Genomic DNA, 115,343 nt, shown 5'->3' with positions numbered 1-115,343 from the left:
CAGTTCTCGAAGGGATTCTCGATGAACCATTGCAGCGGCACGATCATGCGCCGCTCATCCCAGATCCTGACCACGACGAAGGTGCCCGTGATCTCTTCCACACGGCCCCATTCCCCCTTCACGATGAGCACGTCATCGATGCGGATCGGTTGCGAGAAGGCAATCTGCAGGCCGGCGAAGAAATTGCCCAGCACCGGCTTGGCCGCGATACCGGCGACGATACCGGCCACCCCGGCCGAGGCCAGCAGGCTGGCACCGAACTGGCGCGCACCGGGCAAGGTCAGCAGCACGAAGGCCAGGCCCAGCAGGGCGATGATGAAGTAGGCACTGCGCGAGAGCACGCGGGTCTGGGTGAGGATGCGGCGTGCCTTGAGGTTGTCGGCCACATCATAGGGATTGAGGTTGACCACCGTGGTGCTGACCGATTTCACGCAGCGCATGAGGAACCAGGTCAGCGCCAGGATGAAGGCCACCGAGGTCAGGTAGGAGATGCGCGTGAGGCCGGGGGTATTGTCCGGCGCACCGGCCAGCACCAGGCGCAGCATGAAGAGGATCACGCAGGTACGGCTGGCATTGAAGGTGACGGTCGTGGCAGTGGTGGTAAAGGGCCGGCCGCGCGCCAGGCGTCGCACCAGGGCGATGCCCATGCGATGCAGGACGATGCCGACGACCACCGCCACCAGGGCCACGCCCAATACGATCAGGCCGGAGCGCAGCGGCCCCTCGTTCATGTTGTACAGAAAATCGAGATCCAGGCTCATCCGTTTCCTTCCATCCAGAGTGTTGTTGAAGCGGTACGCGCGGGGCGCTTTTTCCGGTTCGAACAGGGATGGGGGAATTTGTTTCCGTCAATTTTCTGGCAGGGGCCCGGCTGATGCGACTGATCCGGCGGCTGCCGTGGCCTCCAGCGCCGCCACCAGCAGGCAGGCGGTTTCCACCGCCGCCGCCTGGGCCAGCTCAACCGGCGCCGGCCGCTGGCGCGTGAGGGCGTGCAATGCGGCCCCATCCTGCGCCTGCAGGGCTTGCGCCAGGGCAAGCAGCCAGGCTGGCAGGGACGCTTCGACCGGCTGCGGATGCGCCCACAGATGGCTGGCCGCCGCAGCCAGGCGGCGCGACAGGGCCACCGCCGTGCGGCCGCGCCCGTGATCGCGTTCGGGCCAGCCGCGTTCACGCGCCAGGCGTTGCAACAGCAGACCGGCCTCGACGTTGGCCACGCAGGCCGCGCGGCGATGCGCATGCAGCGACGACAGGCGGGCCTTGTCGGCTGCCGTGTCGTGCACCGCCAGTGCCGCCGTCAGATAGGCCAGATTGAGACCGGCCATGGTGCGCAACTGGCCCTGCGGATCGGCCTCGTGGCGGCGCGGCCAGAACAGGTAACTGGCCAGCACCGCCACCAGCGCGCCGATGACATTGTTCCCCGCGCGCAGCGCGGCATTGGCCAGCTCATGCGCGGGATCGCCACCGACATCGGCCACCAGCACGAATACCGGCGTGAGAAAAGTCGCATACAGCCCATAGCTCACCGGGCGCAGCGCCATCGTCAGTACCGTCAGCGGGAACACCAGCAGCGCCAGCCCCAGCGGCGAATGCACCACCAGGCAGACGGCCACGGCCAGCGCGCCGCCGACCACGCTGCCGACGGCGCGCTCCATGCTGCGCGACCAGCTGTCGGCAATGCTGGGCTGCATGACCAGCATGGTGGCCATGGTGGCCCAGTAGCCGAAGGGCAATTCCAGCAGATGCACGATGAGGTAGGTCGCCCCGGCCGCTGCCGCGCAGCGCCAGGCGTGATGCCATTCCGCCGATCCGGCGCGCACGTGCAGCGCGGCCTTGCGCCCCAGTGCGCGCAGGCGGTGCAGCAGGGCAGACATGCCGTGGCGCGCCTGATGTCCGGCGCGGGCGGCCTGCTTGAGGCGGGCCGGATCGTCCGCGCCCAGGGCCAGCGGGGTATCGAGCTGCTGCAACAGCCGCCCGGTGCCGCTGGGCAGGCGCGCCACCAGCTGGCGCAGGCGCAGCATGATGCGCGCATCTTCATCGGCGGCAATCGCCTCGCCGCGCTGCATCTCGCGCTGCATGGCCTGCAGCTGGCGCGCAATCGCACCCAGCACGCGGGCACTGCGCAAGCGCGCTCGCAGGGGCTGATAATGCGTCAGCTGCAGGTCGGCCAGCACGGTGATGCCATCGAGGAGAGCGTCGGCGCGCGCCAGCCGCACCAGCAGATTTTCGTAGAGGCGACGGGACTCGGTGCGTTCGACCGCCACCGCATCGAGTGTGCGATGGGCGGCGGCCAGATCGAAGCGCGCATGGCGGCGGGTGTGGGCCGCCAGATCGGCGGCATGCACGGCATAGGCGGGATCGGCGGCATCGGTCTCGGCCGCGAGGGCGGCCAGCTCGGCCAGCGTGCCATAGGCGCGTGCCACCGCCTGGCGCGCCGGGGCGAAGGGGTGGATGCGCCACACCGTCAAGCCCAGCAGCAGCGCCCACAGGCAACCGGCGAAATAGATCAGGACATGGCTCTGCGCCAGCGGCCACAGCACCACCGGCGCGTCGGCCATGATGGCCGAGACGCCCGCCGCCAGCATCAGCACCAGACCCGCTGCGGCCCCGTAGATGCGCGAGAAGCCGGCCACGCCGGCGCAGGCCATGATGGTCAGCAAACCCGCTTCCACGCGCCAGCCGGCGGCGCTGGCGGCGATCATGCCGCCCAGCGTCGAGGCCAGCGCGAAGCCGCCCATGGAGGCCAGGCGCGCGCGATTGGAACCGGCGCTGTCGGCCAGGCTGGTCAGGAAGGCCCCGATGGCCGCCCACGAGAACAGGGGATTGCCCAGCCACTCGCCCAGCAGCAGCATGGCTGCCGCCCCACAGGCCGCACGCAGGCCCTCGGAGAGGTTGGCGTGACGCAGCGGGAACTGCAGGCGCCAGCGCTCGACACGGGTGCGGCAGCGGCGGCAGTAGTGCAGCAGCAGGAATCGGTAGAGGGAAAAACGGACGGAAAAACGCGACGACAAGAGCGGCGGCATGATCGTGCTGGCGAGCGGGCAGGTGGAGGAGGGCAGGGCACTCGTGGAGAGTGCCGACACCTGCGCACTCACGGCGTCAAGACGTCATTCCGGTTCCGAATTCACGAGTGAGGAGGGGCGGCAGGTATCGGCAGGGCCAGTATAGGAATCAGGGCGTATTCATGGCATGACTTAAATTCACCGATTCCATTCCAAAATGGAATGCTGACGCTTTTTGCACCGAGGCGCTCCGGTACGCTCTTTTCTCTTTACCTGTGCACGCGGCCACCCGCAAACAATTCCTCGCTCAAGGCCATCCACGCCCGCGCCGCATGCGAGAGATACCCGCCGCCGCGTGTGACATAGGCGACCTGCCATTGCACTTCCGGCTCCACCAGCCGCACCGCCTGCAGCTGGTCGGTGGCGAGGCGGTGGATGAAGGGTTCGGGCAGCAGCGCCGCCCCCATGCCGGCCAGGGCCATGGCCACCAGCCAGTCCCACTGGGCGCTCTGGGCCACGATCTCGGGCCGGATGCCCAATTCCCCGAACATGCCGCGCAGGCTGCGGGTGAGGCCGAACTCGTTGTTGAGCAGCACCAGCGGCATGCCATCGAGCTGGGCGCAGCGCAGGGTGGCGCGGTTCTTCTGGAAGCGGCCGGCCTGGGCCACGGCCCACATGGGATAGCGCGCCACCGGCAGGGTCTGCAGTTCCAGTTCCGGATCAGCGGGCAGGACCGTCATGCCGATTTCCAGTTCGCCATTGGCCACGCGTTCTTCGATCTGCGGGCCGGTGTCTTCCTTCAGGACGATGGCGATCTCGGGATGGCGTTCGCGGAAGGCCTTCAGCACCGGGGTGCAGAGGATGTTGATCATGGGCGGGATGCCGATCTCCAGACGGCCGCAGCGCAGCGCCTTGGTATCGCGCACCTCGGCATCCAGGCGCTGCATCGAGGCCAGGATCTGCTGGCCCTGCTCATACACCACGCGCCCGGTATCGGTGAGCTGCAGGCGGCGGCCATCGCGCACCAGCAGCGGGGCGTCAACCTCGTCTTCCAGCTGGCGCACCATCTTGCTCACGGTGGACTGGGTCACGTGCAAGGCATCGGCGGCGCGGCTGAAGCTGGCCAGGCGGACCGTCTCGGTGAAGTAGCGCAGGGCGCGGATGTCCATGGCAGCGGCTTTCGGCGGTGTTTCAGGGTGGCAGGGAAGTATGCATTTTCCGACTGGAACGGCGGAATTTTAATCATACAGTGCATACCTGCCGGCTCCTATACTTGGGACAAACAAGATGCAAGAAGTCCGTCATGGATGCACTTCTCACTCCCTAAAGAACCCGAGCAGGAGCACACTCTCATGGATAGCCAGCGCATTCGCCAGCCCGCCTTGGCCGGCAAAGTCATGTCCGCCGCCGAGGCGGCCACCTTCTTCCACAACGGCATGACCATCGGCCTGAGCGGCTTTACCCGCGCCGGTGACGCCAAGGCCATGCCACGCGCGCTGGCCGACCGCGCCGCGCAGGAAGAGCTGCATTTCACCGTCATCACCGGGGCCTCTCTGGGCAATGGCAGCGATGGCCTGATGGCCGAGGCCGGCCTGCTGGCGCGACGCTTGCCGTTCCAGGTTGATCCCACACTGCGCAGGAAGATCAATGCGGGCGAGGTCATGTTCATCGACCAGCATCTCTCGGAGACGGCCGAACAATTGCGCAGCGGCACGCCCTCGCGCGTCGACATCGCCGTCATCGAAGCTGCGGCGATTACCGAAGAGGGTATCGTACCGACCATGTCGGTCGGCAATTCGGCCAGCTTCGTGGAGCAGGCGCGGCATATCGTGATCGAACTCAACACCAGCATGCCGCTGGCGCTGGAGGGCCTGCACGACATCTACCTGCCGGCCGCACGACCCGAGCGCAAACCCATCCCGCTGACGGCAGCGGGCGATCGCATCGGCCATCCGACCATTCCCTTCGATCCGGAAAAGGTGGTGGCCATCGTGCTCACCGAGACGCCCGACAGCCCCTCCTCGGTGCTGCCGCCGGACGATGAGACGCGGGCCATTGCGCGTCACGTGATCCATTTCCTCGAATGCGAAGTGGAAGCCGGACGTCTGCCGCATACGCTGGCGCCACTGCAGGCAGGCATCGGCACGATCGCCAATGCGGTGCTGCACGGGCTGGTGGAGTCACCGTTCCGCAATCTGGTGATGTATTCGGAAGTGCTGCAGGACAGCGCCATTGATCTGCTCGACTCGGGCCAGCTGTCTTTTGCCTCGGCCTCCTCGATCACGCTGTCGCAGGCCAAGTATGCGCATTTCCTGGCCAACCTGGATCGCTATCGCGACAAGCTGGTGCTGCGTCCGCAGGAGATCAGCAATCATCCGGAACTGGTGCGCAGACTGGGCATCATCGGACTCAATACCGCGCTCGAATTCGATATCTACGGCAACGTCAATTCCACCCACGTGGGCGGCACCCACATGATGAATGGCATCGGCGGCTCGGGCGACTTTGCGCGCAACGGACAGCTATCGATCTTCGTGTCGAAGTCGGTAGCCAAGGACGGGGCCATTTCCAGCGTGGTGCCCATGGTCTCGCATGTGGACCACAGCGAACATGATGTGGACGTGCTGGTCACCGAATGGGGCCTGGCCGACCTGCGCGGCCTGGCACCGCGCGAGCGCGCGGTGAAGGTGATCGAGCAGTGCTGCCATCCGGATTACCGGCCGCAGCTGCGCGACTACTTCGAACGCGCCTGCCGGGCCGGTGGCCATACGCCGCATCTGCTGGCAGAAGCCTTCACATGGCATCAGCACTACGCCAGCCACAAGACCATGCGGCTGGACTGATTCTTCACATCGCGCCTGGCTCCACGCCGGGCGCACCCCGTCCCACGGCCTGGTGCACCACGGAGGGCATCGCTTCCTTCATGGTGTCGATGAAGTGGCGCAGCCGGGCCGGGTAGAAACGTGCATAGGGGTACATCAGCGACACCGGCAGCGGTGCCGGCTCCCACTCCGGCAGCAATTGGACCAGGCGGCCGGCGGCCACATCCTCGGCCAATACCCATGATGAGCCTACCGCCACGCCCATGCCTTCGATGGCGATATTGCGCAACGCATACAGGCTGTCGGTGATCAGCTGCGGACGGAAAGCCACCTGGCGCTGTTCGCCGCTGGTGGCGTGGGTGAGCGTGATTTCGCGGCGGTAGAAGGCCGGAATGGCGATCCACGGGAAATCCGCCAGCTCTTCAGGCTGGCGCGGCAGGGCCCGGCCCTCCAGCAGCGCGGGGGCCACCACCGTCATGCGCGGCACCTCGGCCAGGTGGATGGCCACCACCGAGGGATCATTGACTTCGCCGACCTGGATGGCGCAATCGATGCCCTGGCTGATGAAATCGGCGGCACGGTCATGCAGCAGCCATTCCACGGTGATGCGCGGATGGCGCTGCATGAACTGCAACAAGGGCGCGATCAGCTGCTTCTGCCCGAAGGCGTGCGGCACCACGACCCGCAGCGTACCTTCCGCGTGCTGGCGGGCACCGCGCAATTCGCTTTCGAACTCATCCCAGCCGGCCAGCAATTCCTTGGCGCGCTCGTAGCAGCGTTCGCCATCCTCGGTCATCTTCATGGCATGGGTGGAACGCTGCAGCAGGCGCACTCCCAGCGAGCGCTCCAGCGCCTGCAGGCGGCGGCTGACGGTGGGCTGCGTGGTCGCGAGCTGGGCCGCGGCTGCCGACAGGCTGCCGGCCTCGACGATGCGCACGAAGGTCTGGATCAGCTCGATGCGGTCCGTCAGGCCGGTGGCGGAGAAACTGGGGGCAGGGGAGAGGGGCTTGGTCATACGGCTAACGTATAACAATTCTGCCGCAGGCGCTACTACCAGATGCGAGCCGGGAAGCGGACAATCCGCTCCAACGCTGGCAGAAAGGGGATTTTTCCGGGCCGGCAGCCAGACTCACTTATTGAGGTTCCATCATGAACAGCATTCCCAAGACGCATACAGCCGCTCCCGCGGCGGCTTCCTCTCCTGCCCACGGCCTGTCGACCGGGCTGATCGGCCTGCTGGCCACCGGGGCCGGCCTGGCCGTGGCTTCGCTCTACTATTCGCAGCCCATGCTGGGCGTGCTGGCCGATGACATCGGTGCCTCCGAGCGGGCCGTGGGCATGGTGCCGATGTCGACCCAGCTCGGGTATGCACTGGGCATCCTGCTGCTGGCACCGCTGGGCGACCGTTATGACCGCCGCCGCATCATCCTCATCAAGGCGGCCATCCTGACGGTGGCGCTGCTGCTGGCCGGTGCGGCGTCCGGCATCGCTACCCTGCTGGCCGCCAGCCTGGCCATCGGCCTGACGGCCACGCTGGCGCAGGACATCGTCCCGGCCGCCGCCACCCTGGCACCGGAGCAGCATCGCGGCCGCATCGTCGGTACCGTCATGACCGGCTTGCTGCTGGGCATCCTGCTGTCGCGGGTGGTCAGCGGTTTCGTGGCCGAGCACTTTGGCTGGCGCGCCATGTTCGTGGGGGCCTCGGCCAGCATCGCGCTGATCGGTCTGGCCGCGTGGCGCGGGCTGCCGCGTTTCCATCCGACCACGCATCTGTCGTATGGCGCACTGCTGGGCTCGCTGGGTACGCTGGTGCGCAAGCATGGCGCGTTGCGCCGTGCGGCGCTGGCCCAGGGCTTGCTGTCGGTCGGTTTCTCGGCTTTCTGGTCGACGCTCGCGGTGATGTTGCATGGCGCACCGTTCCACCTCGGCAGTGCGGCGGCCGGTGCCTTCGGTCTGGCCGGTGCGGCTGGTGCGCTGGCAGCGCCCCTGGCGGGCCGCATCTCGGACAAGAAAGGTCCGGAGCTGGTGACCCGTCTGGGTGTGAGCCTGGCGGCGCTGTCCTTCGCCTCGATGGCGCTGTCGCCGTGGTTCTCGACGCAAGGTCAACTGGTCTTGCTGGCACTGGCCGCCATCGGCTTTGACCTGGGCGTGCAGGCGACGCTGGTGGCGCATCAGACCATCGTCTACAGCATCGAACCCGGTGCCCGCAGCCGTCTGAATGCGGTGCTGTTCGTGGGCATGTTCATCGGTATGGCCGCCGGTGCGGCGCTGGGCAGCCTGGCGCTGGCACAGTGGGGCTGGATCGCGGTGGTGGCGCTGGCAGTGGCGGCGGCCGTGCTGGCCCTGGTGGTACGCATGTGGCCGGGAGCAGCCAAGGCCCGTTGAGTTGGCGCCCTGCGGTGGTCTTGCCAAGGACAACGGTCCCGGCGTTTGCCGGGACCGTTTTTTTTATATTTTTTCCACAGGCCGGACCATTTTTGCCGGATGGGAAGATGTGCTGCCGGCTCCCTCCCCGGGTCCACATCTTTTATAATCCGGGGCAGGAGACAACCCATCGCCAGCATGTTGCCCGCCCATCAATGCGCCCTGCGGCGCTGCCCGGCGGCCATGCAGCGAAACACAAAGCAGGGTGAACGGCATGGCACTGTATTTCAAGAACAAGCGACAGAAGACCTTCCTGGGTGCGCCCGTGGGTTGGCCATTGATGTTCCTGATGGCGGTCGACCTGTGCATTGCCGCGCTGATGTTTCTGTCGGACCATGACTGGAGCGGCCTGATCCTGCTGTATCCGCCATTGGCATTGGCCCTGGCCATGCTGGCCGATGCCCGCAAGGAAAAGCAGGCCGCCGAGGAAGCCAAACGCCAGGCGGCGCGCCGCCAGCGCTCCTGAGCGCAATCCGCTCTCCCTTCGATTCCCCACGCCCCTCACCGATGACCCAAGTTTCTGACCGCGCAGCGCTGCTGCTGGTATCGCGCCTGAATTTTTCCTATCCCGGCCTGGACCTGTTCCAGGACTTCTCGGCCCGCATCACGGCCGGCGTGACGCTGGTGCGCGGCGGCGATGGCCGCGGCAAGACCACGCTGCTCAATCTGCTGGGTGGTTTGATGCCGGCGCGCGATGGCGTGCTGGAGTTGAATGGTGTGCGACTCGATGGCGAGCCCGAGAATTACCGTCGGCAAGTGTTCTTCATCGATCCGCGGACCGAGGCCTATGACCAGATGACGCCGCCGGAAGTCTTTGCGGACCTGGCGCAACGGTATCCGCATTTCGATCATGGCTTGTTGCCGGCCCTCGCCGAAGGTCTGTCACTGACGCCGCACCTGGAGAAAAAGCTCTTCATGCTCTCCACCGGCAGCAAGCGCAAGGTCTACCTGGCGGCCGCCTTCGCGGCCCACGCCACGCTGACCTTGCTGGACGATCCCTACGCCAGCCTGGATCGTGCTTCCATCCAGTTCGTTGCGGCTACGCTCAATGCGCATGCCGCTGATGCCGATCAGGCCTGGGTGGTGGCCATGTATGAGACGCCGGAGGCGGTGCGGTTGGCGGGGACGATCGATCTGGGGGACTGAGAAACACCAGGGCGCTTGTCTTCCTGCCCGGTCCTGCCTGCTATGATCCACGGCATGGACACCTCCTCACCCGCCGCTGCCGCCGACTGGCAGCACCATGAACATCCGATTGATCCGCAGATCCGCGCCGAGATCAACAAGACGCTTGCGCGCATCGAATCCGAGCATCAGGTGCGCGTACTGTTCGCGTGCGAATCAGGCAGCCGGGGCTGGGGATTTGCCTCGCCGGACAGTGACTACGATGTGCGCTTCATCTATGCGCACAGGCCCGACTGGTATCTCACCGTCTTTCCCGGCCGCGACGTGATCGAATTGCCCGTCAATGCGACCTATGACGTCAGCGGCTGGGATCTGCGCAAGACGTTGGCCCTCCTGCACAACGGCAACGCCACGGTAGTGGAATGGCTGTCGTCGCCGGTGGTCTACCGGGCCGACGTCAGCTTCGTCGACAAGATCAATGCGGCGGCCGACCTGGTACATCGTCCGGATCGCGTGTTCCATCACTACCTGCAGATGGCGCGCAAGAATTACCGCGAGTACTTGCAGGGCGAGCGCGTACGCCTGAAAAAATATCTCTACGTACTGCGGCCCTTGATGGCAGCGCTGTGGGTGGAGCAGCAGCGCGGGCCGGTGCCGATGCGTTTCCTCGACCTGGTCGAGGCGATCGTGAGCGATGCGGCATTGCGCGCGGCCATCGATGCGCTGCTGGTCATCAAACGGCGCGCGGGCGAAGCCGAAGAGGGCGCAGCCATCCCCGAGATCAATCGTTTCATCGAACTGGAATTGCAGCAGCTGGAGCACGTGCCCACGCCGCACAAGGATGCGCGGGGCGAATATTCGGTACTGGATCGGTTGCTGCGGGATGTGGTGATGCAAGGGCAGTGAATCAGGCGACGCATTTGCGCATGAAAACACTGTTGGGATCGTCCACGTAAGTACCGAAGGGTCCGCACGGGAGATAGCCGCAGCTTTCATAGAAGCGAATGGCTGCGTGCTGCAGATAGCCCGTCTCCAGCAGGAATTCCCGGTATCCAAGCTGGCAGGCCCGCGCTTCAAGCCAAGCCAGCAGTTGCCGGGCGGTTCCTTTTCCACGCTGTGCGGGCAGCGTGAAGAAGCGCTTCAATTCGGCCCTGCCATCCTCCAGTCGCATGGCACCGCAAGCTACCGCCTGGCCATGCTCATCACGTGCCACGGCGAACAGCACATCATCGGCCGCCAGCGCATCGATATCGATGCCATGATGGCTTTCGGGCGGATACAAGGGCTGCTGATAAGCGTCCAGCGCTTCAATGAGCTGCCTGACCTCTGGCAGGGTGGGCGATTCCAGGGAGATGTTCATGCTAGTGGCTCCGGGTTCTGCGTCTACGCCACATCATCCCAAGCCAAGCCGAAGCGCGCCAGATATTTCTTGAGCCGATCCGCATCATTGGGTTTTGCCTTGGCATCCCGCGAGACCGCGAAGAGCGTGCGTCCCGCTTCCGACAGCGAGCGCGAACGGCGGCACACGGCGACCACGGCGCGCAACTGCACCGCATCGAAGAGATCCAGCGCTTGCGCGTGCTCACCCAGCAAGGCGTCCAGATCAACGTCCTGCTCCCCCGACGCAGGCTGCGCACTGGCGCGCCATTGACGCTGCAGGCGCGCAGTCTCTTCCTCCACCAGCGCATCGTTGATGCGCCCCGCATCGGCCAGCGTGGCCATGCGCACGACGGACGCCGACAGGTCGCGGAAATTGCCCGGCCAGCTGGCCGCCGATGACGCGGCAAAGGCCAGATAACGCATTCGCGCCTCCTTGTTGAAACGCACCACCTGTCCATGCTCGGCGCTGAAGCGTTCGAGCAGGTAGTCGAGGTTGGGTTCGATGTCTTCGCGGCGCTGGGCCAGGCCGGGCAGGGCATAGGTCCACAGGTTGATGCGGGCAAACAGGTCCTCGCGGAAGCGGCCCGCCGCGACCTCGCGCGCCAGGTCGCGATGGGTGCCGGCAATGAGCTGGAAATCGCTCTGCGCCTCGACATCGGCACCGACCGGCAGAAAGCGCTTCTCCTCGATGGCCTTGAGCAGCATGGCCTGTTCATCCAGCCCCAGTTCGCCGATCTCGTCGAGGAACAGCAATCCCTTGTGCGCCGAACGCAGCAAGCCCGGACGATCATGGGCGGCCCCGGTGAAGGAACCGCGCACGTGACCGAACAAGGTGGAGGCAGCACCGTCGCCCTGCAGCGTGGCGCAATTGATGTCGACAAAGCGGCCCTCCAACTGATGCCGCGACTTCTTCAGTTCGTAGATTCGCCGCGCCAGGAAGGACTTGCCGGCCCCGGTCGGCCCCATCAGCAACATCGGCGCGCGCGAGCGGATGGACACGCGCTCGATCTCCTCGATCATGTGGTTGAAGTGCGCATTGCGCGTGGGGATACCGGACTTCAGCAAGGCCAGCGCTTCACGCTGTTCGCTCGAAAAGCGCTGCGCGATCAGGTCGTAACGCGACAGGTCGAGGTCGATGAGGGCATAGCTGCCAGGAGAGCCCGCCGCCTGCCGGCGCGGCGGTGAGGTCTGCAACAGTACGCCGGGCAGGTAACGCGCCTCGGTCATGAGGAACAGGCAGATCTGGACCACGTGGGTGCCGGTGGTGATGTGGATCCAGTATTCCTCGTTGTCGGTATCGAACGGATAGGCGCGCGCAAAGTCGAGCAGGTTGGCGTAGACCTCACCGAAATCCCAGGGGTCCTGGATCGGCAGATCATGCGGCCGCACGACGGTATCAGGCGAGACGCTGGCGATGTCGCGCCCGATCTGGCCGACCAGCCCCAGATGGCGCTCGCCGATGTAGAGCAGTTCCAGACGGTCGATGACCACGTCCGGGTACTGCGTCAGCGCGATGGTCGGACGCCATTTTTCCCAGCGCGGCGCACCACGTCCGTGGTCGAGCTGGGTACCGGCGAAACCGATGACGACTTTTTTCTTTGCCATATTTTTAGATAACTTCTTATCTTGATGGATAAATTATCCTGTTTTTCTCGGGTACAGGCAAATCTCGGGAAATCAGGCCAAAATCAGATTTATTCAATCAATTCAATGAGTTAAAAGGAGTTTCCGCACATCTAGTCCGAGCTGGCACACCCGTTGCAATACAGGGAACAAGACCAAGCGATCAACGAGGAAAAGAAAATGGCGAATGTGCAACTGTTCCAGACCCTGAAGCGCCGCCTGCTGCCGGCAGCCGATGCGATGAATCACGCCGGCGGCGCTGCCTATGCCTTGAGCAAGGAGCACATCCTGGCGCAGTACGCGGCCACCGGCTGTCTGAACCGCACCTTCTACGCCAGTGCCGAAGCGCAACTGGCCACCGTGCTGGACCTGAGCCAGGACATCGCCCCGCGCTTCATCGCCCAGACCGCGCTGTACGCTCGGCGCCGCAGCTACATGAAGGACATGCCGGCGCTGCTGCTGGCCGTACTGGCGGCCCGTGGTGCCGATGAACTGGCACCGGCATTTGCCGGCGTGGTGGATCAGGGCAAGATGCTGCGCAATTTCGTACAGATCCTGCGTTCCGGCGTGACCGGCCGCAAGTCGCTGGGCACTCGTCCCAAGAAGCTGGTGCAGGCCTGGCTGAACCAGGCCACGGAGCAGCAACTGCTGGCCGCCTGTATAGGGCAGTCGCCGTCGCTGGCCGACGTGGTCCGCATGGTGCATCCAAAGCCGGCCGAACCGTGGCGCGCCGCGTTCTTCGCCTGGCTGATCGGCCGTCCGTTTGATGAGGCCGCACTGCCGCCGCTGACGCGTGCCCTGCGGGCCTATCAGCGTGACCGCAGCCAGCCGGTACCGGCGGTGCCATTCCAGTTGCTCACTGCCTTGCAGCCGGGCACGCAAGAATGGGCCGGGATGGCGCGACAGGGTGGCTGGCACATGGTGCGCATGAACCTGAACAGCTTCGCGCGCCACGACGTGTTCGAGCTGCCCGGCATGACCGAGCTGATCGCCGCCAAGCTGTGTGATCCACAGGCCATTGCCGCGGCACGGGTGTTCCCGTATCAGCTGATGGCCGCGTGGCAGGCTGCTGCCGGGACAGTGCCGGAGCTGGTGCGCGACGCCTTGCAGAGCGCCATGGAAATCGCGCTGGCCAATGTGCCGGTGCTGGAAGGCTCGGTCGTGGTCTGCCCGGATGTGTCGGGGTCCATGTCGAGCCCCGTGAGCGGCATGCTTGCCGGCGGTACCAGCGCGGTGCGATGCATCGACGTGGCGGCATTGCTGGCCGCGGCCATCGTGCGCAAGAATCCTGCGGCCTGCGTGCTGCCGTTCGAACAGCGCGTGGTGCCTTGCCCGTTGGTTCCCCATGACAAGGTCATGGCCAACGCCGCGCGGCTGGCGCGTATCGGCGGTGGCGGAACGGACTGCAGTGCGCCGCTGCGCTGGTTGAACGAACGCCAGCAGCGTGCGGATCTGGTGGTGCTGGTGTCGGACAACGAGTCCTGGCTGCGCCATCACGCCAGCGGCGCGACCGAAACGATGCGCCAATGGCAGCAGTTCAAGCGCCGCAATCCGAAGGCGCGCCTGGTCTGCATCGATCTGGCGCCGTACGCCACCAGCCAGGCACCGGAGTCGGACGATATCCTCAACATCGGCGGATTCTCCGACGAGGTCTTCAAACTGCTGGCCAGCTTTGCGGCCGGACAGATGCAGGCGGGACACTGGGTGCAGGAGATCGCCTCCACACCGCTTTGATGGTGCAAGACAGGTTGCCACTGCCGCCCGAATGCCGTTGCGATTACATCTCCGTATCGCGCACATTCTGGTCGGGCGGGAGTGGTCCTGATCATTCCGAATGCTGGCAGGATTACATTGGGTAGCCCGGTTCAACTCCGGGGCGGCGGTTCGCAAGAATCGGCGCAAATCCTGCCGATCTGGTCGGAATGAAGCGGGCGGCTCGGAATTGCCGGGCCGCCGAGGGGCAGGAGCCCCGACTTTTTCAGGTGAGGCGCGAATGCGCAAGCGACTACCTTCACGGAAAACCCGTCGCTGGCACTCTTGTCGCGTCTCGCCTTCCCTCATGTTCAGCAAGAAAGTAACGAAAATGGACAAACTCGACAACATCGCACCAGCGTCCTACGACACCCTGGCCACCGGGCAGGGCAAGCCGGTCAAAATGTGGACCCGCGGTGTGCCGGTGGAAGCTGAGGCAAAAACCCAGCTGGGCAATACGGCCAAGATGCCGTTCATCTACAAGCACATTGCGGTCATGCCGGATGTGCACGTGGGCAAGGGCTCCACCATCGGCAGCGTGATCCCGACCCTGGGCGCGATCATTCCGGCCGCCGTGGGGGTGGATATCGGCTGCGGCATGATGGCGGCCAAGACCACCCTGTGCGCCGCCGACCTGCCGGACAACCTGGGTCCCTTGCGCAGTGCCATCGAACGCGCCGTGCCGCACGGTTCCTCGCCGCGCACGCGCAGCCATCGCGGCCGCGATCAGGGTTCCTGGGAACATCCGCCGGCACCGGTCGATACCGCATGGCAGACGCTGAAGGATGAGTTCGACGTGCTGTGCCAGAAGACGCCCAAGCTGGAGAAGACCAACCACTACAAGCACCTGGGCACGCTGGGGTCGGGCAATCACTTCATCGAGATCTGCCTGGATGAAGAGGGCGCGGTCTGGTTCATGCTGCACTCGGGTTCGCGCGGCGTGGGCAATGCCATCGGCACCCACTTCATCGAACTGGCGCAGCAGGACATGCGCAAGCACATGGTCAACCTGCCGGATCGCGACCTGGCCTATCTGAAGGAGGGCAGCACGCACTACGACGACTATCTGCAAGCCGTGGGCTGGGCACAGAAATTTGCGCACATGAACCGTGAAGTGATGATGCAGAACCTGATCGCCGCTGTACGCAGCGTGATCGCCAAGCCTTTCCAGACGCACGTGGAGGCGGTCAACTGCCACCACAATTACGTGCAGAAGGAACATCACTTCGGCCAGGATGTGCTGGTCACCCGCAAGGGTGCAGTATCGGCCCGTGCCGGCGAACTGGGCATCATTCCCGGCTCGATGGGGGCCAGGAGCTTCATCGTGCGCGGCAAGGGCGAGGCCGAGAGCTTCCACAGCTGCAGCCACGGTGCGGGACGCACCATGAGCCGTACCGAGGCCAGGAAGCGCTTCTCGGTAGAGGATCACATCCGCGCCACCGAAGGTGTGGAGTGCCGCAAGGACGAAGCCGTCATCGACGAAATCCCGATGGCCTACAAGGACATCGATGCCGTCATGGCGGCCCAGCAAGACCTGGTGGAAGTGGTGCATACGCTGCGCCAGATCGTCTGCGTGAAAGGCTGAAATACAGCGCGCCGAGAGCGTATTACGCACTGGGTGCGCTGCCTGTGAGGCCCGCTCGCGCACAGCAACAAAACGCAACATACGAAGAAAGAAAAGAACAAACATGTCCTCTCCTCTGACCCTGGATGGCCGCCATGGTGGCGGCCAGATCCTGCGCAGTGCGCTGAGCCTGGCGATGATCACCGGCCGTCCGTTCGAGCTCGGCGCGATCCGCGCGCAACGCCCCAAACCCGGTCTGATGCGCCAGCACCTGGCCGCCGTGACGGCCGCCGCCACCTTGTGCGACGCCGTCGTGGAAGGTGCCGAGCCCGGCAGCAGCGCACTGCGCTTTGTGCCCGGTGCGCTGCGCAGCGGCGATTTCCGTTTCGCCATCGGCTCGGCCGGCAGTACCACGCTGGTCCTGCAAACCCTGCTGCCCGCCATGCTGGCCGCGCCAGCGGGGCGCTTCCGCATTGAAGTCAGCGGCGGCACGCACAATCCCCTGGCCCCATCGGCCGATTTCCTGCAGCACTGCTTCCTGCCGCTGTTGCGGCGAATGGGGGCCGCGGTCACGCTGGAGTTGCTGCGGCACGGATTCCATCCGGCCGGTGGCGGCCAGGTGCGCCTGCAGGTGGAGGCGGGCCATGGCTTGCAGGGATTGGTCCTGGAGGAGCGCGGCGCGCTGCTGCAGACGCGGGCGCGCGCCCTGGTGGCCAATCTGCCGAGTGCCATCGGCAAGCGGGAGTTGCAGGTCCTGGGCGAAGCCGTGGAGGGCTTGCAGGATCATTGCAAGGTGATCGCCCTGAGCGACTGCGATGGTCCGGGCAATCTGGTCGAATTGCATGTGACGCATGCGCATGTGGACGAGTTGTTCTGCGGCCATGGTGCCAAATCCCGGCCGGCCGAACAGGTTGCTCTGGATGCCCTGGGACCCATGCAGCGCTATCTGCAGAGCAATGCGGCGGTCGCCGAGCATCTGGCCGATCAACTGATGCTGCCACTGGCACTGGCCGGCGCGGGGCGCTTTACCACCACGCAACTGAGCCCGCACATGGCCTCCAACGCCGAGGTGATCGAGGCCTTTCTGCCAGTGCGCTTCGGTTTTTCTCCTGCGCCGCAAGCGCTACGGGTGGAGGTCATGGCCGCGCCGGGCTGAGACCAGCCGCACTCCTGCTGCGTGGCATCGGCCGCGCTTGGATTCCTCCCTCCCGTCACCTATGCTGAAGCGGGCAGGCCGCAACTTGTTGCCACGCATTAGTTGCTTTCCAGTTACGCCGCGCCAGTGGCTCGCCTGCCGACACTCAACGATAACAAGGGGGAATTCCATGCAACTTTCCAATGTGACCATTCGTGCGCGCCTGTGGCTGGGCTTCGGTCTGCTGATGGTGCTGATGCTGGCCATGGCGGCCAGCGGCATCGCCCGCCTGGGGCAGCTCAACGGGCAAATGAAGGATGTGATCCACGACAAGTATCCCAAGACCGTAGTGGCGGGCGATATCGTCGACCAGCTCAACCTGATCGCGCGCTCGGTACGAAACATTCTGCTCTTGAAGCGGGAACCGCAGATCAAGAGCGAATACGACCGCATCACCGGTGCGGACCGTGCCATTCGCGAGGACCTGGCACAACTGGAGAAGCTGCTTACCGACGAAGACAGCCGCACCGCACTGAAGAAGCTGGTAACAGCCCAGAACGCCTACTTCGAAAAACGCGACAAGGTGCTGGCCATGGTGCAGCAGGGCGGCAAGGAAGGTGCGATCGACATGCTGATCGACGAGGTGCGGCCCGTGCAGAGCGCCACCATGAGCGCCGCCGACGCCCTCATCAAGCAGCAGCACGACATGATGAAGAGTGCCGGCGATGAAGTCGAGAGCAATTACGTTCAGGCCCGCACGCTGCTGCTGGTGCTGGCCGCCGCCGGGCTGGCTGCAGCGGCGGCGATCGCCTGGATGATCACGCGCAGCATCACCGCGCCGCTGGATCGCGCGGTGCGCGTGGCCGAGACGGTGGCGGCCGGTGACCTGACCTCGGCCATCGAGGCACAAGGCCGCGATGAAACCAGCATGCTGTTGCGTGCGCTCAAGAAGATGAATGACCGCTTGCTGGACATCGTCAGCCAGGTGCGGGTCTCGACCGATACGATTGCCACGGCCAGCAGCGAGATTGCGCGCGGCAATCTGGATCTCTCCTCGCGTACCGAAGAGCAGGCGGCCTCGCTGGAGGAAACGGCCTCGTCGATGGAGCAGCTCACCGCCACCGTCAAGCAGAACGCCAGTCATGCCGGCCAGGCCAACCAGCTGGCCGGATCGGCCTCCGATATCGCGCGCCAGGGCGGCGAGGTGGTCAGCCAGGTGGTCGATACGATGGGGGCCATCGATGCGTCCTCCAAGAAGATTGTGGACATCATCGGGGTCATCGACGGGATCGCCTTCCAAACCAATATCCTGGCGCTGAATGCCGCAGTGGAAGCGGCGCGCGCGGGCGAGCAGGGACGCGGCTTCGCGGTGGTGGCCTCGGAAGTGCGGGCGCTAGCGCAGCGCTCCGCGACCGCCGCGCACGAGATCAAGGGGCTGATCGCCGACTCGGTGGCACGGGTCGGCAATGGCAGCCGGCTGGTGGAGCAAGCCGGACGCACCATGCAGGACGTGGTGCAAAGCGTGCAGCGGGTCGGTGAAGTGGTCACCGAGATCAGCGCCGCCGGGCAGGAGCAGAGTGCAGGCATCGAACAGGTCAACCTGGCCATCGTGCAGATGGATCAGGTGACCCAGCAGAACGCCGCGCTGGTCGAGCAAGCCGCAGCCGCGGCACAATCCTTGCAGGATCAGGCGGCGCAGCTGGCAAGGCTGGTGTCGGTGTTCAAGCTGGAGGGCGGGGCACCGGAGCACAAGCGCGTTGCGGCACCCACGGCGGCGCGGCTGGCCTGTGCGTGAGACCGTTCACGCAAGATCGCACGAAAGGGATAGCGCTATTGCGCGCTGAAATTGCCGGCACTGGCGATGAGCGTGGCACCACAGCTGGTCTTGTGGCCGCCGTAGGCGACGGCGATGCCATCGATCTTGTGATGCGGGTGTCCCTCGGCGATGGTGCAGTTGTCGTGCCCCTGCCGGGGGCAGCTGCAGGCATCGCCGACCCGCGCGACCGGCAGGCCGCCTACCTTGAAATGGGTCGCGCTCACTTGCGTGACCTTGCCGCCGTGGGAAGTGGCGTCGCCGAGGCGGATGATGTTGGGCATGGTGGATTCCTTTCAAGCAGGGTGAGAGTGGAGGCGGGGCCAGGGTGAAGGTCGGGCGAGGGGTCTGAAATGTTGCTGCAGGCGGCTATGGTGGCGTACCTGACGTGGTTGATGCGGGTGCTACCTGCGTTGGCCGCAGCCGGAAACTCGTCAGCACGGCATCCCACAGCTGCAGCGCTTGCGCATCGTTCAGTGTGGTTTGTTGCGCATTGCTGTTCTGGTCGTGATGGCCGGTGGTCAGTTCGATCTTGATGGCGGGGGTATCGAGCGTGCCCTGGCCTTCGGTTTCCCAGATGAAGCTGTGGCTGCGCCCGCCGCCGCTGTTGGGGACGGTGACCAGGAATTCCTGGCCTTGGTAGGGACCGATCTGGCGGTCTCCCTTGCGCAGCACGCGCACGGCAGTAGCCAACCGGCCCAGGGTCTGCAGTCCGCTATGCATGCGCTCCAGCAACGGACGGTCGTGCTTGCTCATCGCCAGGGGATAGAACCAGACGGACACGAAGGCATCCGGGTGGCCGGCAATGTCGATATCGATGCCGGCTTCTTCGTTTTCCCATTCGGGGTTGGCGATGAAGCCGCCTTCGAAGCAGTAGCCGGGGTCGGTGGGGATGTTGTTATCGGAGCGAGAGTGCAATCGGCCGAGAATCTCATGCATTGCTTTCAAACCTTCGGCCTTGTGATCGTCATCAACCTTCATCGCGAGCGAAAAAGCGAGACCTTCAATCCACCGGTGCCCTGTCATCGACATCATGGAAGTGCTGGCATCATGATTCCACGACACCAGAATCGCGCTTTGCTCATCCGGCCGAATAGCTTCGACCAACATCGAAGCCCCTGAATCATGCCTCGTTGTTTGCAGCAGTGTTTGACGAGCGAGAATATCTCTTTCGAAATCATCCTTGCTCATCGTCTTGGGCCGATCAATATGCGCGAAGTCATAACGATAGTTGCCACCACTCGATAGTGATCCTGCGGGAAGGTCAATCAGGAACCTGCCTGTACAGAATGTGGTAACAGGGTTTTTGGTCTTGCTGTTCGAGCTGTCGTGCATCGTGATTGGTCCTGATAGCGCAGAGTGAAGATAGAGCGGTCTTGTAGTACTAAGGCACAAAGAGGCCAATACAAGAATGACGAAATTGCGAAACCTCATGGCTCTGTGAAAGCGTGTTTAATCAGGTCTGATTCCGCCACCATCTTGGCGATGGAGTAAAGACAGACTGATTGAGCGATCGGAGCGTTGTACGAGTATTGATGTTCGTAGCTGTCATGCCCATTTGCTTGGCCTCCATGCTTGAACATCTGAATCACATGTTTTGTCGCGCTTTCAGCCGACTCGGCGGGCACGGTTCCATCACCTTTCCCCGTCCCCTCCTGTATTCGAAAAGTACGTCGTTTCCCTCCGTCGAAGAGCAATGTGACGGAACCGTTCAAATCATCGGCTACCAGCTTTCCGTTCGCGGGATCCTTTGGTACGGAGGACCGAATCTTCCAGTGCACTTCATTCCACGCCGGCTGCTCGGGATCGCTGGCGTAATACGCATAAGTATTTGCGTGATAGCGATCTTTGATCAGCGAATGAAGCTTGGCGGCGATTTCCAGATTGTCGCGAAATAGCTTGAAGTCCGATGAGTAGGCGTTACCCGTGACCTGCTTTCCCTCGCGCGAGGGTGCACTATCCTCCTTACCCGCAGGATCAATCAAATCCTCCCGAATCAGCTTCCACCAATCCGACGAATTGTTGAGATAGATGTGGCGGTAGGGATCGCCCTCGCCCAGAAAGCTTTCCATTTCCTCAGCCATTCCACGCTGCCCGATACCCACGTAACTCACCCGCAGCCAATGCCGTTCCCCGCGATTGCTCCAGGTCTTGTATTGCGCCGTCGGCAGCAATTCCAGTGGCCCGGGGGCATTGGCCATCACTGCCGTGCACTCGGCGGCATTGCGCCCCAGGACGACCTGCCCGGCTCCCTCAAAGCCGGCCCGGATGCGCTTGTAGGTCGCCGGCGCACCGAGGGCCGGCATCACGCCGTGCACCACGCCCAGGATGCGCTCGGCCATTTCCGGCAACTCCGCACAGGCGCGGGCGACCAGACCACCCATGCTGTGCGTGACCAAGATCACCTGCTCGCAACTTCTTCCCTTGCTGCGGTAATAGGCGGTGATCTGAGGGTCTTTTCCTTTTCAGCCATTTCTGTCTCGAACTCTTCATGGCTCATGAATTTAGGCGCATCTAGTCGCGCGTAGTCGTAGCGATAATTGCCTCCGCTGACGACCGAGCCTGCTGGCATATCAATTTGAAAATGACCGGTGCAAAAAGTTGAAACGACAGGAGCAGACTCACTTGCCTGAGCTGTGTTCATGATGTGCAATCCTTGTTGAGATGAGATGTCGCCAGCTAAAAATAGCCAGACCATGAAGGCCGATGCGGTGATAAAACGGAGCGGATTTTTCATGTGCATTTTTCTCCAGGGATTTTTTTCAAGTTCGCAGAGGCGTTGACGATCCTGATGATGGAATAGAGGGTGACGGCTCGGGCAATCGTGGCGTTGTAGGAAAACTGATGGTCATAGCTGTCATGAGATCTCAGCTTTCCTTCGTGCTTGAATATCTGTAGAACGTGAGGTTTCGGTGCACCACCCGATTCCGCCGGGACCGTGCCATCGCCCGGGCCAGTACCGCTCTGAAGAGAGAAGTAATGGACGGAATGCTCTCCGAAGCGCAGTTCCAGCATCCCGTTCAGATCATCTTTTTCCAGTCGCGCCTGCGCGGGATCGCCTGGCACCAGCGGCCTACACTTCCAGTTGATCTCGTTCCATGCAGGTTGTTGTGGGTCAGCGGCGTAATACACGTAGGTATTGGGGTGATAGCTGTCTTGAATGAGTTGATGAAGATTTCGAGCCAATTTCATATTCTCTGCAAATTGACAAAAATCCGGCATTGGGCGCTTTTTCGAGGCGAGGACGTTCCCCTCCCTTTCGGCGCGTTCGCGATCCTCCCTCCCCGCCGGATCAATCAAATCCTCGCGCACCAGCTTCCACCAATCCGACGTATTGTTCAGATAGATCTGCGCGTAGGGATCCCCCTCGCCCAAAAAGCTGTCCATCTCCTCTGGCATCCCGCGCTGGCCGATGGCGCGATAGCTGGCGCGCAACCAGTGCCGCTCTCCTTGATTGGTCCAGGTCTTGTATTGCGCAGTCGGCAGCAGTTCCAACGGACCCGGCGCATTGGCCATCACTGCCGTACAGTCAGCCGCATCGCGTCCCAGTACCACCTGCGCCATGCCTTCAAACCCGGCCCGGATGCGCTTGTAGGTAGCCGGCGCGCCAATGGCCGGCATCACGCCATGGATGACGCCCAGAATGCGTTCAGTCATTCCCGGCAGCCGCGCACAGGCACGTGCCACCAGGCCGCCCATGCTGTGCGTGATCAGGATCACGCCCTCACAGCGCTTTCCCTTGCTGCGGTAATACGCCGTAATCCGCTCGATCTCGTCAGCCAGTCGCTGCGCGGAGACCTGGTTGCTCTGCAACCAGTTGTAGCCCACGGCATGCACCGGATAAAGCACCTCTGCGGCATCTCTCAAGTCTTCGTCCGAAATTGCAACAAAGGGCTTCTGCGCGCCCAGCCTGGCTGCATCCTGCCGATCCATCACCAGCTCCTGCCAGTGCGAGGTGAGCCGGGTGCCCTGGCTCGCAGGATCGAAGATCATCGCCATGCTGGTCTCCAGCAGCGAAAGAATGCCGAGATAGCTGTCTGCATGGAGCTGTCCCCAGCCGCGCCATTTGATACGCTCGGCATCGGTCTGGCCGGGAGCAAGCGACAGCAGGGTCTTGCTCGTGTCATCAGGAAAAGCCGGACCGCCATCATCCACCTCAGTGGTCTCCGGATTGAGCAAACGTTGCCGGTCTGCCGCCGTGCGGACCAGATGCGTGAGCCCCAGCGTGATCGTCTCCCAAGTGTTCTCGGGTGGCAGCCAGGCCGGCCCCTGGTCGCGTTTGCTGACCCTGAGCCGCGTCCCCATGATGCCCGGCACGAACAGAATGGGCACCACCACCTCCGGCGTGGTCAGACACAAGGCCCTGACCTTCTGGTTCTCTCCGGTCAGCACCGATTGCGCCACATCATTGCCGTCTTCATCCCAGGCGGTGCCGACCAGCCGGGTCGGTTCTGCCGCCTGCTCCGGCAGGGAAAATTGCTTCATCCTCTACTCCTTCACGATCCGCAGCCGCGCGATACGCAGGGCCTGGTCCTGGCTCAAGGCCGTACGTCCCTGTTCATCAGTGACGCCTTCAATGACGCTGCCGTCATCGAGCTCGATGCGATAGCGCTGCCGCACATGCGGCCGGCCACTGCCGCGCCGTGCCAGGATGAAACGTTCGTCGGTACGCATGGCGCTGGCCGGCAGTTCCACGCCCGGAGGCGCACTGTCCGCACCGCTTACATGATGGAAATTCGCCGAGCGGATGATGTGATCCGCGCTGCTCTGCTGCGTGATCGCGCCGCCCCCCAGATCAATCTGCGCACCCTGCGCCAGCAGCTTGAGCCGGGGAGCCTGGAGGACGATTTCATCAACAGCCGTCAGGATGATGCGGCGCGCTGAGGTGGCTTCGATGTCATCGCCGTGCGTCTGCAATTGCAGCTTGCCGCTGGCCGCGACCAGCCGCATCCCCAAGCGCTGCGCAAACACGCTGATACTCTCCGCCACCCGCACCAGCAGCTTCTTGCCCGCAGAGAGCTGCGTATTGCCCACGCTGACCAGATCGATTTCCTTCTGCGCACCAACGACCACGCCCTCATCACTGGTGATGGCCACACCGGCCGGTGCAGTCACGGCCACGACCGGCTCGCCGCCACCGCTGCCTTCGGCCTGCGTGTTGCTGCCGGTCTCCCAGGCATCGAGCCGCGTGCGCAACGCGCTCAAGGACTGCACTGCCGTCGGCCCGGCATGATGGGTCTCGGCCAGCGCCGCCAGTTCCTGCTGGACGTTCTGCAGCACGCGCAGCAGCCCCAGCATCTCGGCCCGATCCAGTTGCGCGCCGCTGGCCTGGCTGCGCCGGCTCGCGCTGATCAGCACACCCTGTCCACCGCGCAGCGCCAGCGCCTGGTCCGTCCGCAACTCGGCGCCTTCGCCGCGCGCATCGCTGCGTCCCTCGGTACGAGGATGCGTGAGCCAGCCCAGGTTCAGTTCGCTCTGTCCGTGTTGCGAAGCAAGCTGGGCGCTGATCTGGCGCGGGGTGTCGTCGAGCCGCAGCTGGTTGTAGCGCTGGCCCTGAATCTCCTTGCTGCGCACGCCCGCCAGGAAGCGGTTGCCGGGCAGGCTGCCGACGCCGCTGAAGGCAGGCGGTAGCGACAGGCCGTTGTACAACCGGCCGATCACGACAGGCTTGTCAGGATCGCCCCCGAGGAAATCGACGAGCACCTCGTCGCCCACGCGCGGCAGATTGATCGCGCCCCATTGCCTTCCGGCCCAATGACTGGCCACGCGCACCCAGGCGGAATCGCGTTCGCTGTCGCTGGCCCCGCCGGCGAGCTGGTGATCCTGCATGCGGGTCCCGTGAAAGCGCAGCTTGATGCGGCCCAGCGCGTCACAGTACAGTTCTTCACCCGCCGGGCCGACCACATGGGCATTCTGCAGACGCGGCCGGGGCAGATCCACGCGGGGATCAAAGGCCGGTACCAGCGGGATGCCACGCCGCACGCATGCGAAATGGTTCAGATAGCGCAGACCTTGTTCGCGGCAACGGCGCTGCAAGTCGGCCAATCCGCCGAGATCGCTTTCACGATGCGGCGCTGCGCGCTGCAGGCGCTCCTCCAGCGAGGCCGGCAGGTTGTTCTCGGCATGGAACTCCAGCCGGGTCACGATGAATTCGCGCTCATGCGGTGGATGACGTTCCAGCTCAGGATGCCCCGTAATGTCGATCCACTCGCCCACACGCAGCGCACGCACGGTGGAATCGGCACCGAATTCCTTGCTCTCCAGCGCCAGCCGCTGCATGCGCGCCCGGGCAATCTGGTCAAGATCTTCACCATCGTCGGCGATGTGCGGGGCCTCCACCAGATAGTCATCCAGCAGCTGGGCAAAGCGTTCGCCCAGTGCGCCCTGCGCAGCCGGATTGTTCACATGCCGTTGTAGCGGCCCATCCTGCGCGTGATCCCAGGTATGGCGGCTGACACTGCCGGCCCGCAGGCGACGCGTGGCCTGCCAGCGCAGGAGGCCGTCCTGCGTGCCGGGCGCATGATCGCGTCGCCAGGGAACGCTGCCCGCCGCATTGCGCGGCAGCTGCATGGGATCGTCAAATAGCACCAGCACATGGCGCGGACAAGCAGCCTGGCCCGGCAGTGGCGGCTCGCCCGGACGGATGCACCAGCCGATGCCGCGCCGCTTCCACAGGCGACGCAGGAAATCGGCATCGGATTCGTTGTGCTGCATGATGAATTCGCGTGCCGGGTAGCGTTCTCCGAGCAGCGACCAATCCACCTCCATGCTGCTGGCCAGCAAGGGGCTGCGTTGCCGCCACTCGCTGATGAGGATCTGGGTTACATCGGCCTCGCTGGCGTGCAGGAAGACGCGGGTATTGATGCGCTGGCCCATCAGGCTGAGGGCATCGCGCAACAGCAGGCGATAGCTGCTCAGCTCGCCATCGATCTGCCCCGCATGGACCTCGGCGATGAAGCCGCAGATGGTGCGCAACAGGCCCTGGTCCGTCACCAGCTGGATTTCCGCCGGCACCGCCATGAATTCCTTGAGCGGCAAGTCCTCGCGCGGCGACAGACACAGCACCTCCACTTCAGTGGCACCACACAGCGTTTCGCGGCCCGTCACCTGCTGTATCAGCAGCGCGTCCTGCAAGGCCACGTGCGATTGCGGCAAGCGCAGCCGAAGGGCGCGGGCCTGTTGGGACCATGGTTGGCGTAGCGCGGAAAACGTGCGGTCGGGCATACGGACATCCTTGCTGGAATAGCCATCCGCGCAGCATCCCGGAACCCGGGCGATGCCGGCATCAAACGGCAGAAGGCGAGAGGAGAGCCATGCTAAAGGAGGGCTGCGCGCGCTTGGAGGAAGTGGCCGAGGTTGCCAGGCAAACTCGTCAGAGTTCGACCAGTCGCATTGCGCGACTGTCATTTTGTTGTGCCATGCTGATCCGCCCCGAGGGCGCTATGATAGGCGGCGTGCCGGCATGACCGGCCATCCGGAGCCCGGCCCCATGCAGGCCTGGCCCACAGCCACCCGACAGGAGACAAGACGTGCCCCCAGACATCGCGCCACGCCCCGTGATCACCCCGGCCCACTACCGTGCCGATACCACCGCTGCCTACGACTGGCAGATCCCCGAGGTCTTCAACATCGCCCACGCCGCCTGCGACCGCTGGGCGGATGGCAGCGGGCGTCCCGCCATCATTGCCGAGGACGGCGATGGCAAGGTCACCACCTGGAGTTTCGACCAGCTCAAGATCCTGAGCGACCAGTTCGCCAACGTGCTGAGCGAGGCCGGCATCCGGCGCGGCGACCGCATCGGGATCTACCTCTCGCAGCGCATCGAGACCGTCATCACTCACATCGCCGCCTACAAGCTGGGCGCAGTGACGGTGCCGCTGTTCTACCTGTTCGGTCCGGACGCGATCGCCTATCGTCTCGACAACAGCGAAGCCGCCGCCCTGGTCACCGACGCATCGGGCATGGACAAGGTCCATCTCGCCGGAGAACTGCCGGCACTGAAAGTGGTGTTCTGCGTGGAGCAGTCCGACATCGTGCTGCCGCAGACTACCGATTTCTGGGACCGCCTGCATGCGGCATCGCCCACGTTCGAACCGGTCACGACGCTGGCCGATGATCCGGCCATGATCATCTATACCTCCGGCACCACCGGCAAGGCCAAGGGCGCACTGCATGCACAGCGCGTCCTGCTGGGCCATCTGCCGGGCGTGGAAGTCTCGCACGACAGTTTCCCGCAGCCCGGTGACCGCTTCTGGACGCCCGCCGATTGGGCCTGGATCGGCGGCCTGCTGGATGTGCTGCTGCCGTCGCTGTATCACGGCGTGGCGGTGGTAGCGCGCCGTCTGGAAAAATTCGATGCATCTACCGTCTTCGGATTGCTGGCGCGGCATGGCATCCGCAACGTGTTCTTCCCGCCGACGGCGTTGAAGATGCTGCGCGGCACGCCAGATCCACGTGCGCAATGGGATTTTGCGCTGCGCAGCGTGGCCAGCGGTGGTGAGACGCTGGGCGACGACCTGATCGCCTGGGGCCGCAGCGCGCTGGGCGTGACCATCAACGAGTTCTACGGCCAGACCGAATGCAACCTCGTCGTATCGTCCTCGTCGCGGCTCTACCCCAGTGCCTCGGGCAGCATGGGACGTGCAGTCCCGGGACACGATGTACAGATCGTCGATGAAGAGGGTGCCGTCCTGCCGCGCGGCGAAGTCGGCAATATCGCCATCCGTGCACCGGATCCGGTGATGTTCCTGCGCTACTGGCGCAATGATGAAGCGACGCGCGAAAAATTCGCCGGTGATTTCCTGCTCACGGGTGACCTGGGCAACATGGACGAAGCCGGCTACATCCGCTACCTGGGCCGCAATGATGACGTCATCACCAGTGCCGGCTATCGCATCGGACCCGCTCCGATCGAGGAATGCCTGATGCGCCATCCGGCAGTGCGGATCGCGGCCGTGGTCGGCGTGAAAGATGCCCTGCGTACGGAGGTAGTGAAGGCTTTTGTCGTGCTGCAGGAAGGACATGCCCCGGACGCCGCACTGGTGGCGGCCCTGCAGCAGCATGTCCGTTCACAGCTGGCGGCGCATGAATATCCGCGCGAAATTGCCTTTGTCGACGCGCTGCCGACCACGGCCACCGGCAAGATCATGCGCAAGGCCTTGAAGGAGCGTGCCGAGCAATCCTCCTGAGGCCGCTCAAACTCCGTGCACCAGCCACTGCATCAGCCACGACAAGCCGAACAGCAGCGCGCCGATCAGTCCCCCGACCAGCGTGCCGTTGATACGGATGTACTGCAGGTCGCGGCCGATGTTGAGTTCGATCTGGCGTGACAGCTCGGCCGTGTCCCACTGCTTGATGGTGTCGCTGATGTGGCGCGTGAGCAGCTGGGCCACATCCGGACTGAGGCTGGCGATGGCCTGTTCCAGATGGGCGTTGAGCGAGGCACGCAGCTCGGCATCTTCCTGCAGGGCGCGCCCGATCCACTGCGTGGCCGCGCCGGCCTGGGCGTGCAGGGCCGAATCGGGACGCGCCAGGTCTTGCCGCAGCCACTGGCGCAGGCTGTCCCACAGGCTACCCACATAGGCGTTGACGGCCTCGCCCTGCAAGATCTCGCGCTTGATCTCCTCCGCCCGCTCGCGCAGGGCCGGGTCTTTCTTCAGGCGCGTCACGAAGCCGGCCAGCTGGCGATCAAAGGCCTGGCGCAGCGAGTGCTGCGGATCCTCGGCGATGCCGGTGAGCAGCTTGTCCAGAATGTCGGCGAGGGTATCGGCGGACTTCTCGCCGATCCAGTTCGAGGGCAGCAATTTTTCAATTTTGGGATATTCGCGCTGCAGCCATTCCACCATGCGCTCGGCGATGAACGCACGCGTCTGTTCGCGGTTGAGCAGCTCGGCCAGGGCCACGATGGCGCGGTCCAGCAGCTGCTGGTGACGGCCATCCAGCGTCAGCGTATCCAGAATGCTGGCCAGCGAGCGCGACAGGTCCAGCTTGCCCAGCGCGGTCTGCAGAGCTTCCCGTACAAAGGCCTGGATGCGGCGGTCATCGGTGAGCGTGAGCACGCCACCGACCGCCTGCGCCATGTAGCCGCCCAGGCGCGCGGCATTCTCGGGCGCAGCCATCCAGGCCGAGAGTCGCTGCGCCGGATCATGGCGGCGCACCAGTCCGGCCAGCGACTGCGGACTCAGGAATTTCTCTTCCACGAAGACGGCGAGGTTGTCGGCGATGCGCTCCTTGTTGCGCGGGATGATGGCGGTATGGCGTGCCAGCAGCGGCAGCGGAATCCGGCGAAACAGGGCCGTGACGGCGAACCAGTCGGCCAGTGCGCCCACCATGGCGGCCTCGGCCATGGCACGCAGCAACGCGCTCCAGGTGGAGGGCGCTGCCAGCGAGGCGGCTACGAACAGCGCTGCCGAGCCCAGCAGACAACCCAGGGCTAGACGCTTGGTACGGCGCAAGGCTTGTTGTTTATCCATGGCAGAGAGTGAGAAATTTCCGGCGGCATGCTCGCAGCATGAGACGAGGAGTCAAAACAAGGCGGGAAGTTCTGAAAAATTTCGAATCGCCACTAGAACAATTTCGAAAAATACGCGCTGAAACCAGGATCGGAATCTCGATAAATTTCGATTATTCACCAAGACATTCGAGGGTATAAGTGATTGTCACCGATAGTTTGTGCGTTTGTAATTGTAGCTAATCGACCGTCACCCCTAGCCGCATTGATCCTTGCGCTCATGAAAAAATCAGAGACTCCACAGAGCGCCCGCGTCATCTTCGGACAGAACGTCCGCAGGGTGCGCCGGCTTAAAGAGATGTCACAAGAAGAGCTGGCCTTCCGCGCTGACATCAGTCGCACCTACCTGAGCGAAGTCGAGCGCGGGGAAAGGAATATTTCCGTCGACAACATGGAGGCCCTGGCCCTCGCGCTGGAGATGGAATTGCCCGATCTCATGCGGACCAGCCTGATTTCGCTGCCCAGTGAGGATTCGCGCTGAACCCCGGCATCCCGGCTTGAAGCTGCATGGCGCGTGCGCGCCATGTTTGCTTTCTGCTGCGCTTTTCGACTCTTGTTGACTGTCTTCTTGCAAGGTTTGTTGTTCGTTTTGTTGTTCGTTTTTCTGCACGTTCATCTGTACATCGCTCTGCACGTTTCCCGGTACAGTGCACGCGCGCTGTTCGCCACCTGTGTCACGCTTTGTCCGGCACGTTTACCGCAGCTTCGGGGAAGCGCAAAGTGAACACGGTACGTCGTCCCGGTTCGCTGCTTGCGCTGGCTTGTCCGCCGTGCAGCGCCATGATGGTCCGCACGATGGCCAGGCCCAAGCCACTGGAACCGCTGGCGCTGCTGCGCGAAGGATCGGCGCGGTAGAAACGGTCGAAGATGCGTTCGATCTGGTCCGGCGGGATCCCCGGCCCGGGGTTGGCCACCCCGATCAGGGTCGCGCCCGCCACCACGGTGGCCTCCAGGCTGATGACGCCCTGCGGCGGTGTATAGCGGATGGCATTGGCGACCAGGTTGCCCACTGCACGACGCAGCAGGGTGGCATCGGCGTGCAGGATGCCGCTGCCGGCCACCGCAATGCGTACCTGCGCGTCTTCGGCGATGCCCTCGAAATAGTCGGCGATGCGATTGAGTTCCTCCGCCACGTCCAGCGGCTGGATCTGCAGCACTACGTGGGCGTTGTCGGCGCGGGCCAGGAACAGCATGCTCTCCATCATGCGCGAGAGGCGTTCGTATTCCTCGATGTTGGAACTGAGCAGGGCCTGGTATTCATCCAGGCTGCGCGGCTTGCCCAGCGCCACCTGGGTCTGCACCATCAGGTTGTTGAGCGGGGTGCGCACGTCATGCGCAAGATCGGCCGAGAACTGGCTCAGTTGCTGGAAGCTGCGATGCAGCCGGTCCAGCATGTCGTTGAAGGATTGCACGATCTCGTGCAGTTCACGCGGCGCGGCCTGCAGATCGAGCCGGGTATCGAGCTTGTTGGCCGAGATGGCGCGCGTCTGTGCCGCCATCATGCGCAGCGGACGCAAGCCGCTGCGCACGAGGAAGTAACTCAAGAGCGTTGCCAGCACGGTGCCGATGGCCGCCGCCCACCACACATCGGCGCGATAGTCCGCCAGCAGCAGCATGCGATCCGAGGCCGTACGCACCACCAGCACGATGGCCTTTTCGCCCGAGCGAGTGACCGGCATGCTGGCGATGTAGCGCGCGCGCAGGTCACCCATGCGCAAGGCTTCGATGTGGTCCCAGCTGCGGATCTTGACGGTGGACAGGTCCACATCCGGCGAGGTGCGCGTGGGGTCATGGCTTTCCAGCAGGGTGCTGCCATCGGCGCGGGCGATGCGCACCAGCAGCTGGTCATGGCCGGAGAGGGTGTCCAGTACCAGATGGCGGCGAGCGAGGATGTCCTCCAGTGACGCCGCATGCTCGACCAGGTGATTGATGGAGCGGCACTTGCCGGCCAGCTCTTCATCGTCGCGCGCCTCCAGCTGCATGTGCAGCGAGTGCGACAGATAACTGCCAACGGCCGTGAACAGCACCAGTGCCAGCAATCCGAACAGCACCACCAGCCGCAGGCTCATCGACGCGGTAGCACGTCTCACCGCCGCACCTCGAACACGTAACCCATGCCCCACACGGTGTGCAGCAACTTCTGGTCAAATCCTTCATCCAGTTTGGCCCGCAGACGGCGCACGGCCACGTCCACCACGTTGGTATCGCTGTCGAAATTCATATCCCATACTTGCGAGGCAATCTGCGGACGCGACAGCACCTCGCCCGGACGGCGGATCAGCATGTGCAGCAGGGCGAACTCCTTGGCGGTGAGATCGATGCGCTGTCCGGCGCGCGTGACCTTGCGGCGAATCACATCCACCACCACATCCTCGTACTCGATCAGATCGGCCTCGCGGCTCGGCCCCCGCCGCAGCAGGGTGCGCACGCGCGCCAGCAGTTCGGTGAAGGCGAAGGGCTTGACCAGGTAATCGTCGGCACCCAGCTCCAGGCCTTTGACGCGGTCTTCGACTTCGTCGCGGGCGGTGAGGAAGAGCACCGGCGTGTCATGCGTGCGGCGCAGTTCGCGCAGGATGTCCCAGCCGTTCATGCCGGGCAGCATCACGTCCAGGATGATCAGCTTGTAGTCCAGCGTGCGCGCATTGTGCAGGCCGTCCACACCGGTCTGCACCCAGTCCACCACGAAGCCGGACTCGGTCAGGCCGCGACGCAGGTACTCGCCCGATTTGGGCTCGTCCTCTACCAACAAGATGTGCATGATCGGAATTCCTGACGGACAAGTCCGTATTGTGACGCAGCCGGATGCGGCATTCATTACAAATGTGTAATGACTGGGCAATGTTTCTGTACGGACCCCCTCCCTAGAATCCATCCCAACGACTCGCCAGCCAAGCACGGCGATCGCGCCATCCCTGGCGGCGCACATCCTGTGCAGCACCAGAGATCTTGTGAAAACGCACTCAAAGGAATCTGATCATGAAAACCTCGCACCTCGTCCTCGGCGCACTGGCCACCGCCTTCTCCCTGTCGGCCTTCGCTCAATCGACCGTGACCACGGAAGCCGCACGCGATCAGGCCAACCTGAACGCCCGCAGCAACTATCCGGTGGTGCAATTCCAGGGCAGCAAGACGCGCGCCGATGTCATCGCCGAGCTGCAAGCCGCACGCCTGGGCGAGCCGATGCAGAACACCGGCACCAAGCCTTCGGTCTCCGACAGCAGCACCCAGGGCCAGGCCCTCGACACCTCGCTCTACAGCGGCGCGTGATCGCACCTGCCTGGGTCTCTGCTCAGGACGCGCGCTGCCGGCCCTCCAGCAGCGCCGTGAACTGTTCTCCCGGCATGGGCCGGCCGTACCAATAGCCCTGATACAGCGTGCAACCCTGCGCATGCAGCAGGTCACGCTGTTCCATCGTCTCCACCCCTTCGGCGATGATGGACAGCCCCAGGCTCTGGCCCAGCATGATGATGCTGCGGATGATGCTGGCCGTGGCTGCATCGTCCTGCATCCTGCGCACGAAGCTCTGGTCGATCTTGAGCTGGTCGATGGGGAAGCGTCCCAGGTACGACAGGGACGAATAGCCGGTCCCGAAATCATCGAGCGAAATCGAGACCTCATGCGACTTGAGGTCATTCATTTTTTCGATGACCTCATCGATTTTATCGATCATCATGCTTTCGGTCAGTTCCACCTTCACCGCCTTGGAGCTGATGCGGTGCTGGCGAATGGTTTCGTGGAAGCGCGCCACGAAGTGGTCCACCTTGAATTCCTGCGCCGACACATTGACCGCCACCACCAGCTCCCTGGCCAGACCCTCGCGCTGCCAGGCTTCGAGATCGCGGCAGATGGCTTCCAGCACCTGGTGGCCGATCTCTTCCATCAATCCCAATTCTTCGGCCACCGGAATGAACAGCGCCGGCGACACCATCCCCTTCATCGGGTGCTTCCAGCGCACCAGCGCCTCAGCCCCGACCACCTTGCCCTCAAAGGTAACCTGTGGCTGGTAATGCACCACGAACTGATGCTGCGCCACCGCCGTGCGCAATTCCACTTCCAGTGCGCTGCGCTGGCTGGCCAGGGCCTGCATGGCCGGATCGAAGAAGCGGAACACATTGCGGCCTGCGGCCAGTGACTGCACCATGGCCAGCTTGGCCTGCATCACCGCTTCCTCGGCCGATTGCACGTCACCGCGCAGGATGTTGATGCCGATGTTGAGAGAGTAGGGGAAACTCACGGTGCTGCCCTGCGGTTCGGCCAGCGCGGCGATGAGGCGGTGTGCGAGCGTTTCGCAGAAGCGGATGCCTTCGGCCAGTTCGCTCACCGGCAGATCGCATCCCAGCGCAAATCGTTCGCCATCGAGCCGCGCCAGCGTCTGGTCGGCGGCGACACAGGCCCCCAGACGTCGCGCACATTCCTTGAAGAGCCGGTCTGCATCATCGGCCTTGACCAGGCCGTGCGAGAGATCGGCGCGATGCATTTCCATGTAGAACACCACCAGCGGCAGGCCGTGTGCCTGCTGCCGTCCCAGGCCACGGCGCAAGCGATCGAGGAACAGCTTCTTGTTGGGCAGCTCGGTGACAGGATCATAGAAGGCCAGGCGGTCGATGCGGCTCTCGGCTTCCAACCGTTCGGAGACATCGATGATGACCCAGATCTGGTCGTTCTGACCCGTGCCATCGATGAGCGAGGTATGCAGTTCGGCCGGGAAGCTGCGGCCATCGGCACGCTTGAGCAACACGATCTCGCCGGTCGCTCCATGTGGGCGCAGCAGGGTGTGGTTGATGTAGAGGCTTTGCTGCTGCGCATCCTCGAAGATCTGCGCACTGGCCAGCGTGGTGAGTCCCGCGCCATTGAGCGCAAGCATGGACTGCGCAGCATCATTGGCGAAGGCGATCCGTCCATCGCGCACGAACAGTACGCCCGCCGGGATATTGCTCAGGATCGCCGCCTGTTCGTCGAAGAGGTTCTTGAGGCTGGTCTGCATGGCTTCCATGCGGTGAGCGAGGAGGCCGATCTCATCCTTTTGCGTGAGTGCGATACGAGTATCGAAGTGCCCGCGTTCGATGCGGCCGGCCGCGACGGTCAGCTTGCGGATGGGCGCGAGGATACGGCGATAGACCAGGAAGCCGATGATGAGCAGCGCCACCACTGCCTGCGCCAGCAGCACCCGCGTCTGGAAGCGCTTGTCTGCGGCGAGCTTGCGCTGCAGCTGGGCGTCCGACACCACCACCTGCACGCTGCCCAGCGTGACCATGCGGTCCGGCTGCTGCATGGTCAGCGGCAGGGTACGCGTGAGCAGGCTGCCGGCGCGGCGCAGCGGTTCTTCCTTGCGCACGAGGACACGCTCCTCGGGGTCGCGCACTTCCACAGAGACCACCTGGGTATCGAGCATGCTTCCTTGCAGCAGAGCCATCATGTCGTTCTGGTCGAGGCTCCAGACCGGGAGCACCAGGCTGTGGGCCAGGGTCTGGCTTTTTTCATCGACCAGGGCGGTCATTTCCTGGCTGATCTGCTGCTCGCGCGTGCCGTTGAGGATGGTCAGCGCCACCACGACCGGCAGGCTCATGGCCACCAGCATGGCACAGGCGATGTAGAGGCCGAGGCTGGTGGTCTTCTTGATCATGGCGGGCCGTGCGGGTCAGAAGGTGGATGGAAGGGCGGCGTGGACTATTTGAACCAGTCCATTTTGTAAGTCTCGATGGCCTGGCGTTCGATGGGGGTGAGCCTGTCGTTGTACAACTCGATCACGCGCGGATGCGTGCCGCGCATGGACTGGCGCACTTGCCGGGTGGAACTGTGTTTCTGGATCAGGTCCAGCAGGGCGCCATTGCGATGGATTTTTTTCAGGCCCTCCAGCAGGGCATCGCGGATATCGTCGCGCCCCGGGGAGGTGTAGAAGAAGAGATCGGTCGGGTAGTACAGCACCAGGTCGGGGACGATGGCCAGTTGATGGCCGGGATCATAGGTTTCCAGTTCGCTGGTGGCTTCGAAGATGGAGCGGTTGTAGAAGTCGAAGCGGCCGGCCTTGAGCATCTCGAACAGGTTCAGGTAGTTGCCCTGCACCACCTTGAGCTGGTTGGCCTGCATGATGCTGGTGTCGACCCAGCCGATGCCGGAGCCGATGGTGAAGGCGCGCAGGTCGTCCAGGGTACGGATGGACCGGGCGCGTTCGAAGCTTTCGCGGTTGGCCAGCAACACCCGATAGCCGCCGCCGCCCAGATAGATGGGGAAGGGGATGGGTTCGAGGGTGCGGGTCATGCCGCTGCCGGCGGAGGTCGTGATGAGGTTGCAGTATTGGCCGGCCTGGATCAGTTGCACGTAGCGCTGGTCGGAGGTGGCGACATTGGCGACGCGGCAGCCGTTGATGGAGAAGGGCCGGCCGCTGGCACGCATGGCCAGTTCGAGGACGGCCTTGCGGTAGTTGATCAGGGGATTGTCGTCATTGAGATCGGCGAGCTTGATCTCGATGACTTGCGCATTGGCGGCAGGCGATTGGGCGCGGGCGGAGGCGGCGCAGAGCAGACTCATCGCCAGGACGAGCAAGACCGCGACTACGCTTCGGGCGCTCGACTTGTCTCTACTCATGGCGGTGGGGAGCTCGAATTGTTCAGATGATGTTATGCAAGCGGGGAGGGAATCGCAAGGATTTGTGTGGGGTGGTGAGGATTTTGTGGTGTGGGGGCAGCGATGGGGTAATCGGCTGCGAAGCCGACAGGGAGTGGAATTGCGGTCGTGAGGAATTGAGATTTTTTGCTGATGGGAATGGCTCAGGCGGTCGCCTTGAGCCGAGCGCGATAGTCGACGGCTTCCAGTTCAAGATTGGATGAAATCGTGCCGCGTAGAATGAAGAGCTTGGGGGAAGTAGCGAACTCGAAGAGACGATATAAACAGAAAGCGTCGCCGACCTCTTCCGAAAACTCCAATTCGTTCCGGGTCACGATGAAGGACGTCAGCGGACCGCCGTTGGTCGTTTTCACCTCGATGAATCGCGCCTGATCCACGGACTCATACGACAGGATGTCATACCCGGCGCCATCCCCAATACGGTCAGCGATCCAGTCGACCCGGCCTGCGAGATCATCACGTCCTTCGTCATGGAGTCTGAATTTTTCAAACGACACCGTCCACGCTTCGCCAGCGTGACCCAATTGGCGGTTACGCTCTTCACGCGCGGCGTAGTCCAACTTGCGCGGGAGCCTCAGCCGCTTGGGCATACGTATCGTTGGCTCCACTGTTGGTCGAGCAACGAGCACGCCACGAAACTGCTGTTGCGCGGGCTCGGTTTGTGCGTCAAAACTATCCATCATTTTGGCGAGCTCGCCACGCTGTGCGTCGATGAAGGTAATCACGGTGCGACGGAGCAATTCCTGCAAATTGGTCCGCGGTTTGTAGCCGCGAATATAGGGTAGTCCCAGCTGATCCAGCACGGCCGAAATATTTTGGTGCTTGAGCTCAATGGAAGATTTGCTGCGAGTCGTCAGCTGGCGGCGCAGGTGTTCATTGTGTTCGGCTTTGTTATACGGAAGCCCGAATGCCTCCGCGCGGAGCATATTAAAGTAGTCACGAACGGTGGCCTCCACCTCTTCAGCAGTCCAGTCCTGACCGATCCTGACTACCTCGAAGTCCAGTTCACGAAGAATCGCTTCAGCGGAAACGCCACCTTCAGAAAAGGTCTCCGATCGGAGGGGACCAGTATCTGGAAATGCAACGCCATAAGCCACCGCCACGACGGCCGCTGCATCGTAGAGCTTGCCTGAGTGACGATCACGGAGCATGTAATCGCGTGACTTGCCGTAACCGTACTTCTCAAGGAAGTAGGTTCTGCCAAGGCGGTCGTATTCGCTCATTGCCGCACGAACGGCTTCGGGCGAATTCAAGTTCTTGAGCCGCATCATCTCAGTACACTTGCCCGGCCAGGAGGTGCTGGTAATCGCGGCTCAATGGGCCAGTCTGCCCGACGCCGGACCAACACTGGGAGGAGGTTGCATAGGCTTGGTGATAGGCCCAATACGCAATACGCCGCATGGCGGGCTCATCGCAAACAAAGCCCGCGCCTAGCTGCTCGGACAAATACGCTCCATGCGTACGGTTGCGTTCCTGCCACTTCGCGAGATGGATGGCAGCCGGCAACAGATCTCTTTTATCACCATTGCAGCGGCGATGCGCCAGAACAAGGTTTTCGCCCAGATTGCGTGGATAACGTGACCAAGGGATGAAGTGATCGACCTCGCCATTCTCCTGAAGAGATTGCTGGCAATAGAAGCACTGGCCTTTCTGTATGGTGTTCAGGACCGGGCGCGCGGCGCGCAAGTTGGCGCGATCAGCACCAAACAGGAGCTGTTCCAGATCCGATCCCGTGCCCAGCACGGCGGTATTGAGCGGATTGGCATGCAAGTGCTGAATCCACGCATGGCGGCTCAATTGATGGAGCAGTCCATGGAAGCGCCGAAGATTGAACATCACGCCTGGCAGCAGGCGTATTGCGGCTTCTGAAGCAGGCTCATAGAGAAATCGGACTTGCTCCCGACGAAGTATCTGCAGTCGCCACAAAGGCATTTCCTTCAACAGCACTACCGTCTTGCGCAGGGCCTTCGCCCAGTCCTCAGACGCACGGGCCTTAGGAAGCGTGCCGTGTCGACTGCGCAGTTCCTGCAATAGCGTAATCGTTGCTGCCTGTCTGCCACTGTTCTGGATCAGGACGGCTGCCAATCCGTCGCGGGTATAGGGCGCGACTTGCGGCCAGTAGATCTCCAAGAACTTGTCAGCGATTAGCTCGTGGGAAAGCTCAAGGCATTCGCCAGAATCTTCTCCATGCTCGACAGCCAGTTCGGTAATCGACTGCAGCAGCGCGAACTTGTAGGTGGCCGAAAATTCGCCCTCGTCAAACAAGCGTTGGACATGATCCAGAAAAGAAAGCTGCTGAGTCGGGGAGGGGATCTCCATCATGTTCAGCGTTGGCTCCAGTAATCCGCCTTTTCCGCAATCACCCAGCGCACGCCGCCTCTTGGATCCGGGAGATCGCCTGTATAGCGCGGGATGAGGTGCATGTGAAGATGCATCACTGTCTGACCCGCGGCAGCCCCGTCGTTGATTCCGATGTTGTATCCATCGGGATGGCATTGTTCGTCCAATATTCGTTTGGCGTCATCCAGAAGGGCCAACAGGGCGGTCCGTTCCTCTTCGTTTAGCTCAAAGAACGAGGCAACGTGCCGTCTGGGGATGATGAGCGTATGACCCAAGGACACCGGAAATCCATCGCGGATCGCAATAGCGAAATCATTCTGGGCAATGACCCGCTCAGAAGGTAAAGAACAGAACACACATGACATGGTTGAGTCCGGCGGAAAGTCGCGCAATAGGAAAGAGTATTCATTTTATCTTCTCTTGGTGCGAACAAACTGTCGTACTTTAGGCGTCCCTTAATGTCTGCATCTTGGGCGTGCTGATGATGTCTTCGGACGAAAAAAAACCCGGCCAACGAAGTGGCCAGGTTTTTGCGAAGAATGGGGTCAACCTAAGCAGGGCCCAAGAAGGACTCCACCGTCAATCCATCAACTCGCCGGCTTTGAAATCCCTGATGTAGGGAGTCACAGTAAGTGAAAATCCAGGGCACTGATTTCAAAGGCTTTTTTCACAATCGTGAATATGCGCCGGAGCTGCAAAGAATCAGATTAAGTGAAAAAAAATGAATATGCGTCACAGATAATGAAATTGGGGATGCCCCTCTAGCACGGTCACCGCTATTTGCTGACCATTATCGATTATTTCTTCATTTCCCTCTGTTCGCGTATGCATCGACGCCGACCGCTCAATTCGATTCGTTAACCCCTAACGCTGTGTCAGTAGTGCAATGGCCTCAAATAACAGGTCAACGATTATTTCCGATCCAACTGCATACTGGCTTTCTTGCCCGGAGAGAAACATGAACGTAGATCGGACGGAAGAAAAATTTTGCGCTAGCAAAATCAGATGCACAGCACTCGGCCCCCTGACGCCGGACAACCAGTTCTGCACAGTCCTCTCGCTTGCGTTCGTAAGCTTACACAGCGTCTTCACAGCGTGCCGAGATGCTCCAATCTCTTGCTTGAGCGCGACCTCAATCGCTATCGCATATTCATGAGATGTTAAATTTTTGGGAGCTTGATTCCGCAATTTTTTGCGTGCTTCTCGCAACATATTTCACCTCAGCGAAAGTATATTGATCCCAAACATAGGAGGTTAGGTCATAGCGCAGATGGACTAGATGAGGTGAAGGCGATGTCTTCAAACAGACCCGCAAATCGCACCCAGGACAAAGCTACTCAGCAGCGTGCTGCTGCGTATGTACGTATGTCCACTGAGCACCAGCAATATTCGACCGAAAATCAGCTCGAGGTAATAACAGCGTTCGCTCTGTCACGAAACCTGGAAATTACTAAGGTCTACACGGATGCGGGCAAGAGTGGATTACGACTAGAAGGTCGTGACCAGTTGAAGTCACTTTTGATTGACGTAGAGTCTGGAGTCGCTGAATTCGGGGTTATTTTAGTCTACGACGTCAGCAGATGGGGGCGTTTTCAGGATCCCGATGAGAGTGCTAGCTACGAGATCCGTTGTAAGCAAGCGGGTGTTCGAGTTCTTTACTGTGCAGAGCAATTCGAAAATGACGGTAGCGCGGTTTCTAGCATCATCAAGAATGTCAAACGGACAATGGCTGGGGAGTACAGCCGCGAATTAAGTGTAAAGGTTCATGCAGGTCAGCTACGGCTAATTCAGCTTGGAGTTCGTCAAGGCGGCGCTGCTGGATACGGCCTCCGAAGAATGCTGGTTGATCATACGGGGAACCACAAAGGAATACTGCAGGCTGGCGAACATAAATCCATTCAAACAGACAGAGTAATCTTAGTGCCAGGACCGGAAGACGAGACGGAAACGGTTCGATGGATTTACAGCGCATTTGTCGAAGACGGTTTGAGTGAGGCTGAAATTGCTGCCAGGCTTAACGATCAGGGTAAGCTGACAGATCGCCGGACGTCATGGACACGTGGTACGGTTCATCAAATTTTGATTAATGAGAAGTATGTAGGAGATAACGTCTGGAACCGTACATCGTTCAAACTTAAGTTGGAGCGTGTTCACAACCCGCCAGCTGCTTGGGCCCGCGCTGAGGGAGCTTTTTCTCCTCTTGTAGACCGCCTCATTTTCAATGCAGCACGTCAAATCATTTTGGCCCGCTCTTATCGGCTTACTGACGATGAAATGCTGGATGCGCTGAAACGATTATTGCATCAACATGGACGGCTCTCAGGAATAATCATTGACGAATCTAATGGCTGCCCGTCTAGCAGCGCGTTCGCCAGCCGCTTCGGCAGCCTCATTAGAACATATACACTTATTGGTTACGATCCTGGACGGGACTATCGCTATCTTGAAATCAACAAAAAGCTCCGGGAAGCTCATCCAAAAATCGTCTCCGCGGCGATTACCGCGATACATGCGGTTGGAGCAACGGCAGAACAGGACCAGAAATCCGATCTACTGTGGATCAACAGGGAGTTTAGTGCAGCCCTTGTGCTATGTCGTTGCCGCAGTCTGACTAACGGCGTCAACAGATGGATCTTGCGATTCGACAATTTAGTACGAGCTGAAATCACTATTGCAGTCCGGATGAGCGAGGACGCATGCGCGATCCGCGACTATTATCTCCTTCCCCATATAGACGTCTTTTCTCAAAAGCTCCAGCTCGGGGAGACGAATGAAAATGGGTTCGACGCGTACCGCTATGATGACCTGTCCATGCTTACCTATTTAGCGCGCCGAATAGCACTTTAAGAGGGAAATATGGAAAATCCTCAAGAGCTTCATCCGGAACATCTAGACGCGTCCAAACAAATTTCGCTTATCCCCGCCGACCGTATTCGAATTTTGAATCCGCGCAGCAGAAATCCACTCATTTTTTCTCGACTTGTTGAGAACATTTCTGTACTAGGATTAAAACGCCCTGTTACGGTCGCTATCGGTGGAAAAGACGTAACTGGTGATTGGTACGAGGTCCTGTGCGGGCAGGGCAGATTTGAGGCATTGAAACACCTTGGCGAGACCGAGATACCTTGCTGCATCGTGGCCGCACCTGAAATAGATCGCTTCCTAATATCGCTTACCGAAAATATCGCTAGGCGAAGGCACACTACCGAGGAACTACTCAGCGGCATTCTGGTGCTACGACAAAAAGGATACAGTCTAGAGCAAATTGCCATCAAAACAAATCTGGAGACAAGCTATGTTCGCAGTATTCTCCATCTCCTCGATAACGGCGAACAAAGGCTTCTGCGCGCAGTTGAAAAGTCTCAAGTACCGGTCTGGCTTGCCGTTGAAATTTCACGTGCGTCTAGCGACGGGGTGCAGAAAGCGCTGATGGATGCATATGAAGACGGCACACTAAAGGGTGACGAACTTCTTCTCGTTAGAAAAATAATCAGCAAGCGAGAAGCACTAGGAAAATCGGCGTATCCCAAGCGCAAGAGTGATCAAGATAGTCCAACACCGCAGAAGTTGCTCCGGATATATAAGACTGAAGTGCGCCGGCAGCAGTTGAATATTCAAAAGGCTCGTGTTCAAGAAGAACGCCTTCTACTCATCATTTCAGCAATACGACATTTTTTATCTGACGAACACTTCCGAACTCTTCTTCGTGCTGAACAGGTATACGACATTCCAGAAGTCATTGCTAGGCGTCTACCAGGAGATCTGCTGCCATGAGCCATATCAGACACTGCTTTGACCGCGCGATTTTGGACTTGGAAATTGACAAAATCCGCGTGTTGGTACCACTTAAGAAGCAAGTGCTTGTGACGCCGAAATTTAGGAGTATTTTGAGTTCGGTGAAAGAACTTGGCATTATCGAACCACTAGCGATACATCCTTCCCAAGGACAACCAGGCTATTTTGATCTTTTAGATGGAAGACTCAGGCTGGAAGCGGCGAAATCACTTGGCCAAATTACAGTTCGATGTATGGTTGCGCTGGATGATGAGAGCTTTACTTACAATAAACAAATAAATCGGATTGCCTCAGTTCAGGAATACCGGATGATTCGCGCAGCGCTAGCGAAGGGTGCCTCCGAAGAAAGAATCGCAAAGGTTTTGGCTATAGACGTCAAAAAAGTACGGGAGAAAGCGCATTTGCTCGATGGAATTGCCCCAGAGGCTGCCAGACTTCTTAGAGATAGACAGGTCTCGCCTGAGGTTTTCAGGGTACTCAGAAAAATGAAGCCCATACGACAAATCGAAGCTGCAGAAATGATGATCGCGGCGAATAAGTTCGCGAAAAGTTATGCGGAGATGATACTTGTTACAACGCGGCCAGAAGCGTTAATAGAAAAAGCGAAAAGCCAGGTCGGAAAGGACATTTCACCCGAGGACATTACTCGAATGGAAGCCGAGATGGAACGGCTACAACATGACAGCCTAGCTGTAGAAGATACTATTGGAGACACGATGCTTTCCCTTGTCGTGGCCAAAGGCTTTATCAGTCGTCTTTTTCGCAACGAGAATATTCGTCGGCATCTTCAGCGGCACCATCCAGATTTGCTCTCCAGCGTTACCGCGACACTTGATGCTATCGCGGCAGATGGCCGTGGTATTAGTCAGGAGTAGCAGATGCACGGTGATATTCAGTATGTACCGATACATAAATAACGTGCCCCTGTCACCCACCGTTAAAGGCGTATAGATTAGCTTGGCATCATATAGCGCACATTTCTTCTAGGCGCGTCAATTTTGCGCTTAGAATGGGATTACCGGTGCAAGGAGAGCATATGCCCCTGAAGGTATTTTTAGACACGGAATTCACGGACTTCATCGATCCGCATATGATCAGCATCGGAATGGCCAGTACCTCCGGTGAACAATTCTATGCAGAGGTTCCATATCCTTCTGAGAAGTGCAGCGTATTCGTCCGTGACATGGTCATTCCGCTTCTAGGTCGCATTCCAGATTCTCAGTGCGCGCCTGCTCAATTGGGCGAAAATATTCTTGCTTGGTTAGAGAAGATTCGACGAGACCAGGATATTGAAATTTGCTTTGACTTTGAAACTGATTGGAATTTATTTTCAAACTCGCTGGCGTTCCCCATTCCTACATGGTGCAAACCACGTTTGATATCCGCTCGTAACATCAATGAACTTCTTCGTTACGCTTTCCACAAGAAGAAAAATCTGCCCGAACACCATGCTCTGTATGACGCGCAGGCAACTCGGTATGCATTTCGTGAGCGGTCTTGATCTATGCCAATCAACCTGATATCTACGGTGCCCTGGTTGTAACCCGAACTGTTATTGCTGTGTCAGTAGCCCCTTGCCGTCTGTTGAAGGCGTACAGATTGGCTTGAGCATCATACAGAGCATGGTGAGCCGGCAGTCCATTCGTCCTATGAAATGCATATACCAGTGCGTCATCTATATCTGATGCCACTAGTCGAGGTACACACCACTGCGGCACCCGGTAATCTAGAGCATCAATGAAAAGATCCCAATCAGTCTGATAATCAAAACAGATTTCGACTTCGTCGTCATTACCCTTTATCGAATCTATCCATTTGAGTACCTTATCCGCCAGGTCTTCGCATGCGCATTGCGAATGAGGAATCTCTCCCAGGAGAGGAATTACTGCCTCGCGCACAAATGCACTGCACGTCGCGTCGGGATAGGGGACTTCTGCATAAAACACTTCACCCGATTCAGCGGCCATCCCAAGACTAATTAGATGGCAGTCTATGAAATCCGTGAATTCGGTATCGATAAATATTTTAATCGGCATTTGGCAGGCCACTCAATAAACTTCGACGTCGTTCATGCCCACCACCGTTTGGAAAAGTCTTCCACAAGCTGCACTCCTCGTTCGATCAAGTCGGCCTTTTTAAAGCTGCTTGTCATTGCTAACTCGGTCGCAACCAAGTTAGTCATTTTGAACCGGCTCTTGCCGTACCCCGGAATCTTATCGACGAGATCGGCATTCTTGATCGAGCTGTTAATGGACTTTTCAAGCAAGGTCAGGTTTCCGATGAGCTCTTTGTGTTCTTCATATTCTTCTTCATTTCGGAAGCCGAATGCGCGAGGTTTGAACTTCGGGCTTTGCGACAGGATGTGCTCCAAGGTGGGCTCCCTATCCATGATTGCCTTTAGATCATCAATCGAATATATCTTGTTCTTGAGGCGTTCACAGTAATCGATGAACAACAACCGCATTAGGCCGGTTTGTTTGTAATAACTATAGCCAGAGAGATAGTCTCTAAATCGATCATTGCTGATTTCATGGGCGTTAAACCAAACCAGATAATTTTCAATTCGGTCGATACTCCATGCTCCGCTGTTTAAATCAAAGGCGAATTCTGCCAAATGCTTTTTACCGGCGTATTCCCTGATTTTCAGCACTCTGACATCGATAATTTCGATCATGTCCAACACTCGAACTTGTTTAGTGGGCAGCGTTTGATCGAGAAGGGAATGCTTCTCCATCTGGCCGATGACAGGATAGAGAACTGTTGACATGCCTAAGATGGAGAACAACTTATAGTACTTGGGGTCACTCTGCGTCCGGCCGATGACGCGGCTAAAGGATTGGATATAGACAAGAAGACTGTCCAGATAGGCTTTGATATACGACGCTAAGCGGGGTACCTCTGCTGGCGTTCTTCGAGATGACAAAGCGGATTTGACATTGTCCAACACCTGTTGAGCGGTGGGATCGTAGCTCTCTGCGGAAAAGCATATGTGATGCTGCCTGAGCAGATCGTCCTCGCTAAACTGACGAGAACTAATACTGTTAATACCTTGCTTTTCAGCGCATTGCTTTATGTCGTCATATAGCTCGAATATCTCTCCGAATTTCACATTGATGTCGTTATCGTATTCACCGCCCAAGTATTTATTAGAGTAGTAAAACAGTAGACTCTTCATCTTATCCATACGCGAAAGGTCTCGCCCGCGGTCGTTGACCGTCTGGAAGATACGGATCGCGTCGGATTCATTCTTTTCAATGAACTCGAGCATCGAGAGCGTTTCAATCGCTTTAAGAAATTGAAGTGGATCCGGAATACTCACTTTGATGATGTTTTCCATTTCTCCGTGTGCTTCCAGCAGAAATCGCTGACTTTTACTTTGCGGTTCTAGAGAGGCGTCTCCCTCCAGCAGGGAGAAGTAGAAGTTCTTGTCCCGTTCCAGCGGTGTCAATTTGAAATTTCCACGCTCCTTAATGTAATAACGTCGATAGAAATCCCTATCTTCTTGATCTTCTAGCTGACGAATGATGACGCTAATAAACAGCACAATTGTGGTCAGACGTTGCTGGCCATCGACGATGTTGAAAACTTCGTCTCTGTCCGTTTTAGCTAAGACCACCGTACCAACATAATGGTTGGATTTTGTATCGAGAGCTTCTTTAATGTCTGTGAACAGTTCATTCACATTTTGTCTTTCCCAAGCGTAGCTCCGTTGATACTTTGGAACTTCGAATATTTTGCTGGCGAAAAATTGTTTGAGAGACTGCTGTGCAGACATACGTTCCCTTTTTAGTTGTTTTTGACGCGACTGGCTGTGAGGATTTTTATTGATGATTCTGTAGCAAATCGCTGATTGCCTTGAGGTCTGAACTTAACCATTTCCGTCTACATATTCGGCCTTGAAGTACTGGTTTAAACTGCCGCGCGCTTCTGATGCAGTTATTTTTCTGAAGAGAGAAAGAGAGATTCACTTTAGGTAGCACGTCCTTGTTTTCTCCCATGATAGTTTTACGACCGTCGTTCCAACTCTATTTGCTATTCTTATTTCCTTTGTCCTTCTTGCAATCAGTTACGCTTTAAGCATTAATATAACGCGAAAGCGCCCCATATCTTTTGCAAAACAAACATAGAAAATGGTGTCTCAGCGGCAGGCCCACCTCCATCACACCATCTTCTCTCTCGCTGTGATAACGCGGACAACATGGGCTACAAATTCCGGACGGAAGATGGCTCAATTCTCAGCACAAATTATTGCGGAGTGGCAAAAATGCAGCTTGAGTCTATGTGTCCGTTGGCAATTGTTTTAAAAATCGATAACACGGTTCGATGAGAAACTGCCACAAGTAGTGATAGTTACGTCTAGTCCTTGAAAAAATATATACTGTCACTCTATCAACCCTCGGCATTGGGGCGAGGGGAGGGTGCGTATCGCAATCTGCAATTTGTCGACGACCCTACTGAAAAACACAAAAATAGATATCAGGGTTGCTCTAAGAATGACTAGCAAGGTAAATAAGAGCGCTGCGGTTATTTATGTCGACCCAGCAGAGGCGAGACTCAAGAAACGTGTCCGGGAGCACCTTAGAACCTTAGGCTTCGGACGTGACGAGAGCGGCGCCTTGATACCGCCCGGTGAGGGCAAGGACGTCATTCGTAGTCTTCACCGTGCCCAGCGACGTACGATTCTTACTGAGACCAGCGAATTGGTGAGGACTCGCTTGCCCAGGCTTGATCAGTATTTTGCTAATGGAGCAGATGTCGACGCCGGGGCAATTTCCCCGCGTCTAGAGCGAATCGCAAGCGGTACATGGCAGAGTGATCTGTTTCGTATAGCGTCTCTCACTTGGTCCGTACCTGTGTCGAGCGGTTACGGCCGCCGTTTGCGCTTTCTAATTTGGGATGACTCGAACGGCAAGCTAATCGGCATATTGGCAATCGGTGACCCCGTATTTAACTTGGGTGCCCGAGACAGCGAAATTGGATGGACTGGACAAGAGCGAAAAGACCGCCTGGTCAACGTCATGGACGCTTACGTACTTGGAGCCATACCGCCGTATAACCAATTGTTGGGTGGAAAATTGGTCGCCTGCCTCTTGCGCAGTCGGGAGCTCTATGACGAGTTTAATGCAGTCTATGGCGATACCGTCGGAGTTATCTCGCAGGAGAAAAAGCGAGCAAATCTCCTCGCCGTTACGACTACTTCGTCAATGGGGCGCTCATCGCTGTATAACCGCTTAAAGCTTGACGGCATCCCCTATCTCACGAGCTTGGGTTTCACGGGAGGTTGGGGCCACTTCCATGTTCCAGATGCTCTATTCGAGGACCTACGTAGATATTTACGTTCAAAGGGGCGTGTTGAGGCTGATAAACATGGATTTGGGAATGGGCCCAACTGGCGAATCCGAACAATTCGTTTGGCTCTTGATTCATTGGGATTCAAAGGTGACATGCTTAAACATGGAGTCCAACGTGAAGCCTTCTGGTCACTGTTAGCTGAAAACTCTGTGCAGATTCTTCGCACTGGTAAAGGCAAGCCCAAGCTAACGAATCTCAAACGTGTAAGCGAAATTGCGGAGCTCGCTCGAGAGCGATGGCTGAAGCGCCGTGCCCTAACGCGACCTGAATTCCGTGCTTGGGAGCGCAAGGATATTGCGCGTCTTATTAAGACCGGGACAGTCGTGCAAGCCACATTAAATACTGCTCCAGAGACCAAAGAGAGATAGGCTAGTCCACTTCTAATAGGCGAATCCGATGAGAGAGGCACTCCGGCGATTTGGTGGACAGAAGCTTGTGCTGGCCGAACAAGCGACAGACGACGATTACATTTGCCCGGCTTGTCTCGGCCCGGTTTTTTTATGCCGTGGCGACCTCCGCATTGCCCATTTCTCACATTACCCTGGGTACGGAAACAAAAGCTGTGAACTTTACGTCAGCATCCCTGGTAATGGCATCTCGATCCAATCTCCAAGCGAAGAACATCTTTCACTCGCCTCTCATTCCGGCGCAGTTGCACTCGCAATGCGTTTAGAGGACTCCCCCTACGAGCCTGGTTGGGGATTGGTTCTGTCCGTACCTACGCACGGCGTCACTAACGGCGAGTTTACCGCGCTCCTTGGCGATCGTACGGAACGCGTCGACCTCACTCTAAATCAACAGGCAAACGTCTTACTGATTGCAGCACCATCACATCAACCGTATCGCATCGAAAATGTACACCCTAAGTTTGGCATTCTGGACTCGCGGTTGGTGAGTGACTGCAATGGTCTACGAGAAGGTGGTACTGCATTTGGCCCTCTTGACAGGAAAAGACAACTTATTCGGCGATCAAGCGAAATTCGCTGCGGACAAGAGTATGCGGTCGTCTGGCACGACACGCATTCAGCTTCTATACCCGACAGCCTTGATGTCATCCTACTAGCCTCAGATCGTAACTGGCGAGGGGCAAAGATTAACGTACCTCCCCGACCGACGTCTGATGAGATTCGGTGGTTTGAAGATTTTCTGGGGCTCGAAGTCAAGGAGCAGCTCCCTAATATAGTCTCGGTCTGGCCTCCTTTGAGTTTAGGAAAGGGAGCGCGATTACAGGAGGCTTATTTCCATCCCGAATATCTCTATGCACTAGACTCATTCGCCGGTACTACGGTGGATATCTTCTTGAAGGCTAAAGACGAAAACGGCGTTCGCGTCATGGAGCCAAACAAAGCGCTACTAAAGATTCAACCCGGCCAAGTTGATGAGTTCAAGATTGTGGCACGTGGTTCTAGTAATGCGGAGCTACGTGTGACACTGAATCGTTCTGCACCTTCCTGGCGTTGCGAAGGTATTCGATTTGCGTTCACTCACAGCGACGGAATGAAGAAGTGGATTTCGGCACTGGACAATCATTGTTCGAACTTCCTTCAGCAAGTCCGCAGCGGAGTAATAGAGCTCGTGGAGGCTGCGGGCCCTAAGCGATGTAGATTGATCGTACGCAAGCGTATTCATGGAATCTGGATACAAGAAAAGGCCGAGATACTTGAGGCCAAGCAGATCCCCGACCAGCTTTTAGCAACCATTCGGTCCGACTTGGACGTTCAACTCGACTTCGGTTCCTACGGATACGTCTTCCTTGCGAAGAGTGTTCGAGCTTCGGAAGTTGCTGAGTTGCCGAGACGACTCCGCGCGAAGATCCTTAGTTACATTTTTCAGCTACCGCATAAGCCATGCCGCCTGCCGGCCCTCGATTCGCTTACTGACGTTGAATTGGCATGTGTATTTCGTAGGTCGTTGCCGAATGGAAATTCGCTAGCGCACTATACGGCTCTTTCGCGAGAACTAAACTCTTTCCTACCGAACCACAAATAACAACGGGCCAGTTTCATGCAAATCGTTTACACGGAACATGCGCGGAGACGCATTGGAAAATTGGGAACGTCGGCTATTGCGGGATTTCTCGAGGAGATTCCATCATCATTGCGATCAAAAGTCCTTGCAGGACTTCCAAGGCCACACGGATTTAGAAAAGGCTCGTCTTTTGAATTAAAAGAGCGCGCAAAGGTCTTTGCACAAGCAATTAGCCATGTGGCCGATAATCGATTCAAAGAGCATGACATTTACTGGAAAGCGTTCACGGCCGCGTGGCTTTTCTGGGCTAAAAACCTCTTTGCGATCGAGCTTGATAAGTTTGAAGGAAGTACTCAGCGCGAATTAGCGGAATTCGTCATTGGGCAAGTTGGTGAGCTTCACTGTGCTCGCGAAGATCTGGAAAAACTTGCGCTGTTTTCGTACCTTCCTGATGATGAAGCAAGTTCAAACTTTATCTCGTCGCGCCCAGGGCGCGATGAGTTAAAAAGTCGGCGTCTCATCGCCGAACTACCACATCAGGTTGAAAATATAGGGCTGCGTGTCGAGGAAATGCATGCTCGGATATCGAAACTTGAAAGAAGGGAACAACCTTCGCCCAAAGAAGACCTTCTCGTAAATAAGATCACCTCAATTGAGGAACGTATTGGCTCCATACGCAAAGCATCTGAGGAGGCGGTAGAGGCAATCAACTCACGAATTAATTTATCTAGCGGGCGCGAAATCGAACTCCACGAACGTATTGGGGCTCTTGAAACTGCCGCGAGCCGCCTCTCGATGAGTGCTACTACAATGGAAAAGGCACTTGTCGAAATGCGCAGGGAGGACGCAAACTTGCGCGGCGTAATTGATGAAGAGCTTCTGCGGACTAATTCTCTCGACGCTCGTTTGGCAGCGCTGGAACTAACAAGGCCCCCTGAGGGGGCAGCGATGCTCACTACAAGTGCCACCATTCGCTCTTTTTGGTCCGGCGCAATTAGACGAGTAGCTCCGATCAACAAGGGACAAGTTCGCGCACTCAATAGCGTCGCGGAAGTAACGCAGCAACTTTCCGCCAATTTTTGCTCAGTGGGTGTTGCTAAGTCAGATGCCGAAGCAATTGCACGCATTGTTACTGCTGGCTTGGTGGCGGGACAGCTGTGTACTTTCGTGGGGTCGCTAGCGGACTTGCTCGCCGATTCGGTGCATACCGGCCTTTTCGGGGACGGCTATATCGAATGCGAAATCCCCCTTGGTTTGTGTGATGGTGAGTTAGTCTCCGCTTGTTGCGACGCCATGACCGGAGAAGCCACATATCCTGCGTTGCTACTTCGTGGCGCGAATCGCTCAGCGTTTGAAGTCTACGGCGGAGTGATTAGAGAAAGTATCTTGCGTAGACAGACTGGACGTAGTGACCCGTTCGCATACCATCCAATAATTGCAACTACGTGCCAAGGCCCATCGGCATTGGACGCCAGTGAGAGTATGGCGGCATTGGGGCCGACAATAGACAGCGATTTGCTGTCATGGGAAATGCCCAGATGGGGCAAGGTTCGTATCGGAGCCCTCAGAGGACCCGGTTGGCAAGCGCTTTTCAAGCCCCCTGAAGATGCGCAAGAGGTCTGGGAACTTAGCCAAACCATCGTTGGAAAAAAACGATCTCTTAATACTTGGCTGCTGCCAATTCTTTCACGAGGATACACCTCACTTTGTTTGATCCCAAACCTCGACGACAGTGTTTGCGTCGAACTTTTGTTATCCGCATGGTTAGTACCGGCATTGCTTAGAGACGGCGCAAATTACGACGTCGTACAAAAAGAGATCCGACGGATTCTGAAAGATTCTCCTCCAAAATTGGAAATCCTCGTAGCCGTCATGGAGTCTGCCGATGAAGATTGAAGCAATCGCAGCTGACGCCGCGCACGATTACTTAGCGAGAGAGTTTCGATTCCAGGGAATTGCCCAAGCGACATTGATCTCACTAGTCTGCGAGCAAATTCGTTCCGTCGTCTATCTCCTTACGGCCGATTCACTGGATAGTTCCTTCGTTTCGAAACTGAAGGTCGTTCGCACTGTTTGTCAAAAAGTTGCTCCTCTTCTGCCAGCCTTGGGGTATGGCGACGGTCCAAAGGACCTCGTCGAACGAGAACTTAGTCTACTCATCGAACTAAAGGATTTGGTCGATGATGACGAGTTCGGCGTGAGCTTGGCACCGTGTAGGTTGATTCCAGCGGGTCTCGGTATTTTTCTTATGATAGGAGGAGGGCCTTCACAGTTACTGCCCACCGAAATACGGACCGAATTGCAGATTTGTGGTCGCGCACGGGTAGTCACACCTAGCTCGAGAAATACACAGTTCCTCGAGAGCCTGCCTAAGCAAACTGCCGAGAGCTGGCTCTCCAGCACCGATACCCCTCCATTCGCATGGCGCGACGCTTATCTGAAAGACGCAGCGCGACGAATGACCCCAGCCGTCGATCTTGAATATGTAGAGGCGTTCGAAGATGGATTTTTCCGGCCACTTGCGAACATCCGAGTCACAGGAAAGCTTTTATTTGTTCGCTTTAGGACAAACTCGCTGCTTAAATATTTCTATGGCTTGGCGAGCTGTATCTCAGTGGATGGAAAACGGATCGTCGATAAGTTTGCTGATATTGATTACAACGATGCACAACGTCTTCGTAGCATATGGTCAATGGATGACGTTCCTCAAAGGCTCGAATTTGTGAAAAACAACGGGCTACTTCAATTAGACATTGGACATCCACTTCCCAAACCGGAAGCCCAGTTTCTTTCATTGGGTTGGTTTATCAAAAGCGAATCCCGGTCTGGCTGGCCTTATCACTATTACTTCCCGCAATTCGCACTGCCACTCATTGAAGCAGCAACAACTGCCCTTGGTTTTCAATTGAGTGAAGTTCCCAGCATGAGGAGAAATCATGAATAGCAATATTGTTATCGAGGACTTCGGTGTTCACGGTACAGCGCGTGCGTTAAATCGCGCACTTCACAAATATATTGAGGCGCAATACCACATCCGTGATGAAAGTCTAATTGCAGAACGGAATGCGTTACTAACACAACCTAAATCAATCGCCCAATTACCCTATGTGGAGGCCACGCCGGTTTACGAATTGGCCGAGCCGTATAAGAAGCTTGCCATTCCAATCGAAGTCCGTGAAGCATTGGAAAAGATTGCAATTGTAGATAAGCGAGCGGGTATTCATCCTCGCCCCTATTACCACCAAGCTGAAGCTTTGGAGGCCTTTCACGGATCCAAAGCAAGCGACTTGGTTGTGGCTACCGGTACAGGCTCGGGCAAGACAGAGAGCTTCTTGATGCCCATCTTGGGAGAGCTCGTCCTTGAGTCATCTCAGCGCCCAGAATCGCGAGATATGTTCGGTTGCCGCGCTATCCTACTCTATCCCATGAACGCCTTGGTCAACGACCAGATGGCCCGTATTCGTCGATTACTCGGAAGTGAATCCGTAAACCAAATTGTAAGCGCGGGGCGCGGTCGACCTGTTCGTTTTGGTAGCTATACCGGCCGTACTCCGTATCCCAATACTCGATCAAATAGTCGAGATCAGACGCAAATTGCGCCGCTTTTTGAGGATTTCTATATACCGGCCGAGCAGAATCCAGAGCTGAAGTCTCAGTTGGTAGCAATGGGGCGCTGGCCGAGCAAGGATTTGATTGCTTTCTATAACGCTAGCGCAGTTGAAGAGAAAACCTATAGTAAAGGCAAGAAGCAAGGGCAGAAATACATTCGCGGGAATTGGGAATATCGCTTGATCACGCAACCAGGCGACAGGGAGTTGATGACTCGGGACGAAATGCAAAAAAAGTGCCCTGATATCTTAGTTACCAACTACTCAATGCTTGAATACATGCTACTTCGTCCCATCGAAACATCACTCTTCGATGAGACAGCGAACTGGCTAGCAGCAGACGAAAGAAATCAGCTCATCCTGGTCTTAGACGAAGCCCACATGTATCGCGGGGCAAGTGGTGCTGAGGTTGCGATGCTAATACGTCGTTTGATCGCGCGGCTTGGTATTACTCGCGACAGGGTTCGATGCATTCTTACCAGCGCGAGTCTGGGAAAAGGGGAGGAAGCGAAGCAAGCGGTAAAGGAATTTGCAGCCGATCTAACTGGAACTCCGCCCACCGCCAAGCGTTCGTTTGAAGTCATTACTGGACGGCGGGAAAATCGGATGCCGGGCCGTTCAGCTACTGCTAAGGAAACGAATGCGCTGGCGTCAGTTGATCTATTTAAGATTGGCTCTTTTACAACTAACGCCGTATCGATACTTGATGAGATAAGCACATTCGCCAAGCGTGTTGGATGGCACGAGCTGCCATCGTCGGGTGACGACGTTCCTGCATACCTTTATGAAAATTTGACGGGTTTTGGTCCTGCGGAACTTGTCATCTCAACGGTTATGGGAGAAGCAAAGATGCTTGAGGAGCTTCGCGGAGAAGTTTTTCACGGTGCTCCTGAGTTGGAAGCTTCTCGGGCTCTTGACGCACTTCTTTCACTTTGTACCTTAGCTAAAGAACGCGGCACCGGGCGCGTCCTGATGCCGACACGATTACACCTATTTTTTCGAGGAATACCCGGCCTTTATGCATGTGTAAACCCGATTTGTGATACCCGTCACTCGCAATCTGAAAATCCAACCACGCTTGGACGACTGCATACGAAATCCACCATGTCTTGCACATGTACCGCTGCCGGACGCGTGTTTGAACTTCGCACCCATCGCGACTGTGGTGCTGCGTTTTTGTTTGGATGGGTAGATATGAAATGCGATTTTGTCTGGCATGAACCAGATATTGTTTCCGTAGATACTCAACAACGCGAATTATTTCCCATCGAGATGTTGGTAGAGAGGCCAAGCCCGGGGAATTCGAACTGGTCTGAACGATGGCTCCACATTTCCACGGGACGCCTTGCAGTCTCGGAGCCTGCGGACAAGGAGGGTTATCGTGTCGTGTATATCCCCAAAAAAATCCTAACCGTGGATAAAGAGCTCACCTTTGATAGATGCCCTGTTTGCTCGAGGCGGACTATTCAGGCAAAGCGAGAAGAGTCGAGCATTATGGATCACGTGACAAAGGGGGAAGCACCATTCTCCGCACTAATCCGAGCCCAACTCTTCAACCAACTCGCAACAAAGAAGAAGGATCGTCGTTTTCCCAACGGTGGTAGAAAGACCCTCATTTTTTCGGACGGCCGACAAAAAGCGGCCCGCCTCGCTCGCGACTTGCCCCGTGATATGGAGCTCGATGTCTTCCGGCAGACCATCGCGGCGGCGGTACGTGCGCTTGAAGAGATACCCGCTGAGCCAAAACCCACTGACAAAGTGCTTTATCTCGCTTTCTTGTCGGTCCTAGAAAAGCATAACCTTTCGATGTTCGACTTGGATGCACCGACCATCGATGCCCATGTTATGTCGTTCAAAAGTGACTGCGTTACCTTAGCTCAGGGATTAGCCAACTATGAGGACCCTGGACAGCCTCCCATGAGATATCGACTAGCGCTTCTTAAGCTCCTTTGCAGCAACTACTATTCCCTCTCGGGTACAACAGTGGGATTTGTCGAACCATCTAGTACAGCGTCAGCCAAGCTCAATCAGCAGTTGGGTGGCAAGTTCTCCAAGGAGGAAATACGGGCACTCGCGATTGGGTGGATCGACGAAATGCTAAGCGAATTTTCCTTTGACCCGGAGATTGACTGGAGACTTCGATCAAAAGCGTATGGGTTTTGGAAGCAAAGTTGGGGCTCGAAAGCATCCCTGCCCATAATATTTAAATCGCGTGTTCAACATGACCTCAACCTATCAAAAGAGACGCTAGACGCAATTGAAACTGCCTTCCGCACCACAATGGCAGTGTCTACAGGTACATTCTTCCTTCGGCCAAATGCGCTCAAGCTTCAGGTCGACCTGGAGCAGCATTGGTATCAATGCACCTCGTGCACAGCGCTCAAACCGTTCACATTCCGCGAACGTTGCCTGAATTGCGGCAGTACAAGTGTTAAGAAACTTGATCCCAAAGTAGACCAATATCTTCAGGCGCGGAAGGAATACTGGCGTGCTCCCGTCGCAGACGCGCTTAAAGACGACAGTGAAATCTTGAACTTGTACGCGGAAGAGCATACTGCTCAGCTGTCAAATCGTGATCGAAAAGTCGTGCATTCAACGACAGAAAGACATGAGCTGCGATTTCAGGATGTATTGATTGGTGAAGGAGACAGGCCTATTGATGTCCTGAGCTGCACAACCACAATGGAGGTTGGGATCGATATTGGGTCGTTAGTTGCTGTCGCGTTAAGGAACATGCCGCCGCAACGAGAGAACTATCAACAGCGAGCGGGGCGCGCTGGGCGACGGGGAAGCGCCGTCTCGTCGGTTGTAACTTATTCGCAAAACGGCCCCCACGATAGCCACTATTTCTTGAACCCCGCTTATATTGTGAGCGGAAGCCCACGTAGCCCAGAACTAAAAGCTGATAATCCGAAGATTGCGCGACGTCACGTGCATTCATTCTTCTTCCAAACTTTTTTCCAAGAGCACAAAATCGGAGCTGCTGGCCAACACACTGCGATGTTGCAGAAAGCTCTTGGCGCCACTCGGCCATTCTTCTACGGAGGGAGTGGGCAGCCAAACATGGACGATTTCATCGGGTGGTTGGAGGAAAGAATATTCGCTGTGCCAAATACAGTTCGCGATCAAATCGCCAGTTGGTTACCCAATGACCTAAAAATCGACGTCTCAATTCCTAAGTGGGTTGAGCAGGTAGCTCAAGACCTCATCAATCGATTAAATGAGCTAAAGAAAACAGTTCCGCCTCCTTCCGACAGCGACAACGACAACGAAGAGGAAAATGTTGAAGATGCTGACGATAGCGACGAAAAGAATACTGCGGCGAATTTTGATAAAGAAGATCTCCTCGAGTTCTTGTTTTTCCACGCATTGTTGCCATCGTACGCATTCCCCACCAGCTTGTGCAGTTTCCTCGTAGAGACGATCGTACCCTCCAAGAAGGGAAAAGGGTCGGAGGTGCGGCTCGAGCAAATGCCTCAGCAATCCACCAATCAGGCGTTGAGTGAGTATGCACCAGGTCGTTTGGTCGTAATTAACAAGAAGACATATCGCTCGGGTGGAGTATTCGCCAATACTTCGCCGAAGGAACTAAATCGTGCTGAACAGTTGTTTTGCAATAGAAAAGTGACTGCATTGGTGATGTGTGACGTTTGCTCATATGTACGAGATCCGAATGTAATAAGCTCTCCTTCCGCCCACTGCCCGGTCTGCACGAGCGAGTTGCGTCGACGGCAAGTGATTCGGCCTGAAGTATTTGGACCTGAGAATGGAAGAGCACTACCTGAAGACGACCGCGAGCAGGATATTACCTATGCCACGTTAGCTCAGTTCCCGCAGCCGATTGGAGGAGATAAGCTGGTCTTTTCCTCAGCGGGAGTCAATCTCGGCAAGACGTATGCGACTGAGTGCAGACTAGTGACGTTGAACAAAGGTGCGAAAGAGAAGAATGAATTCAAGGGCTTCTCGGTTTGCAAAAAGTGTGGCGCAGCGTCAGTAAATAGCGACTCTACCGTGCCCCGCGCTGGTGGTCATGAGCGACCATACTTCAAACGTTCATATGACGCACCAAGGCTCTGCGATGGACATTTTGAAGATGTCTTCCTGTGGTTTGATTTTCAAACAGACATGGCGATCGCACGCATTCCAGTGCGCGAGCCTCTAATTACAGATGTGACCTCTGTAGGCACAGTTCGTACTCTGGAGGCCGCAGCACATTCGATCTCGGAGGCATTGCGCTTAGCAGCAAGTCGACATAAACAACTAGATCTGGACGCATCAGAATTTGGCGCGGGCCATCGCATTCTTCCTCCAAACGATGAGGGCGTCGTGTGCTTAGATATCTATCTTTACGATACCTTGTCAGGCGGGGCCGGCTATGCTGAGTTAGCGGCGAAATATTTTGACGAAATAGTTATCGCTGCACTTGGGATACTCGAAGGCTGTTCTTGCGACGCATCTTGCACGGACTGTCTGGACCATTTCTATAACCAGCACCTAAAGCATCAATTAGACCGTCGCTTGGGAGCATCATTGTTACGTTACGCTCTTCACGGGGAGATTCCAACTCTAGGTTTGACCGAGCCTCAGGAACGTCGCCTACGGCCACTGGCAGAGATGCTCCATCTGGACGGAATGGAGACTGACTTTATTTCCCTGCAGGGAACTGTGACCTTGGTTGCACGCAGAAGTCAAAAGCAGCTCCAAGTGTTTCCTTATCCCTGCCTTCTGAGACCTGCCTTTGTCTCGTCAAACATTGAAGGAGGCGCAGACGTGCTGCTGGTCAATGAACTGGAACTTCGAGCGAATCTTCCCCAAATTCATAGCTCCATTCGAGCGAGGTTTTCTTAGATAAGGTTTTTAGCTGGCGTAGCCCGTAGAACTCGATATGGACTGAGTGAAAAATGTTTGCCTGAATTGAAAGCTGCTCTGACTCGACCTTTCATATGCTGGTGAAAGCAGAGTCAGCGCAGTTTTGAGAGCGCTCTTGTTGGACGGCTCGCTAGAAGTTCGGACTATTCCACGCAATTGTCCCTCTGGGGCCCTAGGTAATCTCGTCATCGGCTCTAAAGTGGGACAGCGCCTATTACTCCGTGGCCACTCAAGGCCTTCGCGTGCCGTCTTATTAATCAGCTGAACCAACCGAAATGACGAAAAATCTCGTATATAGGCGCAAAAGCAACTACTCCGCCCTATGGATGCTAGGCATGACGCCCCACTTAGGATTTGGCTTCAGAGGCATTGATCGTCGAATTACGGCCCGGAGCGGACGTAAATCTTTCTTCGCAACGACTCGTCTCTGCCGGAATGCGCGTGGCCCCATCATGCGGAAAATTTCTCGTTCTTCTCGAATGCGCTCACGTAGTGGATTCATGGAATTATAGTGTTCCGATTTTGCATCAGGTTACTTTCTCGTTGGTACTTAATCTTCAGCATCATTCAGTATGTCTGCTCTCGCATATGCCCCAAGCTGCTATTAGAGGCGTTGGAAAGAATATTTTCTCTTGGCCAATTGATTGTTGTGACCGATAAGAATAATGAAGTCAAAGGATATTGACCTGATTCATCATCCTAAATTTTTTAGATACTTGTTATTTTCCACGTATGCACGCAAGTAAAAATACTGCCGGCCACCGTCAATTTTAGGCCCAGTCTCAGGATGTATCATCCGCTTAAACAGCTTCTGAACGAGGGACCTTGGTGATGTCCCATAGGTTTCTGCCATTTCGACGGCAGATATGTACTTCAAGGAAAACTCCTGAATGTCCTCCTCAAAGATAACGCGGCCCAGTCTTCTTCCTATTTTTTCCGTACGGCTTTTGATAAATCCTCTGTGCACAAGTTGATAGGTAACTTCCTGCTTTAACCCCAGACGTCGAGCTACTTCGTCGACAGTGAGAATACGTCTTCGTCGCTTTTCTCGCCACTCCTCGAGAGATCTCTGGGACAAATGAATGCCACCTAATAGTCCCAAAGATGGTTCATGGCCAACTATATTCAGCGTGCGTTCAAGCATCGCTTCAACAATTGCGATGAACTCCTGATCCGAGGCAGCGATATATTTGTTTATATCCTTTAAAGATCTAGCATCGCTACACTGCTCACTTGAAACGGTCTTGAATCTCGCAAGAAATTTGCTGATATTTTTATAGCTAAATTGCTTTGCAATTCCTTGGGATCGCCTCCCACTGGAGAGCAACTTTGCTTCATTCAATTGCCTCAGTCTATTCACTGAAATACCTAAGACTCTGCCAGCCTCCTTTTCACTGATCCTATCAGCCAACACCCAACGAGCCCGCTCTAGCTGAAACGACGGTATGAGAACGAATTTGCGATTTCCTCTAGGACGCTCAGCAGAATGTAATTTACCGCAGCGAATTAAATTCCCAATCGTCTTATTCGACACGTGCATCTGCTTGGCAAAGGAGGTGATGTGCAGATACTTTTGCGGTTTCACTGATGGAGGTAGATTCCCTGAACCGTAGTGCCGCTTGTCCCATACTATCGGCTCATGCTTAGAAAAAAAATTCACAGTCTCTAAAGAGGCTTGCGATCTCGGCCTTGCCGTAATTGATTTGAGAAAACTCTTCACGGCAGGTGACCGAACATAGGATTTTGGTTCAGCGGTCTTCAGGTCTGCAAAATCCAACAAGAAATTTCTGTAATTGGCGGGCCAGTCATAGAGAATTTCTGCCGTTCGCAAGAGATGAAATCGACATTGCTGCAGATCCGGAAATTGGGGATTTCTCCTGCTTGGCTCATATTTTTTTATGTAGTGTCGCCCAAAACCTCTTATAAAGTAGCATGCATCATCGAAATTGTCTGAACCGGTGACGGCCCGAAGGGGGAGTAGATTTAGCTCCGGTTCTCCGCAGCCAAGAGCAATCAGCTCGCGCCACAGCGTAAGCTCCTTTATGTCAGCAAAAACGCTAGGTTGCGATTCCAATTCGGCATCGCAGTCGCAGCGCATTAATTTTTTACGGGCCCAGTCGATTTGCTCACCGCAGTCTTCGCAATTTGATCTCAGCTCGGTCTCATGAATACGGCAGACTGTGCAATAAAGATATTCCCATTCAGTACGCCAGTATCCGTCACTGCGCAGACATTCTGGACAGTACCGGGCTTCCGTGACGTTCTTGTGCCTAGGCATTGCCGAAGCCAGGCGATGAAATGCGTCGCTACCTAATAGTCTCTTAAGCCACGCTGGTTGAATTCCAATATCCTTTCCTCCCGCTACCTGATGGTAGAAGCTAGCAAAGCCTGGAACCGCTGAGAGCATGCGTATGCTGTCGTAGTTGTTGCCCTCAGCGAGTCTGTGAAGATAGCTTCTAACGCTCTCTCCCTCTCCAAGGGACGGCTGATAAGGAAATAATCTCTTCACGACCGCCTCCCTATGGACGCTCTAGTTTTAGGAGCTGATATCTCAAAAGGCTCGCCGGCCTTATTCAGTAAGCGAAGTGTGCAGCCCTCGGAAAACGGATTGAGCGCTGTCGGTGCTTCCCTCCATATATCGCGAGTGAAGACACGCTTCAGTAGATTGATACTTGGATCTTGGCGATCATCCAGCATTTTCAGCTCATAGACGCCGAGAACTAATTTGCGAACATTGGCTATAAGTCCATTCGAAGCAAAAAATATTCGCTTCGCGATATCCGGTTCCGCATATCCACATCGAAGCGAAGGCGGCAAAGCTAAATCGAACTCATTAAGGACCATCTGAAACTCTTCAAATGCAAGAGCAGAATTTATCGAGAAGGGAAGTAACTGAAGGTGTGTCGAGAACCGACGACGTAGTTGCTCATTGATTCTTAAAATCTGTGCACTCCGCGGAAGCCCCATGAGGACGCATGGGATTTCGCATTCATCGATAAAGCCCTTCAACCAGTCGGCCACTGACTGAAGCGAATTGCTATGCCCGTTGTCGATAAAATGCTGAAACTCATCGAATATGATCATTCTTACTTTCGAACACTTAGCCAAATGAAGCGCTCGGGCCCGCTTGGCAGTGGTGGTGCCGCGATCTGGGATTGGATCTTGTAGAGCAACCAGCAGACTTTCGGCCAGGGATTTGATAGATGGCGATGCGGGAGTCTGCACACAGACAATAGGGCGAAGAAGGTGATCACCATCCACGCCTGCCGGATACAAGGACTGCAAATGCTTCGCTACCCATGTTTTACCGGTGCCTGACTCACCAAGCAGGAGTGAATGCTTGGGACTAGCACCTGCGGCAGACATTTTGAGTGTCAGGTGAAGATGGCTCACTGCCTCGACGAAGCCAGCGTGATGAACCACGATTGATTCAAAAGATTGAATATCTTCAATGACGTCGGAGCTCATTTTTTCTTTCCCGGCGGCATTTTCGACATCAATACGGAAGATGTTTTGAGACGCCCTAAAGATTTGACGGATGCGGCACTGGCCAAGGGATCTTCGATACCTCTGCTTTCACTGGGGAGCTGGGTAGCAACCTGTCTTGGCAAAGACGGAATCCCGATTTGATGGCCACGTTGGCGCTCCCGTTGCCGCTTGCTGTTCTGCAGATCAAAGACAATTTGTCGAATTTCTGCTTTTGCTTTCGTTATCGAGGCAATGTTGACGCTCTCGTTTTCCACCTTTCGCACATGCTTACATATCATGCGGTGCTGCTGGAGCGATAAGTGTTCGACGTAGTCACCGTCCAATGCTGGCACTGGAATCGCTTCCTTAGTGATCGGATCGATGACGTGAACATAGGAAATGTCTCCGCTGTAGTAACGTACTTCGACGCGCGCAGTAGGTCCCATCTGGCGGCGAACTCTCAATAACTCATCGGAGTTATAGCGCAAGTTATGTAATTCCACACCAGCGCGAGACAGCGTACGCTCTACCGTGCGGCCAAGAGCAATATCGAGCCGTTGAGGAGAGATTGGTAGTGTTGGAGCGAACAACTCGACACCTCTCATCCATTTCTTGTATGGCGTGGTTGCTATCCCTCTGTGTAATGACTGAGCGTAGACATCTACAATCCAGCGGTATAGGATCGACCGCAGGATATTTAGAGGGATGACCGCTTGAGCTTGAGAGTCGTAGTCTTCACGGTGAAACCATCTGGCGAAGCTCGTGCCAGGCATTCCATGTGCAAACTTGTAGTTGATTGTCTTCAGAAATCGCTCTATAGCTCCTTTGTAATACGGCGCACGCCGCGGGCAGAACGTCAAAGTCATTCCCGTCTCAAAGGCCAGCCTTTCCAGTTCTAAAGAGTGGAATTCCAAACCATTGTCGCAAACAAGCTCTGTTATCGCCCCATAGCATGGCCAAGTATTGTCGATATCAGGATGATCTGATTTCAAATCGGCCTTGGGTAAAATCGCATGGCGCAGACAAGCGAATACCGCTTCTATCGATGGTCCATCAAATCCAATATGAACGCCTAATACCATCCTTGAGAACTTATCGATGGCGACAGTCAGGGTAGGCCGGCCCATCGGTAGATGATTCTTGTCACAGATCACAAACAGATCGAGTGGCGTGTGGTCGATCTCTACTCTCTCCAGAATTCTGCTGGCTTGCGGGCCCTTGCCCGTGGTGCGAAATCGCATGTTCGCGTTGGCCAAACCATGTCTGGAGACCGTGGTCTCATATTTATCCAAGCTTCTAACGGCTCGAGTAAAGGTTGAGCGACTCGGCAGACTGAGCTTATTTTTCATTTCACGAAGCCTGTTTGCAGCTGCAACCAAGTGGGCGAGATGGGAAAATGCTTCCTCTATCGAATTTCGTTGCTCGGTCAGATACACCTGTTCGATTGCTTCCTGGACGAGAACCTGTACTTCCGGATTTAGGCGGCTACCTGCTGTGCCACGAAGATGATGTTTACTTATCAAAGATCTTGATTCGCGTCGCGCTGATATCAGCTGACGCCTCCACCGATACACTGTGATGGTGCTAGGAGGTTTTGGATCGTTGATCTGCTCAGCGCAAAGTGAAATCAGCGGCTTGAGGACGGATGGAGTGGAAGGGATTGCCCCAAATTGCTCCACAAAGTCGAGATATTTTTTTCGACGAATCGCTTCAGCTTGTACAGTCTCTGGAAAAGTACAAAGTGCTCTCATTGAAGATATCTCTTGAGTCGCGGCAGTTTTGTGTCTTTCAACAAAGACCAGACGACGATCAACATACAGTTTTAGCAGCGCATCTTTCGTATCGAAATACGAAGAACCATCCTCCCTTTCCACAAGCAAGCGATCTTGATCGACAATCCGTACGATTCCATGAAGCTGTCCATCTAAATGGAATTGCACACCTACGTTAAAAGTAAATTGTTGCATTTGGCAGCTCCTCATTTTTCGTAGTAATCGGCGTATCCTCGGAAATGACTTGGACCAAGTCCAATTCGATTTCCCCGAGATCCAGTAGCTGCCAGATCGCGCGTTCACCTAGTAGCTTTTTTGCATTTCCAAAGGTCAAATCTTCTATCTGAGACAAACATCTCAGATACGCCTGTGCCTCTTCAGATGAAAGCCGTGGAGTGCGATTGCTATTGAGCTGCTTCAAATTTTCAGACAGCGGCTTCCGTCGAATTTGGCGGTCGTCGAGAATCAGGAGTTGGGCTCCCTGGGATAGCAATTGCAACCGGATGATCTCTAATCGCTTTTGCTCCTCGGGGTTCTGCAATTTTTCCCAAGGTTTGACCTCAATTAACTTCGTACATCCACCCCGGAATGTCACTTCGAAGTCGGCCGTGTATCGCCTCATCCGACCAGAGTGGAAGTACCAGAACGACGGCGGCTGCTCTCTGAAGCCGGTAATTCCAGGAGAGAATTCAAAGAGAAGGATTGCGTCACGCTCGAGCAGACTCTCCCAGTGAACCATTCGCTCGTTTTTTAAAGAAGGCGACTTTCCTCTGAATAATCCGGAGAAGTTTTTAGTCGGCTGCCTAGCGCGCGCGCCACGTGCAACTTCAGCAGGCGTGACGGTGCAGCGCGGCCGCTCGGGAGCGACCGCGATTTGCGGTTTTTTGGACATGTCTATCCCTTCGCGCTGCTAGGAATGGACGTGAAATCACGCCAAACTAGGAGCGCTAGTTTGTAGTCTAGATTTTGGGGGGCTTGACCGGTCGGGAAGAGTTGACGATACTGACATGGCTAATGGGTGTAACGTCAGTTACTTCCGCGAACGGGGCAAGGTGTAAAAGCTTTGTCCCGTTTTGTTTTTTTACATTCTGATCTCCTTCATCATTGAGCAGTGTTCAGAACTTCAAGATTTCTTGAATGGCCCGCACCTGAGCTGGCTTGAGCTGACCGATATGCTCAACAAGCGTATGCACCAGGTCATATTCATCTGGTTCTGCACTCATCGGAATTTCGATTTTCCGACGTGACCGATCTGCGGCTCGTTGCAACGATGCCGCTTCTTCTTCATTTAAGCTGAGCGCCGTCTTCACCTTCTGGACCAAGGTAGCCGGCGGCGATCCTTTGCGACCACTCTCAAGCCCGCTCAAATAGGACTGATCCAAATTGAGCAAACTCGCTAGCTGTTTTTGGTGCATACGCCGATTTCTGCGTAGATCATTTAGGACCAATCCCAGAGGTGTCACGGCCAATCCAAGAGATATGAGAGAGCTTGATTTTACGCGAGAAAACAACGTGAAAATAGGAACAAAACTGAACAAAATCAAATACTTAATTGACTTTCGTTAGCCTATCTTTTGGCTAAACCGAACCAGTTAGCTACCTCGCATCAAGGCGTTATATTTGAGACGCAAGATCGCATGACAAAAAAAAGAGAGCCATATCGGCTCTCTTTTTTCATTTACTATGACTATTCGTTTTCACGGGAGTGACGATTTTTTCACTTACTGTGACTCCCTACACCTGAGCTGACTGATCAAACGTCAATATTCCCCGCCTGCAACGCATTCGATTCAATAAACGCCCGACGCGGCTCCACATCATCGCCCATCAAGGTCATGAAGATCTGATCCGCAGCAATCGCATCCTCGATCTGCACCTTCAGCAAACGGCGCACGGTCGGATCCATGGTGGTTTCCCACAGCTGCTCAGGATTCATCTCACCAAGACCTTTGTAACGCTGCTTGTTCACGCCGCGCTCGGCCTCATCACGCAGCCACGACATGGCCTGGCGGAATTCGGTGATGACCGATTCCTTGCGCTTCTCGCCCTGGCCGCGCGCCACGATGGCGCCCTTGCCGATGAGTCCCTTGAAGGTCTCGGCCGCCGTCGACAGCTGCTGGTAATCCGGCCCGCTCACGAAGTCCGCATCGATCACCGTCGCCTTGATGTTGCCATGCTGGCGGCGATGGATATGCAGCGCCACCTTCTCGCTATGCTCATCCACGCGCGCCTGCACGTCGATGTTGATGTCGTTGATGGCCTTCTTCAGTTCTTCCGCAGTGGCGGTGGCCTGCTCGATGTTGTCCATCTTCAGGGCCACGCCGCCGGTCATGATGGCGTTCAGCGCCGATTCATCGATGGCGCGCGACAGGCGCATGATGATCGCGTTGGCCGTGTTGTACTGGCGTGCCAGTTCCACCAGCGCCTCGCCGCTGATCGGCGCAGCACCTTCAGAAGGCTTGATCTCGGCATCGTTCAGGGCGATCTGCATCATGTACTGCGCTTCCTCGAAGTCGTCCTTCAGGTAGCGCTCGTCCTTGCCCGCCTTGACCTTGTACAGCGGCGGCTGGGCGATGTAGATGTGGCCGCGTTCGACCAGCGCCGGCATCTGGCGATAGAAGAGCGTCAGCAGCAGCGTGCGGATGTGGGCGCCGTCAACGTCCGCATCGGTCATGATGATGATGCGGTGGTAACGCAGCTTGTCCGGATTGAATTCGTCAGCACCGATGCTGGTGCCCAGGGTGGCGATGAGCGTCGTGATCTGCTCGGAAGAAAGCATCTTCTCGAAGCGCGCCTTCTCCACGTTCAGCACCTTGCCGCGCAGCGGCAGGATCGCCTGGAACTTGCGATCACGCCCTTGCTTGGCCGAGCCGCCTGCGGAGTCACCCTCGACGATGTACAGCTCGCACAGGGCCGGGTCGCGTTCCTGGCAATCAGCCAGCTTGGAAGACAAACCCAAACCATCCATCACACCCTTGCGGCGCGTCAGTTCGCGTGCCTTGCGCGCAGCCTCGCGGGCGCGCGCGGCTTCGACGATCTTGCCGCAGATGATCTTGGCATCGTTCGGCTTCTCGGCCAGGAAGTCGGTCAGGGTCTTGGCGACGATTTCTTCCACCGGGCCGCGCACTTCGCTGGAGACCAGCTTGTCCTTGGTCTGCGAGCTGAACTTCGGTTCCGGTACCTTCACCGACAGCACGCAGGTCAGGCCTTCGCGCATGTCGTCGCCGGAGATCTCGACCTTGGCCTTCTTGGCAAGATCGTTTTCTTCGATGTACTTGTTGATGACGCGGGTCATGGCCGCACGCAAGCCGGTCAGGTGAGTACCGCCGTCACGCTGCGGGATGTTGTTGGTGAAGCAGAGCACCTGCTCGTTGAAGGCATCGTTCCATTGCATCGACACGTCCACCGACACCAGCGTGCCCTGGTCGGATTGCTTCTCGCCGGTAGCCTGGAAGATGGTCGGGTTGAGGATGCTCTTGTTCTTGTTGATGTATTCCACGAAGCCGCGCGTGCCGCCTTCGAAGGCGAAGTCCTCTTCCTTGCCGGTACGCTGGTCGGTCAGCTTGATATGAACGCCATTGTTCAGGAAGGACAGTTCACGGATACGCTTGGCCAGGATCTCGTAGTGGAATTCGACGTGGGTGAAGATTTCTTCGTCGGCCCAGAAATGGACTTCGGTGCCGCGCTTGTCGGATTCACCCACGACCTTGATCGGCGACACCTGCACGCCATCCACCATCTCCAGTTCGCGGTTCTGCACGATGCCCTTGGCGAATTCCATCGCGTGGACCCGGCCGTCGCGGCGGATGGTCAGCTTCAGCTTCTTCGACAGGGCATTCACGCAGGACACGCCCACGCCGTGCAGGCCGCCGGAGACCTTGTAAGAGTTTTGGTCGAACTTGCCGCCGGCGTGCAGTTCGGTCATCACGATTTCGGCCGCCGAGCGCTTGGGTTCGTGCTTGTCGTCCATCTTGAGGCCCGTGGGGATGCCGCGGCCGTTGTCGGTGATCGAGATGGAGTTGTCGGCGTGGATGGTGACGTGAATCTCGCTGCAATAGCCGGCCAGGGCTTCGTCGATCGAGTTGTCCAGCACTTCGAACACCAGGTGGTGCAGGCCGGTGCCGTCAGAGGTGTCGCCAATGTACATGCCGGGACGCTTGCGCACCGCCTCCAGGCCTTCCAGGATCTGGATGGAAGAAGCGCCATAGCTTTGTTGCGCGGAATTGGTGTTGTCTGCGGGGCTGGAGGACATGGTTACCTTCTGAAAATGCTAGCCAAACGACTAGGGAGCTGCAAAAAACGGAATTCTGGGGATGAATCTTTGGAATTCTTAAAAGCAACCGAGGGGCCGTCTGGGACGGCCCCTCGTGCGCGTGGAGCGGGTTTGCTCAGATCCGCATCGGCATGACGACGTACTTGAAGTCGGCGTTGTCAGGGATGGTGATCAGGGCCGACGAGTTGGCATCGCCCAGGGCGATGTTGACGTAGTCGTTCTTGAGGTTGTTGAGCACGTCCAGCAGATAGCTGACGTTGAAACCGATGTCGACGGTGTCGCCGCCGTAGTCGATTTCCAGTTCTTCGACCGCTTCTTCCTGGTCGGCATTGGTGGAGCTGATCTTCAGGCTGCCAGGGGCGATCACCCAGCGTACGCCCTTGAACTTGTCGCTGGTCATGATGGCCGCGCGTTGCAGCGAGCGCAGCAGCTGGTCGCGGCTGATGGTGAAGCTGTTCTTGTAGCCCTTGGGCACCACGCGGGTGTAGTCGGGGAACTTGCCTTCGACCAGCTTGGAAATCAGCTCGATGTCGGCAAAGGTCAGCTTGACCTGGTTGTTGGCGATCTGCAGCTGGACTTCGTCATCGCTGTCGTCGAGCAGGCGTTGCAGCTCGATGATGGTCTTGCGCGGGATGATGACTTCCTGGCGCGGGAAGTCCTGCTCGGTCTCGACCTGGCAGAAGGCCAGGCGGTGGCCGTCGGTGGCGACCGCAATGACGTTCTTGCCTTCCACCACCAGCAGCAGCCCGTTCAGGTAGTAACGGATGTCCTGCTGGGCCATGGCGAAGTGAACCATGTTGAACAGGTGCTTCAGGGTCTTCTGCGGCAGGTTGACTTGGGCGTTGTAGTGCTCGGCTTGAGCGACCGTCGGGAATTCTTCGGCGGCCAGGGTCTGCAGGGCGAAGCGGGACTTGCCCGATTGCACGGTCAGACGCTTGTTGGAGAGGGAGACCGACACTTCGCCGGAATCCGGCAGGGCGCGCAGGATGTCGAGCAGCTTGCGGGCCGCGACCGTGGTGGCCGTGGACTCGCTACCCGAACCGACGTCGGCGTGCGTGGTGATCTGCACTTCGATGTCGGTGGACAGGAAAGACACCTTCTCGCCGTCCTTGCGAATGAGAATATTGGCCAGAATCGGCAATGTGTGCCGACGCTCGACAATACCACTCACGATCTGCAGAGGACGCAGGAGCGTGTCTCGTTGGGTTTTAACCAATTGCATAGTCAGTTTGTCCTTGCTAATAGTGGTTTAAAGGGCGCCGTTGGCCGGCGTTCAGTCATGCCCATGTCGCGCGTGTTCCTCCTCTGGTGAAAAACAGCTGCTGCCTGCAGTGCAACCTGCCCGCGCACTGCTGAACTCACTTCCCGAAATACGCAACGCTCCTGCTAGTGCATGACCGGCCGCTGCCGGTCCGATACCCGTTCCCGAAGAGCTGGTGATACAGCGACCCGGCATTGTCCATCTGCGCCTGACAAACCCGGGCAGCCAGAACCACTTGGCTATACGTTTGGAACATTTGAATACTTTTGCCGGAACTTCCCGGGGTTTTATTCGATGTTTCCGTGATACTTCGCGGATTTCCTGCTCCATGGCCGGCCCTTGCGTCCGCCTGCGAAGTAACGCCTTCCATTGTACCAATCATCCCCTCTTCAGAGTAGTGCGGCAGGGGGCAGGCGAGGGCGTTGGAAGGGAAAAAAGGATGGGCAACAGGCCGTGTTGTCTTTTCTTTCATATGCCGCCGAAGGCGGCTTTTTGCAATTATCCACAGGCGATTTTGGTGAAATTCATCATCGTTTTGCCGCGCTGCCCTGTGGAAAAGAAATGCCGCCCGGTTCACGCTGGAAGCGGGCGGCATGTCGATTTATCCACAGGCGTTTTCGCGCCTGTGCGGTGGCAAGCGGATCAACCCTTCAGGGTCTGTTCCAGCACGTGCAGCTCGTGATTGCATTCCGGGCTCTTGGCGCGGTCGGCGGCGATCTTGCGCACCGCGTGCAGCACCGTGGTGTGGTCGCGCCCGCCGAAGAGGTCGCCGATTTCCGGCAGGCTCTTCTGGGTCAGCTCCTTGGCCAGGTACATGGCAATCTGGCGCGGCCGGGCGATGTTGGCCGGGCGCTTCTTGGAATACATGTCCGCGACCTTGATGTTGAAGAAATCGGCCACGGTCTTCTGGATGTTTTCCACCGAGATCTGGCGGTTCTGCACCGAGAGCAGGTCTTTCAGGGCTTCCTTGACCACGTCGATGGTGATGTCCTTGCCGTGGAAGCGGGAGTAGGCCAGGATCTTGCGCAGCGCGCCTTCGAGCTCGCGCACGTTGGAACGCAGGTGCTTGGCCACGAAGAAGGCGACGTCGTCGGACAGCACCACGTCTTCTGCGGAAGCTTTCTTCATCAAAATCGCCACCCGCATCTCCAGCTCGGGCGGCTCGATGGCTACCGTCAGGCCGGAGTCGAAGCGGGAGATCAGGCGGTCATCCATGCCGCTGATTTCCTTGGGATAGGTATCACTGGTGATGATGATCTGCTTCTTGGCCGCGATCAGGGCTTCGAAGGCGTAGAAGAATTCTTCCTGAGTGCGGCTCTTGCCGCCGAAGAATTGAATATCGTCGATCAGCAGCAGGTCCAGCGAGTGGTAATAACGCTTGAAGTCGTCAAAGCCCTTGCGCTGGTAGGCCGTCACCACGTCACGCACGTATTGCTCGGCGTGGATGTAGCGGATCTTGGCGCCCGGGTTATCCACAAGCACCTGGTTGCCGATGGCATGGATGATGTGGGTTTTACCCAGACCCACGCCGCCGTACAGGAACAGCGGGTTGTAGGACGTGCCAGGGTTGTTGGCCACCTGGGTCGCGGCCGCGCGCGCCAGCTGGTTGGCCTTACCGGTCACCAGGTTGTCGAAGGTCAGCACCGGGTTGATGCGCGACTGTTCCTGGCGCGGGGCAACCGCGCGCACCGGCTGGGCCGGTTCCGGATCCAGGTGCAGCTGCTCGTGGTTGGGCAAACCCAGGCCGCTGGCGCCACCGCCATTGGCTTGCGCATTGGCGGCCGGGCGGCGGCCCTGGTTGCCGCGCGGGTCCAGCACGAACTGCACTTCGGTGGGCGCGTCCCAGAACTCGCAGGCCAGCGCAGTGATGCGGTTGGCGAACTGCGTCTTGACCCAGTCCAGCTTGAAGCGGTTGGGCGCGGCGATGCGCAGCAGCCCGTCCTCGAAGTCGAGCGGGACCAGCGGCTTGATCCAGGCGCTGTATTGCTGAGGCGTCAGCTCCTGCTCAAGTTTGTGGGAGCAGGCCTGCCAGAAGTTTTCCATGAAGCTTTCTTGTCGGATGATTGCGGCGCCCGACTGCCGCATCCAAAGGACGGGCCTGTGGACGAAGTCGTCCGGGCGCGAAACGAGGGACGCATTTTACTCCGGTAAACTTAAGTTATCCACAGGCGAACCGTCAAAAAACCCTGAAAAGCTTCATCTATCCACAGGCTGCGCAGCAGCCATCTTCGTGACGTTCACGCAAAGGCGCTTGAGGGGCGGGTGATAGGGGGACAGAGTAGCCCGCTTGTGGACAAGACAAGCTCATCCTTGGGGACGATGTTTTTTGTAACAGCCTGTGCAAAACCGGAAATCGGGACGGATCCTGTCCCCGATTTCCCCTGTGGGCAATATGAACTGAAGGAAAAAACCGGCTGTGGATAAAACAAAAAGGCCGGCCTCAGTCGACCACGGCACCATCGACAAAGACCTTCATTTCACCAGTCTGATATTGGGTCCAGACTTCATTGTCGGTCAGCGGCTGGGTGACGATCACGGCCACCCGGTCATTGGTGGTGGTGACTTCGGAAAAGTCGACCGAAAGATCCTCGTCCGACAGCTTGGCCTTGGCAAAGGGATGCTGGCGGACGATGTAATAGAGATTCGTGGAGCAGTGGGTATAAAGCGCCGAGCCATCCGAGAGCAGCATGTTGAAGGTGCCATGGCTGGCGATGCCGTCGACGATCTCGCGCAGCGCCACGCGCAGGTCGGCCAGCAAGGGCAGGGTGTCACCGAAGCGCTTGCGCATCTCCTGCAGGATGAAGCAGAAGGCCAGTTCACTATCGGTGGTACCGACCGGCCGGAAAGGCCCGTCCAGCGTGGGGGTGAAGCTTTTCAGGTCACCATTGTGGGCAAACACCCAATAGCGGCCCCAGAGCTCGCGCACGAAGGGATGGCAGTTGGCCAGCGTGACGCGGCCTTGCGTGGCCTTGCGGATATGGGCGATGACGTGCTGCGACTTGATCGGATAGCGCTTGATCAGCTCGGCCACCGGCGACTCCACGGCGGCCTGGTGATCCACGAAGGTGCGCACCCCGGAGCCCTCGAAGAAGGCGATCCCCCAGCCATCGCGATGATGATCGGTCAGCCCGCCACGGGTGGCAAAGCCGGTGAAGCTGAAGACGATATCGGTGGGGGTGTTGCAGTTCATTCCGAGAAGCTGGCACATGATGTCTTGCGGTGAGGCTGTGATGATAGTCAGATGAACAAGTTATCACGATTGCCGCCGGCCATGACGCGGGCTGTGGACAAAAAAAAGCCCCGCGAGCTTGCGCTGGCGGGGCTAATCCTTCCTAAAGAGGGAGGAGGAGACACAGTACGACCTACAAAACTCTACTACACGACCAGAAGCCGGTGGGCCTCGAACTATGGTCAGGCGGGGACTGGATCAGTCACGCGCGGCCATGTTGCGCAGTTCGGCGGCAAAACTCGGTTGGGACAGGCTGTATTCATTGGCCATGCGGTTCAGCATCATCTTGCCGCTGAACTTGTGCGCCAGGATGCGTTGCTCCAGCGACTTGCGCGGCTTGACCAGCAGCACGGCGGCTTGTGCCAGTCCCAGGATCAGCGGCTTGAACACCATCACCAAGGTCACCAGTGCCCCCAGACCCAGCGCCGGACGGACATAAGCCGCGATCAAACCAAAGAAGGACTGCGCGAAGGGCAGGGCTGCTTCTGCGGGAAAGGCCAGGTTCAGGAAGGACATGATATTTCTACCTCTGATAATCAGGCCGCGACACGACTGCGCGGCGTTCAAGTTCACTGTTGTTGCGTCGCAGTATGATGGTTCGGACCCTGTATGACTACTTTAGAGTTCTCATATCAGTTATAGCGTTTGTGAATAAAGGGCTTTCAGCATGCAAAACTCTTCATATCGCCCTGGAACCCGCGTCAAGCGCGAGACAAGCCGGTCAGGGGCCGCCGATGCAGTCGCTCCGACACACCTTTCTTGACGGAACCGATGCGGATTTACAACGCCGTTTGACGCCAAGCCCGAGGGCGCTGAATATCTGACATGGGGAAATCGGGCAAAACGCTCACATCCGGCCATCCGGACATGAAGCCTGCAAAGGCAGGAAGCCCTCCGGACGGGGCTCGTAGCCGACCCACAAAAAAAAAACCCCACAGGCTGAGCCTGCGGGGTTAATCCTTCCTAAAGAGGGAGGAGGAGACAACGGATCGGTGTCCTGACGCGTTGATCGAATCAGCGTCAACATAAGCGCCGTACGCGCCGGGAACTACCGAAATCCTTCACTACCGGCATCGGCCGCTCGGGGCTGATGCCAAGGTCACGCAGAAGTCATGCGCGACCGATAAAACTTGAATCTGGTGAAGCAGAAACCTTCGATTAGCCGCGCGAAGCGATGAAGCGCAGTTCAGCAGCCAGGTTCGGCTGGGTGGCTTCGAACTTGTCGGCCATGCGGTTCAGCTGGCGGGCACCGGTAGCGCGATCCTGTTCGGCGGCGACCAGAGCAACGGCTTGCAGCTCGTGGGCCTTGACGAAGTGGATGAAAATGTTGCGCATGACGGCGGCGAACTTGCTCTTGAAGGTGCTGTTGGTGCTTTGTGCGATGATTGCCATGATTCGATCCTTGACGTTGTGTGTTATGTTGCATTGCAGTGTAGTGAACTCACATTTGTTTGCCCACTTTCCGTTTCGGATATCAGTTATATAATCTGTGAATAATCTTTCTGCCGGCGATCACCGGCGTCCATACTGCCTCTCCTTACCGCCGCAAAGGCCCGCCCTATGAGCTTTCTCACCCTGGACCTGAACCTGTTGCGCGTATTCGACGCCGTCATGACCGAGCAGAACCTCACGCGCGCCGCCAATTTGCTGGCCATGACGCAGCCGGCTGTCTCCAATGCGCTACGCCGCCTGCGCGACACCCTCAACGATGACCTGGTGATCCGCACCGCCCACGGCGTCAAGCCCACGCCGCGCGCCGAAGAACTGTGGCCGACCGTGCGCCGGGCGCTGTCCGAGCTGGAAGCGGTGATTGCGCCGGAAAGCTTCGACATCTCGCGTGCCCAGAACACCTTCCGCATGGCCATGGTGGATGCCACGGCCGCGCTGTGGCTGCCTTCGCTGGTGCGCACCATCATGCGCGACGCTCCGCGCATCAAGATCCGCATGATGCCGCTGACCACCCGCGATCCGCGCGCCATGCTGCTGCGCGGGGACATCGACCTGGCCGTGGGCTTCTTCCCCGGCGTGACCGCGCAGCTGGCCGATGGCCAGGGCATGGCCAAGAGCCAGATCAGCCATGCGCGGCTCTACACCGGCCAGTACGTCTGCGTGATGCACAAGAACCATCCGCTGGCCGGCCAGCCGCTGACGCTGGATAGCTACTGCAGCGCTGATCACCTGCTGGTGAGCCTGTCCGGCAAACCCCATGCCGTCATCGATGATGTGCTGGCGGGCATGAACCGCGAGCGCAAGATCCTGCTGACGGTGAACCAGTTCTTCACGGCCGGGCGGATCGTGGCCAGCTCCGAGCTCATCACCGTGCTGCCGCGCCACCTGGTGGCGGCCACCGGCATGGCCGAAGCGCTGGTGGTGAAGGAATTGCCCTTCCAGACGCCGGAGGAGCACGTCGACATGCTCTGGCATGAACGCGACGCCCGCAATCCTGCCCACAAGTGGCTGCGTGCGCACTTGTCTGCAACAACCCATGACGAATTCGGTCGTATCAACATGAAGCGCTGATGTAGCGCGTGCGGACAACGGCTTTCCCGAACTGACTCATCCACAGGCGTCCCGGAGACAGGCGCCTGGAAAACCGCCCTCCGCGCGCATCGGCGCCTGTTGATAACCCCAACCAGGGAAGCCGACCCGATGCCGCGCCTGACCAGAATCCTCCTTTGGCTGCTTGCCAGCCTCGTCCTCGTGATCGCCGCCGCGGTCATTTTCATTCTTACCTTCGACTGGAACCGGGCCAAGCCCTGGATCAATACCCGCGTCTCGGCCGCCACCGGGCGCGAGTTCGCCATCGACGGCAATCTCTCCCTGCACTGGCAACGACCTGAGCCGACCACGCCGCCGGCCGGCTTCTGGGCGCGCTGGGTGCCGTGGCCGCGCTTGCAGGCGGAGAATCTGCGCCTGGGCAATCCGGCAGCGTTCGCGTCCTCAGGCCAGATGGCGACAGTGCGACAAGTCACTTTCACGCTCAATCCCTTGCCGCTGCTTGTGCACAAGATTTCCCTGCCGTCGCTGGAAGTGCAGGATCCTTCAGTTTCTCTGCTGCGCAACCGCGAGGCTGTGAACAACTGGACTTTCAAGACCGATAGCAGCACTCCATCGGCCTGGCAGCTGCAACTGGGCCGCATCAGCCTGCGCCAAGGCAAGCTGGCCCTCAACGACGCTGTGCAAAAGATCAACATCAAGGCCGACATCGACACCCTCGATCCCGACAAGGAAAAGGTCTATGGCTTGGGCTGGAAGCTGAGCGGCAGTTTCAACGGCGCGCCGGTTGCAGGTGAAGGCAAGGCCGGCGGCGTGCTGTCATTGCAGGACCAGCAGCAACCGTATCCGCTGCAGGCCCAGGTGAAGGTCGGCAAGACCGCCATCGGCGTGCGCGGCACCCTGACCAAGCCGGCCGAACTGGCCGCGCTGGACCTGCGGCTGTCGATTGCCGGGGCCAGCATGGGCAATCTCTATCCCCTGACCGGCGTGCTGCTGCCGGAAACGCCGCCCTTCGCCACCGAGGGCCGCCTGATCGGCAAGATCTCCCCGGATCGCAGCGAGTGGCATTACCAGGACTTCAGCGGCAAGGTCGGCGACAGCGATCTCAACGGCAGCCTGGACTACCTGACCGGGGGCGCACGCCCGCAACTGACCGGGGCGCTGACCTCCAACGTGCTGCGCTTTGATGATCTGGCGCCGCTGATCGGTGCCGACTCCAATGCGGAGAAAGCCCAGCGTGGTGCCGAGGAGCGCCAGCCCGGCGACAAGGTGTTGCCGGTCAAGACCTTCAGTACCGATGCCTGGGGCGCACTGGATGCGGATGTGCGCTTCACCGGCAAAAGCATCACGCGCCAGCAGGGACTGCCCATCAGCGACCTGCAGGCGCATCTGATCCTCAAGGACAAGGTGCTGACGCTCGATCCCCTCAATTTCGGCGTGGCCGGCGGTAACCTGACCTCCACCATCCGGCTGGATGGGCAGGCGGCACGCATGAAGTCCGAGATGAAGCTTTCTGCACGCAAGCTGAAGATCCAGAAACTCTATCCCCAGCTCGATGCCTCCCGTACCAGCTTCGGCGAGATCAACGGCGATGCGAAGCTGAGCGCGACGGGCAATTCTGTCGCCGCCATGCTGGGCTCGGCCAATGGCGAAGTGAAGACCTTGGTCAACCAGGGTGCGATCAGCAAATTCCTGCTGGAAGCGGCGGGCCTGAACGTGGGCAACGTGGTCATCAGCAAGCTGTTTGGCGACAAGGAGGTCAGGCTCAATTGCCTGGCCGGCGACTTGCCGGTGCGCGATGGCGTCATGAATGTGAAGACCCTGCTGCTGGACACCGAAGACGCCCTGATCGTGGTCGATGGCAGCATCGACATGAAGCACGAACAGCTGGACCTGAACGTGCATCCACGCAGCAAGGGCTTGCGCATCATCTCGCTGCGCTCGCCGCTGTACGTGAAGGGCAGCTTCAAGAATCCGGATGTCGGCGTGAACAAGGGTGTGCTGGCACTGCGCGCTGGCGGTGCGGTGGCGCTCGGCCTGCTGGCACCCGTAACGGCCATCCTGCCCCTCATCAATATCGATGGTGATCAGAAGGCCGAATGTGGCCAGCTGCTGGAGGAAGTGAAGAAGGCGCCGCAGGCCCCGCCACCGGGAAAATCCCTGCCGTTGAAGTCAACGCCTAAAAAATAGGCAGCCTAAAAACACCATGAAAAAAGCCGGCGGGCCAGGGGATAACTTTCCTGGCCCGCTGGCTTTTTATGTGATTTCGGATGAGTCGCGATGCACCTTGGCTGCTGTCGGCTTTTTTCACCTGTGGGCAAATTTCCCGAAATCCCCCTTCCTGCCCCCTGTTTCCCCCATGCCAAGGACTTAAATCGGGGTCGAATTGCCTGAAATCGGTGACATCCCGAAATTCCCTGCCTTCACGACGCGAATCCGTCAATTTCCGCTCAGCCTGTGGATAAAGTTCTGAATAACTTTTTCATCGTTTGGGGAAAAGTCAAAAAGTTATCCAAAGGCGGATTTTTATCCAAGATCGGTTATGACTTCATACAGACCTTGCCCAAGGCGTTGTCCTTTTCGTAAACAGCTGATTTTTCACACGTAAACAAGGTTATCCACAACGCAAGACTGACGTTAACCATCACTACTAATTTTATAAACAACTTAGATTTAAAGCCTAAGCGCGCGAGCTTTCGCGCGCGACGCGGCTTGGTTTGCAAGCCATCAGGACCGCTACCGGCTGTGGGCAAAACAAAGGTGTTCGTGGATGAAGGCGCTTGTCGACCAGGAAAAGCTTGCTGTGCAGGTGTTTTTACAGCTGATCGTCGGCAACGGCATTGAATGACGCCCTGGGCGACGCAGTCAGAGAGAACGCAGGGTGCAGAGCGCTGTGGAAAAGAAATCCTGCCAGCGGCCTCCGCGCCGCCTAGGGCGGCTTTTTTTATCCACAGGGAGAGGTGATCGGGGTTTGTCGGCTAAAAATCGACCGGTTCCGGGGACCGCTGTGGATAAAACATCAAGCCTTCAGGTCGACGGCGGCTGGAACGTCGAGCACCAGGTCACTTCGGGCCTCGGCCACGCAAGGCAGGATCCAGCCTTCGGCCTTTTCTTCTCGCGTCAGGCCGGGCCATTCGATCTGATAAGCGATCTCGCCTGTGAACAATTTGCACATGCAAGTCCGGCAAGTGCCATTCCGGCAGGAATTCGGCAGCCGGATGCCGGCGCGCAAGCCTGATTGCAACACCGAGAGTCCGGCGACTTGTTCAAATTGCAAACCCGAAGGCTGAATTGCGATCAGGAAAGGTTTTTTGGAGTCCATGCCGTAATTTTGTGGGGTTTGGAGACCACCTGTGGATAAGTCTCTGCATATCCGCTGGGCGTTTTGGGTATATCTCGCCGATTTATCCACGGCCGAATTTTTGTCCAGAATCTGTGCCTCGATAATGCAGAAGCTTACCAAGCGTTTATCAGAAAGCTAAAGTCTTGATTTTTTTCGTGTAAACCGAGTTATCCACAGTTCTTGGCGACGTTAACAACTACTACTACTTATATATATCCACATCTGAATTAAAGAACCGAAAGCGCGTGCGCAGTGGACATCTTTCCAAAAAATTGGCTTTCAACCCCAAAAACCGCTTCAAAAGCCCTTGGCAAGCTCCTGATACGGATGAAAAGTCCTTTAGGTTCGGCAGGAAGAAGGAGATTTCCGAAAGATATTGCTTTAATGCAACCCATTGAGATGTCAATACAGCAACTTTCTAGTCGCGCTCAGTTCTGCCAGACTTGTTGCAGCAGTTGGAAAACCGCCTTGATCGCTGCTTCATGTTGTCTTTTTTCTAATGCAATGAAGCTGAGTTCAGTCGACAGTTCGACAGCATCTGCAATGACCAAGCCATGCGCGTGAGCCTGGTTGAGCGCGATCGATTCGCGCGCCAAGGACAATCCCACCCCCGATTTCACCAGATCCAGCATCGATGATTCCTGGTCAACCAAGGCTACAGTCTGTGGTTTTATCTGATGTTGAGCGAAGATCTTGCTTAATAGACGATGATGCGCGGATTCTGGCGGCGTCCAGATCCACGGCAGCCGCGCCAGTTCCTTCCATCCCTTGCCCGAGACGCGGTTCTTCCAGCCCGCGGGCGCGATGACGTTGTAGCTGAACGAGGTCAGCGTCATCGCATGAAAACCTTTGCCGGGGTCGCCCAGGAAGAATCCCACATCCAGATGGCCAGCCCGGATTTCATTGAGGACCGATCCTGACATGTGATGCGCCAGCTGAGTCGACAATTGCGGATGGCGCTCGACCAGCAACTTCAGGAAAGCGCCGAGCCGGATGAACTCCGGATCCAGGATCGTGCCGATGGCCAATGTCCCGGACACGATATTTTCACTCGATCGCAAGTCGGTCGCGTGCCGCCGTAAAGCCTGAACATCGGACAGGACGCGCTCGGCCAGCGGCAACAATGTGTTGCCCTCGGCGGTGAGGACCATGCCGGATGCACTCCGATTGAACAATCCGATGCCAAGACTTTCCTGCAAGGCCTTGATCTGCAGGCTCACTGCGGGTTGGGTGAGATGCAGTTTTTCAGCGGCCCGGGTCAGGTTGCCCTCATGGGCGACTGTGATAAATGCGCGTAACTGGGTCAGATCCATCGTCTTCTCCCGCAATTGATCCTTCTTCTTCACGATCCTGGGTGTGGATAAACCCGTGGATATCCCTGTGACCAGGCTGTGAGGATCTTGTGGGTAGCGTGTGTACAAGAAAGTCCAGATTATAAGCAATCTTTATATTGCTCTTGATAATTCCTCATTGGATGTCCGGCGGGTGGGCGACTATTCTTGCTCATCCATGCCATGGGTCCGTCGGGGTGACGGACTGGCCAGATTGCAGGAGGGAGCAGGAGACAGCGCCTTCCACCTTCATTGAAAACACCAAAGGAAACCTTATGAGCCTCCCGCACATCGATCACTTCATCAATGGCCAGATTTCCCGCTCCGAGAGCGGCCGCAGCCAGGATGTCTTCAATCCGGCCACCGGTGCTGCCACCGCCAAGGTCTCGCTGGCCTCGGTGCAGGAAGTCAATGCGGCCGTGGCAGCCGCCAGTGCGGCGGCACCGGCCTGGGCCGAGACGGCTCCCTTGAAGCGGGCGCGGGTGCTGTTCAAGTTCAAGGAGCTGATCGAGCAGAACCACGATGCGCTGGCCAAGGCCATCACGCTGGAGCACGGCAAGGTGTTTTCGGATGCGAAAGGGGAGGTCACGCGTGGCCTGGAGATCGTCGAATTCGCCACTGGCATCCCGCAACTGCTCAAGACCCAGTTCACCGACAACATCGGCGGCGGCATCGACAACTGGAACCTGCGCCAGCCGCTGGGTGTGACTGCCGGTATCACGCCGTTCAACTTCCCTGTGATGGTGCCGCTGTGGATGGCGCCGATCGCCATTGCGACCGGCAACAGCTTCGTGTTGAAGCCCTCCGAGCGCGATCCTTCACCTTCGCTGATGCTGGCTGAACTGTTCAAGCGCGCCGGCCTGCCGGATGGCGTCTTCAACGTGGTCCAGGGCGACAAGGTGGCCGTGGACGCGCTGCTGGAACATCCGGAGGTGCAGGCAGTGTCCTTCGTCGGCTCCACCCCGATTGCCGAATACATCTACCGCAAGGCCACCGAGCGTGCCGGTACCTTCCCGCTGCGCGCCCAGGCACTGGGCGGTGCCAAGAACCACCTGGTGGTCATGCCCGACGCCAACCTGGAGCAGGCCGTCGATGCCCTGATCGGTGCGGCCTATGGGTCGGCCGGCGAGCGCTGCATGGCGATCTCGGTGGCGGTGGCCGTGGGCAGCGTGGCCGACAAGCTGGTGGACGCACTGATCCCGCGCGTGAAGGCGCTCAAGGTCAAGAACGGCATGGAGGATGACGCCGAGATGGGCCCGCTGGTCACCGCCGCCCACAAGGCCAAGGTGGAGGGTTACATCCAGAGCGGCGTGGATGCCGGTGCCAAGCTGCTGGTCGATGGCCGCGGCCTGAAGGTGCCGGGCCATGAGGAAGGATTCTTCATCGGCGGCACGCTCTTCGACAATGTCACGACCGAGATGAAGATCTACCAGGAAGAAATCTTCGGTCCGGTACTGTGCGTGGTGCGCGTGCCGGACTTCGCGTCGGCTGTGCAACTGATCAACGCGCATGAGTACGGCAATGGCGTCTCGCTCTTTACGGCCGACGGCAATACCGCGCATGAATTCTCGCGCCGCATCCAGGTCGGCATGGTGGGCATCAACGTGCCCATCCCGGTGCCGATGGCCTGGCATTCCTTCGGCGGCTGGAAGCGTTCGCTCTTCGGCGATACCCATGCCTATGGCGAAGAGGGCATCCGCTTCTATACGCGCTACAAGTCCATCATGCAGCGCTGGTCGGCCACCATCGGCAAGGGGGCGGAGTTCACCATGCCGGTGGCGAAGTAAGCAGGGCGCCGGCCGCCTCTTGCCGTGACAGGGGGCGGCGGCAGACGACAAGATCACAAGAACAAGCCAGCGGAGACACCATGCAATCGGCAGGGCAATACGACTACATCATCATTGGTGCCGGCACCGCCGGCTGCGTCATGGCCAACCGGCTTTCGCGCCAGACCGGCAAGAAGGTGCTGCTGCTGGAAGCGGGGGCCAAGGACGACTACATCTGGATTCACATCCCGGTCGGCTATCTCTACTGCATCAACAATCCACGCACTGACTGGATGTTCCGCACCGAGGCCGATCCGGGCCTCAATGGCCGCAGCCTGATCTACCCGCGCGGCAAGGTGCTGGGCGGCTGCTCTTCCATCAACGGCATGATCTACATGCGTGGCCAGGCGCGTGATTACGATCACTGGGCCGAAGTCACGGGTGACGACAGCTGGCGCTGGCAGAACGTCCTTCCACTGTTCAAGAAGAGCGAGGACTATCACCTCGGTGCCAGCCAGTTCCACGGTGCTGGCGGTGAATGGCGCGTGGAGAAGCAGCGCCTGCGCTGGGACATCCTCGATGCCTTCCGCGATGCGGCCGCCGAGAATGGCATCCCCAAGGTCGAGGACTTCAACTGCGGCGATAACGAGGGCTCTGGCTACTTCGACGTCAACCAGAAGCGCGGCGTGCGCTGGAACGCTTCCAAGGCCTTCCTGCGGCCTGCCATGAAGGATGGCAACCTCACCATCATGACCGGCTCCCACGTGAGCCGCCTGCGCATGGAGCAGGGCGAGCAGGGGCCGGTGTGTACCGGTGTCGAATTCACCGGCGGGGGCAGTGCCTGGTTTGCCGAAGCGAAGGAGACCATCCTCTGTGCCGGTGCCATCGGTTCGCCGCACATTCTGCAGATGTCGGGCATCGCTGATCCGGTCCTGTTGCAGCAGCACCAGATCCCGGTGGTGCATGCGCTGCCGGGCGTGGGCGAGAACCTGCAGGATCACCTGCAGATGCGCATGGTCTTCAAGGTCGATGGTGCCAGGACCCTCAACGCCATGGCGTCCACTCTGGTCGGCAAGATGAAGATCGGACTGGAATACCTGCTCCTGCAAAGCGGCCCGATGTCGATGGCGCCCTCGCAGCTGGGTGCCTTTGCCAAGTCCGATGCGCAGCAGGCCAGCGCCAACTTGCAGTATCACGTGCAGCCGCTGTCGCTGGAAAAATTCGGGGATCCTCTTCACGCCTTCCCGGCCTTCACCGCCAGCGTATGCAACCTGCGTCCGACTTCGCGCGGCCATGTACGCCTGGGCTCGACCGATCACGCATTGGCCCCGCGCATCACCACCAACTATCTCTCTACCGAAGAAGACCTCAAGGTCGCCGCCAACGCTCTGCGCCTGACTCGCCGCATCGCGGCCTCACCCGCACTCTCGCGTTATCGCCCGGAGGAATACAAGCCCGGCACGCAGTATGAAAGTGAAGCCGATTTGTATCGCGCCGCCGGTGAAGTGGGCACCACCATCTTCCATCCGGTCGGTACCTGCCGCATGGGTCGCAGTGATGATGCAATGGCCGTGGTCGATGCCCAATGCCGGGTGCGTGGCGTGTCAGGATTGAGTGTGGCCGATGCCTCCGTGATGCCCTCCATCACCTCCGGCAACACCAATTCCCCGACTGTCATGATCGCCGAGAAAGTCGCGTCCAGCCTGCTTTCCCGGGCATAAGACGGCAATTCCCAGCCGCTGGACCATACGGTACTTATACGTATTGTATGAATGGTACGAACCGGCTACTATGCGCCAAATATTAAAACTAGCTTCTCGATTCGCCAGGTAAACAAAGCGGTTCCTGAATCCAAAAGATTCAGTGTTCTGCAGCAGGCAGGCCTTGACGACCGGATCCACCGGCGCGGGCATCAAAGGGAAAGAAGAGACCATGACAGACGTCATTCTGGAGACAAGAAACCTGACGAAGGAATTCAAGGGTTTCACGGCAGTAAGCGCGGTCAACCTGCAAATTGAGCGCGGTCACATTCATGCCTTGATCGGCCCCAATGGTGCCGGCAAGACGACTTGCTTCAACCTCTTGACCAAGTTCCTGGTCCCGACCTCGGGCCAGATCCTGTTCAACGGCAAAGACATCACCATGGATGCGCCTGCGCAGATCGCGCGCCAGGGCATCATTCGTTCCTTCCAGATTTCTGCTGTTTTCCCGCACATGAGCGTGCTGGAAAACGTGCGCATCGGCCTGCAGCGCAAGCTCGGTACGTCCTTCCATTTCTGGAAGAACGGCGAGAGCCTGAAGCAGCTCGACGAGCGCGCCATGCAGCTGCTGGAAGAAGTGGACCTGACCAGTTTTGCCCGCACCACCACGGTGGACCTCCCGTACGGCCGCAAGCGCGCCCTGGAGATCGCCACCACCCTGGCCATGGAGCCGGAACTGATGCTGCTGGACGAACCGACCCAGGGCATGGGCCACGAAGACGTGGACCGTGTCACCGCCCTGATCAAGAAGGTCTCGGCCGGCCGCACCATCCTGATGGTGGAGCACAACATGAGCGTGATCTCCGGCATCTGCGACCGCATCAGCGTGCTGCAACGCGGCGCGCTGCTGGCCGAAGGCAGCTATGAAGAAGTCTCGCGCAATCCGCAGGTGATGGAAGCCTACATGGGCAGCACCTCGGCCGAACTGCAAGGGGCTCACTGATGAGTACCGCCACCATGAATGCTGCTGCCATGACGACGTCTTCTTCTTCCGTGCCGCTGGTGCTGCAGATCAGCGATCTGCAATCCTGGTACGGCGAATCGCACATCCTGCACAACGTCAACCTGAACGTCCACCAGGGCGAAGTGGTGACGCTGCTGGGCCGCAACGGCGCCGGCCGCACCACCACGCTGCGTTCCATCATGGGCCTGGTCGGTACCCGCAAGGGCTCGATCAAGATCAACGGCCAGGAAACCATCAACCTGGCCACCCACAAGATCGCCCACTACGGCGTGGGGTACTGCCCGGAAGAGCGGGGCATCTTCTCCTCGCTTTCGGCCGAAGAAAACCTGATGCTGCCGCCCTTCGTCTCCAAGACCGACAAGGGCATGTCCATCGACGAGATCTATGAGATGTTCCCCAACCTGAAGGAACGTCGCAACAGCCAGGGCACGCGCCTGTCAGGTGGTGAACAGCAGATGCTGGCCGTGGCCCGCATCCTGCGCACCGGTGCCCGCCTGCTGCTGCTCGACGAGATCTCCGAAGGCCTGGCGCCGGTCATCGTGCAGGCCCTGGCCCGCATGATCACCACGCTCAAGGCCAAGGGCTACACCATCGTCATGGTCGAGCAGAACTTCCGCTTCGCCGCGCCGCTGGCGGATCGCTTCTATGTGATGGAACACGGCCAGATCGTCGAATCCTTCGCTTCCTCCCAGCTGGAGGCGAAGATGCAGACCTTGAACGAACTGCTCGGCGTTTAAGCACCGCGTCCCGGCAACGCTGCGCTGCCGGGACGCCCTCCAGATTTTTCCGGTATCACCAGCTTCACGACTAAGAAGTACTGCCAACAAGTACGTCCGCGGGGTGAGCGATCCTCTCCCCGTTCCACCAAGTTGTCTCGCATCGAAATCATCAAGCGGGCTTCATAACAGAGGAGATGAAAATGAAACTCAAGGCAATGGCACTGGCCGTTACCGCAGCAGCTGCGGCATTCGCGACCGCGCCGGCTTCGGCACAGATCTCGGGGGATGTGATCAAGATCGGTTTCATTACCGATATCTCGGGCGTGTATTCGGACATCGACGGCCAGGGTGGCGCGGAAGCCATCAAGATGGCCATCGCCGACATGGGCGGTTCCATCAACGGCAAGAAGATCGAACTGGTCGTGGCCGACCACCAGAACAAGGCCGACGTGGCCGCCAGCAAGGCCCGTGAATGGTTCGACCAGCAGGGCGTGGATGTGCTGATCGGTGGCACCAACTCCGGCACCGCCCTGGCCAGCGCCAAGGTTGCAGCCGAAAAGAAGAAGGTGTATTTCTCGGTCGGTGCCGGCACGGCCCGCCTGACCAATGAAGAGTGCTCGCCCTACACCGTGCACTACGCCTACGACACCGTGGCCCTGGCCAAGGGCACTGGTTCGGCGGTGGTGAAGCAGGGTGGCAAGAGCTGGTTCTTCCTGACTGCTGACTATGCCTTCGGCCACTCGCTGGAAGCCGATACCGCCAACGTCGTGAAGGCCTCCGGCGGCACCGTGGTGGGTGCGGTCAAGCACCCGCTGGGCGCTTCCGACTTCTCCTCCTTCCTGCTGCAGGCACAGAGCTCCAAGGCTCAGATCATCGGCCTGGCCAACGCCGGTGGCGACTTCATCAACTCGGTGAAGGCCGCCAACGAGTTTGGCATCACCAAGACGGCCAAGCTGGCGGGTCTGCTGGTGTTCATCAACGACGTGCACTCGCTGACCCTGAAGAACACCGAAGGCCTGTACCTGACCGACAGCTGGTACTGGGATGCCAACGAGGAAACCCGTGCCTTCGCCAAGCGCTACTTCGCCGTGCGCAAGAAAATGCCGTCTTCCTTGCAGGCCGGCGATTACTCGGCCGCGCTGCAGTACCTGAAGATCGTCAAGGAAATCGGTACCGATGATTCCGACAAGGTCATGGCTGCGCTGCGCAAGGCCAAGTTCAACGACCTGTACCAGAAGAACGGCTACCTGCGCGCTGACGGCCGCGTGGTGCACGACATGTACCTGTACCAGGTGAAGGCCCAGGCGGATTCGAAGTACCCGTGGGACTACTACAAGCTGGTGCAGACCATTCCGGCAGAGCAGGCGTGGACCACCAAGGCCGAATCCAAGTGCGCGGCCTGGAAGTGATCCTTTCGCATCGAGCTGCATGCATCAAGCAGTAAGGCCATCGCACAGCCAGCAAAATCTGTCATTTCTGTTCACGCGGGGATGGCAGATTTTTGCTGTAAGCGGTGGCGTTCTTCACCCATCTGGATGAACGGGTTTTTATGGAACTATTCGGCATACCCCTGCAAGCCTTGTTGAGCCAGCTGCTGCTGGGCCTGGTCAACGGCTCCTTCTACGCCATGCTCTCGCTGGGCCTGGCGGTGATCTTCGGCTTGCTCAACGTGATCAACTTCGCGCACGGCACGCTCTACATGCTGGGCGCTTTCCTGGCCTGGATGGGCCTGACCTATCTGGGACTCAATTACTGGGTCATGCTCATCGTGGCGCCGATCCTGGTGGGCCTGTTCGGCATCGTGATCGAGAAGACCATGCTGCGCTGGCTCTACAAGCTGGACCACCTCTACGGGCTGCTGCTGACTTTCGGCATCACGCTCATGATCGAGGGCATCTTCCGCTCCATCTATGGCGTCTCGGGCCAGCCGTATTCGGTGCCTGACCTGCTGCAGGGCGCGACCAACCTCGGCTTCATGGTGCTGCCCAACTATCGCGCCTGGGTCGTGGTGGCCTCGCTGGTGATCTGCTTTGCCACCTGGTTCGTGATCGAGAAGACGCGCCTGGGTGCCTACCTGCGCGCCGGTACCGAGAACCCCAAGCTGGTGGAAGCCTTCGGCATCAACGTGCCCCTGATGGTGACCCTGACCTACGGCTTCGGCGTGGCCCTGGCGGCCTTCGCCGGCGTGCTGGCCGCGCCCGTGATCCAGGTCTCGCCGCTGATGGGCTCCAACCTGATCATTACCGTCTTTGCGGTGGTGGTCATCGGCGGCATGGGCTCCATCCTAGGTTCGATCATCACCGGGCTGGTGCTGGGGCTGATCGAAGGCCTGACCCGGGTGTTCTATCCGGAACTGTCGGCCACCGTGGTCTTCATCATCATGGCCATCGTCCTGATGGTCCGTCCGGCCGGCCTGTTCGGCAAAGAGAAATAATCGGAGACCGGCATGAACAAGAAAATCGGAATTGCTGTTTTACTAATATTGTTGTTGGCGGCACCGTTCGGCATCTACCCGGTGTTCCTGATGAAGATGCTGTGCTTCGCGCTGTTCGCCTGCGCTTTCAACCTGCTGATCGGCTACACCGGCCTGTTGTCCTTCGGCCATGCGGCTTTCCTCGGCTGGGCCGGCTACCTGTGCGGCCAGTCGCTGAAGGTGTGGGGTTTGCCGACCGAACTGGGCCTGATCATCGGTACCCTGACCGGTGCCTTGATCGGCCTGGTGATGGGACTGTTGGCGATTCGCCGCCAGGGTATCTACTTCACCATGATCACGCTGGCGCTGGCGCAGATGCTGTTCTTCGTGGCCTTGCAGGCACCGTTCACCGGTGGCGAGGATGGCTTGCAGGGCGTGCCGCGCGGCAAGCTGCTGGGCGTGATCGACCTGGGCAGCGACATGACCCTGTACTACGTCGTGCTGGCGATCGCGGTGGCAGGCTTTGCGCTGATCGTGCGGACCATCCATTCCCCGTTTGGCCAGGTGCTCAAGGCCATCAAGGAGAACGAACCGCGTGCCATCTCGCTGGGCTATGACGTGGCGCGCTACAAGCTGCTGGCCTTCGTGCTGTCGGCCGGCTTGTCGGGTCTGGCGGGTGCCACCAAGACGCTGGTGCTGGGCTTCGAAACCCTGACTGACGTGCACTGGAGCATGTCCGGCCTGGTGGTCTTGATGACCCTGGTCGGTGGCCTGGGTACCATTGTCGGTCCCATCGTCGGCGCGATCATCATCATCATGCTGGAGAACAAGCTCGGGGATATCGGTGCCTGGCTGGCCAATGTCACCAGCATCGACTGGTTCAATACCTTGGGAGATTCGGTGACGATTGTGACCGGCTTCATCTTCATCGTCTGCGTGCTGGCGTTCCGAAAAGGCATCGTGGGCGAGATCCTGGCCTTGGCCGGGAAGGGGCAAGCCAAGGGATCGCACTAGTTTTTAGCTGAAGCCTAAAACTTCATCTGCCGCCGGCAAGTCACCTGAGGGTGATTTCCCGGCGGTAATTTTTTGTCTTCATGACGGGCCAGCCAGAACAGCAGGGATGTGTTCCGCAACAGTGCCCAAAGCGTCATCTCTGTGGCTGATGCCGGGCGGGGCAGGGCGGTAGAATGTGACCCGGCTTCCCCCTTGTTCATTTCACCGTCCATTCATTTCCCCTCGTCCCATGCTCATCCCTGTTTCATCCCTTGCCGATGCTTCCGCGCGTTTCTTCACCTCGTCAGCGGAGGGCAAGTGATGCTGGACTATGTGGTGTTGTGCAGCGCCGCCTTCGTGGCCGGCTTGATCGATGCGGTGGTGGGAGGAGGTGGGCTAGTGCTGGTGCCGACCTTGTTCTCAGTATTTCCCAATACTGCCCCGGCGACCTTGCTGGGGACGAACAAGGTCGCGGGAGTGATGGGTACGAGTGCGGCGGCCATCAACTTTGCGCGCAAGGTTGCCGTGAGGTGGAGTACCGTGACCCCGGCTGCGATGGCGGCTTTCGCGTTTTCCTTCTTCGGGGCCTATGTCGTCACCCATATCCCGACCGAGCTGATTCGCAAGGCGTTGCCCTTCGTCCTGATCGCAGTTGCCCTCTACACCTTGAAGAAGAAGGACTTCGGTACCACCCATGCGCCCACGCTGACCGGCACCCGGGAAATCGTGTACGCCGCGCTGATCGGTGGGGCAGTGGGCTTCTATGATGGCGTGTTTGGTCCGGGTACGGGCAGCTTCCTGGTGTTCCTGTTCGTGCGGGTATTCAGCTATGACTTCCTCTCGGCATCGGCGGTCTCCAAGTTCGTCAACATTGCGACCAACCTGGCAGCCTTGTGCTGGTTCGGGTATAGCGGACACGTCATCTGGCAATTGGGCTTGCTGATGGCGGTGTTCAACATCGGGGGCTCCCTGGTGGGTACACGACTGGCCATGAAACATGGCAGCGTCTTTGTGCGCAAGTTGTTCCTGGTCGTGGTGGGAGCATTGATCTTGAAGTCGGGTTACGACGCCTTCCTCAAATAGCGAAAAACTTCACCGAGTGTTTCACGTGAAACATCCGACCCCCGACCCAAACGACGGAGCGCGATGCTCCGTTTTTTCATTCATATTCCTGCTTCAGCCACAAAATCCAGCCCGCTGTTTCACGTGAAACAATCCCCATCGATGTTTCATTGATCAGCCAAGACTATCGAATCGGTCGGCCGATAGTGTCTGGCAGGGCAGGGAAGTGCGGTAAACCAACAGCTACGGACCCTGCCTCCGACCCCGCCAGATAAAAGGTCTTATAATCTCGCCTCTGTTCTCACCTCTACGCGAGGCCCGCATCATGCTATTCCCCACACAATTTGACGTCATCGTCGTTGGCGGCGGTCACGCCGGCACCGAAGCTGCACTGGCCGCAGCACGCATGGGCCAGAAAACCCTGCTCCTGACGCACAACATCGAAACCCTGGGCCAGATGTCCTGCAATCCCTCCATCGGCGGGATCGGCAAGGGCCACCTGGTCAAGGAAGTCGATGCCATGGGTGGGGCGATGGCAATTGCCACCGACGAGGCGGGCATCCAGTTCCGCATCCTGAATTCCTCCAAGGGTCCGGCCGTGCGCGCTACCCGCGCCCAGGCCGACCGTATCCTGTACAAGGCGGCGATCCGCTCGCGCCTGGAAAACCAGCCTAACTTGTGGCTGTTCCAGCAGGCCGTGGATGACCTGATGCTGGAAGGCGACCGCGTCGTCGGCGCCATCACCCAGGCCGGTATCCGTTTTGCCGGCCGTGCCGTGGTGCTGACCGCCGGGACTTTCCTGGACGGGAAGATCCACGTTGGCCTGAACAATTATTCCGGCGGCCGTGCCGGTGATCCGCCAGCGGTCTCGCTGTCGGCGCGCCTGAAGGAATTGAAGCTGCCGCAGGGCCGCTTGAAGACCGGCACCCCGCCGCGCATCGATGGCCGCAGCATCAACCTGGCGATCCTGGAAGAGCAGCCGGGCGATCTCGATCCGGTACCGGTGTTCTCCGTCATGGGCAATGCCGCCATGCACCCGCGCCAGATGCCGTGCTGGATCACCCATACCAACAGCCGCACCCACGACATCATCCGTGGCGGGCTGGATCGCAGCCCCATGTACACCGGCGTCATCGAAGGCGTGGGCCCGCGTTACTGCCCCTCCATCGAAGACAAGATCCATCGCTTCGCCAGCAAGGATTCGCACCAGATCTACCTGGAACCCGAGGGCCTGACCACCCACGAGTTCTACCCCAATGGCATCTCCACCAGCCTGCCATTCGACGTGCAGCTGGAACTGGTGCGCTCGATGAAGGGCATGGAAAACGCCCACATCCTGCGTCCCGGCTATGCCATCGAATATGACTATTACGATCCGCGCGGCCTGAAGTCCTCGCTGGAAACCCGCCAGGTCCAGGGCCTGTTCTTCGCCGGCCAGATCAACGGCACCACCGGATATGAAGAAGCGGCCGCCCAGGGCATGCTGGCCGGCATCAACGCCGCCCTGCAGACCCAGGGCCGTGAAGCCTGGACCCCGCGCCGCGATGAAGCCTACCTCGGCGTGCTGGTCGACGACCTGGTCACCCAGGGCGTGCAGGAGCCGTACCGCATGTTCACCAGCCGTGCCGAGTATCGTCTTTCGCTGCGCGAAGACAATGCCGACCTGCGTCTGACCGAAATCGGCCGCGAACTCGGCTGCGTCGGCGATGCACAATGGGAAGCCTTCGAGCGCAAGCGCGAAGCCGTTTCACGTGAAATGGAGCGCCTGAAGTCGACCTGGGTGAACCCGCGCATCCTGGCCGCGGCTGAAGCCGAGCGCGTGCTGGGCAAGGCCATCGAGCGCGAATACAACCTGCTGGACCTGCTGCGCCGTCCCAACGTGACTTATGACAGCCTCATGGGCCTGACCGGCACCGAAGGCCAGGCGCTGGCCGGCCCCGGCATCGAAGAGGGCCCGGTGCGTGAACAGGTCGAGATCCAGGTCAAGTACGCCGGTTACATCGCGCGCCAGGCCAACGAGATCAGCCGCCAGGATCACAATGAAAACCTGAAGCTGCCGGCCGACCTCGACTACATGGACGTCAAGGCACTCTCCATCGAAGTCCGCCAGAAGCTCAACAAGCATCGCCCGGAAACCCTGGGCCAGGCTTCCCGCATCTCCGGCGTGACCCCGGCGGCGCTGTCGCTGTTGCTGGTGCACCTGAAGAAGGGTGGCCTGAAACAGGCTACTGGCGCTGACAACCAGGCGGCGTGAAGAAAAATACCGGACACCCGTCCCGAACCAGATCAATACCAAGGCATCACGGATGAGCAACACTGCAGACCTGAACAATCTGACCCGCACCCTGAAGGAAGGCGCCACGGCCATGGGCCTGGCGCTCTCCGCTGCCCAGATCGACAAGCTGATGGCATACCAGGCCCTGCTGGCCAAGTGGAACAAGGTCTACAACCTGACCGCCTTGCGTGATCCGGCACAGATGGTGACGCACCATCTGCTCGATTCGCTCTCGGCGGTGTCGGCCTTCGCCGGTGCCCAGCGTGTGCTGGATGTGGGTGCCGGCGGTGGCCTGCCGGGCATCGTGCTGGCCATCTGGGCGGCCGAGGCGCAGCCGCAGATGCAGATTACCCTGGTCGATACGGTCTCGAAGAAAACCGCCTTCCTCAATCAGGTGAAGGCCCAATTGCACCTGGGCAATGTGACCGTGCTGCATGCCCGGGTCGAGCAGTTGCCTGTCGAGCAACAATACGATGTCATCACTTCGCGTGCGTTTGCGGAACTGAAGGACTTCGTCACATGGTCGAACCACCTCCTGCAACAAGGTGGCAAGTACATCGCGCTCAAGGGCGTGCTGCCGCAGGAGGAAATCGACCGGTTGCCGGCGGGGTGGAAGGTGCAGCAAGTGCAGCCCCTGCAGGTACCGGGCCTGGATGCCGAACGGCATCTCATCTTCATGGAAAGAACGACCTGATGAACAAACTGAAACTGGCCCTGGTGGCCACCATGGTCTCGATGGCAGCCTATGGCGGCTTGGGCATGGCATCCGCCTCTGCTCAGGAGGTCAAGACGGTCCCTTCGGTGGACCTGAAGCGTTACGCCGGCAAGTGGTACGAAATCGCCAAGATTCCCAACAGCTTCCAGAAAAAATGCATTTCCGGCACCAGCGCAGAGTATTCCGCGCGCGATGATGGCATGATCGATGTCGTCAACCGCTGCAAGACGGCCGATGGCACGGAGGAAGCCAAGGGCGTGGCGCGGGTGGTCCCGGGCAGCAACAACAGCAAGCTGGAAGTGCGCTTTGCGCCGGCCTGGCTGTCCTGGATCCCGATGGTGTGGGGTGACTACTGGATCATGGACCTGGACGATCAATACACCCTGGCCACCGTGGGCAGCCCCTCGCGCGAATACCTGTGGATCCTCTCGCGCACGCCCACCATCAGTGACGAGCAATACGAGAACGCACTCAACAACGCCACCAAGCAAGGGTTCGATACCGCGCGGGTGGTCAAGAGCAAGCCGTAACACGGTACTCACATCAGGCCAGCGGCCCGGGCAGCAACCCGGGCCGCTCACATTCAAGGAGACCCACCATGCAGGCGATCTTTCATTCCCTCGGCATCACCGACATCTGGCAACTGATTGCGGCCACCATGGTGTTCCTGCTCCTGCCTGGTCCCGGCACCTTCTGCATGCTCACCTGCGCGGCCAAGAGCGGCTTGCGCGGCGGCTTCATGGCACAGGCCGGCATCATGCTGGGCGACATCGTGCTGATGTTCCTGGCCGCAGCCGGCGTGGCCGCTTTGCTGCATGCCAATCCCTTGCTGTTCCATGGCCTGCAATACCTGGGCGCGGCCTATCTGGCCTACCTGGGCGGACGTCTCCTGTTTGCAAGAGGCGAGGGCGGTGGTACAGTCGTACCCTTTTCCAATGCCGCAGATTTCCGGCGCGGCTTTTTGGTCACCTTGTTCAACCCGAAAGCCATCGTGTTCTACATGGCCTTCTTCCCGCTGTTCCTGGATCCGGCCACGCAGCAAGGCGCGCTGACCTTCTTCACGATGGGCGCAGTCATCAGCAGCTGCACCCTCCTGTATGGCAGTTTCCTGGTCATCGTCGGCAATGCCGCCGCGCGCCGCATGGCCCGCAATCGCACCATCGCCAAGCTGGCCTCACGGGCAGCCGGCGTGTTCCTGATCGGTTTCGGCATCAAGTTGACCACGCAATAACGCACTCATAAGAACGAACTATGGCAAAAATATTTTGTGTCGCCAACCAGAAAGGTGGCGTAGGCAAGACCACTACCGCAGTCAATCTCGCGGCTGGACTGGCACAACTGAACCAGCGCGTATTGCTGGCCGACCTCGATCCGCAAGGCAATGCCACCATGGGGGCGGGGATCAACAAGTCGACGCTGGAAGGCTCGATCTATGAAGTGCTGCTTGGCATGTCCGACATCCGCGCCGTACGCAAGCGTTCGGAGGCCGGCGGCTTCGACGTGCTGCCCGCCAACCGCGAACTGGCCGGTGCCGAAGTGGAAATGGTGGAACTGGAACAGCGCGAAGCGCGCCTGAAGATCGCCTTCGCCGCCGTCGCCGAGGACTATGACTTCATCCTCATCGACTGCCCGCCTGCGCTGTCGATGCTGACCCTGAACGGGCTGTGCTCGGCGCATGGCGTCATCATCCCGATGCAGTGCGAGTACTACGCGCTCGAAGGCTTGTCGGACCTGGTCAACACCATCAAGAAGGTGCACGCCAAGCTGAACCCGGAGCTGAAAGTCATTGGCCTGTTGCGCGTGATGTTCGATCCGCGCATGACGCTGTCGCAGCAGGTCTCGGACCAGCTGGAACAGCACTTCGGCGACAAGGTCTTCAAGACCGTCATCCCGCGCAATGTGCGACTGGCTGAAGCGCCTTCGTATGGTTTGCCGGGGGTGACCTTCGATCCTTCGTCCAAGGGCGCACAGGCTTACATCGCCTTCGGCGCGGAAATGGTTGAACGCATCAAGACGCTGTAATTCAGGCGCTGATCACAGCGCGAATTCAGGCGTGAATTCATACGCGAATTGACGCTTGAATTCACGCTCCAATGGCAGCACCTCCCAACGCCGTAATCACGCATCGTTTTCATCAGGCAATCGCATGGCAACTCTACCGAAAAAATCCAAGGGTCTGGGACGCGGACTGGACGCGCTTCTCGGCGGCTCCTCCGACATCACTGAAGAAGCCCAGGCGCAAGCTGCGCAGGGCCTGCCCACGGTGATGGCCGTGACCGAACTGCAGGCCGGCAAGTATCAGCCGCGTACCCGCATGGATGAAGGCGCGCTCAATGAACTGGCGGCCTCGATCAAGGAACAGGGTTTGCTGCAGCCCATCCTGATCCGCGCCATCGGCCAGAAGAACGGGAAAGATACCTACGAGATCATCGCCGGCGAACGCCGCTTCCGCGCGGCCAAGATCGCCGGGCTGACCGAGGTGCCGGTGCTGGTCAAGAACGTGGACGACCAGACCACGGCCGCCATGGCCCTGATCGAAAACATGCAGCGCGAGGATCTGAATCCCCTGGAAGAAGCCCAGGGCATTCATCGCCTCATCACCGATTTCGCCTTCACCCACGAGCAGGCGGCACTGGCCGTAGGACGCTCGCGCAGTGCGGTCTCCAACCTGCTGCGCCTGTTGAACCTGGCCAAGCCGGTGCAGACCATGCTCATGGCTGGCGACATCGACATGGGCCATGCCCGTGCGCTGCTGGCCGTCGATTCGGCGACGCAGATCCAGCTGGCCAACCAGATCGTGGCCAAGCGCATGTCGGTGCGCGATGCCGAGAAGCTGGTCACCCGCGCCAGCGCCGAGCAGGCCGCCAAGCCGCGCGAAGCCAAGGACAAGTCGCGCGACATCGCGCGCCTGGAAGAAGAACTCTCGGACCTGCTGGCCACCCAGGTCAGCATCAAGACCGGTGCCCGCAACAAGGGGCAGCTCATCATCAACTTCAACGACCTCGATGCGCTCGATGGCGTCATCGCACGCCTGCGCGGGGAGTCGGTGGAGAGCTGATCGCATCATCTTTCCGCATCAAAGCAAAAAGGGGCTGCTCCATTCGGAACATCCCCTTTTTTATTGATATAAATAATTTACGCCGACATCAGAAAGTCCGCTGCACATCTGAACGCGGCGGCAGCTGATAGCTCCAGGTCTCGGTCAGCGGCTTGCCGTTGGCGGTGAGCGCTGCGCGCAATTCCACTGCCTGCGCCACGTTGCGAATCTTCACCCGCAGCGTCAGGCGCCAGCCGTTGATGGCCGGATTGGGCTGCAGCTGGGCATCGATCAGTTCGCCATTGTTGGAAACATTCACCTGCGGCTGTACCGCCGTCCCTGCGGGCAGGGAACCCAGCGGCCCACCGGTGAAGTCCACCAGCAAGGCCGTGGTGCCATCAAAGGCGCGGATCAGGTTGGCTTGCGTGAGTTCGCCATCGGTATGGAAGGTCTGCTTCACCCAGCCCACTTCATTGTTGAGGATGGCGGGTTCATCCATGGTCCAATGGATGCGATAGTCATAAGCCAGCGGCGTGCCGCGTGCGGGTTGTTGCGCAGGCACCCAGTAGGCCACGATGTTGTCATTGGTCTCGTCGGCCGTCGGGATTTCAACCAGTTGTACGGCACCCTTGCCCCAGTCGCCCTTGGGTTCGATCCAGGCCGAGGGACGCAGGTCGTAGCGGTCCTTCAGGTCTTCATAGGAAGAGAATTCGCGGCCACGCTGCAGGAGGCCAAAGCCGCGCGGATTGGTGACCTCGAAGGAACTCACTTCCACGTTCTGCGGATCGTTCAACGGACGCCACAGCCACTCGCCGCTGCCCGTGTGGATCGCCAGGCCGTTGGAATCATGAATGGCCGGACGGAAGTTGCGGCGCGAGGATTGCTGGTTCGGTCCGAACAGGAACATGCTGGTCAGCGGCGCAATGCCCAGGCGGCCCACCTCGGCGCGCAGGAACACGCGGGCCTGCACATCGAGCAGGGCATCCTTGCCGGGCGTGAGCGTGAACTTGTAGGCGCCGGTCGCACGCGGCGAATCCAGCAGCGCGTAGAAGGTCAGCTGCTTTTCGCCCGGGGCCGGACGCTGTATCCAGAACTCGGTGAAATGCGGGAATTCTTCGCCGCTCATCATGGCGGTATCGATCGCCAGTCCGCGTGCCGAGAGTCCGTACACCTGTCCCTTGCCGATCACGCGGAAGTAGCTCGCGCCCAGCACGCTCATGACTTCATCTTCCTTGTCATCGCGATTGAGGGGATAGACCACGCGGAAGCCCGCATAGCCCAGGTGTGCCGTGCTGTCCCTGGCCAGCGCCAGGTCACCGAAGTTGAAGCGGTCGGTGCTGTAGCCCACGTCCTGCACGCGGCCATCGATGATTTCGTGGATGGCTACGGGGGCATTGAATTGCATGCCCTGGTGATAGAAGGCCAGCTTGAAGGGCGTCTTCTGGTCGCGCCATTCGAACTTCTCGCTCTTGGGCTGGATCTTCATGTAATCGGCGAACTGCATCGCCGCGAAGGTCGGCGAGAGATTGCTCACCGGCTTCTGATAGGGCTTGGCGGCCAGTTCCTTCGCGCGTGCCACCGCCTGGTTGAGGTCGAAGCCCTGCGCGCTCTGTGCCTGTACCGAGGCCGTCAGCAGGGATGCCGCGAGTACCAGGCCCTGCAGCAGGGGCCATTTCAATCCATGTCTGATCAATGCATTTCTCCATGAAGAAGCGGCGCGCGGACGTTGGAACCCGGGTCGCCGCCATGCGCCTGCGTGTCCCGCAGGCATCAAAACAGAATAATATAGCGAACCGTCCGGCTGGCTAAGCATCAAACAACGCTAGCAATAATTGCTCCCGCCGCTCCGGCTGCTGTCCCGCTTGTGCAGGTCACAGAGTAGAGGGCAGACTGCCGCCAAAGTTTAAAAAAGAGAGAGGAAACCCGTGTCCCACAAGCTTACCGAGCGGCAAGCCGCGCCCACGCGCCGTCCCCGCCTGGCCCTGGCCATGACCCTGTGCGCGCTGGCCTGCAGCGCCGCGCTCACCGGCCCGGCCGCCTACGCGCAAGCCAATCCCGCCTTGCTCGGCGACAAGACTGCCTTCATCGATGACCTGCTGCGCCAGATGACGCTGGAAGAAAAGATCGGGCAGTTGCGCCTGATCAGCATCGGCCCTGACATGCCCGCCAAGAAACTGGCCGAGGAACTGGCCGCCGGGCGCGTCGGCGGCACCTTCAATTCCATCACCCGCCCCGAGAATCGTCCGCTTCAGGACGGTGCCATGCGCTCGCGGCTGAAGATCCCGATGTTCTTCGCCTATGACGTCATCCACGGCCACCGCACTACCTTCCCGATTGGCCTGGGGCTGGCCTCCAGCTGGGACATGGACATCGTCGGACGCGCCATGCGCATCTCCGCCGAGGAAGCCGCAGCCGACAGCATCGACATGACCTTCGCACCCATGGTCGACATCAGCCGCGATCCGCGCTGGGGCCGCACGTCTGAAGGCTTTGGTGAAGATCCTTACCTGGTCTCGCGCATTGCCGAGGTCTCGGTACGCGCCCTGCAGGGCGACACCAAGCCCATCGCCGCCAACCGCGTGATGGCCAGCGTGAAGCATTTTGCGCTGTACGGTGCGGTCGAAGGCGGACGTGACTACAACGTCGTCAACATGGACCCGCAGCGCATGTACAACGACTACTTGCCGCCGTATCGCGCTGCCATCGATGCAGGCGCGGGAGCGGTCATGGTCGCGCTCAATTCCATCAACGGCGCACCGGCCACCTCCAACACCTGGCTGCTGCAGGACCTGTTGCGCAAGGATTGGGGCTTCAAGGGCCTGACCGTATCTGACCACGGTGCCATCACCGAACTGGTCAATCATGGCGTGGCACAGAACGATGCCGAAGCCGCGCGCCTGTCCATGAAGGCCGGCACCGACATGAGCATGGCCGACCAGGTCTACATCAAGCAATTGCCGGAGCTGGTGCGCTCGGGCAAGGTCTCTCAGCAGGAACTGGACAACGCCGTGCGCGACATCCTCGGAGCCAAGTACGACCTGGGCCTGTTCAAGGATCCGTATGTGCGCATCGGCCGTGCGGCCGATGATCCGGCTGATGTCTATGCCGACAGCCGCCTGCATCGCCGCGATGCGCGCGAAGTGGCGCAGCAGTCCATGGTGCTGCTGGAGAACCGCAACGCTGCGCTGCCGCTGAAGAAGAACGCACGCATCGCGTTGGTCGGCCCGCTGGCTGATTCGCACATCGACATGCTGGGCAGCTGGTCCGCCGCCGGCAAGGACAAGCAGACCATCACGCTGCGCCAAGGTTTGCAGGCGGCGATGGGAGGGCAGGGCAAGCTGGTCTACGCACGCGGTGCCAACATCACCGAAGACAAGCACATCGTCGATTACCTCAACTTCCTGAACTGGGATGATCCGGAAGTGGTGCAGGACAAGCGCAGCCCCAAGGCCATGATCGATGAGGCCGTGAAGGCAGCGCGCAATGCGGAGGTGATCGTGGCCGCCGTGGGCGAATCGCGCGGCATGTCGCATGAATCTTCCAGCCGTACTTCGCTGTCGCTGCCGCAGAGCCAGCTGGATCTGCTCAAGGCATTGAAGGCCACCGGCAAGCCGCTGGTGCTGGTGCTGATGAATGGCCGGCCGCTGGATCTGAACTGGGCGCGCGAGAATGCCTCGGCGATTCTGGAAACCTGGTACACCGGCACCGAGGGCGGCAATGCGATTGCCGACCTGCTCTTCGGCGACGTCAATCCTTCCGGCAAGCTGCCCATCACCTTCCCGCGTTCGGTTGGCCAGATCCCGAGTTACTACAACCATCCGCGCGTGGGCCGTCCCTATACCGAAGGCAAGCCGGGCAACTACACCTCGCAGTACTTTGATGAGCCGAATGGCCCGCTGTATCCGTTCGGATACGGTCTGAGCTATACCGAGTTCAAGCTCTCTGAAGTGCGCCTGTCGCAGCCGACCATGACGGCGGATGGCAAGGTGCAGGCCAGCGTGACGGTGAAGAACACGGGTCGCCGTGCGGGTGCGACTGTAGTGCAGTTGTACATCCGCGATGTGGCCGCGTCAGTGGTGCGTCCGGTCAAGGAGTTGAAGGATTTCCGCAAGGTGATGCTGCAGCCGGGTGAAGAGAAAGAGGTGCAATTCAGCATCGACCGCAAGGCGCTGTCCTTCTACAACGCCAAGCTGGAATACGTGGCCGAGCCGGGCGAATTCCAGGTGCAGATCGGGCTGGACTCCAAGGACGTGAAAACGGCATCGTTCAATCTGCAATAAAGCCGGACAGAAAAGAAAAATGGGCGCACTCGACAGTGCGCCCATTTTTTTTGCAGCAGCCAAAAATGATCTAAATCATTTATAAAAATCAGGCGTTACGCCTTTGCGGCATCACGCCATCACGCCATCACGGCTGCATCCTCTTCCTCCTCACCGAGGAAGCCGCCACTCTGATGCGACCACAAGCGCGCATACAAACCACCGGCGGCCAGCAATTCAGCGTGCGTGCCTTGCTCCACGATACGGCCCTGGTCCAGCACGATGAGCCTGTCCATCGCCGCAATGGTCGAGAGGCGGTGCGCAATGGCCACCACGGTCTTGCCTTCCATGAGCTTGTAGAGCGAGGTCTGGATGGCTGCTTCCACTTCCGAATCGAGCGCACTGGTGGCTTCATCCAGCAGCAGGATCGGCGCATCCTTCAACATCACGCGGGCAATGGCGATACGCTGGCGCTGGCCACCGGAAAGCTTCACGCCGCGCTCGCCCACGTGGGCGTCGTAACCGGTGCGGCCCTTGGCATCGGCCAGGGTGCCGATGAAGTCATGCGCCTCGGCCCGTTCAGCGGCGTGGATCATCTCGGCATCGCTGGCATCGGGACGGCCATAGGTGATGTTTTCCCGCACCGAGCGATGCAGCAGGGAAGTATCCTGCGTGACCATGCCGATCTGCGCGCGCAGGCTGTCCTGCGTGACGTGGGCGATGTCCTGGCCATCGATGGTGATGCGGCCGCCCTCGATATCGTAGAAGCGCAGCAGCAGGTTGACGATGGTCGATTTGCCGGCACCGGAGCGACCCACCAGGCCGATCTTTTCGCCGGGGCGAATCACCAGGTCCAGCTTGTCCACCACCGGGCGCGGGGCCGAGCCGCCATAGCTGAAGCTCACACCCTCAAAGCGCAGTTCGCCCTGGCTGACCTTGATCGGTTTGGCATCGGGCGCATCCTTGACCTCGTGTGCACGCGCCAGGGTGTTGATGCCATCCTGCACGGTACCCACGTGTTCGAACAGCGACGACATTTCCCACATCACCCAGTGCGCGATGCCGTTCAGGCGCAGCGCCATTGCCGTGCTGGCTGCCACCGCACCGACACCGACCTTGCCCTGGGTCCAGAGATACAGCGAGACCCCGGTAGCACCGATGATGAGCACCATGTTCAGGATGTGATTGACCACCTCGAAGCCCGACACCAGACGCATCTGGCGATTGACCGTGGTGAGGAATTCGCGCATGGCGCTGCGGGCGTAATCGGCCTCGCGCCCGGCATGCGAGAACAGCTTCACGGTGGCGATGTTGGTATAGGCATCGGTGATGCGCCCGGTCATCAGCGAGCGCGCATCGGCCTGGTTGCGTGCCACTGCCGACAGGCGCGGCACGAAGTAGCGCAAGGCCACCGCGAAGGCCGCCAGCCAGATGAAGAAGGGGGCCAGCATCCACATGTCGAAGCTGCCGACCACACCGATCAGGGTAGCGAAGTAGATGGCGATGAAGACCAGGATGTCGCCCACGATCATGCAGAAGTCGCGCACCGCCAGCGCGCTTTGCATGACCTTGGTGGCGACACGTCCGGCGAACTCGTTCTGATAGAAACTCATGCTCTGGCTCAACATGAGGCGATGGAAATTCCAGCGCAGCAGCATGGGGAAATTGCCCGCCAGGGTCTGGTGCTTGTACATGGTCTGCAGCGCGATCAGCAGCGGACTGGCCGCCAGGATCACCACCAGCCACACCAGGGTATGGCCTTCCTGCGCCCACAGCTGCGCCGGCTCGATCTTGGACAGCCAGTCGACGATGCGGCCGAGCGCAGCAAAGAGCAGTGCCTCGAAGATGCCGATGATGGCCGTCGTCAAGGTCATGGCGGCGATGTAGGGCCGCACGCCCTTGGTACAGAACCAGATGAAGCGCATGAAGCCGCGCGGCGGCGGCATCGGCTGCGACTCGGGATAGGGGTGGACCAGTTTTTCAAACCAGCTGAACATCAGGGAACTCCAAAAATCGGATCAGGGCCGACGGCGGTGCGACAGGCAGACTGCCAGCGAGGCAGCCACCAGCGTAGCGGCGCGGTCGGGCGTTGTTACTGTGGCATACCGGAAGGGAATATTGCGCGTGGCGGTACGCCGTTCATGCGCGGCGGGCAGATCGCTGCGGCAGCAGGGCCGCTATCGTGATCCCGGGGCAGGCCGCGAAATTGATGGAAGCCGCATCATCTCACATGCGACTGGCTTGCGTGTAGCAGAGCCCTGGGAAAACACTTGTCGGAAAATCGGAATGGTGACCCCGGCCGCATTTTCCGGTCCCTGTGATTGATCTGCGATACTGATGAATTGTCACCCTTGTATCTGTTTGAATCATGAATCTTTCCCAGGTTGCCGCCGCCTTCCGCCCCTTCGACACGCTGGCCGCGCAATTGTTGCCGCAGGTTGAGGATGACGCCGGCGATGGCTCGCATGACCTCTCGCATCTCTTGCGCGTATGGAACAACGCCCGCCGCCTGCAGGCCGAGGAGGGCGGCGACCTGCGCATTCTGCTGGCGGCCGTCATCCTGCACGACTGCGTGCGGGTGGAAAAGAATTCGCCGCTGCGCAGCCAGGCGTCCACGCTCTCTGCCCAACGCGCACAGGAGATTTTGCTGTCACTGGGATGGACGCGGGAGGAGGCACAGCGCGTGGCCCATGCCGTGCAGGCCCACAGCTATTCGGCGCAGATCACGCCGCTGACGCTGGAGGCGAAGATCGTGCAGGATGCTGACCGGCTGGACGCCATCGGGGCCATCGGCGTGGCGCGCTGTTTCTATGTAGCGGGGAGGATGGGATCGAGCCTCTATGAAGCGCTCGATCCGCAGGCGCAGCAACGGCCGCTGCAGGATACGCGCTATGCGCTGGATCATTTCCCGGCCAAGCTGTTCCGTTTGCAGGAAGGATTCCAGACGGCTGCCGGTGCCGCCATGGCGCAGGCGCGCCAGGAGAAGATGCGCGGGTTTGTGGAGCAATTCCTGGGCGAGCTGTAATGTAGAGCCTCGCCCGTTGTGCAGTCAGCCTGCTTGCGCCGTGCGACGAATCACGCTGACTGCTGCTTTGGATCACGCGGCCTTGCGCACCACTTCCAGCTTGGGCACCACGCGCAGCGGAACCTGCACGGTGTTGAGCACGGGCGCGAGTGCCGGGGTTGCCACCACGCCGGTTGCATCGGGCGCGTCCAGTTGGAACACACCGACTGCGCGCGTCAGGTTCACGGCCTGCTCCTGCAGCGTAGCCACTGCGGCAGTGGCTTCTTCCACCAGGGCTGCATTGTGCTGGGTCACCTGATCCATCAGCGCGATGGCCTTGTTGACTTCCTCGATACCCAGGCTCTGCTCGTGGCTGGCGGCCGAGATTTCACCCATCACATCGGTGACCTGCTGCACGCTGGCCACGATCTGCTCCATGGTCTCGCCGGCGCGTTCCACCAGGCGGGTACCGGTGTCCACATTGCCGACCGAGGTATCGATCAACTGCTTGATCTCCTTGGCGGCGGCGGCACTGCGCTGGGCCAGGTTGCGTACTTCGGTGGCCACCACCGCAAAACCGCGTCCCTGTTCGCCGGCCCGGGCCGCTTCCACGGCGGCATTCAAGGCCAGGATGTTGGTCTGGAAAGCGATGCTGTCGATCACGCCGATGATGTCGACGATCTTGCGCGAGGAGCTGTTGATGGCCGCCATGGTATCGACCACTTCTTCCACGATGGCACCGCCCTGCTTGGCGATATCGGAGGCGTTGCGTGCCAGTTGATTGGCTTCGCGGGCGTGGCCGTCGTTCTGCTTCACGGTGGCGGTGAGCTGCTCCATGGCCGAGGCGGTTTCTTCCAGCGAGGCGGCCTGGTCTTCGGTGCGCGCCGAGAGGTCGCTGTTGCCGGCGGCGATCTGGGCGCTGATGGTGGCCACGCCGGTGGCGGCATCGCGCACATGGGTCACGGTAGTGCGCAGGTTGCCGCTCATCTCGGAGAGTGCCGCCATGATGCTCTGGCGTTTGCCGCCGTCGCCGGCGCGGCTTGCGGCAGCGGCGTGATACAGCTCGCCGCGATCCACCGCCAGTGCCAGCTGCTTGACCTCATCGGGTTCCGCACCCAGCGCACCCCGGATGCTGCGGGTGATCAGCGTGGCCAGCACGGCACCGGCCACCAGCGCGGCACCCAGCAGCACCAGGATGAAGGCCTGGAAGCCGTGGGCGGTGCTGCGGGCCTTGGCGGATTCGATCTGGCTCATGCGTTCTTCCAGGTCGATGAAGTGATTGATGGTGGCCAGCCATTCGACGAAGGCCGGTTTTACCTGGGTCAGCAGCAGCTGGCGTGCGCCGTCGACATCGCCGGCGGTGCGCAGGGCGATGGCCTTGGCGGCCAGCGGCATGGTGCGGGCTTCGACCGCCTTGATGCGTTCCAGGCTGGCACGTTCATCCGCATTGACCTTCATGGTGGAGAAGACCGTATCGAGCGGCCGGGCCGATTGCTGGTAGTCGGCATCGAGCTTGTTGATCAGGGCAATCACGTCCTTGACCTCGGCGTCGCCCACCAGCGTCAGGTCACGCAGGGCAATGGCGCGGTCGTGCACGCTGCCACGGAAATTGATGGCATAGCGCTGCTTGACGCTGTTGTCCTCGCTCACCGTGGCCAGGCTGCCTTCGATGGCATTGACCTTGGAAATGCTGGCCACCGTCAGCACCAGCATCATCGCCAGCACCAGCGCAAAGCTCAGTGCCAGTTGGGCCGCCACGCTGAGCGAGCGGCGCTTGGGGGGAAGGGTCTGCATGGAATTCTCCGAAAGAGGGGCCGCTGGCCGTGCACGCTGCAGCCAAGAGCAGCATTGATGCACGGCAATATCGACGAAGACCGCAGTCTAGCCTTGTTCACGGGCGCGCGGGATTGATTGTTTCGATGCATTCCATAGCCCTTAATGCTCAATTGCAAAAGCATTAAGCGTTCCTTAATGCTTTCCAGGGCCTTCCTGATGCAGCTTTAAGCCTGAGTTAAGTCTTTTGCGGCAAGCTGGGCAGCAAAGAGGACAACATCCACAGGATTCGCCATGACCGAACAAACACCTGCCCGCCAGGCCAGCCACGCCAATCGCGCGACCCGCGCGGAGATATGGCGCCTCATCAAGCCCTTCTGGGTTTCCGAAGAAAAGTGGAAGGCCTGGGCCTTGCTGCTGGCCATCCTGGCCTTGAACCTGGGCATGGTCTACATCAACGTGCGGCTCAATTCCTGGAACCGCGACATGTACAACGTGCTGCAGTCGCGCGACTATCCGCAGTTCAAATCGCTGCTGTGGCAGTTCTCGGGGCTGGCCTTCGTCTTTGTGGCCATCGCCATCTACAGCGTCTACCTGAAGCAGGCGCTGCAGATCCGCTGGCGCTACTGGATGAGCACGCGCTACCTCGACCGCTGGCTGGCGCACCGCGCCTACTACCGCATCGAGCAGGGACAGGAGGGCCGCCTCTCCGACAACCCTGACCAGCGCATTGCCGAGGACCTGCATGCGCTGACCAGCGATACGCTGTCGCTGGTGCTGGGTTTCATTTCCAGCAGCGTGACGCTGTTCTCCTTCATCCACATCCTGTGGTCGGTGAGCGGGCCGCTGTCCTTTACGGCGCTGGGGCAATCGTGGGTCATTCCCGGCTACATGGTCTGGTTCGTGATCGCCTATGCCGCCATCGGCTCCGGTGTGGTGTGGTGGATCGGCCGTCCGCTGGTGGGATTGAGCTTCAACCAGGAACGCTTCGAGGCCAATTTCCGTTTCGGACTGATCCGCGTACGCGAGCATGCCGAGGCCGTGGCCCTGTATCGCGGCGAGCCGCAGGAGCGCGCACAGCTGACCGCCCGGCTGGATGACATCCGCGAGAACTGGTGGAACATCATGCGGCTGACCAAGAAGCTCAACGTGGCCGTGAATTTCTACGGGCAGTTCGCGGTGATCTTCCCCATGCTGGTGTCGGCACCGCGCTATTTTTCCGGGGCCATTTCGCTGGGGGTGCTGATGCAGATCAGCGATGCCTTCGGACAGGTGCAGGATGCGCTGTCGTGGTTCATCAATGCCTTCACCACGCTGGCCAGCTGGAAGGCTTCCATCAACCGGCTGGCGGGCTTCCATGCGGATGTCGAACGCGCTGCCGGCATGCCGCGCACGCTGGCCGTCACGCAGCATGGCGGCAGTGCGGTGACGCTGGAGGGCGTGCAGCTGTCCTTCCCCGATGGCAGCCTCATGCTGCGCCGCCTGGATGCGCGGGTGGAGTCGGGCGAGCACGTGCTCATCAGCGGTCCTTCCGGTTGCGGCAAGTCGACCCTGATCCGCGCCATGGCCGACATCTGGCCTTACGGCGAGGGCCGCATCGCGCTGCCGCAGGATGCGCCCGCGATGTTCCTGCCCCAGCGCAGCTACCTGCCCATCGGCACGCTGCGTGCAGCGCTCTCGTATCCCGCCGCCGAGGGCAGTTTCGAGGATGCACTCATTACGCGTTACCTGGGTTTGTGCCGTCTTGCGCATCTTGCATCGCGGCTGGACGTGGCGGCCAACTGGAGCCAGGCGCTGTCACCGGGCGAGCAGCAGCGCCTGGCATTCGTGCGGGTGTTCCTGAACCGTCCGCGCCTGGTGTTCCTGGACGAGGCCAGCAGCGCCATGGATGGCGAGACCGAGGAAGCACTCTATGCCGCCTTGCCGCGCGAGTTGCCGGGCGTGACCGTGATCAGCATCGCCCACCGCGAGACGCTGGCGCGCTTCCATGACGTGCGCTGGAAATTCGTGCCGCCCGCCGCCGGCGAGGGGGCCGGACATCGTGTGGAGGCGCTGCCGATAGCGGCGTGAGGGCAGGGCGACGTTATACCGTTTTTGCATGGGGGCGCCGGAAGCTGCGTGACAGAATGGATTCATCGCGGCACGGTTGCCGCCTTCACCCGATCACTCTCGATTACCGGAAAGCCCATCATGAACGATCCCATCGTCTACCTCAACGGCGAACTCACGCCCCTCTCTGAAGCCCGCGTGCCGGTGCTGGACCGCGGCTTCATCTTTGGCGATGGCATCTATGAGGTGATCCCCATGTATCGCCGCAAGGCGTTCCGTGGCCAGCAACACCTGGCGCGGCTGTTCCGCAGCCTCGACAGCATCGGTATTCCGAATCCGCATGACGAAGCCGGCTGGAATGCCCTCATCGACCAGGTGGTCGAGGCCAACGGTTTGGACGACCAGATGATCTACCTGCAGGTCACCCGTGGCGTGGCCAAGCGGGTGCATGCCTTCCCCAAGGAGGTGGTGCCGACGGTGCTGATCATGACCAATCCGATGGCCCTGCCGCCGGCTGCGTCCATCGAGAAGGGCGTGGCCTGCGTGAGCATGGAAGACCGCCGCTGGCTGAACTGCCAGATCAAGTCGACGTCGCTGCTGGGCAATGTGCTGGCGGCGCAATTTGCGGCCGAGCACCAGGTGACCGAAGCGATCCAGTTCCGTGATGGCTATCTGTCGGAGGCGTCGTCCTCCAACGTGTGGGTGGTCAAGGATGGCAAGATTTCCGCGCCGCCCAAGGACAACCTGATCCTGGAAGGCATCCGCTATGGCCTGATGGAAGAGCTGTGCGCCGAGCAGGGCATCGTGCTGGAGTCGCGTCGCATCACGCGTGAGGAAGTGCTGGCGGCTGATGAACTCATGATTTCCTCGGCCAGCAAGGAAGTGCTGCCGGTGGTCACGCTCGATGGCCAGCCGGTCGGCAGCGGCCAGCCGGGGCCGGTGTTTGCCAAGGTGTATGCGGCGTATCAGGCGGCCAAGGCGCGGCTGTAAGAGATTTGCAGCTTGTCATGATCAACGGGTGGCGCTGCGGTTTTCTGCACGCCGCCCCGCCCGCATGGCGTAGAATGCAGGCATTCCCCACCCGAGTCCCCCCGCTTGAAGCCCGCAGGTTCATCCCCATCTGGGAGCATTGAAACCGGAGCGCCAGGCGGACAACGCCAAGGCGGTTTGCCATGACTATGCCCACTATTTCCCCTGAAGAATCCCTGATCGAGTATCCGAGCGACTTCCCCATCAAGGTGGTCGGGATCACCCATGATGCCTTCGCCGAGACCATCGTCGCCATGGTCACCGAGCATGACCCCGAGTTTCACGCGGGCAAGGTCGAGATGCGTCCCTCCACCCAGGGCAAGTACCTGTCGCTGACCCTGACCGTGCGCGCCACCAGCCGCACCCAGCTCGACAACATCTACCGCGCGCTCTCCACGCACGAGATGGTCAAGTTCGTGCTCTGAGGTCAATAGTCTCCTCGCGAAAACCGGCGCAGCCCGCAAGGCGCGCCGGTTTTTTCATGGCCGCATCACTTCTTGCGGGTTGACGTTTTCTGCACCTTGGCCGGCCATTCCGACTGCGCCTGGAATTGCCGCATCTCTTCCACGATCCATTTCCTGAAAGCCGCCACCCCGGGCTTCTCCAGACCCTCCGGCAGGTGCACCAGGTAGTGCGCCTCCTCGCACAGCTGCGCCACGTCGAACAGCCGCACCAGCGTGCCGCTGGCGATCTCCTGCCAGGCAATCGTATGGCGCGAGAGCGCCACCCCCTTGCCCTCCACCGCATGGCGCAGCGTCAGCGAAGAATCCTCCACCACCAGCGTGCCGCGCGGCTCGGGCAGGTCCAGCCCGGCCAGCGTCAGCCACGGTTGCCAGGATTCGCGCGTATCCATGCGCAGCAGCGTGCAGTGCACCAGGTCGGCGGGACGCACCAGCTTCTTGTTCTGCTTGCCGCGATAGCCGGGCGCGGCCACCGGGTAGTAGTAGTCCTCGCTCAGTTTCTCGGTGACCACGCCCGCGTACTGGCCCCGGCCAAAGCGGATGCCGATGTCCACCCCGTCCAGCCGCAGGTCGACCAGATGGCTGCCCGATTGCAGCACCACCTCGATTTCCGGATGGACATCGATGAACTTCCACAGGCGCGGCGCCAGCCAGCGTGAAGCGAAGGAGGGCGTGGCCGAGATCACCAGCCGCTGCTGGCGCGTCTGGCTGCGCAGGTGGTCGGCCGCTTGCGCGATCTCGCCCAGGGCCTTGCGGATGGTGGCGGCGAAGCGTTCACCGGTCTCGGTGATGGAAATGCGCTTGCCATGGCGATGGAACAGCTGCAGGCCCAGGTCTTCCTCCAGCGCGCGCACCTGGTGGCTGATGGCGCCGGGAGTGACGTGCACTTCTTCGGCCGCACGCGAGAAGCAGCCATGGCGGGCGGCCGCATCGAAGGCGCGCAGGGCGGCCAGGTTGGGGAGCTTGCGCAAATCGGCCATGACGGCTCCTTGTGAATTCAATTAGCAAGGAGAACCAATATATATCGTTTTGCCGCGCTTGCGGGCTTTCCTACAATGATGACTCATCACACATCATTCCAGGCATTTCCCCCCTTGCAGCCGCACCCTCCAGGGCATCGCGGCAGGGACGCGGCTTGCCTGGCGAATCAGGCAGTCGAGCAAAGGAGCCAGCGCCATGACAATTTCATTCACAGATCCCAGCCTCCCGGGCCAGTTGCAGGAAGGCCAGGTACAGACCCGTCGCCTGCAGGGCGGCGTGCGCATCCGTGTGACCTCCGGACTGGTGTGGCTGACCATTGCCGGCTGCCGCGAGGATATCTGGCTCAAGGCCGGCCGCTGCTTTGATTTTCACGAGCGCGGCGAGGCCATCTTCGAAGCGGTCAACGGTGCGGCCGAATTCACGGTCACTCCCTTGCCTCCCAAGGGGGCCAGCGACGATACGGTACGTATTGCCAAGCTCCTGCCGCACGGCCTGATCCGCTGGTTCTGATACGGGCAAAGAGGAATTTCGCTACACTGGCGGGCATGCAAACCGCACTGCCCACCGCCAGCACGCCCGTGGCTGGCGCCCGCCGGCCCGAGATCGTCCGGCGCGGCGTCGAGCCCTACGAGGCGAGCTTCGCCGCCATGCGCGCCTATACCGATGCGCGCACCGCCGATACCCCCGACCAGCTCTGGATCGTCGAGCATCCCCCTGTCTACACGCTGGGCTTGGGTGCAGACCGCGCCCATGTGTTGAATCCGCACGACATCCCGATTGTCCAGACCGACCGTGGCGGCGAGGTCACTTACCACGGCCCTGGCCAGGTGGTGATCTACCTGTTGATGGACCTGCGCCGCAACCGCAGCGGGGCGCGCCTGTTCGCCCGCGAATTCGTGCACAACATCGAAGAGGCGGTGATCGCCACGCTGGCGGCGTATAATCTGGCCGGTGTACGCAAGGAGGGGGCGCCCGGCATCTACGCCGCCGACGGCCCCTGGCAGGGCGCCAAGGTGGCCGCGCTGGGCTTGAAGATACGGGGCAACGGCTGCACTTACCATGGTGTTTCGCTCAACGTGGCGATGGACCTGGCACCGTTTTCCTGGATCAACCCCTGCGGCTACGAAGGCCTGGCCACCGTGGACATGCAGACCCTCGGGGCTGCCGATGCCCGGCTGGACGCTGTCCAGGACTTGCTTGCCGACCAACTGATCGCCCGCTTCGCGGGCATGGCTTGAGCCCCACGCGCCGCGAGCGCCCGGGGCCGGAACGACCGACATGACTACCGAACTCACTCCCGCAGCAGATTCTTCCTCCAATGCCACCGGCTCGGCGCGCGCCAATCCGCTGGACAAGCAGAAGGGCGCCGGCAAGACCGCCTGGATCCCGATCAAGGTGGTGGCCGCCGAAAAGCTGAAGAAGCCGGACTGGATTCGCGTCAAGGCCGGTTCGCCCACCACGCGTTTCTACGAGATCAAGGACATCCTGCGCGCCAACAACCTGGTGACGGTCTGTGAGGAAGCCTCCTGCCCCAACATCGGCGAGTGCTTCGGCAAGGGCACCGCGACCTTCATGATCATGGGCGACAAGTGCACCCGCCGCTGCCCCTTCTGCGACGTCGGCCACGGCCGCCCCGATCCGCTGGACCCCAACGAGCCGGAAAACCTGGCCAAGACCATCGCCCAGCTGCGCCTGTCCTACGTCGTCATCACCAGCGTGGACCGCGACGACCTGCGCGATGGCGGTGCGGCGCACTTCGCAGCCTGCATCCAGCGTGTACGTGAATTGTCGCCCGAGACCCGCATCGAAATCCTGACCCCGGACTTCCGTGGCCGCATGGACCGTGCGCTGGAAATCCTCAAGATGGCCCCGCCGGATGTGATGAACCACAACCTCGAAACCGCACCGCGCCTCTACAAGGAAGCGCGTCCGGGGTCGGATTACGAATATTCGCTGAGCCTGTTGAAGCGCTTCAAGGACCTGCATCCGGAAGTGCCGACCAAGTCCGGCATCATGGTGGGCCTGGGCGAAACCGACGAGGAAGTGCTGCAGGTCATGCGCGACATGCGCGCGCACAACGTCGACATGCTCACCATCGGCCAGTACCTGATGCCCAGCGGCGACCACCTGCCGGTGCGCCGCTACGTGCACCCCGACACCTTCAAGATGTACGAGGAAGAGGCCTACAAGATGGGCTTCGTGCATGCCGCCGTGGGCGCGATGGTGCGCTCGAGCTACCATGCGGATCAGCAGGCGCACGGGTTGGTCTGACCCGCTGCTTTCCGCTTCCATCCCCCCGCAAGCGATGCTGCACCCTCTCTGGCACCAGGCGATCGATGCCGACAAGGCCAGGCTGGATGCGGCACGCCCGCTGCCGCAACACACGGTCGCCTCGCTGCGCGACAAGCTGGTACTGGAGTGGACGTATCACTCCAATGCCATCGAGGGCAACACACTGACCCTGCGCGAAACCAAGGTAGTGCTGGAAGGCATCACCGTCGGTGGCAAGTCGCTGCGCGAGCACTTCGAGGCCATCAATCACCGCGATGCCATCCTCTTCGTCGAGCAGGTCGTGGCCGGCTGCGAGCCCCTGAGCGAAGCGCACATCAAGGACATCCACAGTCTCGTGCTCAAGGGGATCGATGCCGATGAAGCCGGCCGCTATCGCCGCGAGAACGTGGTGATCGCCGGCGCCAGCACCACCCCGCCCGATTTCCTGCATCTCAACGATGAAATGCGCGCCTTGCTGGCGTGGTATCAGCAGGCCGGCAGCCTGCATGCGGTCGAACGTGCAGCGCAATTGCATACGCGCTTCGTGAAGATCCATCCCTTCATCGATGGCAATGGCCGCAGCGGCCGCCTGCTGTTGAACCTGGAACTGATGAAATCCGGCTATCCCCCGGCGGTCATCCGCAAGGAAGACCGGCTGGCGTATTACGACGCCCTTGATGAGGCCTGCGTCAGCGGCGACCATGCGGCCATCACCACCCTCGTGGCCGAGAGCGTGCAGCGTTCGCTGCGCTTGTATCTGGATCTGCTGCCTGCTCCCGGATGAGCCGCGTCAGCTCAATCGCCTGATCAGCTCCATCACCCATTCAAATTTGTTTCCATAAGGCGGATGCAAGAGCGACCCGCCGTTCCAACGCGCCTGCCGGAACACCGGCTTGCGCTTGCTGAAGGTATCGAAACCCCAGCGCCCGTGATACGCGCCCATGCCGCTTTCGCCGACGCCGCCAAAGGGCTGCTCCTCCTGCACCAGGTGCCACAGGCAATCATTGATGGTCACGCCGCCCGCATGGGTCTGCCGCAGCACCTGTTCGCGCCGTGCCGCATCCTCGCCGAACCAGTACAGCGCCAGCGGGCGCGGACCTTGCCGCACATGGGCGATGGCTTGCTCGGGTGTTTCGTATTCGAGGATGGGTAGCACCGGCCCGAAGATCTCTTCCTGCAGCACCCGCATCGACGCAGTCGCGCCCAGGATCAGCGTGGGCGCCAGCTTGCGGCTCCGGCCCAGGTCTTCACCGGCCGGGTTCACCTCGATCACTTGCGCACCCGCCGCACGCGCCTCTTCCACCAGCGCCTGCAATCGCGCCCGATGGCGCGGGCTGATGATGGCGGTGTAGTCCGCATTGTCGTGCAGGCGCGGATACAGCCGACCCATCGCTTCGGCCAGTTGCTGCGCCACACTGGCCGCCTGGCCACGCGGCACCAGCAGGTAATCCGGCGCCACGCAGGTCTGCCCGGCATTGAGCAGCTTGCCGAAGGCGATGCGCTGCAGGCTGGCCGGCAAGCGGCACGAGGCATCGAGAATGGCCGGCGATTTGCCGCCCAGTTCCAGCGTCACCGGAGTCAGGTTGGCCGCCGCCAGTTGCGCGATCTGGCGCCCGACCTGGGTCGATCCGGTAAAGAACAGGTGATCGAACGGCAGCGATGCAAACGCCTGTCCGATGCTGGCGTCCCCGGTGACCACGGCCATTTCCTCCGGGGCGTAGTAACGCGCGACCAGCTCGGCCAGCAGGGCCGAGAGCCGGGGCGTGAGTTCCGAGGGTTTGAGCAGCACGCGGTTGCCCGCCGCCAGGGCCGCCAGCGCCGGGCCCAGCGCCAGTTGCAGCGGGTAATTCCATGGCGAGATGATGCCCACCACGCCCAGCGGCTGCGCCAGCAGGCGATTGCTGCCGGGCAGGAAGTGCAGGGCGGTGGCCACGCGTTGCGGACGCATCCAGCGTTTCAGGTGCGACTGCGCATGGCGGATTCCGGCGCGCAGAACGAACAGTTCGGCCATCCGTGTCTCATGGTGCGAGCGGCCCCCGAAGTCGGCGTCGATGGCGGCGATGAGGGCTGCTTCGTGCTCGCCCATGAGGGTCTGCAGGCGCGCCAGCCGGTCCATGCGCACTGCGTGCGAGGGATCACTGTCGGCAGCAAACGCCTGTTGCTGCGCGATGAAAAGCTGCTGCAATTCTGCAGCGGTGGTATCAGTCATTGATGCATCCTTGCATGGTGTCATCGAACAGTGTCAGGCCGTCTCGGCATGGGCCTGGCTGGCGCGGATCATGTCGGCCGCCTTCTCGGCAATCATGATGGTGGGCGCATTGGTGTTGCCGCTGACCAGCGTGGGCATCACCGAAGCATCCACCACGCGCAGGCCCTGCACTCCATGCACGCGCAATTGCGCATCGACCACCGCCATCTGATCCTCGCCCATGCGGCAAGTGCCCACCGGATGGTAGATGGTATCGGCACGCTGGCGGATCATGGCTTCCCACGCTGCGTCATCCATGTCCTCGCGGCCACCGAACAGTTCGCGCCGGCAATAGCGGCGCAGCGGTTCGGTCATGACGATCTGGCGCGCGATGCGGGCCCCCGCGATCATGGTGGCCAGGTCGCGCGGGTCGGAGAGATAGCCCGCATCGATCAGCGGATCGGCCATGGGATCGGCCGATTGCAGCCCCACGCGCCCGCGCGAATGCGGGCGCAGCATGCACATGTGCAGGGAGAAGCCATAACCGGCATGCAGCTTTCTTGCATGGTCATCCACGATGGCGATGCAGAAATGCAGCTGGATATCCGGCCGCTCCAGTTCCGGCCGGGTCTTGAGGAAGGCTGCGCCTTCCGCAAAGGGTGTGGCGATGAGGCCCTCCCCATGCCGCTTCCAGGGCAGCAGCTGGCCCAGCAGGCGCAGGCCGCCGACCACGCCGAGGCCAAAGTTGTCGGTGTCGCGGGTGGTCCATCCTTGCGTGAAATCGAGGTGATCCTGCAGGTTCTGGCCCACGCCGGGCAGGGCGTGATGCAGGGCGATGCCATGCGGCAGGATGTCCTCGGGCCGGCCCACCCCCGACAGTTGCAGCAATTGCGGCGAGCCAAAGGCCCCGGCGGCGATGATGACTTCACGCGTGGCGCGCACCTGCGCTTCTTGCTGCTGCTGGCGATAGGCCACGCCCACGGCACGCTTGCCCTCGAACAAGACACGTTGTGCGCGCACCTGGCGCAGCACGGTCAGGTTGGGCCGCTGCCCCATCACCGGATGCAGGTAGGCCGCCGCCGCCGAGCAGCGCTCGCCGCGATGATCGGACGTGTGGAATTGCGTGACCTGGTACAGGCCCACGCCTTCGTTGTCGCCGGTATTGAAGTCCTGGCACAGCGGATAGCCGCGTGCTTGCGCCGCCTCGATGAAGGCACGCGTGATCGGGCGCGGGCGATTCTGTTCCGAAACCTGCAGCGGGCCGCTGGCCCCGTGCCAGGCATCGGCCCCGCGCACGTTGTTCTCGGAGCGCTTGAAGTAGGGCAGCACCGACTCCCAATCCCAGCCAGGGCAGCCAGCCTGGGCCCAGCCATCGTAGTCCTGGCGCTGGCCACGGATGTAGAGCATGGCGTTGATGGCCGAAGAGCCGCCCAGGGCGCGGCCGCGCGGCTGGTAGCCACGGCGGCCGTTCAGGCCCGCCTGGGGAGTGGTCTGCAGCGCCCAGTTGTTGAGCTTGCCGTAGCCGGGCAGCATGGCCACCACGGCGGCCGGGGTGCGCACCAGAAGGCTGTCGCCCTGGCCGCCGGCTTCCAGCAGGCAGACCGTGACGCGTGGATCTTCCGACAGGCGGGCGGCCAGCGTGGCACCCGCCGAGCCGCCACCGGCGATGACGTAATCGAACAGCACGGTTGTCTCCCTTTGTTATCGTTGACCGGCTTTCAAGGGGATGCCGCCCTTGGGGCTGGCACCGTGTCCGGTGTGTCCCGGACTGGCTGGCATTATGACGCGGCCGGCCCGGCCTGTTCAAATTCCCTGCACGAATTGGACAATTGCCTTCACCGGAGCGGCCCGCGCGCTGAAATAAACCCGGGCGCAAGGTAAGATACGCGGTTCTGAGCATTCGATTCGAAAGCAGGTTGTCATGTCCTCACCGATCGCACCGGCCGCTGCCGCGCCGGAAGAAAAACTGGTTTTCGTCAGTTCGTGCAAGTTGCCCATGCCCTGGGCGACCTTCGAACTGCACGCCTTCTACGATGAAGTTTCCGGCAAGGAACACCTGGCCCTGACTCTGGGCGATGTCGGCAACGGCGAGCCGGTGCTGGGCCGCGTGCACTCCGAGTGTCTGACCGGCGACGCGTTGTTCTCCCAGCGCTGCGACTGCGGTGCCCAGCTGGAAGCGGCCCTGAAGAAGATCGCCAAGGAAGGCCGTGGCGTGCTGTTCTACCTGCGCCAGGAAGGCCGCGGCATCGGCCTGTTGAACAAGATCCGCGCCTATCACCTGCAGGACCAGGGCGCCGATACGGTCGAAGCCAACGAGCGCCTGGGCTTCCCCGCCGACATGCGCCGCTACACCATCGTGCTGCCCATGCTGGCGCACCTGAAGATCACCAGCCTGCGCCTGATGACCAACAACCCGCGCAAGGTCAAGGCGCTGGAAGACAGCGGCATCACCGTGGCCGAGCGCATCGCCCTGATCGCCAACCACAATCCTTTCAACATCGGCTACCTGGGCACCAAGGCGCGCAAGCTGGGCCACCTGCTGCCGGGACTGGCCAAGGCCGAAGAGAAGACGGAAAAAGTGCCGCTGGATGCGCACGACAACGAGTGATGCGCATCCATCACGCGGGTGAATGCAGCGCGGGCGGCCATTCAGAGCGTGAATTCCTGCCCTGCGGTAAAACCAGGTAAAGACACCGGCCCCCGCCGGGCGCGGCTTGCCGCCAGGACGGACCCCATGCGGTCCGTCTT

At 59.4% G+C, this 115,343-nt stretch carries 88 protein-coding genes (1 of these 88 running past the window's edge); 47 read left to right on the top strand and 41 right to left on the bottom strand.

The features are described 5' to 3' along the window. From ACWFUC_RS05130 to ACWFUC_RS05120, 3 genes are all read right to left on the bottom strand, one after another. On the bottom strand, positions 1 to 761 hold the 5' portion of the coding sequence (locus ACWFUC_RS05130) for a mechanosensitive ion channel family protein (protein WP_121037321.1). It extends 367 nt beyond the left edge of the window; the window shows 761 of its 1,128 coding nt (coding positions 1–761); it begins with the start codon at positions 759 to 761; its stop codon lies off the left edge, out of view. An 87-nt stretch (positions 762 to 848) separates the two neighbouring features. Continuing rightward, a complete protein-coding gene (locus tag ACWFUC_RS05125; RefSeq protein WP_489624278.1) occupies positions 849 to 3,092 on the bottom strand; it encodes an FUSC family protein in 2,244 nt (747 codons plus the stop codon). 176 nt (positions 3,093 to 3,268) lie between these two features. Further along, positions 3,269 to 4,168, bottom strand: a complete 900-nt coding sequence (locus ACWFUC_RS05120) for a LysR substrate-binding domain-containing protein (protein ID WP_489624277.1) — start codon at positions 4,166 to 4,168, stop codon at positions 3,269 to 3,271. A gap of 183 nt (positions 4,169 to 4,351) precedes the next feature. Between ACWFUC_RS05120 and scpC the strand changes: the two genes are divergently transcribed. Then, positions 4,352 to 5,842, top strand: coding sequence for a succinyl-CoA:acetate CoA-transferase ScpC (gene scpC, locus ACWFUC_RS05115; protein WP_489624276.1), 1,491 nt, complete (start codon positions 4,352 to 4,354; stop codon positions 5,840 to 5,842). Positions 5,843 to 5,846: 4 nt separating this feature from the next. On the opposite strand, the gene ACWFUC_RS05110 is transcribed toward scpC, so the two are convergent. Next, positions 5,847 to 6,836, bottom strand: coding sequence for a LysR family transcriptional regulator (locus ACWFUC_RS05110; protein WP_489624275.1), 990 nt, complete (start codon positions 6,834 to 6,836; stop codon positions 5,847 to 5,849). Between the two features lie 134 nt (positions 6,837 to 6,970). Here ACWFUC_RS05110 and ACWFUC_RS05105 point away from each other — a divergent pair, with 134 nt between their 5' ends. The 4 genes from ACWFUC_RS05105 to ACWFUC_RS05090 all read left to right on the top strand — a co-directional run bounded on the left by ACWFUC_RS05105 (position 6,971) and on the right by ACWFUC_RS05090 (position 10,276). Further along, the gene (locus tag ACWFUC_RS05105; protein WP_039788464.1) at positions 6,971 to 8,206 is read left to right on the top strand and encodes an MFS transporter; all 1,236 of its coding nucleotides are present in this window, start codon (positions 6,971 to 6,973) and stop codon (positions 8,204 to 8,206) included. A gap of 253 nt (positions 8,207 to 8,459) precedes the next feature. After that, on the top strand, positions 8,460 to 8,711 hold the full coding sequence (locus ACWFUC_RS05100) for a hypothetical protein (RefSeq protein WP_034333872.1): 252 nt from the start codon (positions 8,460 to 8,462) through the stop codon (positions 8,709 to 8,711). A gap of 41 nt (positions 8,712 to 8,752) precedes the next feature. Then, complete coding sequence (locus ACWFUC_RS05095) at positions 8,753 to 9,391, top strand: ABC transporter ATP-binding protein (RefSeq protein WP_489624274.1); 639 nt, start codon at positions 8,753 to 8,755, stop codon at positions 9,389 to 9,391. A 54-nt stretch (positions 9,392 to 9,445) separates the two neighbouring features. Further along, positions 9,446 to 10,276 (top strand): nucleotidyltransferase domain-containing protein, encoded by an 831-nt coding sequence (locus tag ACWFUC_RS05090; protein ID WP_489624273.1) that lies wholly within the window; start codon positions 9,446 to 9,448, stop codon positions 10,274 to 10,276. A 1-nt stretch (position 10,277) separates the two neighbouring features. Here the strand turns inward: ACWFUC_RS05090 and ACWFUC_RS05085 are convergent, their stop codons facing one another. Together ACWFUC_RS05085 and rtcR are read right to left on the bottom strand one after the other, a co-directional pair. Continuing rightward, complete coding sequence (locus ACWFUC_RS05085; protein ID WP_121037335.1) at positions 10,278 to 10,730, bottom strand: GNAT family N-acetyltransferase; 453 nt, start codon at positions 10,728 to 10,730, stop codon at positions 10,278 to 10,280. Positions 10,731 to 10,753: 23 nt separating this feature from the next. Further along, entirely contained in the window at positions 10,754 to 12,355 is a 1,602-nt protein-coding gene (rtcR, locus tag ACWFUC_RS05080; protein ID WP_489624272.1) for an RNA repair transcriptional activator RtcR, read from the bottom strand. 198 nt (positions 12,356 to 12,553) lie between these two features. Here rtcR and ACWFUC_RS05075 point away from each other — a divergent pair, with 198 nt between their 5' ends. The 4 genes from ACWFUC_RS05075 to ACWFUC_RS05060 all read left to right on the top strand — a co-directional run bounded on the left by ACWFUC_RS05075 (position 12,554) and on the right by ACWFUC_RS05060 (position 18,619). Next, the gene (locus ACWFUC_RS05075; protein WP_489624271.1) at positions 12,554 to 14,107 is read left to right on the top strand and encodes a vWA domain-containing protein; all 1,554 of its coding nucleotides are present in this window, start codon (positions 12,554 to 12,556) and stop codon (positions 14,105 to 14,107) included. 349 nt (positions 14,108 to 14,456) lie between these two features. Next, positions 14,457 to 15,710 (top strand): RtcB family protein, encoded by a 1,254-nt coding sequence (locus ACWFUC_RS05070; RefSeq protein ID WP_489624270.1) that lies wholly within the window; start codon positions 14,457 to 14,459, stop codon positions 15,708 to 15,710. Positions 15,711 to 15,813: 103 nt separating this feature from the next. Further along, positions 15,814 to 16,845 (top strand): RNA 3'-terminal phosphate cyclase, encoded by a 1,032-nt coding sequence (rtcA, locus tag ACWFUC_RS05065; protein WP_489624269.1) that lies wholly within the window; start codon positions 15,814 to 15,816, stop codon positions 16,843 to 16,845. A 169-nt stretch (positions 16,846 to 17,014) separates the two neighbouring features. Beyond that, positions 17,015 to 18,619, top strand: a complete 1,605-nt coding sequence (locus tag ACWFUC_RS05060; protein ID WP_489624268.1) for a methyl-accepting chemotaxis protein — start codon at positions 17,015 to 17,017, stop codon at positions 18,617 to 18,619. Positions 18,620 to 18,654: 35 nt separating this feature from the next. Here ACWFUC_RS05060 and ACWFUC_RS05055 read toward each other — a convergent pair whose 3' ends face one another. The 6 genes from ACWFUC_RS05055 to ACWFUC_RS05030 form a co-directional block, all read right to left on the bottom strand. Beyond that, positions 18,655 to 18,921 carry a PAAR domain-containing protein gene (locus ACWFUC_RS05055; protein WP_489624267.1) on the bottom strand — a complete coding sequence of 89 codons (267 nt, stop codon included), beginning with the start codon at positions 18,919 to 18,921 and terminating at the stop codon, positions 18,655 to 18,657. An 85-nt stretch (positions 18,922 to 19,006) separates the two neighbouring features. After that, positions 19,007 to 19,972, bottom strand: coding sequence for a T6SS immunity protein Tli4 family protein (locus ACWFUC_RS05050; protein ID WP_489624266.1), 966 nt, complete (start codon positions 19,970 to 19,972; stop codon positions 19,007 to 19,009). A 95-nt stretch (positions 19,973 to 20,067) separates the two neighbouring features. Beyond that, positions 20,068 to 21,036: a hypothetical protein gene (locus ACWFUC_RS05045; protein ID WP_489637474.1), complete on the bottom strand. Its 969-nt coding sequence runs from the start codon at positions 21,034 to 21,036 to the stop codon at positions 20,068 to 20,070. A 2-nt stretch (positions 21,037 to 21,038) separates the two neighbouring features. Beyond that, positions 21,039 to 21,374: a hypothetical protein gene (locus tag ACWFUC_RS05040; RefSeq protein ID WP_489637473.1), complete on the bottom strand. Its 336-nt coding sequence runs from the start codon at positions 21,372 to 21,374 to the stop codon at positions 21,039 to 21,041. Then, positions 21,371 to 23,122 (bottom strand): esterase/lipase family protein, encoded by a 1,752-nt coding sequence (locus ACWFUC_RS05035; RefSeq protein ID WP_489624263.1) that lies wholly within the window; start codon positions 23,120 to 23,122, stop codon positions 21,371 to 21,373. Before ACWFUC_RS05035 ends, ACWFUC_RS05040 begins: the two co-directional genes overlap by 4 nt. Before the next feature lie 3 nt (positions 23,123 to 23,125). Next, a complete protein-coding gene (locus tag ACWFUC_RS05030) occupies positions 23,126 to 25,861 on the bottom strand; it encodes a type VI secretion system Vgr family protein (protein WP_489624262.1) in 2,736 nt (911 codons plus the stop codon). Between the two features lie 305 nt (positions 25,862 to 26,166). On the opposite strand from ACWFUC_RS05030, the gene ACWFUC_RS05025 reads away from it, so the two are divergent. Continuing rightward, positions 26,167 to 27,825, top strand: coding sequence for an acyl-CoA synthetase (locus ACWFUC_RS05025; protein ID WP_489624261.1), 1,659 nt, complete (start codon positions 26,167 to 26,169; stop codon positions 27,823 to 27,825). Positions 27,826 to 27,831: 6 nt separating this feature from the next. On the opposite strand, the gene ACWFUC_RS05020 is transcribed toward ACWFUC_RS05025, so the two are convergent. Further along, the gene (locus ACWFUC_RS05020; protein WP_489624260.1) at positions 27,832 to 29,109 is read right to left on the bottom strand and encodes a DUF445 domain-containing protein; all 1,278 of its coding nucleotides are present in this window, start codon (positions 29,107 to 29,109) and stop codon (positions 27,832 to 27,834) included. Positions 29,110 to 29,367: 258 nt separating this feature from the next. Between ACWFUC_RS05020 and ACWFUC_RS05015 the strand changes: the two genes are divergently transcribed. Continuing rightward, entirely contained in the window at positions 29,368 to 29,628 is a 261-nt protein-coding gene (locus ACWFUC_RS05015; RefSeq protein WP_121037375.1) for a helix-turn-helix domain-containing protein, read from the top strand. A gap of 193 nt (positions 29,629 to 29,821) precedes the next feature. Here the strand turns inward: ACWFUC_RS05015 and ACWFUC_RS05010 are convergent, their stop codons facing one another. Beyond that, a complete protein-coding gene (locus ACWFUC_RS05010; RefSeq protein WP_489624259.1) occupies positions 29,822 to 31,237 on the bottom strand; it encodes a heavy metal sensor histidine kinase in 1,416 nt (471 codons plus the stop codon). Continuing rightward, positions 31,234 to 31,905: a heavy metal response regulator transcription factor gene (locus ACWFUC_RS05005; RefSeq protein WP_034331353.1), complete on the bottom strand. Its 672-nt coding sequence runs from the start codon at positions 31,903 to 31,905 to the stop codon at positions 31,234 to 31,236. Before ACWFUC_RS05005 ends, ACWFUC_RS05010 begins: the two co-directional genes overlap by 4 nt. A gap of 218 nt (positions 31,906 to 32,123) precedes the next feature. Between ACWFUC_RS05005 and ACWFUC_RS05000 the strand changes: the two genes are divergently transcribed. Next, complete coding sequence (locus tag ACWFUC_RS05000; RefSeq protein ID WP_489624258.1) at positions 32,124 to 32,414, top strand: DUF4148 domain-containing protein; 291 nt, start codon at positions 32,124 to 32,126, stop codon at positions 32,412 to 32,414. Between the two features lie 22 nt (positions 32,415 to 32,436). Here the strand turns inward: ACWFUC_RS05000 and ACWFUC_RS04995 are convergent, their stop codons facing one another. The 5 genes from ACWFUC_RS04995 to ACWFUC_RS04975 all read right to left on the bottom strand — a co-directional run bounded on the left by ACWFUC_RS04995 (position 32,437) and on the right by ACWFUC_RS04975 (position 38,476). After that, positions 32,437 to 34,770: a putative bifunctional diguanylate cyclase/phosphodiesterase gene (locus tag ACWFUC_RS04995; RefSeq protein WP_489624257.1), complete on the bottom strand. Its 2,334-nt coding sequence runs from the start codon at positions 34,768 to 34,770 to the stop codon at positions 32,437 to 32,439. A gap of 44 nt (positions 34,771 to 34,814) precedes the next feature. Further along, on the bottom strand, positions 34,815 to 35,675 hold the full coding sequence (locus ACWFUC_RS04990) for a hypothetical protein (RefSeq protein ID WP_489624256.1): 861 nt from the start codon (positions 35,673 to 35,675) through the stop codon (positions 34,815 to 34,817). Between the two features lie 239 nt (positions 35,676 to 35,914). Beyond that, a complete protein-coding gene (locus tag ACWFUC_RS04985; protein WP_134220965.1) occupies positions 35,915 to 37,042 on the bottom strand; it encodes a protein NO VEIN domain-containing protein in 1,128 nt (375 codons plus the stop codon). 1 nt (position 37,043) lies between these two features. Then, the gene (locus tag ACWFUC_RS04980; protein WP_489624255.1) at positions 37,044 to 38,093 is read right to left on the bottom strand and encodes an HNH endonuclease; all 1,050 of its coding nucleotides are present in this window, start codon (positions 38,091 to 38,093) and stop codon (positions 37,044 to 37,046) included. A gap of 2 nt (positions 38,094 to 38,095) precedes the next feature. Beyond that, positions 38,096 to 38,476: an HIT family protein gene (locus tag ACWFUC_RS04975; protein ID WP_134220963.1), complete on the bottom strand. Its 381-nt coding sequence runs from the start codon at positions 38,474 to 38,476 to the stop codon at positions 38,096 to 38,098. 928 nt (positions 38,477 to 39,404) lie between these two features. Between ACWFUC_RS04975 and ACWFUC_RS04970 the strand changes: the two genes are divergently transcribed. From ACWFUC_RS04970 to ACWFUC_RS04955, 4 genes are all read left to right on the top strand, one after another. Further along, complete coding sequence (locus tag ACWFUC_RS04970; protein ID WP_489637472.1) at positions 39,405 to 40,958, top strand: recombinase family protein; 1,554 nt, start codon at positions 39,405 to 39,407, stop codon at positions 40,956 to 40,958. A gap of 9 nt (positions 40,959 to 40,967) precedes the next feature. Next, entirely contained in the window at positions 40,968 to 41,885 is a 918-nt protein-coding gene (locus ACWFUC_RS04965; RefSeq protein WP_489637471.1) for a ParB/RepB/Spo0J family partition protein, read from the top strand. Beyond that, a complete protein-coding gene (locus ACWFUC_RS04960; protein ID WP_489637470.1) occupies positions 41,882 to 42,781 on the top strand; it encodes a plasmid partitioning protein RepB C-terminal domain-containing protein in 900 nt (299 codons plus the stop codon). Before ACWFUC_RS04965 ends, ACWFUC_RS04960 begins: the two co-directional genes overlap by 4 nt. Positions 42,782 to 42,942: 161 nt before the next feature. Next, positions 42,943 to 43,407, top strand: a complete 465-nt coding sequence (locus ACWFUC_RS04955; protein ID WP_489637469.1) for a hypothetical protein — start codon at positions 42,943 to 42,945, stop codon at positions 43,405 to 43,407. A gap of 567 nt (positions 43,408 to 43,974) precedes the next feature. Here ACWFUC_RS04955 and ACWFUC_RS04950 read toward each other — a convergent pair. Then, positions 43,975 to 45,681, bottom strand: coding sequence for a DUF262 domain-containing protein (locus ACWFUC_RS04950; protein WP_489637468.1), 1,707 nt, complete (start codon positions 45,679 to 45,681; stop codon positions 43,975 to 43,977). Positions 45,682 to 46,399: 718 nt separating this feature from the next. Between ACWFUC_RS04950 and ACWFUC_RS04945 the strand changes: the two genes are divergently transcribed. The 5 genes from ACWFUC_RS04945 to ACWFUC_RS04925 are packed head-to-tail and all read left to right on the top strand — an operon-like array spanning position 46,400 to position 57,682. Continuing rightward, the gene (locus tag ACWFUC_RS04945; RefSeq protein ID WP_489637467.1) at positions 46,400 to 47,626 is read left to right on the top strand and encodes a Druantia anti-phage system protein DruA; all 1,227 of its coding nucleotides are present in this window, start codon (positions 46,400 to 46,402) and stop codon (positions 47,624 to 47,626) included. A gap of 28 nt (positions 47,627 to 47,654) precedes the next feature. After that, a complete protein-coding gene (locus tag ACWFUC_RS04940) occupies positions 47,655 to 49,247 on the top strand; it encodes a competence protein CoiA family protein (protein ID WP_489637466.1) in 1,593 nt (530 codons plus the stop codon). A 15-nt stretch (positions 49,248 to 49,262) separates the two neighbouring features. Then, the gene (locus tag ACWFUC_RS04935) at positions 49,263 to 51,122 is read left to right on the top strand and encodes a hypothetical protein (protein ID WP_489637465.1); all 1,860 of its coding nucleotides are present in this window, start codon (positions 49,263 to 49,265) and stop codon (positions 51,120 to 51,122) included. After that, positions 51,112 to 52,170, top strand: coding sequence for a hypothetical protein (locus ACWFUC_RS04930; RefSeq protein ID WP_489637464.1), 1,059 nt, complete (start codon positions 51,112 to 51,114; stop codon positions 52,168 to 52,170). Before ACWFUC_RS04935 ends, ACWFUC_RS04930 begins: the two co-directional genes overlap by 11 nt. Beyond that, a complete protein-coding gene (locus ACWFUC_RS04925) occupies positions 52,163 to 57,682 on the top strand; it encodes a DEAD/DEAH box helicase (RefSeq protein ID WP_489637463.1) in 5,520 nt (1,839 codons plus the stop codon). The genes ACWFUC_RS04930 and ACWFUC_RS04925 overlap by 8 nt, the downstream gene beginning before the upstream one ends. Before the next feature lie 715 nt (positions 57,683 to 58,397). On the opposite strand, the gene ACWFUC_RS04920 is transcribed toward ACWFUC_RS04925, so the two are convergent. The 12 genes from ACWFUC_RS04920 to ACWFUC_RS04865 all read right to left on the bottom strand — a co-directional run bounded on the left by ACWFUC_RS04920 (position 58,398) and on the right by ACWFUC_RS04865 (position 73,098). Next, positions 58,398 to 60,212, bottom strand: a complete 1,815-nt coding sequence (locus ACWFUC_RS04920; RefSeq protein WP_489637462.1) for a helix-turn-helix domain-containing protein — start codon at positions 60,210 to 60,212, stop codon at positions 58,398 to 58,400. After that, positions 60,209 to 61,171, bottom strand: a complete 963-nt coding sequence (locus ACWFUC_RS04915; RefSeq protein ID WP_489637461.1) for a TniB family NTP-binding protein — start codon at positions 61,169 to 61,171, stop codon at positions 60,209 to 60,211. Before ACWFUC_RS04915 ends, ACWFUC_RS04920 begins: the two co-directional genes overlap by 4 nt. Further along, positions 61,168 to 63,138, bottom strand: coding sequence for a Mu transposase C-terminal domain-containing protein (locus ACWFUC_RS04910; protein WP_489637460.1), 1,971 nt, complete (start codon positions 63,136 to 63,138; stop codon positions 61,168 to 61,170). Before ACWFUC_RS04910 ends, ACWFUC_RS04915 begins: the two co-directional genes overlap by 4 nt. After that, a complete protein-coding gene (locus tag ACWFUC_RS04905; RefSeq protein ID WP_489637459.1) occupies positions 63,119 to 63,835 on the bottom strand; it encodes a TnsA endonuclease N-terminal domain-containing protein in 717 nt (238 codons plus the stop codon). Before ACWFUC_RS04905 ends, ACWFUC_RS04910 begins: the two co-directional genes overlap by 20 nt. Positions 63,836 to 64,058: 223 nt before the next feature. Beyond that, the gene (locus ACWFUC_RS04900; protein ID WP_489637458.1) at positions 64,059 to 64,406 is read right to left on the bottom strand and encodes a helix-turn-helix domain-containing protein; all 348 of its coding nucleotides are present in this window, start codon (positions 64,404 to 64,406) and stop codon (positions 64,059 to 64,061) included. A gap of 290 nt (positions 64,407 to 64,696) precedes the next feature. Next, the gene (gene gyrB / locus ACWFUC_RS04895; protein ID WP_489624254.1) at positions 64,697 to 67,195 is read right to left on the bottom strand and encodes a DNA topoisomerase (ATP-hydrolyzing) subunit B; all 2,499 of its coding nucleotides are present in this window, start codon (positions 67,193 to 67,195) and stop codon (positions 64,697 to 64,699) included. A 136-nt stretch (positions 67,196 to 67,331) separates the two neighbouring features. Then, positions 67,332 to 68,438: a DNA polymerase III subunit beta gene (gene dnaN, locus ACWFUC_RS04890; protein WP_039782907.1), complete on the bottom strand. Its 1,107-nt coding sequence runs from the start codon at positions 68,436 to 68,438 to the stop codon at positions 67,332 to 67,334. A 136-nt stretch (positions 68,439 to 68,574) separates the two neighbouring features. Beyond that, the gene (locus ACWFUC_RS04885; RefSeq protein WP_489637457.1) at positions 68,575 to 69,072 is read right to left on the bottom strand and encodes a hypothetical protein; all 498 of its coding nucleotides are present in this window, start codon (positions 69,070 to 69,072) and stop codon (positions 68,575 to 68,577) included. A gap of 47 nt (positions 69,073 to 69,119) precedes the next feature. Beyond that, complete coding sequence (gene dnaA / locus ACWFUC_RS04880) at positions 69,120 to 70,520, bottom strand: chromosomal replication initiator protein DnaA (protein WP_039782909.1); 1,401 nt, start codon at positions 70,518 to 70,520, stop codon at positions 69,120 to 69,122. A gap of 397 nt (positions 70,521 to 70,917) precedes the next feature. Further along, positions 70,918 to 71,685: a class II glutamine amidotransferase gene (locus ACWFUC_RS04875; protein ID WP_489624252.1), complete on the bottom strand. Its 768-nt coding sequence runs from the start codon at positions 71,683 to 71,685 to the stop codon at positions 70,918 to 70,920. A gap of 219 nt (positions 71,686 to 71,904) precedes the next feature. Continuing rightward, a complete protein-coding gene (locus tag ACWFUC_RS04870; protein ID WP_034330301.1) occupies positions 71,905 to 72,222 on the bottom strand; it encodes a hypothetical protein in 318 nt (105 codons plus the stop codon). A gap of 642 nt (positions 72,223 to 72,864) precedes the next feature. Beyond that, positions 72,865 to 73,098 carry a hypothetical protein gene (locus ACWFUC_RS04865; RefSeq protein ID WP_489637456.1) on the bottom strand — a complete coding sequence of 78 codons (234 nt, stop codon included), beginning with the start codon at positions 73,096 to 73,098 and terminating at the stop codon, positions 72,865 to 72,867. Positions 73,099 to 73,266: 168 nt separating this feature from the next. Here ACWFUC_RS04865 and ACWFUC_RS04860 point away from each other — a divergent pair, with 168 nt between their 5' ends. Both ACWFUC_RS04860 and ACWFUC_RS04855 read left to right on the top strand, forming a co-directional pair. Next, positions 73,267 to 74,226 (top strand): LysR family transcriptional regulator, encoded by a 960-nt coding sequence (locus ACWFUC_RS04860; RefSeq protein WP_034330421.1) that lies wholly within the window; start codon positions 73,267 to 73,269, stop codon positions 74,224 to 74,226. A gap of 129 nt (positions 74,227 to 74,355) precedes the next feature. After that, positions 74,356 to 76,392 (top strand): AsmA family protein, encoded by a 2,037-nt coding sequence (locus ACWFUC_RS04855; RefSeq protein ID WP_489624250.1) that lies wholly within the window; start codon positions 74,356 to 74,358, stop codon positions 76,390 to 76,392. A gap of 829 nt (positions 76,393 to 77,221) precedes the next feature. Here the strand turns inward: ACWFUC_RS04855 and ACWFUC_RS04850 are convergent. Together ACWFUC_RS04850 and ACWFUC_RS04845 are read right to left on the bottom strand one after the other, a co-directional pair. Next, complete coding sequence (locus ACWFUC_RS04850) at positions 77,222 to 77,524, bottom strand: 2Fe-2S iron-sulfur cluster-binding protein (protein ID WP_252697489.1); 303 nt, start codon at positions 77,522 to 77,524, stop codon at positions 77,222 to 77,224. A 449-nt stretch (positions 77,525 to 77,973) separates the two neighbouring features. Beyond that, positions 77,974 to 78,858, bottom strand: coding sequence for a LysR family transcriptional regulator (locus tag ACWFUC_RS04845; protein WP_489624249.1), 885 nt, complete (start codon positions 78,856 to 78,858; stop codon positions 77,974 to 77,976). 293 nt (positions 78,859 to 79,151) lie between these two features. Here ACWFUC_RS04845 and ACWFUC_RS04840 point away from each other — a divergent pair, with 293 nt between their 5' ends. From ACWFUC_RS04840 to ACWFUC_RS04775, 14 genes are all read left to right on the top strand, one after another. Next, positions 79,152 to 80,663, top strand: coding sequence for a CoA-acylating methylmalonate-semialdehyde dehydrogenase (locus ACWFUC_RS04840; protein ID WP_121037399.1), 1,512 nt, complete (start codon positions 79,152 to 79,154; stop codon positions 80,661 to 80,663). A gap of 80 nt (positions 80,664 to 80,743) precedes the next feature. Next, positions 80,744 to 82,363, top strand: coding sequence for a GMC family oxidoreductase (locus tag ACWFUC_RS04835; protein WP_209569980.1), 1,620 nt, complete (start codon positions 80,744 to 80,746; stop codon positions 82,361 to 82,363). Positions 82,364 to 82,574: 211 nt separating this feature from the next. Continuing rightward, the gene (locus ACWFUC_RS04830; RefSeq protein WP_034335283.1) at positions 82,575 to 83,345 is read left to right on the top strand and encodes an ABC transporter ATP-binding protein; all 771 of its coding nucleotides are present in this window, start codon (positions 82,575 to 82,577) and stop codon (positions 83,343 to 83,345) included. A gap of 29 nt (positions 83,346 to 83,374) precedes the next feature. Further along, positions 83,375 to 84,103, top strand: a complete 729-nt coding sequence (locus ACWFUC_RS04825) for an ABC transporter ATP-binding protein (protein WP_489637620.1) — start codon at positions 83,375 to 83,377, stop codon at positions 84,101 to 84,103. A 182-nt stretch (positions 84,104 to 84,285) separates the two neighbouring features. After that, positions 84,286 to 85,494, top strand: a complete 1,209-nt coding sequence (locus ACWFUC_RS04820) for an ABC transporter substrate-binding protein (RefSeq protein ID WP_489624248.1) — start codon at positions 84,286 to 84,288, stop codon at positions 85,492 to 85,494. A 140-nt stretch (positions 85,495 to 85,634) separates the two neighbouring features. Next, positions 85,635 to 86,519 carry a branched-chain amino acid ABC transporter permease gene (locus ACWFUC_RS04815; RefSeq protein WP_034335261.1) on the top strand — a complete coding sequence of 295 codons (885 nt, stop codon included), beginning with the start codon at positions 85,635 to 85,637 and terminating at the stop codon, positions 86,517 to 86,519. 12 nt (positions 86,520 to 86,531) lie between these two features. Next, complete coding sequence (locus tag ACWFUC_RS04810; protein WP_288067865.1) at positions 86,532 to 87,512, top strand: branched-chain amino acid ABC transporter permease; 981 nt, start codon at positions 86,532 to 86,534, stop codon at positions 87,510 to 87,512. Between the two features lie 300 nt (positions 87,513 to 87,812). After that, entirely contained in the window at positions 87,813 to 88,574 is a 762-nt protein-coding gene (locus ACWFUC_RS04805) for a sulfite exporter TauE/SafE family protein (protein ID WP_088756954.1), read from the top strand. A gap of 304 nt (positions 88,575 to 88,878) precedes the next feature. Next, complete coding sequence (mnmG, locus tag ACWFUC_RS04800; RefSeq protein WP_489624247.1) at positions 88,879 to 90,807, top strand: tRNA uridine-5-carboxymethylaminomethyl(34) synthesis enzyme MnmG; 1,929 nt, start codon at positions 88,879 to 88,881, stop codon at positions 90,805 to 90,807. 52 nt (positions 90,808 to 90,859) lie between these two features. Further along, a complete protein-coding gene (gene rsmG / locus ACWFUC_RS04795; protein WP_039782933.1) occupies positions 90,860 to 91,522 on the top strand; it encodes a 16S rRNA (guanine(527)-N(7))-methyltransferase RsmG in 663 nt (220 codons plus the stop codon). Next, positions 91,522 to 92,073, top strand: coding sequence for a lipocalin family protein (locus tag ACWFUC_RS04790; protein WP_121037416.1), 552 nt, complete (start codon positions 91,522 to 91,524; stop codon positions 92,071 to 92,073). Before rsmG ends, ACWFUC_RS04790 begins: the two co-directional genes overlap by 1 nt. A 68-nt stretch (positions 92,074 to 92,141) precedes the next feature. After that, positions 92,142 to 92,774, top strand: a complete 633-nt coding sequence (gene leuE, locus ACWFUC_RS04785; protein WP_489624246.1) for a leucine efflux protein LeuE — start codon at positions 92,142 to 92,144, stop codon at positions 92,772 to 92,774. 20 nt (positions 92,775 to 92,794) lie between these two features. Further along, complete coding sequence (locus ACWFUC_RS04780) at positions 92,795 to 93,565, top strand: ParA family protein (protein ID WP_039789186.1); 771 nt, start codon at positions 92,795 to 92,797, stop codon at positions 93,563 to 93,565. Positions 93,566 to 93,689: 124 nt separating this feature from the next. Next, positions 93,690 to 94,601 carry a ParB/RepB/Spo0J family partition protein gene (locus ACWFUC_RS04775; protein ID WP_034335237.1) on the top strand — a complete coding sequence of 304 codons (912 nt, stop codon included), beginning with the start codon at positions 93,690 to 93,692 and terminating at the stop codon, positions 94,599 to 94,601. 88 nt (positions 94,602 to 94,689) lie between these two features. Here the strand turns inward: ACWFUC_RS04775 and ACWFUC_RS04770 are convergent, their stop codons facing one another. After that, complete coding sequence (locus ACWFUC_RS04770; RefSeq protein ID WP_489625517.1) at positions 94,690 to 96,246, bottom strand: glucan biosynthesis protein G; 1,557 nt, start codon at positions 96,244 to 96,246, stop codon at positions 94,690 to 94,692. Positions 96,247 to 96,505: 259 nt separating this feature from the next. Between ACWFUC_RS04770 and bglX the strand changes: the two genes are divergently transcribed. Further along, complete coding sequence (bglX, locus tag ACWFUC_RS04765; protein WP_489624245.1) at positions 96,506 to 98,860, top strand: beta-glucosidase BglX; 2,355 nt, start codon at positions 96,506 to 96,508, stop codon at positions 98,858 to 98,860. 119 nt (positions 98,861 to 98,979) lie between these two features. On the opposite strand, the gene ACWFUC_RS04760 is transcribed toward bglX, so the two are convergent. Continuing rightward, positions 98,980 to 100,836 carry an ABC transporter ATP-binding protein gene (locus ACWFUC_RS04760; protein WP_489624244.1) on the bottom strand — a complete coding sequence of 619 codons (1,857 nt, stop codon included), beginning with the start codon at positions 100,834 to 100,836 and terminating at the stop codon, positions 98,980 to 98,982. A gap of 371 nt (positions 100,837 to 101,207) precedes the next feature. On the opposite strand from ACWFUC_RS04760, the gene ACWFUC_RS04755 reads away from it, so the two are divergent. Then, entirely contained in the window at positions 101,208 to 101,864 is a 657-nt protein-coding gene (locus ACWFUC_RS04755; RefSeq protein WP_252697482.1) for an HD domain-containing protein, read from the top strand. 72 nt (positions 101,865 to 101,936) lie between these two features. Here the strand turns inward: ACWFUC_RS04755 and ACWFUC_RS04750 are convergent, their stop codons facing one another. Then, positions 101,937 to 103,637 (bottom strand): methyl-accepting chemotaxis protein, encoded by a 1,701-nt coding sequence (locus ACWFUC_RS04750; RefSeq protein WP_489624243.1) that lies wholly within the window; start codon positions 103,635 to 103,637, stop codon positions 101,937 to 101,939. Between the two features lie 273 nt (positions 103,638 to 103,910). Between ACWFUC_RS04750 and ACWFUC_RS04745 the strand changes: the two genes are divergently transcribed. From ACWFUC_RS04745 to ACWFUC_RS04735, 3 genes are all read left to right on the top strand, one after another. Continuing rightward, positions 103,911 to 105,686, top strand: coding sequence for an ABC transporter ATP-binding protein/permease (locus tag ACWFUC_RS04745; RefSeq protein ID WP_134223969.1), 1,776 nt, complete (start codon positions 103,911 to 103,913; stop codon positions 105,684 to 105,686). 120 nt (positions 105,687 to 105,806) lie between these two features. Further along, the gene (locus ACWFUC_RS04740; RefSeq protein WP_134137680.1) at positions 105,807 to 106,655 is read left to right on the top strand and encodes a D-amino acid aminotransferase; all 849 of its coding nucleotides are present in this window, start codon (positions 105,807 to 105,809) and stop codon (positions 106,653 to 106,655) included. A 182-nt stretch (positions 106,656 to 106,837) separates the two neighbouring features. Beyond that, complete coding sequence (locus ACWFUC_RS04735) at positions 106,838 to 107,119, top strand: HP0495 family protein (protein WP_034335218.1); 282 nt, start codon at positions 106,838 to 106,840, stop codon at positions 107,117 to 107,119. Between the two features lie 65 nt (positions 107,120 to 107,184). Here ACWFUC_RS04735 and gcvA read toward each other — a convergent pair whose 3' ends face one another. Then, a complete protein-coding gene (gcvA, locus tag ACWFUC_RS04730; protein ID WP_489624242.1) occupies positions 107,185 to 108,135 on the bottom strand; it encodes a transcriptional regulator GcvA in 951 nt (316 codons plus the stop codon). Positions 108,136 to 108,331: 196 nt separating this feature from the next. Here gcvA and ACWFUC_RS04725 point away from each other — a divergent pair, with 196 nt between their 5' ends. From ACWFUC_RS04725 to ACWFUC_RS04710, 4 genes are read left to right on the top strand one after another with little or no spacing between them, the layout of a single operon-like run. Continuing rightward, entirely contained in the window at positions 108,332 to 108,646 is a 315-nt protein-coding gene (locus tag ACWFUC_RS04725; RefSeq protein ID WP_489624241.1) for a DUF2917 domain-containing protein, read from the top strand. Between the two features lie 35 nt (positions 108,647 to 108,681). After that, positions 108,682 to 109,374 (top strand): lipoyl(octanoyl) transferase LipB, encoded by a 693-nt coding sequence (lipB, locus tag ACWFUC_RS04720; protein ID WP_276842421.1) that lies wholly within the window; start codon positions 108,682 to 108,684, stop codon positions 109,372 to 109,374. Positions 109,375 to 109,414: 40 nt separating this feature from the next. Next, positions 109,415 to 110,407, top strand: a complete 993-nt coding sequence (gene lipA, locus ACWFUC_RS04715; protein ID WP_008333855.1) for a lipoyl synthase — start codon at positions 109,415 to 109,417, stop codon at positions 110,405 to 110,407. A gap of 34 nt (positions 110,408 to 110,441) precedes the next feature. Next, the gene (locus ACWFUC_RS04710) at positions 110,442 to 111,191 is read left to right on the top strand and encodes a Fic family protein (RefSeq protein WP_489624240.1); all 750 of its coding nucleotides are present in this window, start codon (positions 110,442 to 110,444) and stop codon (positions 111,189 to 111,191) included. Between the two features lie 6 nt (positions 111,192 to 111,197). Here ACWFUC_RS04710 and ACWFUC_RS04705 read toward each other — a convergent pair whose 3' ends face one another. Together ACWFUC_RS04705 and ACWFUC_RS04700 are read right to left on the bottom strand one after the other, a co-directional pair. Further along, positions 111,198 to 112,616 carry a coniferyl aldehyde dehydrogenase gene (locus ACWFUC_RS04705; RefSeq protein WP_489624239.1) on the bottom strand — a complete coding sequence of 473 codons (1,419 nt, stop codon included), beginning with the start codon at positions 112,614 to 112,616 and terminating at the stop codon, positions 111,198 to 111,200. Positions 112,617 to 112,649: 33 nt separating this feature from the next. Continuing rightward, positions 112,650 to 114,281, bottom strand: a complete 1,632-nt coding sequence (locus ACWFUC_RS04700) for a GMC family oxidoreductase (RefSeq protein WP_489624238.1) — start codon at positions 114,279 to 114,281, stop codon at positions 112,650 to 112,652. A 235-nt stretch (positions 114,282 to 114,516) separates the two neighbouring features. Here ACWFUC_RS04700 and ribA point away from each other — a divergent pair, with 235 nt between their 5' ends. Next, positions 114,517 to 115,203: a GTP cyclohydrolase II gene (gene ribA / locus ACWFUC_RS04695; RefSeq protein ID WP_121037448.1), complete on the top strand. Its 687-nt coding sequence runs from the start codon at positions 114,517 to 114,519 to the stop codon at positions 115,201 to 115,203. The last annotated feature ends 140 nt before the right edge of the window (positions 115,204 to 115,343 follow it).

Source organism: Herbaspirillum sp. Her4 (genome assembly GCF_057961335.1).
This window is presented reverse-complemented; position numbering and strand designations above follow the sequence as displayed.

What these genes read in the sequence shown, in the direction of transcription:
- ACWFUC_RS04835 (WP_209569980.1), top strand. Translation starts at nt 80,744, where the DNA reads ATGCAATCGGCAGGGCAATACGACTACATCATCATTGGTGCCGGCACC.
- ACWFUC_RS04710 (WP_489624240.1), top strand. Translation starts at nt 110,442, where the DNA reads ATGCTGCACCCTCTCTGGCACCAGGCGATCGATGCCGACAAGGCCAGG.
- ACWFUC_RS05075 (WP_489624271.1), top strand. Translation starts at nt 12,554, where the DNA reads ATGGCGAATGTGCAACTGTTCCAGACCCTGAAGCGCCGCCTGCTGCCG.
- ACWFUC_RS04990 (WP_489624256.1), bottom strand. Translation starts at nt 35,675, where the DNA reads ATGAGTCTGCTCTGCGCCGCCTCCGCCCGCGCCCAATCGCCTGCCGCC.
- ACWFUC_RS04740 (WP_134137680.1), top strand. Translation starts at nt 105,807, where the DNA reads ATGAACGATCCCATCGTCTACCTCAACGGCGAACTCACGCCCCTCTCT.
- ACWFUC_RS04815 (WP_034335261.1), top strand. Translation starts at nt 85,635, where the DNA reads ATGGAACTATTCGGCATACCCCTGCAAGCCTTGTTGAGCCAGCTGCTG.
- ACWFUC_RS04980 (WP_489624255.1), bottom strand. Translation starts at nt 38,093, where the DNA reads ATGATGGAGATCCCCTCCCCGACTCAGCAGCTTTCTTTTCTGGATCAT.
- ACWFUC_RS05015 (WP_121037375.1), top strand. Translation starts at nt 29,368, where the DNA reads ATGAAAAAATCAGAGACTCCACAGAGCGCCCGCGTCATCTTCGGACAG.
- ACWFUC_RS04855 (WP_489624250.1), top strand. Translation starts at nt 74,356, where the DNA reads ATGCCGCGCCTGACCAGAATCCTCCTTTGGCTGCTTGCCAGCCTCGTC.
- ACWFUC_RS04905 (WP_489637459.1), bottom strand. Translation starts at nt 63,835, where the DNA reads ATGTCCAAAAAACCGCAAATCGCGGTCGCTCCCGAGCGGCCGCGCTGC.
- ACWFUC_RS04750 (WP_489624243.1), bottom strand. Translation starts at nt 103,637, where the DNA reads ATGCAGACCCTTCCCCCCAAGCGCCGCTCGCTCAGCGTGGCGGCCCAA.
- ACWFUC_RS04825 (WP_489637620.1), top strand. Translation starts at nt 83,375, where the DNA reads ATGACGACGTCTTCTTCTTCCGTGCCGCTGGTGCTGCAGATCAGCGAT.
- ACWFUC_RS04965 (WP_489637471.1), top strand. Translation starts at nt 40,968, where the DNA reads ATGGAAAATCCTCAAGAGCTTCATCCGGAACATCTAGACGCGTCCAAA.
- dnaA (WP_039782909.1), bottom strand. Translation starts at nt 70,520, where the DNA reads ATGGAAAACTTCTGGCAGGCCTGCTCCCACAAACTTGAGCAGGAGCTG.
- scpC (WP_489624276.1), top strand. Translation starts at nt 4,352, where the DNA reads ATGGATAGCCAGCGCATTCGCCAGCCCGCCTTGGCCGGCAAAGTCATG.
- ACWFUC_RS05055 (WP_489624267.1), bottom strand. Translation starts at nt 18,921, where the DNA reads ATGCCCAACATCATCCGCCTCGGCGACGCCACTTCCCACGGCGGCAAG.
- ACWFUC_RS05120 (WP_489624277.1), bottom strand. Translation starts at nt 4,168, where the DNA reads ATGGACATCCGCGCCCTGCGCTACTTCACCGAGACGGTCCGCCTGGCC.
- ACWFUC_RS04985 (WP_134220965.1), bottom strand. Translation starts at nt 37,042, where the DNA reads ATGATGCGGCTCAAGAACTTGAATTCGCCCGAAGCCGTTCGTGCGGCA.
- ACWFUC_RS04885 (WP_489637457.1), bottom strand. Translation starts at nt 69,072, where the DNA reads ATGCCGCCCGCTTCCAGCGTGAACCGGGCGGCATTTCTTTTCCACAGG.
- rtcR (WP_489624272.1), bottom strand. Translation starts at nt 12,355, where the DNA reads ATGGCAAAGAAAAAAGTCGTCATCGGTTTCGCCGGTACCCAGCTCGAC.
- ACWFUC_RS04745 (WP_134223969.1), top strand. Translation starts at nt 103,911, where the DNA reads ATGACCGAACAAACACCTGCCCGCCAGGCCAGCCACGCCAATCGCGCG.
- ACWFUC_RS04950 (WP_489637468.1), bottom strand. Translation starts at nt 45,681, where the DNA reads ATGTCTGCACAGCAGTCTCTCAAACAATTTTTCGCCAGCAAAATATTC.
- ACWFUC_RS05005 (WP_034331353.1), bottom strand. Translation starts at nt 31,905, where the DNA reads ATGCACATCTTGTTGGTAGAGGACGAGCCCAAATCGGGCGAGTACCTG.
- ACWFUC_RS04935 (WP_489637465.1), top strand. Translation starts at nt 49,263, where the DNA reads ATGCAAATCGTTTACACGGAACATGCGCGGAGACGCATTGGAAAATTG.
- ACWFUC_RS04850 (WP_252697489.1), bottom strand. Translation starts at nt 77,524, where the DNA reads ATGGACTCCAAAAAACCTTTCCTGATCGCAATTCAGCCTTCGGGTTTG.
- ACWFUC_RS04755 (WP_252697482.1), top strand. Translation starts at nt 101,208, where the DNA reads ATGAATCTTTCCCAGGTTGCCGCCGCCTTCCGCCCCTTCGACACGCTG.
- rtcA (WP_489624269.1), top strand. Translation starts at nt 15,814, where the DNA reads ATGTCCTCTCCTCTGACCCTGGATGGCCGCCATGGTGGCGGCCAGATC.
- dnaN (WP_039782907.1), bottom strand. Translation starts at nt 68,438, where the DNA reads ATGCAATTGGTTAAAACCCAACGAGACACGCTCCTGCGTCCTCTGCAG.
- ACWFUC_RS05105 (WP_039788464.1), top strand. Translation starts at nt 6,971, where the DNA reads ATGAACAGCATTCCCAAGACGCATACAGCCGCTCCCGCGGCGGCTTCC.
- ACWFUC_RS05100 (WP_034333872.1), top strand. Translation starts at nt 8,460, where the DNA reads ATGGCACTGTATTTCAAGAACAAGCGACAGAAGACCTTCCTGGGTGCG.
- ACWFUC_RS04810 (WP_288067865.1), top strand. Translation starts at nt 86,532, where the DNA reads ATGAACAAGAAAATCGGAATTGCTGTTTTACTAATATTGTTGTTGGCG.
- ACWFUC_RS04870 (WP_034330301.1), bottom strand. Translation starts at nt 72,222, where the DNA reads ATGTCCTTCCTGAACCTGGCCTTTCCCGCAGAAGCAGCCCTGCCCTTC.
- ACWFUC_RS05020 (WP_489624260.1), bottom strand. Translation starts at nt 29,109, where the DNA reads ATGGATAAACAACAAGCCTTGCGCCGTACCAAGCGTCTAGCCCTGGGT.
- ACWFUC_RS05060 (WP_489624268.1), top strand. Translation starts at nt 17,015, where the DNA reads ATGCAACTTTCCAATGTGACCATTCGTGCGCGCCTGTGGCTGGGCTTC.
- ACWFUC_RS04975 (WP_134220963.1), bottom strand. Translation starts at nt 38,476, where the DNA reads ATGTCATGTGTGTTCTGTTCTTTACCTTCTGAGCGGGTCATTGCCCAG.
- ACWFUC_RS04860 (WP_034330421.1), top strand. Translation starts at nt 73,267, where the DNA reads ATGAGCTTTCTCACCCTGGACCTGAACCTGTTGCGCGTATTCGACGCC.
- ACWFUC_RS04995 (WP_489624257.1), bottom strand. Translation starts at nt 34,770, where the DNA reads ATGATCAAGAAGACCACCAGCCTCGGCCTCTACATCGCCTGTGCCATG.
- ACWFUC_RS04925 (WP_489637463.1), top strand. Translation starts at nt 52,163, where the DNA reads ATGAATAGCAATATTGTTATCGAGGACTTCGGTGTTCACGGTACAGCG.
- ACWFUC_RS04805 (WP_088756954.1), top strand. Translation starts at nt 87,813, where the DNA reads ATGCTGGACTATGTGGTGTTGTGCAGCGCCGCCTTCGTGGCCGGCTTG.
- ACWFUC_RS04820 (WP_489624248.1), top strand. Translation starts at nt 84,286, where the DNA reads ATGAAACTCAAGGCAATGGCACTGGCCGTTACCGCAGCAGCTGCGGCA.
- ACWFUC_RS04875 (WP_489624252.1), bottom strand. Translation starts at nt 71,685, where the DNA reads ATGTGCCAGCTTCTCGGAATGAACTGCAACACCCCCACCGATATCGTC.
- ACWFUC_RS04725 (WP_489624241.1), top strand. Translation starts at nt 108,332, where the DNA reads ATGACAATTTCATTCACAGATCCCAGCCTCCCGGGCCAGTTGCAGGAA.
- ACWFUC_RS04930 (WP_489637464.1), top strand. Translation starts at nt 51,112, where the DNA reads ATGAAGATTGAAGCAATCGCAGCTGACGCCGCGCACGATTACTTAGCG.
- ACWFUC_RS04760 (WP_489624244.1), bottom strand. Translation starts at nt 100,836, where the DNA reads ATGTTCAGCTGGTTTGAAAAACTGGTCCACCCCTATCCCGAGTCGCAG.
- ACWFUC_RS04735 (WP_034335218.1), top strand. Translation starts at nt 106,838, where the DNA reads ATGACTATGCCCACTATTTCCCCTGAAGAATCCCTGATCGAGTATCCG.
- leuE (WP_489624246.1), top strand. Translation starts at nt 92,142, where the DNA reads ATGCAGGCGATCTTTCATTCCCTCGGCATCACCGACATCTGGCAACTG.
- ribA (WP_121037448.1), top strand. Translation starts at nt 114,517, where the DNA reads ATGTCCTCACCGATCGCACCGGCCGCTGCCGCGCCGGAAGAAAAACTG.
- ACWFUC_RS04830 (WP_034335283.1), top strand. Translation starts at nt 82,575, where the DNA reads ATGACAGACGTCATTCTGGAGACAAGAAACCTGACGAAGGAATTCAAG.
- ACWFUC_RS04945 (WP_489637467.1), top strand. Translation starts at nt 46,400, where the DNA reads ATGACTAGCAAGGTAAATAAGAGCGCTGCGGTTATTTATGTCGACCCA.
- ACWFUC_RS04865 (WP_489637456.1), bottom strand. Translation starts at nt 73,098, where the DNA reads ATGGCAATCATCGCACAAAGCACCAACAGCACCTTCAAGAGCAAGTTC.
- ACWFUC_RS04915 (WP_489637461.1), bottom strand. Translation starts at nt 61,171, where the DNA reads ATGAGCTCCGACGTCATTGAAGATATTCAATCTTTTGAATCAATCGTG.
- ACWFUC_RS04970 (WP_489637472.1), top strand. Translation starts at nt 39,405, where the DNA reads ATGTCTTCAAACAGACCCGCAAATCGCACCCAGGACAAAGCTACTCAG.
- ACWFUC_RS05035 (WP_489624263.1), bottom strand. Translation starts at nt 23,122, where the DNA reads ATGAAGCAATTTTCCCTGCCGGAGCAGGCGGCAGAACCGACCCGGCTG.
- ACWFUC_RS05110 (WP_489624275.1), bottom strand. Translation starts at nt 6,836, where the DNA reads ATGACCAAGCCCCTCTCCCCTGCCCCCAGTTTCTCCGCCACCGGCCTG.
- ACWFUC_RS04845 (WP_489624249.1), bottom strand. Translation starts at nt 78,858, where the DNA reads ATGGATCTGACCCAGTTACGCGCATTTATCACAGTCGCCCATGAGGGC.
- ACWFUC_RS04910 (WP_489637460.1), bottom strand. Translation starts at nt 63,138, where the DNA reads ATGCAACAATTTACTTTTAACGTAGGTGTGCAATTCCATTTAGATGGA.
- lipA (WP_008333855.1), top strand. Translation starts at nt 109,415, where the DNA reads ATGACTACCGAACTCACTCCCGCAGCAGATTCTTCCTCCAATGCCACC.
- ACWFUC_RS05090 (WP_489624273.1), top strand. Translation starts at nt 9,446, where the DNA reads ATGGACACCTCCTCACCCGCCGCTGCCGCCGACTGGCAGCACCATGAA.
- rsmG (WP_039782933.1), top strand. Translation starts at nt 90,860, where the DNA reads ATGAGCAACACTGCAGACCTGAACAATCTGACCCGCACCCTGAAGGAA.
- ACWFUC_RS05095 (WP_489624274.1), top strand. Translation starts at nt 8,753, where the DNA reads ATGACCCAAGTTTCTGACCGCGCAGCGCTGCTGCTGGTATCGCGCCTG.
- gyrB (WP_489624254.1), bottom strand. Translation starts at nt 67,195, where the DNA reads ATGTCCTCCAGCCCCGCAGACAACACCAATTCCGCGCAACAAAGCTAT.
- ACWFUC_RS04960 (WP_489637470.1), top strand. Translation starts at nt 41,882, where the DNA reads ATGAGCCATATCAGACACTGCTTTGACCGCGCGATTTTGGACTTGGAA.
- ACWFUC_RS04840 (WP_121037399.1), top strand. Translation starts at nt 79,152, where the DNA reads ATGAGCCTCCCGCACATCGATCACTTCATCAATGGCCAGATTTCCCGC.
- ACWFUC_RS05070 (WP_489624270.1), top strand. Translation starts at nt 14,457, where the DNA reads ATGGACAAACTCGACAACATCGCACCAGCGTCCTACGACACCCTGGCC.
- ACWFUC_RS04705 (WP_489624239.1), bottom strand. Translation starts at nt 112,616, where the DNA reads ATGACTGATACCACCGCTGCAGAATTGCAGCAGCTTTTCATCGCGCAG.
- ACWFUC_RS04775 (WP_034335237.1), top strand. Translation starts at nt 93,690, where the DNA reads ATGGCAACTCTACCGAAAAAATCCAAGGGTCTGGGACGCGGACTGGAC.
- ACWFUC_RS05000 (WP_489624258.1), top strand. Translation starts at nt 32,124, where the DNA reads ATGAAAACCTCGCACCTCGTCCTCGGCGCACTGGCCACCGCCTTCTCC.
- mnmG (WP_489624247.1), top strand. Translation starts at nt 88,879, where the DNA reads ATGCTATTCCCCACACAATTTGACGTCATCGTCGTTGGCGGCGGTCAC.
- ACWFUC_RS05040 (WP_489637473.1), bottom strand. Translation starts at nt 21,374, where the DNA reads ATGAAAAATCCGCTCCGTTTTATCACCGCATCGGCCTTCATGGTCTGG.
- gcvA (WP_489624242.1), bottom strand. Translation starts at nt 108,135, where the DNA reads ATGGCCGATTTGCGCAAGCTCCCCAACCTGGCCGCCCTGCGCGCCTTC.
- ACWFUC_RS05085 (WP_121037335.1), bottom strand. Translation starts at nt 10,730, where the DNA reads ATGAACATCTCCCTGGAATCGCCCACCCTGCCAGAGGTCAGGCAGCTC.
- ACWFUC_RS05050 (WP_489624266.1), bottom strand. Translation starts at nt 19,972, where the DNA reads ATGCACGACAGCTCGAACAGCAAGACCAAAAACCCTGTTACCACATTC.
- ACWFUC_RS04780 (WP_039789186.1), top strand. Translation starts at nt 92,795, where the DNA reads ATGGCAAAAATATTTTGTGTCGCCAACCAGAAAGGTGGCGTAGGCAAG.
- ACWFUC_RS04790 (WP_121037416.1), top strand. Translation starts at nt 91,522, where the DNA reads ATGAACAAACTGAAACTGGCCCTGGTGGCCACCATGGTCTCGATGGCA.
- ACWFUC_RS05030 (WP_489624262.1), bottom strand. Translation starts at nt 25,861, where the DNA reads ATGCCCGACCGCACGTTTTCCGCGCTACGCCAACCATGGTCCCAACAG.
- ACWFUC_RS04940 (WP_489637466.1), top strand. Translation starts at nt 47,655, where the DNA reads ATGAGAGAGGCACTCCGGCGATTTGGTGGACAGAAGCTTGTGCTGGCC.
- lipB (WP_276842421.1), top strand. Translation starts at nt 108,682, where the DNA reads ATGCAAACCGCACTGCCCACCGCCAGCACGCCCGTGGCTGGCGCCCGC.
- ACWFUC_RS04955 (WP_489637469.1), top strand. Translation starts at nt 42,943, where the DNA reads ATGCCCCTGAAGGTATTTTTAGACACGGAATTCACGGACTTCATCGAT.